General features: G+C 43.8%; 110 protein-coding genes and 3 pseudogenes (2 of these 113 running past the window's edge). 100 read left to right on the forward strand and 13 right to left on the reverse strand.

What is annotated here, in order from left to right:
- The 30 genes from MNQ98_RS12375 to MNQ98_RS12520 form a co-directional block, all read left to right on the forward strand.
- On the forward strand, window positions 1–1,055 hold the 3' portion of the coding sequence (locus MNQ98_RS12375) for a DUF3626 domain-containing protein (protein ID WP_241933431.1). The gene continues 94 nt to the left of window position 1, outside the view; the window shows 1,055 of its 1,149 coding nt (coding positions 95–1,149); its start codon lies off the left edge, out of view; it ends in the stop codon at window positions 1,053–1,055.
- A 161-nt stretch (window positions 1,056–1,216) separates the two neighbouring features.
- On the forward strand, window positions 1,217–4,387 hold the full coding sequence (locus MNQ98_RS12380; protein ID WP_241933432.1) for a GNAT family N-acetyltransferase: 3,171 nt from the start codon (window positions 1,217–1,219) through the stop codon (window positions 4,385–4,387).
- Window positions 4,374–5,249 carry an amidohydrolase family protein gene (locus tag MNQ98_RS12385; RefSeq protein WP_241933433.1) on the forward strand — a complete coding sequence of 292 codons (876 nt, stop codon included), beginning with the start codon at window positions 4,374–4,376 and terminating at the stop codon, window positions 5,247–5,249. The genes MNQ98_RS12380 and MNQ98_RS12385 overlap by 14 nt, the downstream gene beginning before the upstream one ends.
- Before the next feature lie 272 nt (window positions 5,250–5,521).
- A complete protein-coding gene (locus MNQ98_RS12390; protein ID WP_241933434.1) occupies window positions 5,522–6,106 on the forward strand; it encodes a helix-turn-helix domain-containing protein in 585 nt (194 codons plus the stop codon).
- A 52-nt stretch (window positions 6,107–6,158) separates the two neighbouring features.
- The gene (locus MNQ98_RS12395; protein WP_347272253.1) at window positions 6,159–6,896 is read left to right on the forward strand and encodes a hypothetical protein; all 738 of its coding nucleotides are present in this window, start codon (window positions 6,159–6,161) and stop codon (window positions 6,894–6,896) included.
- 15 nt (window positions 6,897–6,911) lie between these two features.
- Window positions 6,912–8,597 (forward strand): vWA domain-containing protein, encoded by a 1,686-nt coding sequence (locus tag MNQ98_RS12400; protein WP_241933435.1) that lies wholly within the window; start codon window positions 6,912–6,914, stop codon window positions 8,595–8,597.
- 23 nt (window positions 8,598–8,620) lie between these two features.
- Window positions 8,621–9,760: a toxic anion resistance protein gene (locus tag MNQ98_RS12405; RefSeq protein WP_241933436.1), complete on the forward strand. Its 1,140-nt coding sequence runs from the start codon at window positions 8,621–8,623 to the stop codon at window positions 9,758–9,760.
- 390 nt (window positions 9,761–10,150) lie between these two features.
- The gene (locus MNQ98_RS12410) at window positions 10,151–11,293 is read left to right on the forward strand and encodes a 1-propanol dehydrogenase PduQ (protein ID WP_241933437.1); all 1,143 of its coding nucleotides are present in this window, start codon (window positions 10,151–10,153) and stop codon (window positions 11,291–11,293) included.
- Between the two features lie 41 nt (window positions 11,294–11,334).
- Complete coding sequence (locus tag MNQ98_RS12415) at window positions 11,335–11,691, forward strand: BMC domain-containing protein (RefSeq protein ID WP_241933438.1); 357 nt, start codon at window positions 11,335–11,337, stop codon at window positions 11,689–11,691.
- Window positions 11,692–11,702: 11 nt separating this feature from the next.
- A complete protein-coding gene (locus tag MNQ98_RS12420; RefSeq protein ID WP_241933439.1) occupies window positions 11,703–12,134 on the forward strand; it encodes a EutP/PduV family microcompartment system protein in 432 nt (143 codons plus the stop codon).
- A gap of 79 nt (window positions 12,135–12,213) precedes the next feature.
- Window positions 12,214–12,786 carry an ANTAR domain-containing response regulator gene (locus MNQ98_RS12425; protein WP_241933440.1) on the forward strand — a complete coding sequence of 191 codons (573 nt, stop codon included), beginning with the start codon at window positions 12,214–12,216 and terminating at the stop codon, window positions 12,784–12,786.
- Window positions 12,779–13,975, forward strand: coding sequence for a histidine kinase N-terminal domain-containing protein (locus MNQ98_RS12430; RefSeq protein ID WP_241933441.1), 1,197 nt, complete (start codon window positions 12,779–12,781; stop codon window positions 13,973–13,975). Before MNQ98_RS12425 ends, MNQ98_RS12430 begins: the two co-directional genes overlap by 8 nt.
- 132 nt (window positions 13,976–14,107) lie before the next feature.
- Complete coding sequence (gene eutA / locus MNQ98_RS12435; protein WP_241933442.1) at window positions 14,108–15,538, forward strand: ethanolamine ammonia-lyase reactivating factor EutA; 1,431 nt, start codon at window positions 14,108–14,110, stop codon at window positions 15,536–15,538.
- 30 nt (window positions 15,539–15,568) lie between these two features.
- The gene (locus MNQ98_RS12440; protein ID WP_241933443.1) at window positions 15,569–16,933 is read left to right on the forward strand and encodes an ethanolamine ammonia-lyase subunit EutB; all 1,365 of its coding nucleotides are present in this window, start codon (window positions 15,569–15,571) and stop codon (window positions 16,931–16,933) included.
- 17 nt (window positions 16,934–16,950) lie between these two features.
- Entirely contained in the window at window positions 16,951–17,895 is a 945-nt protein-coding gene (eutC, locus tag MNQ98_RS12445) for an ethanolamine ammonia-lyase subunit EutC (protein WP_241933444.1), read from the forward strand.
- 18 nt (window positions 17,896–17,913) lie between these two features.
- Window positions 17,914–18,567 carry an ethanolamine utilization microcompartment protein EutL gene (gene eutL / locus MNQ98_RS12450; protein WP_241933445.1) on the forward strand — a complete coding sequence of 218 codons (654 nt, stop codon included), beginning with the start codon at window positions 17,914–17,916 and terminating at the stop codon, window positions 18,565–18,567.
- A 12-nt stretch (window positions 18,568–18,579) separates the two neighbouring features.
- On the forward strand, window positions 18,580–19,191 hold the full coding sequence (locus MNQ98_RS12455) for a BMC domain-containing protein (protein WP_241933446.1): 612 nt from the start codon (window positions 18,580–18,582) through the stop codon (window positions 19,189–19,191).
- 30 nt (window positions 19,192–19,221) lie between these two features.
- Complete coding sequence (locus tag MNQ98_RS12460; RefSeq protein ID WP_241933447.1) at window positions 19,222–20,724, forward strand: acetaldehyde dehydrogenase (acetylating); 1,503 nt, start codon at window positions 19,222–19,224, stop codon at window positions 20,722–20,724.
- Window positions 20,725–20,760: 36 nt separating this feature from the next.
- Window positions 20,761–21,054: a BMC domain-containing protein gene (locus MNQ98_RS12465; protein WP_241933448.1), complete on the forward strand. Its 294-nt coding sequence runs from the start codon at window positions 20,761–20,763 to the stop codon at window positions 21,052–21,054.
- 119 nt (window positions 21,055–21,173) lie between these two features.
- On the forward strand, window positions 21,174–21,968 hold the full coding sequence (locus MNQ98_RS12470; protein WP_241933449.1) for a cobalamin adenosyltransferase: 795 nt from the start codon (window positions 21,174–21,176) through the stop codon (window positions 21,966–21,968).
- A gap of 13 nt (window positions 21,969–21,981) precedes the next feature.
- Entirely contained in the window at window positions 21,982–22,617 is a 636-nt protein-coding gene (gene eutD / locus MNQ98_RS12475; protein WP_241933916.1) for an ethanolamine utilization phosphate acetyltransferase EutD, read from the forward strand.
- A 20-nt stretch (window positions 22,618–22,637) separates the two neighbouring features.
- Window positions 22,638–23,336, forward strand: a complete 699-nt coding sequence (locus tag MNQ98_RS12480; RefSeq protein ID WP_241933450.1) for an ethanolamine utilization protein — start codon at window positions 22,638–22,640, stop codon at window positions 23,334–23,336.
- A gap of 16 nt (window positions 23,337–23,352) precedes the next feature.
- The gene (locus tag MNQ98_RS12485; RefSeq protein WP_241933451.1) at window positions 23,353–23,625 is read left to right on the forward strand and encodes a EutN/CcmL family microcompartment protein; all 273 of its coding nucleotides are present in this window, start codon (window positions 23,353–23,355) and stop codon (window positions 23,623–23,625) included.
- A 47-nt stretch (window positions 23,626–23,672) separates the two neighbouring features.
- Window positions 23,673–24,770 carry an ethanolamine utilization protein EutH gene (gene eutH, locus MNQ98_RS12490; RefSeq protein ID WP_241933452.1) on the forward strand — a complete coding sequence of 366 codons (1,098 nt, stop codon included), beginning with the start codon at window positions 23,673–23,675 and terminating at the stop codon, window positions 24,768–24,770.
- Window positions 24,771–24,959: 189 nt separating this feature from the next.
- Complete coding sequence (locus MNQ98_RS12495) at window positions 24,960–25,679, forward strand: response regulator transcription factor (protein WP_241933453.1); 720 nt, start codon at window positions 24,960–24,962, stop codon at window positions 25,677–25,679.
- 3 nt (window positions 25,680–25,682) lie between these two features.
- A complete protein-coding gene (locus MNQ98_RS12500; protein ID WP_241933454.1) occupies window positions 25,683–27,074 on the forward strand; it encodes a sensor histidine kinase in 1,392 nt (463 codons plus the stop codon).
- An 84-nt stretch (window positions 27,075–27,158) separates the two neighbouring features.
- On the forward strand, window positions 27,159–27,710 hold the full coding sequence (locus tag MNQ98_RS12505; RefSeq protein WP_241933455.1) for a hypothetical protein: 552 nt from the start codon (window positions 27,159–27,161) through the stop codon (window positions 27,708–27,710).
- A gap of 146 nt (window positions 27,711–27,856) precedes the next feature.
- Window positions 27,857–28,981 carry an FtsW/RodA/SpoVE family cell cycle protein gene (locus tag MNQ98_RS12510; protein ID WP_241933456.1) on the forward strand — a complete coding sequence of 375 codons (1,125 nt, stop codon included), beginning with the start codon at window positions 27,857–27,859 and terminating at the stop codon, window positions 28,979–28,981.
- 42 nt (window positions 28,982–29,023) lie between these two features.
- Window positions 29,024–29,644, forward strand: a complete 621-nt coding sequence (locus tag MNQ98_RS12515; RefSeq protein WP_241933457.1) for an undecaprenyl-diphosphatase — start codon at window positions 29,024–29,026, stop codon at window positions 29,642–29,644.
- 28 nt (window positions 29,645–29,672) lie between these two features.
- Complete coding sequence (locus MNQ98_RS12520) at window positions 29,673–30,683, forward strand: LCP family protein (RefSeq protein ID WP_241933458.1); 1,011 nt, start codon at window positions 29,673–29,675, stop codon at window positions 30,681–30,683.
- Window positions 30,684–30,954: 271 nt separating this feature from the next.
- Here MNQ98_RS12520 and MNQ98_RS12525 read toward each other — a convergent pair.
- A pseudogene (locus MNQ98_RS12525) lies at window positions 30,955–31,086 on the reverse strand (transposase); the annotation flags it as partial.
- A gap of 72 nt (window positions 31,087–31,158) precedes the next feature.
- Window positions 31,159–31,444, reverse strand: a pseudogene (locus tag MNQ98_RS29860) (transposase); the annotation flags it as partial.
- A 797-nt stretch (window positions 31,445–32,241) separates the two neighbouring features.
- On the opposite strand from MNQ98_RS29860, the gene MNQ98_RS12530 reads away from it, so the two are divergent.
- The 8 genes from MNQ98_RS12530 to MNQ98_RS12565 all read left to right on the forward strand — a co-directional run bounded on the left by MNQ98_RS12530 (window position 32,242) and on the right by MNQ98_RS12565 (window position 43,608).
- Complete coding sequence (locus tag MNQ98_RS12530; RefSeq protein WP_241933459.1) at window positions 32,242–32,943, forward strand: GntR family transcriptional regulator; 702 nt, start codon at window positions 32,242–32,244, stop codon at window positions 32,941–32,943.
- Between the two features lie 164 nt (window positions 32,944–33,107).
- Window positions 33,108–34,100, forward strand: coding sequence for an ADP-ribosylglycohydrolase family protein (locus MNQ98_RS12535; protein ID WP_241933460.1), 993 nt, complete (start codon window positions 33,108–33,110; stop codon window positions 34,098–34,100).
- A 34-nt stretch (window positions 34,101–34,134) separates the two neighbouring features.
- Entirely contained in the window at window positions 34,135–35,517 is a 1,383-nt protein-coding gene (locus MNQ98_RS12540; protein ID WP_241933461.1) for a purine-cytosine permease family protein, read from the forward strand.
- Window positions 35,510–36,424 (forward strand): PfkB family carbohydrate kinase, encoded by a 915-nt coding sequence (locus MNQ98_RS12545; RefSeq protein WP_241933462.1) that lies wholly within the window; start codon window positions 35,510–35,512, stop codon window positions 36,422–36,424. Before MNQ98_RS12540 ends, MNQ98_RS12545 begins: the two co-directional genes overlap by 8 nt.
- 592 nt (window positions 36,425–37,016) lie before the next feature.
- Window positions 37,017–38,327 carry a Wadjet anti-phage system protein JetA family protein gene (locus MNQ98_RS12550; RefSeq protein WP_241933463.1) on the forward strand — a complete coding sequence of 437 codons (1,311 nt, stop codon included), beginning with the start codon at window positions 37,017–37,019 and terminating at the stop codon, window positions 38,325–38,327.
- Complete coding sequence (locus tag MNQ98_RS12555; RefSeq protein ID WP_241933464.1) at window positions 38,317–38,958, forward strand: DUF4194 domain-containing protein; 642 nt, start codon at window positions 38,317–38,319, stop codon at window positions 38,956–38,958. Before MNQ98_RS12550 ends, MNQ98_RS12555 begins: the two co-directional genes overlap by 11 nt.
- 2 nt (window positions 38,959–38,960) lie before the next feature.
- The gene (locus MNQ98_RS12560; RefSeq protein WP_241933465.1) at window positions 38,961–42,362 is read left to right on the forward strand and encodes an ATP-binding protein; all 3,402 of its coding nucleotides are present in this window, start codon (window positions 38,961–38,963) and stop codon (window positions 42,360–42,362) included.
- Window positions 42,355–43,608 (forward strand): Wadjet anti-phage system protein JetD domain-containing protein, encoded by a 1,254-nt coding sequence (locus tag MNQ98_RS12565; protein ID WP_241933466.1) that lies wholly within the window; start codon window positions 42,355–42,357, stop codon window positions 43,606–43,608. The genes MNQ98_RS12560 and MNQ98_RS12565 overlap by 8 nt, the downstream gene beginning before the upstream one ends.
- Before the next feature lie 80 nt (window positions 43,609–43,688).
- Here MNQ98_RS12565 and MNQ98_RS12570 read toward each other — a convergent pair whose 3' ends face one another.
- Window positions 43,689–43,931 (reverse strand): helix-turn-helix domain-containing protein, encoded by a 243-nt coding sequence (locus MNQ98_RS12570; protein WP_241933467.1) that lies wholly within the window; start codon window positions 43,929–43,931, stop codon window positions 43,689–43,691.
- A 333-nt stretch (window positions 43,932–44,264) separates the two neighbouring features.
- Between MNQ98_RS12570 and MNQ98_RS12575 the strand changes: the two genes are divergently transcribed.
- The 13 genes from MNQ98_RS12575 (at window position 44,265) to MNQ98_RS12635 (ending at window position 53,464) form a co-directional block, all read left to right on the forward strand.
- Entirely contained in the window at window positions 44,265–44,912 is a 648-nt protein-coding gene (locus tag MNQ98_RS12575; RefSeq protein WP_241933468.1) for a hypothetical protein, read from the forward strand.
- Between the two features lie 44 nt (window positions 44,913–44,956).
- Complete coding sequence (locus tag MNQ98_RS12580; protein ID WP_241933469.1) at window positions 44,957–46,252, forward strand: copper amine oxidase N-terminal domain-containing protein; 1,296 nt, start codon at window positions 44,957–44,959, stop codon at window positions 46,250–46,252.
- A 101-nt stretch (window positions 46,253–46,353) separates the two neighbouring features.
- Window positions 46,354–46,710 (forward strand): hypothetical protein, encoded by a 357-nt coding sequence (locus MNQ98_RS12585; protein WP_241933470.1) that lies wholly within the window; start codon window positions 46,354–46,356, stop codon window positions 46,708–46,710.
- 264 nt (window positions 46,711–46,974) lie between these two features.
- Window positions 46,975–48,072: a ParB N-terminal domain-containing protein gene (locus tag MNQ98_RS12590; RefSeq protein WP_241933471.1), complete on the forward strand. Its 1,098-nt coding sequence runs from the start codon at window positions 46,975–46,977 to the stop codon at window positions 48,070–48,072.
- A 39-nt stretch (window positions 48,073–48,111) separates the two neighbouring features.
- Window positions 48,112–48,801: a DNA cytosine methyltransferase gene (locus MNQ98_RS12595; RefSeq protein ID WP_241933472.1), complete on the forward strand. Its 690-nt coding sequence runs from the start codon at window positions 48,112–48,114 to the stop codon at window positions 48,799–48,801.
- A 50-nt stretch (window positions 48,802–48,851) separates the two neighbouring features.
- On the forward strand, window positions 48,852–49,211 hold the full coding sequence (locus MNQ98_RS12600; RefSeq protein ID WP_241933473.1) for a hypothetical protein: 360 nt from the start codon (window positions 48,852–48,854) through the stop codon (window positions 49,209–49,211).
- Between the two features lie 217 nt (window positions 49,212–49,428).
- A complete protein-coding gene (locus MNQ98_RS12605) occupies window positions 49,429–49,737 on the forward strand; it encodes a hypothetical protein (RefSeq protein WP_241933474.1) in 309 nt (102 codons plus the stop codon).
- Window positions 49,738–49,943: 206 nt separating this feature from the next.
- Complete coding sequence (locus MNQ98_RS12610) at window positions 49,944–50,489, forward strand: helix-turn-helix domain-containing protein (protein WP_241933475.1); 546 nt, start codon at window positions 49,944–49,946, stop codon at window positions 50,487–50,489.
- Between the two features lie 426 nt (window positions 50,490–50,915).
- Entirely contained in the window at window positions 50,916–51,464 is a 549-nt protein-coding gene (locus tag MNQ98_RS12615; RefSeq protein ID WP_241933476.1) for a site-specific integrase, read from the forward strand.
- A 75-nt stretch (window positions 51,465–51,539) separates the two neighbouring features.
- A complete protein-coding gene (locus MNQ98_RS12620) occupies window positions 51,540–51,800 on the forward strand; it encodes a hypothetical protein (RefSeq protein ID WP_241933477.1) in 261 nt (86 codons plus the stop codon).
- A 34-nt stretch (window positions 51,801–51,834) separates the two neighbouring features.
- Window positions 51,835–52,143 carry a DUF960 family protein gene (locus tag MNQ98_RS12625; protein ID WP_241933478.1) on the forward strand — a complete coding sequence of 103 codons (309 nt, stop codon included), beginning with the start codon at window positions 51,835–51,837 and terminating at the stop codon, window positions 52,141–52,143.
- Between the two features lie 207 nt (window positions 52,144–52,350).
- Window positions 52,351–52,677 carry a hypothetical protein gene (locus MNQ98_RS12630; RefSeq protein ID WP_241933479.1) on the forward strand — a complete coding sequence of 109 codons (327 nt, stop codon included), beginning with the start codon at window positions 52,351–52,353 and terminating at the stop codon, window positions 52,675–52,677.
- Window positions 52,678–52,873: 196 nt separating this feature from the next.
- Window positions 52,874–53,464, forward strand: a complete 591-nt coding sequence (locus tag MNQ98_RS12635; protein ID WP_241933480.1) for a hypothetical protein — start codon at window positions 52,874–52,876, stop codon at window positions 53,462–53,464.
- A 50-nt stretch (window positions 53,465–53,514) separates the two neighbouring features.
- Here MNQ98_RS12635 and MNQ98_RS12640 read toward each other — a convergent pair whose 3' ends face one another.
- Window positions 53,515–53,688: a hypothetical protein gene (locus MNQ98_RS12640; RefSeq protein ID WP_241933481.1), complete on the reverse strand. Its 174-nt coding sequence runs from the start codon at window positions 53,686–53,688 to the stop codon at window positions 53,515–53,517.
- A gap of 114 nt (window positions 53,689–53,802) precedes the next feature.
- Here MNQ98_RS12640 and MNQ98_RS12645 point away from each other — a divergent pair, with 114 nt between their 5' ends.
- From MNQ98_RS12645 to MNQ98_RS12665, 5 genes are all read left to right on the forward strand, one after another.
- Window positions 53,803–55,311 carry a recombinase family protein gene (locus MNQ98_RS12645; RefSeq protein ID WP_241933482.1) on the forward strand — a complete coding sequence of 503 codons (1,509 nt, stop codon included), beginning with the start codon at window positions 53,803–53,805 and terminating at the stop codon, window positions 55,309–55,311.
- A gap of 97 nt (window positions 55,312–55,408) precedes the next feature.
- Window positions 55,409–57,223: an RNA-directed DNA polymerase gene (locus MNQ98_RS12650; protein ID WP_241933483.1), complete on the forward strand. Its 1,815-nt coding sequence runs from the start codon at window positions 55,409–55,411 to the stop codon at window positions 57,221–57,223.
- 83 nt (window positions 57,224–57,306) lie between these two features.
- A complete protein-coding gene (locus tag MNQ98_RS12655) occupies window positions 57,307–57,801 on the forward strand; it encodes a hypothetical protein (protein WP_241933484.1) in 495 nt (164 codons plus the stop codon).
- A gap of 54 nt (window positions 57,802–57,855) precedes the next feature.
- Window positions 57,856–58,464 (forward strand): hypothetical protein, encoded by a 609-nt coding sequence (locus MNQ98_RS12660; RefSeq protein WP_241933485.1) that lies wholly within the window; start codon window positions 57,856–57,858, stop codon window positions 58,462–58,464.
- A 63-nt stretch (window positions 58,465–58,527) separates the two neighbouring features.
- Window positions 58,528–59,796, forward strand: a complete 1,269-nt coding sequence (locus MNQ98_RS12665) for a hypothetical protein (RefSeq protein ID WP_241933486.1) — start codon at window positions 58,528–58,530, stop codon at window positions 59,794–59,796.
- Between the two features lie 422 nt (window positions 59,797–60,218).
- Here MNQ98_RS12665 and MNQ98_RS29710 read toward each other — a convergent pair.
- Window positions 60,219–60,359: pseudogene (locus MNQ98_RS29710) on the reverse strand (IS256 family transposase); the annotation flags it as partial.
- Window positions 60,360–60,824: 465 nt separating this feature from the next.
- Here MNQ98_RS29710 and MNQ98_RS12670 point away from each other — a divergent pair.
- Window positions 60,825–62,771 (forward strand): AraC family transcriptional regulator, encoded by a 1,947-nt coding sequence (locus tag MNQ98_RS12670; protein ID WP_241933487.1) that lies wholly within the window; start codon window positions 60,825–60,827, stop codon window positions 62,769–62,771.
- 591 nt (window positions 62,772–63,362) lie between these two features.
- Window positions 63,363–64,127: a CPBP family intramembrane glutamic endopeptidase gene (locus MNQ98_RS12675; protein ID WP_241933488.1), complete on the forward strand. Its 765-nt coding sequence runs from the start codon at window positions 63,363–63,365 to the stop codon at window positions 64,125–64,127.
- A gap of 87 nt (window positions 64,128–64,214) precedes the next feature.
- On the opposite strand, the gene MNQ98_RS12680 is transcribed toward MNQ98_RS12675, so the two are convergent.
- From MNQ98_RS12680 to MNQ98_RS12705, 6 genes are all read right to left on the reverse strand, one after another.
- A complete protein-coding gene (locus MNQ98_RS12680; protein ID WP_241933489.1) occupies window positions 64,215–65,024 on the reverse strand; it encodes a lipase family protein in 810 nt (269 codons plus the stop codon).
- Window positions 65,025–65,131: 107 nt separating this feature from the next.
- Window positions 65,132–65,410, reverse strand: a complete 279-nt coding sequence (locus MNQ98_RS12685) for a YxcD family protein (RefSeq protein WP_241933490.1) — start codon at window positions 65,408–65,410, stop codon at window positions 65,132–65,134.
- Window positions 65,411–65,413: 3 nt separating this feature from the next.
- The gene (locus tag MNQ98_RS12690) at window positions 65,414–65,839 is read right to left on the reverse strand and encodes a hypothetical protein (RefSeq protein WP_208914280.1); all 426 of its coding nucleotides are present in this window, start codon (window positions 65,837–65,839) and stop codon (window positions 65,414–65,416) included.
- An 87-nt stretch (window positions 65,840–65,926) separates the two neighbouring features.
- A complete protein-coding gene (locus MNQ98_RS12695) occupies window positions 65,927–66,484 on the reverse strand; it encodes a PadR family transcriptional regulator (protein ID WP_208914279.1) in 558 nt (185 codons plus the stop codon).
- A gap of 178 nt (window positions 66,485–66,662) precedes the next feature.
- Entirely contained in the window at window positions 66,663–67,229 is a 567-nt protein-coding gene (locus MNQ98_RS12700) for a beta-class carbonic anhydrase (protein ID WP_208914278.1), read from the reverse strand.
- Between the two features lie 49 nt (window positions 67,230–67,278).
- Window positions 67,279–67,608, reverse strand: a complete 330-nt coding sequence (locus MNQ98_RS12705; RefSeq protein ID WP_208914277.1) for an iron-sulfur cluster biosynthesis family protein — start codon at window positions 67,606–67,608, stop codon at window positions 67,279–67,281.
- A gap of 127 nt (window positions 67,609–67,735) precedes the next feature.
- Here MNQ98_RS12705 and MNQ98_RS12710 point away from each other — a divergent pair, with 127 nt between their 5' ends.
- From MNQ98_RS12710 to MNQ98_RS12820, 23 genes are all read left to right on the forward strand, one after another.
- On the forward strand, window positions 67,736–69,253 hold the full coding sequence (locus MNQ98_RS12710; RefSeq protein WP_241933491.1) for a carboxypeptidase M32: 1,518 nt from the start codon (window positions 67,736–67,738) through the stop codon (window positions 69,251–69,253).
- Between the two features lie 211 nt (window positions 69,254–69,464).
- Window positions 69,465–70,469, forward strand: a complete 1,005-nt coding sequence (locus MNQ98_RS12715) for an ABC transporter substrate-binding protein (protein WP_241933492.1) — start codon at window positions 69,465–69,467, stop codon at window positions 70,467–70,469.
- Between the two features lie 40 nt (window positions 70,470–70,509).
- Window positions 70,510–71,286: an ABC transporter ATP-binding protein gene (locus tag MNQ98_RS12720; protein ID WP_241933493.1), complete on the forward strand. Its 777-nt coding sequence runs from the start codon at window positions 70,510–70,512 to the stop codon at window positions 71,284–71,286.
- A gap of 87 nt (window positions 71,287–71,373) precedes the next feature.
- Window positions 71,374–72,138 (forward strand): ABC transporter permease, encoded by a 765-nt coding sequence (locus MNQ98_RS12725; RefSeq protein ID WP_481856765.1) that lies wholly within the window; start codon window positions 71,374–71,376, stop codon window positions 72,136–72,138.
- A gap of 105 nt (window positions 72,139–72,243) precedes the next feature.
- Entirely contained in the window at window positions 72,244–73,230 is a 987-nt protein-coding gene (locus MNQ98_RS12730; RefSeq protein WP_241933495.1) for an aromatic acid exporter family protein, read from the forward strand.
- A 288-nt stretch (window positions 73,231–73,518) separates the two neighbouring features.
- Window positions 73,519–74,673, forward strand: a complete 1,155-nt coding sequence (locus tag MNQ98_RS12735) for a YdcF family protein (protein ID WP_241933496.1) — start codon at window positions 73,519–73,521, stop codon at window positions 74,671–74,673.
- Window positions 74,674–75,142: 469 nt separating this feature from the next.
- Entirely contained in the window at window positions 75,143–76,894 is a 1,752-nt protein-coding gene (locus MNQ98_RS12740) for an ABC transporter ATP-binding protein (protein ID WP_241933497.1), read from the forward strand.
- A 224-nt stretch (window positions 76,895–77,118) separates the two neighbouring features.
- Window positions 77,119–77,682 (forward strand): outer spore coat protein CotE, encoded by a 564-nt coding sequence (locus MNQ98_RS12745; RefSeq protein ID WP_241933498.1) that lies wholly within the window; start codon window positions 77,119–77,121, stop codon window positions 77,680–77,682.
- 223 nt (window positions 77,683–77,905) lie between these two features.
- Entirely contained in the window at window positions 77,906–79,114 is a 1,209-nt protein-coding gene (locus MNQ98_RS12750) for a putative amidoligase domain-containing protein (RefSeq protein ID WP_241933499.1), read from the forward strand.
- Window positions 79,115–79,172: 58 nt separating this feature from the next.
- A complete protein-coding gene (mutS, locus tag MNQ98_RS12755) occupies window positions 79,173–81,950 on the forward strand; it encodes a DNA mismatch repair protein MutS (RefSeq protein WP_241933500.1) in 2,778 nt (925 codons plus the stop codon).
- A 72-nt stretch (window positions 81,951–82,022) separates the two neighbouring features.
- Window positions 82,023–84,047: a DNA mismatch repair endonuclease MutL gene (mutL, locus tag MNQ98_RS12760; protein WP_241933917.1), complete on the forward strand. Its 2,025-nt coding sequence runs from the start codon at window positions 82,023–82,025 to the stop codon at window positions 84,045–84,047.
- Window positions 84,048–84,065: 18 nt separating this feature from the next.
- Window positions 84,066–84,851, forward strand: a complete 786-nt coding sequence (locus tag MNQ98_RS12765) for a class I SAM-dependent methyltransferase (RefSeq protein ID WP_241933501.1) — start codon at window positions 84,066–84,068, stop codon at window positions 84,849–84,851.
- Entirely contained in the window at window positions 84,835–85,812 is a 978-nt protein-coding gene (gene miaA / locus MNQ98_RS12770; protein WP_241933502.1) for a tRNA (adenosine(37)-N6)-dimethylallyltransferase MiaA, read from the forward strand. The genes MNQ98_RS12765 and miaA overlap by 17 nt, the downstream gene beginning before the upstream one ends.
- A 23-nt stretch (window positions 85,813–85,835) precedes the next feature.
- A complete protein-coding gene (gene hfq / locus MNQ98_RS12775) occupies window positions 85,836–86,075 on the forward strand; it encodes an RNA chaperone Hfq (protein ID WP_006209643.1) in 240 nt (79 codons plus the stop codon).
- Window positions 86,076–86,222: 147 nt separating this feature from the next.
- The gene (locus MNQ98_RS12780; RefSeq protein WP_241933503.1) at window positions 86,223–88,901 is read left to right on the forward strand and encodes a PBP1A family penicillin-binding protein; all 2,679 of its coding nucleotides are present in this window, start codon (window positions 86,223–86,225) and stop codon (window positions 88,899–88,901) included.
- A 121-nt stretch (window positions 88,902–89,022) separates the two neighbouring features.
- Window positions 89,023–89,580: a ribonuclease FAU-1 family protein gene (locus MNQ98_RS12785; protein WP_208914262.1), complete on the forward strand. Its 558-nt coding sequence runs from the start codon at window positions 89,023–89,025 to the stop codon at window positions 89,578–89,580.
- Window positions 89,580–90,236 (forward strand): YdcF family protein, encoded by a 657-nt coding sequence (locus MNQ98_RS12790; protein ID WP_241933504.1) that lies wholly within the window; start codon window positions 89,580–89,582, stop codon window positions 90,234–90,236. Before MNQ98_RS12785 ends, MNQ98_RS12790 begins: the two co-directional genes overlap by 1 nt.
- A 79-nt stretch (window positions 90,237–90,315) precedes the next feature.
- The gene (locus MNQ98_RS12795; protein ID WP_241933505.1) at window positions 90,316–91,296 is read left to right on the forward strand and encodes an AAA family ATPase; all 981 of its coding nucleotides are present in this window, start codon (window positions 90,316–90,318) and stop codon (window positions 91,294–91,296) included.
- A 71-nt stretch (window positions 91,297–91,367) separates the two neighbouring features.
- Window positions 91,368–92,654 carry a GTPase HflX gene (gene hflX / locus MNQ98_RS12800; protein ID WP_241933506.1) on the forward strand — a complete coding sequence of 429 codons (1,287 nt, stop codon included), beginning with the start codon at window positions 91,368–91,370 and terminating at the stop codon, window positions 92,652–92,654.
- A gap of 41 nt (window positions 92,655–92,695) precedes the next feature.
- Window positions 92,696–93,949 carry a methionine gamma-lyase family protein gene (locus MNQ98_RS12805; protein ID WP_241933507.1) on the forward strand — a complete coding sequence of 418 codons (1,254 nt, stop codon included), beginning with the start codon at window positions 92,696–92,698 and terminating at the stop codon, window positions 93,947–93,949.
- 81 nt (window positions 93,950–94,030) lie between these two features.
- Window positions 94,031–94,441 carry a MerR family transcriptional regulator gene (locus tag MNQ98_RS12810; protein WP_208914257.1) on the forward strand — a complete coding sequence of 137 codons (411 nt, stop codon included), beginning with the start codon at window positions 94,031–94,033 and terminating at the stop codon, window positions 94,439–94,441.
- A gap of 29 nt (window positions 94,442–94,470) precedes the next feature.
- Entirely contained in the window at window positions 94,471–95,799 is a 1,329-nt protein-coding gene (glnA, locus tag MNQ98_RS12815) for a type I glutamate--ammonia ligase (protein WP_241933508.1), read from the forward strand.
- 58 nt (window positions 95,800–95,857) lie between these two features.
- The gene (locus MNQ98_RS12820) at window positions 95,858–96,178 is read left to right on the forward strand and encodes a DUF3139 domain-containing protein (protein WP_241933509.1); all 321 of its coding nucleotides are present in this window, start codon (window positions 95,858–95,860) and stop codon (window positions 96,176–96,178) included.
- A 111-nt stretch (window positions 96,179–96,289) separates the two neighbouring features.
- Here the strand turns inward: MNQ98_RS12820 and lexA are convergent, their stop codons facing one another.
- Window positions 96,290–96,916 (reverse strand): transcriptional repressor LexA, encoded by a 627-nt coding sequence (gene lexA, locus MNQ98_RS12825; RefSeq protein ID WP_208914253.1) that lies wholly within the window; start codon window positions 96,914–96,916, stop codon window positions 96,290–96,292.
- A 176-nt stretch (window positions 96,917–97,092) separates the two neighbouring features.
- On the opposite strand from lexA, the gene MNQ98_RS12830 reads away from it, so the two are divergent.
- From MNQ98_RS12830 to MNQ98_RS12850, 5 genes are all read left to right on the forward strand, one after another.
- Window positions 97,093–97,464 (forward strand): LysM peptidoglycan-binding domain-containing protein, encoded by a 372-nt coding sequence (locus MNQ98_RS12830; protein WP_241933510.1) that lies wholly within the window; start codon window positions 97,093–97,095, stop codon window positions 97,462–97,464.
- 156 nt (window positions 97,465–97,620) lie between these two features.
- Window positions 97,621–97,821: a DUF896 domain-containing protein gene (locus MNQ98_RS12835; RefSeq protein ID WP_208914251.1), complete on the forward strand. Its 201-nt coding sequence runs from the start codon at window positions 97,621–97,623 to the stop codon at window positions 97,819–97,821.
- Between the two features lie 63 nt (window positions 97,822–97,884).
- On the forward strand, window positions 97,885–98,409 hold the full coding sequence (locus MNQ98_RS12840) for a hypothetical protein (protein ID WP_241933511.1): 525 nt from the start codon (window positions 97,885–97,887) through the stop codon (window positions 98,407–98,409).
- 46 nt (window positions 98,410–98,455) lie between these two features.
- On the forward strand, window positions 98,456–99,247 hold the full coding sequence (locus MNQ98_RS12845; RefSeq protein ID WP_241933512.1) for an HAD family hydrolase: 792 nt from the start codon (window positions 98,456–98,458) through the stop codon (window positions 99,245–99,247).
- A gap of 241 nt (window positions 99,248–99,488) precedes the next feature.
- Window positions 99,489–99,896, forward strand: coding sequence for a FixH family protein (locus MNQ98_RS12850; protein ID WP_241933513.1), 408 nt, complete (start codon window positions 99,489–99,491; stop codon window positions 99,894–99,896).
- 226 nt (window positions 99,897–100,122) lie between these two features.
- Here the strand turns inward: MNQ98_RS12850 and MNQ98_RS12855 are convergent, their stop codons facing one another.
- Window positions 100,123–100,659 (reverse strand): cupin domain-containing protein, encoded by a 537-nt coding sequence (locus MNQ98_RS12855; RefSeq protein ID WP_241933514.1) that lies wholly within the window; start codon window positions 100,657–100,659, stop codon window positions 100,123–100,125.
- A gap of 178 nt (window positions 100,660–100,837) precedes the next feature.
- Here MNQ98_RS12855 and metH point away from each other — a divergent pair, with 178 nt between their 5' ends.
- The 14 genes from metH to MNQ98_RS12925 all read left to right on the forward strand — a co-directional run.
- The gene (gene metH, locus MNQ98_RS12860) at window positions 100,838–104,278 is read left to right on the forward strand and encodes a methionine synthase (protein ID WP_241933515.1); all 3,441 of its coding nucleotides are present in this window, start codon (window positions 100,838–100,840) and stop codon (window positions 104,276–104,278) included.
- 93 nt (window positions 104,279–104,371) lie between these two features.
- A complete protein-coding gene (gene rnz / locus MNQ98_RS12865) occupies window positions 104,372–105,295 on the forward strand; it encodes a ribonuclease Z (protein WP_241933516.1) in 924 nt (307 codons plus the stop codon).
- A 354-nt stretch (window positions 105,296–105,649) separates the two neighbouring features.
- Window positions 105,650–106,438: a TIGR01457 family HAD-type hydrolase gene (locus tag MNQ98_RS12870; protein WP_241933517.1), complete on the forward strand. Its 789-nt coding sequence runs from the start codon at window positions 105,650–105,652 to the stop codon at window positions 106,436–106,438.
- Between the two features lie 50 nt (window positions 106,439–106,488).
- On the forward strand, window positions 106,489–107,307 hold the full coding sequence (mutM, locus tag MNQ98_RS12875; RefSeq protein ID WP_241933518.1) for a DNA-formamidopyrimidine glycosylase: 819 nt from the start codon (window positions 106,489–106,491) through the stop codon (window positions 107,305–107,307).
- Window positions 107,297–108,145: a deoxyribonuclease IV gene (locus MNQ98_RS12880; protein ID WP_241933519.1), complete on the forward strand. Its 849-nt coding sequence runs from the start codon at window positions 107,297–107,299 to the stop codon at window positions 108,143–108,145. Before mutM ends, MNQ98_RS12880 begins: the two co-directional genes overlap by 11 nt.
- Before the next feature lie 18 nt (window positions 108,146–108,163).
- Window positions 108,164–108,502, forward strand: coding sequence for a cyclic-phosphate processing receiver domain-containing protein (locus MNQ98_RS12885; protein WP_241933520.1), 339 nt, complete (start codon window positions 108,164–108,166; stop codon window positions 108,500–108,502).
- Window positions 108,499–108,846, forward strand: a complete 348-nt coding sequence (locus MNQ98_RS12890) for a thioredoxin family protein (RefSeq protein ID WP_241933521.1) — start codon at window positions 108,499–108,501, stop codon at window positions 108,844–108,846. The genes MNQ98_RS12885 and MNQ98_RS12890 overlap by 4 nt, the downstream gene beginning before the upstream one ends.
- Window positions 108,843–109,616, forward strand: a complete 774-nt coding sequence (locus MNQ98_RS12895) for an ABC transporter ATP-binding protein (protein WP_241933522.1) — start codon at window positions 108,843–108,845, stop codon at window positions 109,614–109,616. Before MNQ98_RS12890 ends, MNQ98_RS12895 begins: the two co-directional genes overlap by 4 nt.
- Before the next feature lie 5 nt (window positions 109,617–109,621).
- Window positions 109,622–110,683 (forward strand): 23S rRNA (cytidine(2498)-2'-O)-methyltransferase RlmM, encoded by a 1,062-nt coding sequence (locus MNQ98_RS12900; RefSeq protein ID WP_241933523.1) that lies wholly within the window; start codon window positions 109,622–109,624, stop codon window positions 110,681–110,683.
- A gap of 174 nt (window positions 110,684–110,857) precedes the next feature.
- Window positions 110,858–112,315 carry a serine/threonine protein kinase gene (locus MNQ98_RS12905; RefSeq protein WP_241933524.1) on the forward strand — a complete coding sequence of 486 codons (1,458 nt, stop codon included), beginning with the start codon at window positions 110,858–110,860 and terminating at the stop codon, window positions 112,313–112,315.
- Between the two features lie 28 nt (window positions 112,316–112,343).
- The gene (locus tag MNQ98_RS12910; protein WP_241933525.1) at window positions 112,344–113,360 is read left to right on the forward strand and encodes an SAF domain-containing protein; all 1,017 of its coding nucleotides are present in this window, start codon (window positions 112,344–112,346) and stop codon (window positions 113,358–113,360) included.
- Between the two features lie 97 nt (window positions 113,361–113,457).
- A complete protein-coding gene (locus MNQ98_RS12915; protein WP_241933526.1) occupies window positions 113,458–114,165 on the forward strand; it encodes a hypothetical protein in 708 nt (235 codons plus the stop codon).
- The gene (locus MNQ98_RS12920) at window positions 114,162–114,998 is read left to right on the forward strand and encodes a CpaE/TadZ family protein (RefSeq protein WP_241933527.1); all 837 of its coding nucleotides are present in this window, start codon (window positions 114,162–114,164) and stop codon (window positions 114,996–114,998) included. Before MNQ98_RS12915 ends, MNQ98_RS12920 begins: the two co-directional genes overlap by 4 nt.
- Window positions 114,999–115,343 carry the beginning of a P-loop NTPase family protein gene (locus tag MNQ98_RS12925; RefSeq protein WP_241933528.1) on the forward strand. The gene runs 1,551 nt beyond the window's last position, so 345 of the gene's 1,896 nt are visible here — the first part of the coding sequence; the start codon lies at window positions 114,999–115,001; its stop codon lies off the right edge, out of view.

A 115,343-nucleotide genomic window follows, 5' to 3' on the forward strand; every position in this document is an offset into this window, starting at 1 on the left:
TTTCGAATTACGCACGAGGCCGAAAAAATGAAGCGACTCGAGCCATCCATGAAATTCTTCAAATGTCTAATATAGATCGGGAAGCATTTGAAGATGCTGTTGCCAAAATAAAGTCGCATGCGAGGATTGCGCTACATTTCCATCCAGATAGACTTGATCCGGCAAAGAAAAGTGTTGCAGAGGCATTATTGGAGCAGGGAGTGTATAAGAGCCAATTTGAAACCTTACTATCGAATGGCAGCGTATCAGCTTACCCCGGCGGTGAACGAGATTTGTGGGAGAAGGATCTTTTTGGAGGGGCATATCAAAAAGAAGGCTCGACGAACAGCCAACGTCCCAAATATGGCGCGCTTGATTTGATGCTGCATCCAGATGGGCCGGCTCCGCGTTTTGGCTCATGCTATTTCCTTCTAGCCCCTGATGTTTCTTATCGCAGTACATACACCTATTTGGATTCACATCAAAACCCAAAAGAGAAAGGTACTTACACGACGTTTGATGATATCTTGGCAGCCCTATTGAAAGAGGTTTTCAATAGGGATTTCGCTCTAGGTGAAAAAAATCTGACACCACGAAAATTAATCGACCATCTTCGGGATCATCTCATAAAGCCATTCGCTGATCCTTCAAGCCGTGAGGCCAATCGCAATCTCAATCACTATATTGAAGCCCAAGTTCATGGCGACATTCGTCTGAAGGAAGATGTGGAAGTCCTAGTAGCCGATCCTTCATTCAAGGGTACTCCCATCGGAAGAATCTTGGAGCAAATATGTATACAGTTTTCCATCCAGCTCTATTGGCACAAGGGTTTTGCAATGGGGGTAGACGAAGTACCAGTAGATTTTCGAGGTCCATCGATGCCTTCCTTGGCGAAACGCATTTCACACAACGGTTATATAGATGTTAGTATGATTGGGTCTGCCGCAATGGACGTGAAGCACGACCCGCTTGCTTGGAGTGACCGAGGAACCGATAAAGAAGTACTTCAGGAATTAAAACTCTTATGGCATGTTTTGGTGAGGTATGGAAAGCCGCTCCGAAATTATAAATTGTGAGATGAGTTGGTACACATGAATCATTTTTTTAGAAGCTTCTGCGGCTTTGTACTCGCGGGAGTTTTTTGTTGAGGAGAAAATGTTTTTGTTCCCTTCATATACTTCCAATTAATAGTATAATTAGAACTCATAGGACCAGTTTTCAATAGGGAGATGATTTCATGACAGAAAATACCACTGCGACGCAAATCCGCATTATCGAATATGATCCTTCCTACGCTGGAGAGGTCGCTGAGATGTGGAACCGCAGCAACGAAAGCTGGGGAGGAGGCACCAATCAGAGAACAGAGGATAGTGTGCGCAGAGAGATGGAGATTTCGTCCAATCTTTATGTGTTTCTCGCCGTCGATGGCAAGGAGGTTGTCGGCTTATGTAGTTTCGCTCACTACCGCCAAGACGAAGGGGCCTTGTATGTGCCACTATTGAATGTGCGACCCGATTATCACGGTAACAAAGTCGGCCGCAATCTGATTTTGAACGCCGTCCGAAAGACAGTCGAAGCGGGTTGGCCGCGTCTTGATCTGTTTACCTGGGCAGGCAACACCAAGGCAGTGCCGATGTATAAGAAATGCGGGTTCTTCTGGGAAAAAAATGAAGATTACGTCCATCTGATGAACTTCATTCCAACCGTTCTGCAAACGGAAGCGCTTGCTCCTTATTTCGAGGAGCTGGATTGGTACGCGGATAGCACCCGTGAACTCCCCATCCAGCCGGATGGACGTCGGGAGCGTGGCTTTGATTTCTTTGATTACACTTGGCAAAAAGGAGAACTCTCCTTGCGGGCAGAATTCGAGAAGACCGGTCGCGGGCTGACCGCTCTTGACACACCCGACTATGAAATCTCGACTGAGATCGAAGACCACGATCTTGTGTTTGGCTCGGCCTATAAGATTCGCTATCACATCAAGAATCGATCTGCTACCGAGCTGGCGATTGAGATCAAGGGCCAGAACGACAAGAATATTCGTTTTGCCTTGGCCGCTGCGCCAACGCTTGCTCCGGGAGAAACGATCACCGTGGAGGGTGAGTTTGAGCTTGATCCTGTTCGGGAGGAACAGAACGATAAGAAGACCCATCCCGTTGTTATGAGCAAATGGATCATCGGAGGCAAGCGGGCTGAATTTCGCATGGGTGTCGCCCCAAAATTCCCTCTCAAGATGAAAATGGCGCTTACAACCCGTGAACTGTATCCGGGCTTTCCGGCCGAACTATATTTGAACGTGGAGAATAATTTTGCCTCGGAAGCGGAGTTCGCTTTTGACTTGCCGGAGGATGATTTCCTGGAATGGGCAGATCGTACGGTACGCTTCACGGTTCCGGCTAAGAGCAAAGCCTCTGTACCGGTATCCTTTACCCTGCGGTCCTACGGGCTCTACTCACGAGATGTTGAGGTGACGGCTATTCCAGCGGGAGAGAACGCCGTCTCCTTCACAAGTAAACTATCTGTTCTAATGAAGGGAAGATATGGCCGTTTTGGTGGAGAGGACGGAGATCAGTGGGTAGCTGTGAATGGCGCATTCTCTCTCCATTTCAACAAGATCGACAATGGAATGTGGATCGAATATCCCGGCTCCAGCCACAACTTCTGGTGGACCTTTCCGAAGCTAGGCAAGCCCTTCGCGGAAGAATTCTCAAAGAAGCGTGCCAAAGAAGTAAAGATCTATTCGGAAGGGGAGAGCCAGATTCTCGAAGCCCTCTACGAGTCGGAAGAATTCCCGGGCGTAGAGATAAAATCGGTAACCAAGCTGTTCGCAAACGGAATCGCTGAATTTCATCATGAGATCTGCAATACCACCAGCAAAGAGCTAGAAGAGACCTTGTATGTGTTGACGAATTTCGGTTTCTTCGGCAAACGGCTCATCCTGCCATACCAGGGCCATTACGTGGACATGGGCGACGCTTACACTGGCGATCCGAGTCATTGGGACAGCTCCCAGATCACGGAGAACTGGCTGTTCTGCAAGGAAGAGAACGTCACATGCGGAATTTGTTGGGACCCTTCACTGAAGCTGCTTCGCCCGGAATATCCGCTTGGACTGGAGCATAATCTTGGCCGAATTCCGGCCGGAGATGTCGTGCGGACGAAGGTGACTGTGTTTGCTCTGAATACCTTCGCCAAGTGGTCGGATTTCCGTTCCTTCGCCCGGAAGGAACGGAATCCGGTCGTACCGGTGCTGGACGATCATTTTGAATTAACGCTCGGCGGCGGAAATCCGTTTGCGGCGGGGGCGCTTCATGCAGAACTAATCGAAAGAAAGATGATTCCGCTTGCTGGGAGCCTAGAACTGTATGTGCAAAACGATGGCGGTGCGGAGCGGATAGCGGCTGATATCGAGTTGCAAAGGGAGCAGGATTTACGCTCCGCGGGCTTTGAGCTCTCCCCTGAGGAAATGGAATTGACGGGACACAGCGAATCCGGTAGGAAGATCCGGGTCGTCTATCGCGGAGAGGATCGCGTTCAAGAGCGGTCGGGCGTCTGGTTCCCTCAGACGGAAACAACCGTCGTTTGCGCGATGGAAGAAGGCTCGGCTGGTTCCATTTACACGGTGAGCAACGGAATTCTCTCAATAGCGGCTGCCCCTGAGTTCGGGAGTATCGTTCATTCCCTGAAACACAAAGGAGAAGAATGGCTCGACAGCTCCTATCCGGAAGCGGTCCCGCGTTCCTGGTGGAATCCTTGGCACGGTGGACTCGGCGTGGGAATTCCCGGTCTGGGTGGATTCAGTCGGCAGCAGGAGCCGAGAACTATGGCTTGGGCGGAGCGAATTGATGTTCACGGCAGCGTCTGGAAGGGACTACGGATAACGACTTCCATTGAGAAGCAGGAAGCGAACCGGGGGATCACAATCAATCAGCATTATCTTATGCTGCCCGGTGTCCCTGTGCTCTGTGTACTGCATTCGGTGACCAACGAAAGTGGAGTAGTTCTGCCGCAGTATTCGCTATCGGAGGATAGTTACTTTAAGCCTTCGCCTATCTTTTCCGAAGGATGGATGGAACTCCCCGAGGAAGGCAAGTTCCTTCTTGGTAAGGTGGAGGCTCATCTGGAGTCCAAGGGGCTCTTGCGAATCGGTGCGGATTCACGTAAGGACATGCTGAATATTGTGAATAGTTATCCCAATCAGAGGGCTTCCTCTTATGTGAACAATAAGGTGTTCACTTACGGTGTGAATCACCATCTTCCACTTCTGAATGGAGAAACCGCTTGGACACAGCCGACCTTCTTGATCGTGGGGGAGAACACTCTGAATCTAGAAGATGTACGTGGCCTTCTGAAGCTGACCTTTGCTAGTCCTACTGACGAAAAGGAGAACACTAATGCCAATTATTGATATTCACATTCATCTGTCCGACATCGACAGCTTTCATCAAACAGCGAGGGATCTTTCCAAAGTCGATTACACAGCCGCTGGCCTCAAGGCGGAGTTTGACAAGAACGACGTCGTTCTCGGCATTGGAATGGGGGTTACGGAACAAACGAAGGGAGCCTTTCCCGACTCCACTTCACCCAATCCAATGGGCCTTGACTTGGAAGACAGTGTTCCACCGTTCTTAATGGAATGCGTGGGCATCAATCCGAACATGCTCACAGGGAAGCACGCCCAAGAGGAGCTGGATCGAATCGAATCGCGGCTTCAAGCTCCCGAGGTAGCGGGAATTAAGCTATATGCCGGGTACTATCATCATTACGTCCATGACAAAATCTATACACCGATCTATGAGCTGGCTGCCAAGTACCGCGTGCCCGTGGTCATTCATACAGGCGATACGTACTCGATGAATGGATTACTCAAGTATTCGCATCCTCTTACCGTGGATGAATTAGCTTACCAGCAGCGTGGTGTGAACTTTATGATCTGCCATTTGGGCGATCCCTGGGTGATGGACGCTGCCGAAGTGGTGGCCAAGAATCCGAACGTCTATGCCGATTTGTCCGGCCTCGTTGTCGGTGATCGGCCCCATTTTGAACGGTTCATGAACGAACCTCTGTTCATGGACCATTTTCGCCGGGCGTTGGTATATTCCGATCATTACGAGAAAATGCTGTTCGGAACCGATTGGCCGCTTGCGCCAATCGACCTGTATGCGGAATTCGTACGCCGACTGGTGCCTGAGCAACACCACGAAAAAGTATTTTACGAGAATGCCCTTGGGCTGTTTCCGCGTATCCAACAGCGGATTTCGGCGCTCTAATGACCTGCACGTACTTCCATTGATGGGATGTTCATGGAAACTATTTAGAAACTTCTGCGATTGGATGCAGAAGTTTTTTTGTTTGGCAACATAGGGGGACGCTGTTTTTGTCATAATTGAATTTGTGAAATTGTGAGGAATCCGCCGTCTATCCTTTACTTTGTTCTTACCCATGGGACATGGAATTAAAAATTTTAATTGTCACGATTTCGTGACAATGGTATTATTTCCATATTGGAATACCATTACTTGGAACATAGATGGAGGAATTTATGGGGCATCTATTGTGTTTTCAGGTTATTTTATCGAATGGTGAAAGACTGTGGCCCGCATCTATTTTTCCTGCCCGGGACGAGATCATGCCTTTTCAGGATTTACAGATGGTTCGAAAAATCCTGGAACGAGATGGAAAAGTAATCATTTCTGTTATTTCTTACGATGTTCAAGGGGAAAGGTTGCAAGGCCATAGACAGGTATTTGCGAAAGATGAGCTCTCTATGATTCAAGGTCCCATTCCATCGTTTCCTCCGTATGGCATCAGCGTTAATGAAGTATTCGGTTTATCCGAAGCGGCTCGACTGTGGGGAATCGAAGGCGGGGGAGCGACCATTCGTAAAGCTCTAGAGCGCGGTGAGTTTAGTCCAAGTGAGATTCGTAAATCGGATGGGATATTGCTTGTTACTTTTTCTGGAATGCAACGTAGATATAATGCAGTGATGAAAAACCAGTGGATGGAGATACATACTTATTTCGTTCAAGAAGGAGCGATCCTAGAAGAACCTGAGAACCTTCAGAGATCACATAACAACACATTATCGACCATTGCACGACGCCATCGCAAGGCATCTGAAATCTAATATACCCTCGTTCATTGCTAACTTGTCCTGTAATATTTGCAGAGGAGGATTAATGTTGTCTAGTACAAAAATGATCAAACTAATAGGTCTAATGCTTATCGTAGTTGTAGTTAATATCCTCGTACTCTCACCTGGGTTCATAGGCGTACGGATCGGAACAAGCGCCCTCTCAACAGCAACGGGTGTTACATTACTATTTGCCAGCGCATGGGTACTCGTATACGGAATCTATCATTTACTGTTCAAGAAACCCGTCATGATTCCTGTGAAAGAAATCAAAACGTACGAAGAATATGTCGAAAATCTATCTCAATATCGACATGTAAAAGGAATCGAAAGTGATATAAGTTTGGCCTTAGAACAAATGGAGCGAATGCAGAAGAGGAAAAGTACCCTGATCCATGTTCTGAAGCAGCGATTTGAAGAAACAGAGATGAGTTTTAAGAAGTTTGCGTCCGTATCCCAAGAAGTTGAGAATCTATTCTACCTGAACATTAGGAATATATTGAACATTCTTCTTGTCTTTGACGAATCCGAATTCAATAAAATTATTAATCGCAAGTCATCCGGTTTTTCCACAGAACTTCTCCAGAAAAAAGCAAACGTATATCATGATTACCTCTCATCCATGAAAAGCTCACTTTCCAATAATGAGGAAATTCTATTAAAGTTCGATCGACTTCTATTAGAGATATCCAGCTTAGACAATATTGAACCCGGAGACATTGAACAACTGTCTTGCATGCAGGAGTTAGACGCATTAATCAAGCAAACAAAATACTATAAATAGTGTGAGGTGCAGCGAATGACTGGAAAGAAAAAATTTCTAGTATCAGTCTTAATGGTAGTTGTCGTATTTATCCTTGTCTATCTTGGAGTGAACTTTACCTCGAACCTGGGGAAAACGAAATCGCAGGTTACTTCTGAAGACGCAGGGAAGCAGCTTAACAAGCTTTACTCCAATATTTCCGTGACGACCGAAACACCTGTGAAAGGTCAAATCGATATTAATCCAGCTGATGTTGGAGAGACACTGCCGGATATTTCGAAGTTCCCTATCACAGTGAATAACACGACCAAAAATTTTGTGGAGATATTCTCTTCACCCGAGAAGTCCGGAACTGGAATGGATGGATGGCTAGCGGATGTTGCAACAGAGTTTAATAACGCGAAGATCCAAGTGAACGGGAAGCCTGCTTCTGTCAAGATTCGTAATATTGCCTCCGGTACGGCTGTTGACTATATTAAATCCGGCAAATATATACCTGATGCGTATACCCCTTCGAATGAGTTATGGGGCGAAATGGTTAAGGCTAGCGGAGTTAAAACACAACTTATATCCGAGCGGCTCGTAGGAAACGTTCCTGGTATTGTTATTTCAAAAGCCAAACATGATGCTCTTGTAGCATCTTATGGTTCTGTGAATGTCAAAACAGTTACGGAAGCGATCGCAAATAATGAGTTCAGCATGGGCTATACAGATCCTTTTGCAAGCTCAACAGGCTTAAACTTTCTTGTAACAGCGCTCAATACGTTTGACAGCTCGAATATCCTTAGTGATAAAGCCGTCCAAGGATTTGAGAAATTCCAAGAGAACGTTCCTTTTCTTGCTTCGACAACCATTCAAATGCGCGACGCTGCGAAATCGGGTATGCTGGATGGCTTTGTGCTGGAATATCAAACCTATCTCAACACAGATGATTTAAAAAGCGGGTACGTATTTACACCCTTTGGTATAAGACACGACAGTCCACTGTACGCGCTTGGTGATCTCCCGAAGGACAAATTAGATGTGATTAAGAAATTTGCTGAATTTGTGACGCAAGATAAATATCAAAAAATGGCTCAAGAAAAAGGATTTAATGAGCTAAACGATTATAAATCAGAACTTGCTGTCATAGAAGGTGGCCTCATTTCATCCGCACAAAAAATATGGAAAGAAAAGAAAAATGGAAGTAAACCGATTGCAGCTGTTTTTGTAACAGATGTATCAGGCAGTATGGCCGGTGAACCCATTAATCGATTAAAGGAATCGCTTCTAAAAGGACAAAAATATTTGGGGAAAGACAATAGCATCGGTCTTGTTTCTTACTCCAATGATGTAACCATTAATTTGCCGATTCAAAAGTACGACACGACGCAGCAATCCATGTTCGTTGGTGCGGTGAATAGCCTACAAGCGGACGGAGGTACGGCTACATTTGATGGAATTATTGTTGCATTAAAAATGCTTGAAGATGAGAAAGCCGTCAATCCATCGATGAAGCCGATGATATTCGTGCTAAGTGATGGCGAGACCAATCGAGGACACTCCCTCAAAGATATCAAGGATCTTGTTGCAACCTACAAAGTTCCGATATACACCATCGGTTATAATGCAGATATTCAAGCGTTGCAGAACATCTCGAGTATTAATGAAGCAGCAAGTATTAATGCAGATACAGATGATGTTGTCTATAAAATTGCGAACCTGTTTAACGTTCAAATGTAACTCTAATCTAAAGGAGGATCCCTATGTCATTTTCGATGGAAGTTGTGAGTCCGGAAGAAATTCAAGCAGCTATTGAGCAAGAGGTTAAACCCGTTCCCGAAGAGGTGGCTAAACTTCAAGCGTTAGCTGAATCCAATGTCGCCTCAATCATGAATCTAGATCTAGATTCGCTGGAGAAGCGGAAAGAAATCCTGCAATCGATTGACAGTTTCGGCATGAATACCATGAGAACTTCCTCAGGTAAAAACAATTTACTGCAGGTTTCAGTAGGTAACCTTTCCAAAACCGGAGATGAGGGCGGTCAAGTAGCGAAGGGCTTAACTGAATTGCATATACAATTAAAGGATCTGGACCCAAGCGTCATCGATTTTACGAAAACAGGATTGTTAGGTAAATTATTCAATCCATTACGCGCTTATTTCTTGAAATATCAGAAAGCTGACTCGATGATTGCGGATATTGTTGTCTCCCTAGATAAAGGGAAAACAACCCTGAAGAATGACAATACGACGCTCGAGATTGAACAACAAGCGCTGCGCGATTTGACCAAAAAGCTACAAAAGGAAATCGAGCTTGGTACATTGATGGACACATCCATTGAATCGCAGATCGAAGCTGCCAAGGCTCGCAATGAAGATCCAGATAAAATTCGCTTCATTACCGAAGAGGTCCTATTCCCACTTCGTCAACGGGTGATGGATATGCAACAAATGATGGTCGTCAACCAACAGGGAATTATGGCGATTGAAGTGGTCTCCCGCAACAACAAAGAATTGATTCGAGGCGTGGACAGAGCTAAAAACGTGACAATTTCAGCCTTAAAAATTTCTGTAACGGTGGCTAGTGCACTGTACAATCAAAAGATTGTATTGAAAAAAATTGAACTTTTAAACCAAACGACGAATGAGTTCATCTCTGGAACTTCCAGGATGTTGAAAGATCAAGGAATTCAAATTCATAAGCAATCTCTCCAAGCCAACATCTCCGTAGAGACCTTAAAACAAGCGTTTACCGATGTATTATCCGCACTAGATTCAATCAGTACCTACAAACAGGAAGCACTTCCTAAGATGCGAGAAACGATCGACCAGTTCCGGGAACTAGCGGATAATGGTGAACAGCAAATCCAACGTTTAGAAAAGGGACATAAACTGGGATTGTGATTATCTATTTACAACACCTTATTGAACGAACAAAAGACTGCCTACTGGCAGTCTTTTGTTCGTTCTCCCTTGCTTCAACATGCGTACAATCAGGTTAACTAGTTCTTCCTGAATCTGAATCTTGTCGAATTTCTCGAAAAAGGTAGTGAATCAATTCAACTTGCCACTGATAACGTAGAATACGCATCAAATTAACTTTGTATATTTGATGAGATTACACAAATAATAATACCAATAGTTGATTGTCATGCATAACAGAAGAAGTTATAGGCAATGGAAGTTTGGTGCAAACCACTTTGCGTGCATTATATGTGATAAGCAAAGAGGCTTTTAAAGGAATCGTTCTTTTAAAGGTCTCTTTTTTGCCAATTATTACTTGGAGGTGCCTTCATGGAGAAAATTTCTATAAAAACCGACATTTATCTAGGAGAGGGCGCGATGAATCGCCTGACGGTTTGGAAGAATAAACGGATTTTTATCGTCACTGATCCGTTCATGATCAAGTCTGGGATGATAAACATGCTGTTTGAACGGCTGCATGAAAGCAACGAACAATACATCTTTAGCAATATCGTGCCTGATCCGCCGCTTGAGATTGTGACAGAAGGCGTAGAGGCGCTTGGATCGTTCCAAGCTGATCTGATAATCGCGATTGGCGGAGGATCAGCAATCGATGCGGCCAAGGCGATGAAGTTTTTTGCGAAAAAAATATTGGCTCAGCACGATATTCCGTTCGTGGCTATTCCGACAACGAGCGGAACGGGATCAGAAGTCACGTCTTTCTCCGTTATCAGCGACAAGAACAAGAACGTCAAATACCCGATTGTGTCCGATGAAATGCTGCCGGAAGAAGCGATACTGGATCCAGTATTAGTGAAAAGTGTGCCGGACTTCATTACCGCTGATACGGGAATGGACGTTTTGACCCACGCGATTGAAGCATATGTATCGACGAAAGCGAACGATATTTCCGATGCTTTGGCGGAGAAGGCGATAAAGCTGGTATTTGCTTATTTGCCAAGAGCCTATAAGGATGGAAACAATTTGGAGGCGCGCGAGAAAATGCATAACGCTTCATGCTTGGCGGGAATGGCGTTCAACATTACTTCACTTGGACTAAATCACGGTATAGCGCATGTGGCCGGAGCGAAATTCAAGATTGCGCATGGGCGGATGAATTCGTTGTTGCTGCCTCATGTAATTGAATTCAATGCCGATTACAAGCCGGGTTACAGCAAAGAGGGGAGTAATGAAACTGCTGACAGATATGCTGAGATCGCCAAGATGTTGGGTCTGTCGGCTTCGAACACCAAGAGTGGCGTGCGCAGTCTTGTGCAGGCGATCAAGCATTTGCAGAAACAATTAGAAATGCCGCAAACGCTGCAAGAATGTAACGTGAAGTTGAGCGTACTGGAAGAAAGGAAAGAAGAGATTGCCGAAAGTGCTCTGAAAGATGGTTGCACGGTTACCAATCCACGTGTTCCCTCTGCTAAGGATGTCGTTGGCATATTGAACAAAATGTTTCAGACCTAAAGTTCAATTCAATAAAAGAAACAAAGAGATGGGATGATGGTATGAACGAACAACATAACGAAAAACAACGAGTAATTCAAGAATATGTTCCTGGGAAACAGGTAACACTAGCTCATATAATTGCGAATCCTAACCCGGAAATATACAAGAAGCTGGGACTGGGAAACGATGTGCAAGCTTCTATCGGCATTATGACTATTACGCCGAGTGAAGCATCTATCATTTCGGCCGACATAGCAACTAAAGCAGCTGGCGTGCAGATTGGCTTCGTTGATCGATTCAGCGGCTCGCTAGTCATAACAGGTGATGTATCCTCCGTAGATTCTGCCATAAATGAAGTGCTGCTTGGCTTGCAGAACATTCTCGGATTTTCAGCTGCGAAGATAACGAGAACATAGGAGACGGTGTTATGAGGAAAATTATTTTTGCTGGAAGCACCGGATCAGGCAAGACGACATTGTGTCAGCGACTGCATGGTCAGGAGATGGCCTATAAGAAAACGCAAGCCATCGAAAATTTTGAACAAGCTATCGATACGCCGGGAGAATGTCTAGAGAACAGGTATTTATATAAAATGCTTCTTGTTTCTAGCGTTGATGCCGATGTGATCGGACTTGTACAAGACTGCACAAAGGAAGAAAGCTATTTCCCGCCAGGCTTTGCAACGATGTTCGCTAAACCGGTCATCGGAATTGTAACCAAGGTTGAGCTGGCTCAGTCAGATGAGGACATCACGAAAGCGCGTGATTATCTGCAAGCGGCAGGAGTGGAACGGATTTTCGAGGTTTCGTCCATGGAAAATGTAGGCATGGAAGAACTGCAAGCTTATTTGAAAACGTAAGAAGCTCCTCCAGGCATTCCAAGCCAAAGAAGATTCGCAGCATACAAGTAAATCTAGACAGACTACGAGGTGTATGCAATTGAATGGAAAAATTGTAATAGTCGACGATGAACCTATTACAAGAATGGATATTCATGGGATGTTGAAAGAGGCGAACTACAATGTGGTAGGTGAAGCTTCTGATGGTTTTGAGGCCATTGAGTTATGCAAAATACATCAACCTGATCTGGTCATTATGGATGTTCAAATGCCAATCCTGGATGGGTTAAAGGCGAGTAAAAGAATCATAGCGGATCGACTGACAGGTGGAGTTATTCTCTTGACTGCCTTCAGTGATAAAAAAACGGTTGAAAAAGCATCGGCTATTGGTGTACTTGGTTATATTGTAAAACCGCTTGATGAAAAATCGTTCATTCCGACGCTGAAAGTAACGATTGCGAGAGGCAAGGAAATACGCAAGCTGGAACATGATTTGTCGAAGCTGTCGGAAAAGATGGAAGAGCGGAAAGCGGTGGAGATGGCGAAAGGGATCCTGATGAAGGAAAGCGGTTGTACCGAAGAGGAGGCCTATCAAATCTTGCGCAAACTCAGTATGGATCGACGGTGTCCGATGAAGGAAATTGCCACAACGATCGTCATTTCCTATGAATGATTTCAAGGAAGAAATCGCGTATCTCTGTAAACGTCGTACGGGATTGAGCGACGCTGACATCGTCCGGATTACAGAAATGGCCGAGTCGTTCGAAATGTCCGCTGAGCAGGATGATGGATTCATCGACGTTTTGTCCTGCGTGGAGAATGAGGCAATTGTAGTGTACCCTAATCGTTCGGACACGGGCAACTCACTGTACGAGCGCTCGATTGTAAGCGAGAGTGCGCTGCGCGAGAACGAATATGGTGTCCTGCATTCGATCATTGATCAGCTGGAGGATGCCGTTCTTATATTTGACAAAGACGGCTTTGTAAAGCTCAAGAACTTAAAGGCAGACGTATATTACCGGCGGCTAGGCTATTTGGAGGACATTCAGGAATTGCATTATGACCATTTGTCTCTGGATCAAACGACCTTTTCGGGTGTTATGAAGGAATATTATTCTTCTCCTTCCAGTCCGATAGCTAAAGTTGTGAAGATAGCAAGCTGCTATTATCAGGTGAAGAGGATTTTTATTGTGGAGAGGGATTTCCTTGTTTGCGTCATCATACATGATGTAACGGAAATTAAAGAAAAGGAAGCACAGATCATTTCCAACTCGGCAGCAATTCGTGAAATTCACCACCGGGTTAAAAACAATTTGCAGACAGTCGCATCATTACTCCGTATACAAGGGCGGCAGAGCGAAAACCTGGAAGTAAAAAGATACTTAAACGATAGCGTCAGCAGAGTGCTTGCCATTGCGACAACCCATGAGCTGTTATCAAAGGAGATCGAATCGCATGTTGATTTGCTTGACATACTTCAGCTGGTTTCTGCCAATATACAACGTTGCTTTGTAGATTATAAAAATATCCATATCGAGATAACAGCAGAGCAAAGCATCTACTTAGATAGCGATCGGTCCGCAGCGATTGCATTGATCGTCAACGAACTTTTGCAAAATAGCTGCGAACATGCATTTGAAGATGGTATGGATGGCATGATTACTGTAAATGCACAAATGGAAGGCGATTTGGTCACCATGAAAGTGGCAGATAACGGGAATGGATTTTCCACTAGCGATGGTTCATACAAGAGCTTGGGGTTGTCCATTGTTCACAGCTATGTGAAGGACAAGCTAAAAGGAAAGCTAGTCATTACGTCGAGTGGTGATGGGACGACTGTTGCGTTCGCTTTTAAAAAATGAATAGTCAGGCTACAAAGTCGTAGTCGTATAAGCAATGAGGCTTAGGTTATAAATTCCCGCTATTAGTGAGTTGGAATAACTTTAGGCCTCTTTGTTTGTATGTATGTGAAACCAAGAGATGGAGGTGAGAGAGTGAGCGAACAATTGTTGAGCGTAGGGATCGATATGGGGACATCAACGACACAGCTTGTGCTGTCGAAGCTGCATATTCAGAACCTGGCATCCTCTTTTTCGGTTCCCCGCCTAGTTATTACGGATAAGGAAGTGGTTTATCGGAGCGATATTTGTTTTACGCCCGTGCTGGCGGATAACCGAATTGATGTGAAGCAAATTCAGGAGTTCGTACATGAGCAGTACCGTAAAGCTGGCATTCGCAAAGAAGAGATTCAGACTGGTGCTGTCATTATAACTGGTGAGACTGCCCGTAAAGAAAACGCCAACGAAGTGCTGCTGTCGTTAAGCGGCTTTGCCGGAGATTTCGTGGTCGCTACCGCAGGCCCGGACTTGGAAAGCATCATTGCCGCTAAAGGGGCGGGTGCACATACATACTCCAAGGAGCATTCCACTTCTATCGTTAATATCGATATTGGCGGAGGCACTAGCAATCTGGCGCTATTCTATGGTGGCGAGCTGCTGGACACGGGATGTCTCGATATTGGCGGGCGTTTGATTAGAGTCAATCCAGAGACGCACGAGATTACTTATATCGCACCCAAGATCAAATTGCTTGCGGAGCGAAGGGGAATACAGTTGACCCTTGGCCAGCAGGCGACAACAACCGTTCTGGCGCCGATAATCGGGGAGATGGTCAAGCTGCTCGAAGAAAGTGTCGGCCTGCGGCCGCCAGACGACTTCTACGACACTATCCTTACGAACAAAGGGTTGAAGCTGGATCGGAATATTCCATGCATCTCCTTCTCGGGCGGGGTAGCTGACTGCATCTATCAGGAAGTGGAGGGCGACGTGTTTCAGTATGGGGATATTGGGATCCTGTTCGGCAGGGCAATCGCCGATTCCCTTCTTACTCAGCGGATGACTGTTGCCAGACCAGTCGAGACGATCCGCGCCACTGTCGTGGGCGCTGGTTCACATACGACCGAGATTAGCGGCAGCACAATTACTTATACGGAAGAGAGCTTTCCGATTAAGAATATTCCGATTCTGAAGCTCGCAGCTATTGATGAATCGGGAAACGCTGAGGTACTGAAGCGAGCCATTTCCGACAAATTGAATTGGTTCAAGCTGAACAATGATCTGCAGCGAGTCGCCATTGCGCTGGAAGGAAAGAACAATCCAAGCTTTCTGGACGTTCAGAAGTATGCCAATGGATTGCATCAAGGAATGGCAGAGCTTCTCGAAAGTGAGTACCCGCTTATTGTAATAGTCCATCACGATATGGCGAAGGTGCTTGGTCAGACACTTTATGCCCTGCTTGGTTACAAGAAGGATGTCGTATGTATCGACAGCATTCAAGTTGATAACGGAGACTATATTGACATTGGCAAGCCGATCGCAGGCGGCAAAGTATTGCCCGTCGTCGTAAAGACTCTCGTGTTTAACTAACCTAAGTAGAATTTGGAAGGAGGATCTTTTGTGATTTTGAAAACTAAATTGTTTGGTCATATTTATCAATTCAAAACACTTATGGATGTCATGGCAAAAGCAAATGAGGAAAAATCGGGTGATAAGCTTGCCGGGCTAGGAGCTGAATCGGCAGAAGAGCGTGTTGCAGCGAAGGTAGTGCTATCCCAAATTAAGTTGTCGGACCTTCGCAACAATCCCGCGGTTCCCTATGAACAGGATGAGGTTACCCGAATTATTCAAGATCAAATCAATGAACGCATTTACAGCGAAATTCAGAACTGGACCGTGGAAGAATTGCGGGAATGGATTTTAAACGATAACACGACGGAAGCTGACATCAAGCGTGTATCACGTGGACTTACAGCCGAGATGGTAGCAGCAGTTACCAAAATTATGTCCAACCTTGATCTGATATACGGAGCCAAAAAAATTCGGGTTACGGCTCACGCCAATACGACGATTGGACGTTCAGGTACTTTGTCTGCTCGTCTGCAGCCGAATCACCCTACTGATGATACCGATGGCATTATGGCTTCCTTAATGGAAGGTTTGACCTTTGGTATCGGTGATGCGGTACTTGGCCTTAACCCGGTGGATGACTCCGTGGAGAGCGTCATGCGCAACTTGAAGCGTTTTGAAGAATTCAGGCAAAAGTGGGATATTCCTACGCAAACATGCATACTGGCACACGTAACGACTCAGATGGAGGCTGTAAGGCGCGGCGCACCAACAGGCCTCATCTTCCAATCGATTGCAGGCTCGGAGAAGGGCAATACAGCATTTGGTTTCAACGCAGCAACGATTGATGAAGCACAGCAACTTGTTATGCAACATGGACAGGTGACAGGTCCGAATGTGATGTATTTTGAGACGGGACAAGGTTCTGAGCTGTCTTCCGAAGCCCATCATGGGGTCGATCAAGTGACGATGGAAGCGCGATGCTATGGCTTTGCCAAAAAATATAACCCGTTTCTCGTCAACACTGTGGTCGGTTTTATCGGTCCCGAATTTTTATACGACGCGAAGCAGGTCATCCGTGCTGGTCTGGAAGATCACTTCATGGGCAAACTGAGTGGCATTTCGATGGGTTGCGACGCATGTTATACGAACCATATGAAGGCGGATCAGAACGATCTTGAAAATCTGGCTGTCCTATTGTCAACGGCGGGCTGCAATTTCTTCATGGGTATCCCGCATGGCGACGATGTCATGCTGAACTATCAGACAACCGGTTATCACGAGACTGCAACATTACGTGAACTGCTTGGGCTGCGTCCGATCCGTGAGTTTGAGCAATGGATGGAGAAGATGGGTTTTATCGAAAACGGCAAGCTGACTAAAAAAGCCGGAGACGCATCTGTGTTTCTTAAGTAGGAAAGGAGGAAGCTCTTATGAATGAAAAAGATCTGAAGTCGATGATTGAATCGATTCTGATGGAAATGGTAGGAGACAAGTCGGAGGGAGCCGCCAAGTCTGCCAATACAAAAGCTCCTGCCCAACAGGCCGTGGTCAGCCCGGTCTCTTCTGGACAATTGCAAAACAAAACAGCTGTAGAAGTGCAAGTAGACAGCGGAGAATGTCTGGACGATATTACGGAAATCAACCTTCGGAAGCTGCTTCTGGTACCAGAGCCAGCTGATCGGGAGGGATACCTCAAGATGAAAGAAAAAACACCCGCACGCCTTGGAGTTTGGCGTGCAGGCCCGCGCTATATGACGCTTACGTCTTTACGATTCCGTGCTGACCATGCCGCCGCCCAAGACGCTGTGTTTTCCTACGTGTCCGAGGATTTTGTGAAAGAAATGAACCTTATAGCGGTTGAAACACTGTGCCGGGACAAGGATGAGTATATTACTCGTCCGGATCTGGGCCGTCAGTTCTCTACAGAGACACTTGCCTATATTAGGCAGAATACAGCCCAACAGGCCAAGGTACAGTTAATGGTCGGAGACGGTCTGAGTTCGGCAGCGATTGAAGCGAACTTGCGTGACATTGTACCTGCCATCGCGCAGGGACTCAAGATGTATGGCATCGAAGTCGGCGACATTCTGTTCGTCAAGCACTGCCGAGTTCCTTCCATGGACGTAATTGGAGAAGCCACCGGAGCGGATGTGGTTTGTCTACTCGTCGGCGAGCGACCGGGACTCGTAACGGCTGAATCGATGAGTGCATACATCGCTTATAGACCGACAATAGGCATGCCAGAAGCGAGACGCACTGTAATCTCGAACATTCACTCGGGAGGTACTCCAGCGGTAGAAGCGGGGGCGCATATCGCCGAATTGATTAAGACGATGATAGACAGACAAGCTTCGGGTATTGATTTGAAAATATAGCAATGCAAGGAGGCTCGTATGAGAAACGAACCCATTCATGCAAAAGTGTTGGGCTTAAAGCTCATTTCTAACGTAAGTCCTGATATGGCTAACAAACTGGAACTGAAATCTCACCACAAAAGTCTAGGGATCATTACTGCTGATATTGACGATGTCACTTATGCAGCGCTAGACGAAGCAACTAAAGCAGCTGATGTGGAGGTTGCATATGCAAGAAGCATGTATGCCGGCTCGGCCAATGCTTCCACCAAGCTGGTGGGCGAGGTCATCGGCATTCTGGCAGGTCCAAGCCCGGCAGAAGTACGCAGCGGCTTGAACGCTGCCGTTGAATTTATCGAGAACGGAGCTCATTTTCTCAGCGCGAATGATGATAACAGCATCCCTTATTTTGCCCATCTAGTCTCCCGTACAGGAACATATTTGTCCCAGACCGCCAACATTAAAGAAGGCGAAGCGCTGGCGTATTTGATCGCGCCTCCGATGGAAGCGATGTTTGCGCTCGATGCGGCGCTAAAGGCAGCCGATGTGTCGATTGCTACCTTCTTCGGGCCGCCTTCCGAGACTAACTTCGGCGGTGCTCTGCTGACGGGCAGCCAATCTGCTTGCAAGGCAGCATGTGACGCTTTTGCAGCATCGGTACAATTCGTCGCAGACAACCCGACGAGTTATTAAGGATAGCTGCCAATGAGATATAACGCGTTAGGCCTAATAGAAGTAAAAGGGTATTTGGGAGCAGTCGCAGCTGCGGATGCAGCTTTGAAAGCAGCAGGTGTCAACTGCATCGGTTTGGAAGTCATCAAGGGCGGTTTGGTGACAGTCAAGCTGAGTGGTGAGGTCGGTGCCGTGCAGGCTGCGGTGGAAGCGGGAGCAGAGATAGCTACTCAATTGGATGTGCTCCTGACAAGGCATGTCATTCCTAGGTTGCATGAGGAAACAGTCGCTTTGGTTGCAAGTCCGGTTAATGCAAGCGCGAGCAAGGAGCAGCTTGCTGAAGGCACAGCGGACCCACTAGCCGCTGATGTAAAGCTGGCAGCCGTTGCGGCTACCTTGGAAGCTGGTGAAATCAAGCCCGATGCTGATGCAGGTAAGGCGATCACCGATACGATCAAGCAGGCAGCCGATACAAGCAAGCCTTCCGGCCGTACAGGCAACATGCATGGACCTGAGGCCGATACTGTTGTGGCTCTTGAGCAAGCAAAGACTCGGCCGGCAAGCCGGGGTAAGGCGAAGGATTCACGCCTTGAGTCAGCACCTGCAGTAAAGCGGGGCAAGAATACGAAGAAGGCCAGTTCGTAATAATAATACCAATGGAGAGAAGGAATGTTGATGGAAACATTGGATAAAGACCTAAGATCCATTCAAGAAGCTCGCAACCTGATTAAGAAGGCAAAAGAGGCGCAAGCTAAGCTGGCTGTAATGACACAGGAACAGATTGATGCCATCGTAAAAGCGATTGCCGATGCGGGCTACAAACACCGTGAGAAATTGGCGAAAATGGCAAATGAAGAAACCGGCTTTGGTCGCTGGCAGGACAAGATCGTCAAGAACACATTTGCATCCAAGAATGTGTATGAGTCGATTAAAAATTTGAAAACTGTTGGCATACTAATGGATGACAAGACGAACAAAGTAATGCAAGTGGCTGTACCAGTCGGCGTAGTAGCAGGATTGATTCCATCTACTAATCCGACATCGACTGTAATTTATAAAGCGTTGATTGCCATAAAAGCTGCCAACAGCATCGTGTTCTCACCTCATCCAAATGCATTAAGGTGCATCATGGAGACTGTTCGTGTTGTCAACGAAGCCGCTATCGCTGCAGGCTGCCCAGATGGAGCCATTAGTGTTATGAGTGCACCATCGATTCAGGGAACAGACACATTGATGAAGCATAACGATGTAAACTTGATACTCGCTACTGGCGGAACTGCTATGGTTAAAGCAGCTTATTCATCCGGCACACCAGCTATCGGTGTCGGCCCGGGCAATGGTCCGGCTTTCATCGAGAAGAGCGCCAATATTCAGCTTGCGGTCAAACGCATCTTGGACTCCAAGACATTCGACAACGGTACGATCTGCGCGTCCGAACAATCGATCATTGTGGAAACTTGCAGTAAAGAAGCGGTTATGGCTGAGCTCAAGAAGCAAGGTGCTTATTTCCTTTCCACTCATGAAGCAGAAAAACTAAGCAAATTTATTATGCGGCCCAATGGCACAATGAACCCGCAGATTGTCGGCAGAAGCGTAGAATATATCGCCAAGCTGGCTGACCTGCAAGTTCCGGCTGGAACGCGCGTGCTGATAGCCGAAGAAACTCGTGTTGGAAATAATGTTCCTTATTCCCGCGAAAAGCTGGGTCCAATCTTGGCTTTCTATACGGAAGACAATTGGGATTCGGCATGTGAACGCTGCATCGAGATATTAAACCTGGAAGGCGCAGGACATACTATGATGATTCACTCGGAGAATGAGGAAATCGTTCGTGAATTTGCTCTAAAGAAGCCAGTGTCCCGATTATTAGTTAATACGCCAGGCGCACTTGGCGGCATCGGCGCAACTACTGCACTTTCTCCGGCACTCACGCTAGGCTGCGGGGCGGTAGGGGGCGGCTCGACATCTGATAACATTAGCCCGCTTAATCTGCTCAACATCCGCAGAATGGCTTACGGGGTAAAGGAATTGGAAGATTTGATGGAGCCAGTACCGCAAATGCAATCTGAAGAGGCTGCTATAAATCTTGTCAATAAAGAGCAATTGATTGACCTAATTGTAAAACGGATATTGGCGGAAAATGCAAGTACAGGTTCAAATTGTTCGATTGTACGTTAATCCACAAAACAACATACATCAAGGAGGAAATTTATTATGGCAAGCACAAACGCATTGGGAATGGTAGAAACAAAAGGTTTGGTTGGAGCAATCGAAGCAGCGGATGCAATGGTTAAAGCTGCAAACGTAACATTGATTGGTAAAGAGCAAATCGGCGCAGGTCTTGTGACAGTTATGGTTCGTGGCGACGTAGGTGCTGTTAAAGCAGCAACAGATGCGGGTGCTGCAGCGGCAGAACGTGTAGGTGAATTGTTGTCCGTACATGTTATTCCAAGACCACATTCTGAAGTGGACGCAATCTTGCCTAAGACGAAAACAGTGGAACAATAACGAATTTCGGACAGGCCTGACGATTATGACGGATGCGGATGCTCGCGTCCGTCTACCCGCCTGTCGCAATCCTATCGCCAAGCGGCCCCTGATGCCCGAGTGTAAAAGGATGTGAAAATATGGCTGTTATTACAGAAAGCGAACTGCGCAAGCACTTTCGAAATCAGAATTTGCAAGATGTTGCCGTATACGAGGCTGCAGTTGGAACGATTTTAACACCTTCCGCCAAAAGTTTTTTGACAGATCATCAGATTGAACTTCGTTATGTCGGAGTCACTGAGACCGAAGCCTCGGCACCCAAGAAGGAAGTCAGGCTGCAAATTACTAAAAAACTGGACAGTCTACAAAACCCGGCAGAAGGAAAAAAACGTTTTCGTACGCTGTATGGCGGCTTTTTGGAAACAAAGCCAGAGCACATGACTCATCTGTATGGAAATATGCTTGTATTTAAAGATCATCCTCGGATCGTATTCCGTGGCAAGTTAGATTCTTTGGAAACGAAAATTCTGGAATCCCAAATTAGCTGCTTCAAGCTTAACATGACCAAGCTGGTCGATGATTTGGAAGAGATCTTACTATTTGTACGGCAAATTGTACGATGTGAAGTACTTAGTGAAAGTATAGACGAGTTTCATTTACTTGGGATGTCAGCCAAGGAATTGCGTGAACAGTCCCATTTTCCCAAGAAATACTTTGGATTAGAACATTTCCAACCCAGCTATGATATGGGCGAAGCGGTTGTTGTCATAAATGCGTTGCGCACATTGACGAGGGAGACGGAACTGCAGGCTTACCAGGCTTTCAAAAACGAACACGGGTCCGTAGAGCGCGAAGATATCATCCGGACATTGAACCGGCTGTCTTCGTTATTCTGGATCATGATGTTCCGAATTCGCGTAGGACAGTACGACTGATGAGGTGTGAATGGTGAATAATCAACTGGTAGAAGATATTGTGAAAGAAGTAATCAAGAGAGTACAGGAACAAACCTTTATCGAAATCGAAGCATCGGGCAAGCATGTTCATTTGAACCGGGAAGCGATAGATGAGCTTTTCGGAAAAGGCTATCAATTGACGAAAGCACGCGACCTGTCCCAACCTGGACAATATGCTTGCAAAGAGCGTGTTACGCTAATTGGACCTAGAGGCGCTTTGTACAATGTCGTCGTGCTCGGTCCGGAACGTAAAGAATCACAGGTAGAAGTATCGCAAACAGATGCTGTCGTATTGGGCCTGTCTGTTCCCGTTAAAGAAAGCGGGAAATTAGAAGACACCCCGAGCATTATAATCGCTTCAGGCAGCAATATGATTAGACTCCACCAAGGTTTAATTGCAGCCCAGCGTCATATTCACGTGAAAGCGGAAGAAGCCGAGAAATACAACGTGAAGAACGGCGAAATCGTACAGGTTAAAGTGTATGGCAAGCGTCCTCTCATATTTGACGACGTGCTGATACGAGTGAGTTCCAACTACGAAACATATATGCATATTGACTACGACGAAGCGAATGCATGCGGATTCACGAAAGGCACGAAGGGTCAGATTTTAAAGAAAGGCAACTAGGACCAGGAGTGTGTGTACAAATGAACATTCAAGCTCTGGATCGGACAGCACTCATTGAAGCGGTAGCGGCCGAAGTGATAAAGAGGCTGCAGCGGGCACAGACGACTGAGTCGATTGCGATCAGTAAAAAAGCGATCCTTCTGTCTACAGAGCCTGTTCCTGTGCTGGAGAGAATTCTGAATCCATACTACGAGGTGCGCTATTACGACGAATCGGTCAGAGATTGCGATCTGCTACTTATTCCGAAGATGTGCATTGGGCTGCTGTCTTATTTAGCTAATGGCATAAGCGCAAGTGCACGTGAACGTTTTGTACTGACTATGCTGCTAAAAGGGAAAAGGGTTGTTGTTCTGGAGGAAGGGCTGCTTTACAGGAAATATAAGCAAACATCTCCTGTTATGCTGTACAAGCTGTATGACGGCTCTGCAAATAAACTCCAAAGCTATGGTATTAAGATAGCACGGGAATCGGACCTGCTGAGTGCTTGTCTGGAAGATGAACGATTAGCAGAGAATCAAGAAGAAGTACACAGCGAGGATACCCGCGTTGACATAATTCCCCAATTGGAAATATTAACAAGCAAAGTTATTACCGAAGCTGATGTGAAAAAATACCGTCTTCAAAACGTGAAAGAGATCGTAGTTGGCCGGCACAGTATTATTACACCGCTGGCGCAAGACTATTTGCATACGCATCAGATGCGTGTACGTAGAAGGTAATGGGTGAGGTGAAACGATGATTGTAGGAGAAGTTGTGGGTAGTTTATGGGCTACCCGAAAAGATAAGAAGCTGAATGGACTGACTTTCCTTGTAATCAAGCCGATTTCCTATGGTAATCCGGTTCAGCACGATTATTTCGTAGCAGCAGATAATGCGGGCGCAGGCATCGGCGACACCGTGCTAGTTACGAGAGGAGGCGCTGCCAGAACCTCGCTAGCTGCCGCAGACGTGCCAGTTGATGCGGTCATCGTAGGCATCGTCGATTCGCTGGAGCTTGCTCATAAATGAAATGCGGCTTGTATTAACAGTTCTAATAAGAATGGAGGACAACAATCATGGAAATTAATGAAATCATTATTTACTTAATGGTTTTTTTCATGATTCTCGGTGCGCTAGACAAAAGTATCGGGAGTAAGTTTGGGTTAGGTCAGCAATTTGAAGAAGGTATTATGGCAATGGGAGCTTTAACACTGGCGATGGTAGGGATCATATCACTGTCCCCTGTTTTGGCCAAACTGTTAAGCCCGATTGTCGTACCGCTATATACCGCGCTCGGCGCAGATCCCTCGATGTTTGCGACTACGCTGTTAGCAAATGACATGGGCGGTTTTTCACTCGCTCTTGAACTGGCGAAGGATCCACAGGCGGGCCTGTTTGCCGGAGCTATTTTGGGTGCAATGCTCGGACCGACGATCGTGTTTATCATTCCGGTTGCGCTTGGCATAATCAGAAAGGAAGATCAGAAGTTCTTGGCTACCGGTGTACTGGCTGGTATCGTTACGATTCCGCTTGGCTGCTTGGTAGGGGGGCTTGTTGCCGGTTTCTCCATCGGCATGATTCTATCCAACCTGGTTCCAATCATCCTATTCGCAGTATTAATCGTACTTGGTCTTTGGAAAATTCCTGACGGTATGATTAAGGGCTTCACCATTTTCGGACAATTCATCGTCATTGTGGCAACATTAGGACTTGCAGCCGCCATTGTACAGCAGCTAACAGGGATCACAATCATTCCTGGCCTTGCTCCTATTGGAGAAGGTATCGAGATCGTAGGTGATATTGCGATTGTACTGGCAGGCGCCTTTACGATGGTATTTGTTATTACAAAGGTGTTCAATAAGCCGTTAATGAAAATGGGTAAGATGTTAGGCATGAACGAGGTTGCGGCAGCGGGTATGGTAGCAACGCTCGCCAACGTCATCCCGATGTTTAACATGATGAAGGATATGGATGCCCGGGGCAAAGTTATAAATGTGGCTTTCGCTGTATCAGCTGCATTTGTGTTTGGCGATCACCTTGGCTTTACAGCAGGAGTAGCTAGAGAAATGATTTTCCCGATGATTGTCGGTAAACTAGTGGGCGGTATTACGGCGGTTTTCGTTGCTGTATATTTATCGAAGAAAATGACATTGGAACCGAAGGAAGATCAGTAGGAGGTCGCATAAGGTCCGTTTTGCACCCAGTTGACAGGTTTCCTTGGTCGGTAGAAGCTTTTGACAAGTTGATCAATTTGGAGTAATATCCACATGTAATAATTACTCAAGTAAGAATATGGATCTGAGTTCAAGGCTGTCTCTTTACGGAGAGAGCTTTTTTGCATTTTTCTTGTTAGAAATCGAGCTATGGGGGCGGAAGCTATAGATACCGTTAATCGTAATCAAGTACTTATTGTTGAAGATGATGCACATATTAGACGTTTTGTATCGATTAATTTAATTAATAACGGATTTGTGGTGAGTGAGGCTGCATTTGGAGGAGAAGCGATACAACTCTTCACTGCGAATAGACCCGATGTTGTTGTCCTGGACATTATGCTGCCAGATGCTGATGGATTTGAAATCTGCCGACAGTTAAGAGAGATAGAGCCTGCGGTCATCATCGTCTTTTTAACTGCACGCGGACAAGATCTGGACAAAATCAAAGGACTAGAAATCGGTGCTGATGATTATATTGTCAAACCATTTAATCCGTTAGAGCTTGTAGCACGAATTAAAGCGATATTGCGCCGAACAGAAACTGCTCTAAAACCGCAAAGATCCGTGATTCAATCCGGTCCAATTCGGATGGATCTGAATTCGAATAAAGTGTTCAAACATGACATTTTTATTGAATTAACGCCGAAGGAATTTCAACTAGTTAGAACTTTTCTAGAACATCCCGATACAGCACTATCCCGGAATGAATTATTAAATCTCGTATGGGGAGAGGATTATATTGGAGATCCTAAAACAGTAGATGTTCATGTGCGAAAGTTACGGGAAAAGATTGAAGATGATGGCTCCAACCCACATTGGATCGAAACGGTATGGGGAGTGGGATACCGCTTCAGGAAGGACGGTTAAGAAGTGGGTATTCAGAAAAGATTAGTAGGAAGTTATCTTGTGGTCATCTTTATCACTGTTCTCATTCTTGAGATTTTTCTCATGGTTTACGTGAGATATTATTATCTTCATAATGTAGAGCGGATTCTGATGAATCAAGCGGAGCTGTCTGCTTCTTTTTTTGAGCAATATTTTGCCGAAGAAGATCTGGAGAAACAATCGTATCGATTATTGAAGGGGTTTGCACATAACTCGGATGCGCAAGTGCAGATTATTAATTCCTCAGGCCGACTTTTGCAGGACTCTACCGGACTTCCAGGCGGCAATGACATGACTACGTATTTAGATGTACGAACTGCACTCCAAGGACAACCCGGCACTTGGAGAGGAAAGGACTCTTCCACTCAAGAAGCGGTATTAGCGGTATCTTTTCCCTTACGAGCCCATGATATTATCGTGGGAGAAGTCAGATTTGTCACTTCCTTAACTGAAACACTACATACGGTTAATCGTATTGCAGTCGTACTGATCTGTGTGGGACTGCTTGTTCTTGCGATTGTTACCGTTCTTGGACTATTGTTGTCTCGGACCATCACGAGATCAATTAAGGATCTTAAACAGGCAGCAGATCAGATGACAGAAGGAGACTTCAGCATAAGAGTACATAAACGATATCAGGATGAGCTGGGTTCTCTGGCTGATACGTTAAATATGATGGCAGGTAGAATTTTGAAGAGCGAACAGCTAAAAAACGATTTCATTTCATCCGTGTCCCATGAACTACGAACGCCATTAACGTCAATTAAAGGCTGGGTCATCACGCTGAAATCGAGTGGGAATCACAACGAGCAAATCCTTAAAGAAGGATTTGCTATTATTGAATCAGAAAGCGACAGGTTAACTCGTATGGTGGAAGAACTGTTAGATTTCTCTAAACTGGATAACGGAAGAATTGTCATACACTCAGCACCTGTCTATCTATCAGAATTATTGCATCATGTGGGTAGACAGCTTGCTCCAAGAGCTGTTCGGCAAGGAGTTTCACTCGAAATACAAGCAGACGAGAATCTCCCTACCATTCAAGCAGACGAGAATCGATTGAAGCAAGTACTGATTAATTTAATTGATAATTCGCTCAAATTTACAGATACCTCTGGTCGAATTCTTCTACACGCTCATACATCTCTAGGACAAGTCGTTATTACCGTTGAGGACACTGGCTCAGGAATCGCAGAGGAGGATCTAGAGAATGTGCTGCAAAAATTCTACAAAGTAGATCCACATGCACCTGGGAGTGGTCTGGGTCTATCCATATCAGATGAGATCATTAAGTTACATCATGGAGAATTACGCATAATTAGTGAGGTAGGTAAGGGTACGAAAGTCCAGATCTACTTGCCGGTAAAAGAAAAATAAAATTTAACTATTTCATAACCACTTCGTTCCCTTTCAAAGATAGAATAGTAAATAACCTTGACAATCGAGGAGTTGGTAATCAGAATGCTCAACAAACTCATTAGAATAGGTTTCATATCGACTACGTTATTGTTGCTCGGAGGATGTGGGATTCCCGCAACACCAGTAGATATGATTAAGCCTCCATTATCAGAAGCAAGTATTCAGCGAGACAAAATCAACCATGAACTTATCAAATTACTGCCTGACGAGGTTCAATTGTTAGTCCCCACGCAGGGAAAAGACGGTAATGACATCTCGTTCGGAGACATGGATGGGGACGGTATCGATGAAGCTGTCGTTGTATATGAAGAGAATAAAGCGACAGGTAAAATGTTGAAAGCGGCGCTATTTAAGCAAGATAATGAGGAGTGGCAAATGGTCTCGGAAGTCAAGGGCTTTGGTTACGGCTTGGAGTATGCTGGATTTCCAGATATCGATCAGGACGGTCGATCCGAGCTCGTGCTTGGCTGGTCATTAGGGGCTGCAGGAAATGGTCTGGACATTTATGGCTTGAGTGAAGATAAATTGAAGCTGTTATCCAAAGAGGAATATCATGGTAAGTTCGAACTTGAGTATCCTTCCCAAGGATTGTAGTTAAAATGAGGGAGGTGTCATCATAAAACACAATAGTCCGTGGCACTACGTCATGAAACAAGGCGTATTTTCGCTCATCGGATTATTTGTGATGTTCATTTTTAGTGGGATTCCTACAGAAATTCATACAAAATAGAGGTTTTCCTATGATTATCACACACATAATTGCAAAACTGGATAAATTCATGCTTTTCATTATATTGTGTCTTGTTGCCATAGGTACGATTGCTATTTATGGAGCCACAGTGGATACGAAATTAGAAGGCCTTCACATTAGTTATTTATATCTATTCGGTGCATTCTGCATTCCGATGCTTGTTCTCGCATTGTTAGATTATAGAATTCTGTTAGGTAAGATATCCTACCTTCTCTATGGAATTGGCATAGGGATGCTAGTTCTTGTCAAGTTTACCGGTGAGAACATTAATGGTGCTGTTCGTTGGCTAAGTATTGGAAACTTTCAGCTTCAACCTTCTGAATTAGCTAAATTATTTACAGTGCTTCTGATTGCTCATTTATTAGGTAAGCGAGAGGGAGCCCAGCTACGTATTTTCCAAGATATATTACCGATTTGTATCATTTTCATGATTCCTATCATCTTAATCATGCAGCAGCCCGATTTAGGCACTTCTCTCGTCTTTGTGGGTGCACTGCTTAGTATGCTGTGGATCGGTAACATCCGTTCATTATATATGATTCTGTTCATCAGTATTATGATCATTACGGTAGGCATAATATTATGGCTATACTATGCCAATTTCGAATTGTTATCCAAGATTGTAGAGCCTCATCAAATGTCAAGAATTCAGACTTTTCTTGACCCAGCCAGCGATCCCGATAAATCATGGCATGTTAAAAACGCGAAGTATGCGATAGCTTTGGGAGGATTGACTGGAAGTGACGAATCTTTTTTACGTAGAGGATTTATTCCTTATGCGTATTCCGATTCGATCTATGTGGTCATAGGCGAGGAATATGGTTTTTTGGGTTCTGCGGTGCTGTTGTTGCTATATTTCCTTCTCATGTATCGTATGGTTCATATCGTCAAGGATAGTAGAGAACTTGCAGGGTCATATCTTGTTACCGGGCTTATAGGAATGTTAGTCTTTCAAATTTTCGTTAATATAGGCATGCATATCGGTTTGGTACCCCTGACGGGTATTTCCTTACCGTTCATAAGTTATGGAGGTAGCTCACTACTTAGTAATATGATTGCGATTGGCTTGGTGTTAAGTGTCAAATTTCATAAAGACGATATCTATATAGAATGAACTAGAGACCAACCTTATTATTACAGAAATAGAAAGCAGGTTATGAAATTGGGCATATCTCAAACGGATGATTTCGTATTTCAATTCATCAATCAAATGGCAGTAACATTCTCTGCATTAAATCCATTTATGCGATTTTTATCAGAAAAAGCAGAGTACTTCTTTTACCTGGGGATTATTGTTTATTGGTTTACTCGCATACATAAGAACAGGCAAATGGTGATAACAACTCTCTTGTCAGCTTGTGTTGGATTTGGTGCTGGTAGTATACTTTCTCATTTTTTTTATAGGGATAGGCCTTTTGTCCATCATACGGTTAACCAATTAATTGAACATTCCGCTAACGCTTCATTTCCAAGTAATCATTCGATTGGGGCCTTTGTAATCGCAACAGGTATATGGTTGTTTCGTAAGAAAGATGGCGTAATTTGGCTTGTATTGGCAGGTTTGATTTCATTTTCCCGAATCTGGAATGGTGTTCATTATCCTTCCGATGTCATCACGGGAGCATTCATTGGTGTAATTAGTGCATTTATGATTTATCAAATGGTTCATCGATGGTCTGTAGCTCATAAATGTTTGAACGCTAGCATCGATCTTTATGAAAAAATCGAGAAAAATATTTGGAAAGGTTATAAAAAAGCTTCTAAACTCAAAAATTGAATATTACTAGAATTAAGTGGAGGAAATTATGTCTACTAAACCCAAGAGAAAAGCAATTCGTAAAGTTATGATGATCATTTACCTTGTCATAATTGCCCTGATACTTGGAGTTGGAATCTATGTGGGGTATATATATTATAAGGCGGATGCTGCGATTCAACGTGTGGCAGCTCCAAAGCTGGCTGATGATCCGATCGGTAATGTAAAGAAGGAATCGATTCAACCTATGACCTTTCTTTTGGCGGGTGTAGATAGTCGGGATGGTGCTGATGGGGTGATGAATACAGATGTTCTTATGCTTGTCAGTTTCAATCCACAAACCCATTCTGCTAGTATGTTGTCCTTGCCGCGTGATCTGCTGCTAAAACCTAAATCATTGCCTTCTCGTAAATCCAATTATTATTATGCTTATTACTATATAAAGGATAAGTCAGAGGCTATTCCTAATACAAAACGTTTTTTCTCTGATTTGCTAGGTTTTCCGATTGATCATATGGTCGTGTTGAATTTTGATGCCTTACGGCAGACCGTGGACGCGCTTGGCGGACTGGAAATCGATGTCGACATGGATATGAAATATAACGATTCCGCAGACGGAACGCATATCGATTTAAAAAAGGGCTTGCAGACTCTTAATGGTCAACAAGTGCTCGACTATGTCAGGTATCGTAAATCAAATCAAGGAACTCGGGAGTCCTCCGATTTCGCACGTAACGATCGGCAGCAGCAAGTGATCAAGCAGATCATTGAGAAATTGGGGGATTTTCAAGGGATTTCCCAATGGGGAAATGTATTGGACATTATCGGTGAAAATGTGAAGTCTGATATTCCTGAATCTGATCTTCAACAATGGGTCTATAATTTCCCGAAAATCAAACCGAATCATATTCGTTCATTACAGTTGGAGTCCAGTTGGAAAAGTCCCTATGTTTACGTGAAAAAAGAGGATTTGCAACAAGCGTTGGTTACTCTGCGTGATGAGGCAGGTGTCAGTTCAGAAAGTCAGCTCAACTTAGAAGCTTTTGGGCTGCTGGATTGATATTAAAATGATTTATTTAGCAAAGATAGAAGAGGTCTCAATTCATGAGGATTTTTTATTATTGATCAGGAACTGCAAAATATACATTAGATCATTAATCACGTAAAAGGACACTATATTAAAGGAAACAAGTGTAGTATTTATAATTATTTAACTTTCAGTTTCGATCAGCTTATTGCTACTCCTTTAATGATTTCAACGTGTTCATTATTGCCGATACTTTATGGATTTCTGCTGGGTATTTAAAAAAGGTTGCGATTTCATCCCAGTTGTTTCTCCAGGAGCGTACAATGAGGGGAACAATCTTGTTTGTGGCGTTGGAGATGAAGATTGGAGAGACCTCAATACCATACAGATTATTTAGGTGGTCTTGAATCTCCCGCGTGCAGATTCCTTTAGCATATTTAATCTTCTGATGAGACACCTAATTTGCTGAAAAAGAGACTGATTCACTAAAAATAGCAGGTCAAGGGAGTTATCCTTGACCTGCTATTTTTAATTTCTGGTCCATTGTGGATTGCTTTAATAGATTATGGGAGCGAAAGCCACCCGATCTCAAGGCTAACTTTTTGCAAGCCCCGAAGCAAAAAACGCCGGAATCCCCGTTGTTCTTTATTTGTCCGAACACACTTTCAGGTTCCGTTATGGTCATATGTCCAATTGTCGATTTTTCCATTATTCGTCTTCCATGCTTTGCATTTCTCTTTGTGGTACGTGTTGTATTTAACGACAGTATCAACTTCTTGAGATTCTAAATAGGCCATTCATAAACAACATGATCTCTCACAGATCCATATGCATTTCACAGTTCCCTTTATATAGCAGAACTCACCCCATGTTTGCTTTATATTAAGTGACCGAGCATTAGAATCGATGCTTAAAGCGCTCTATATGAAAAAGAATAATAGTGTATTCCCTCCGCATTCATTATCACTGATATGGTTCGATTCACAGTTATTTACTCATTTCACTATCTAGCAAGTTTCAAAGACGTCTCCCTTATACACCAAATGCAATCGGTTCATCTCAAAATGTTTATAAAGAGAGTGGACGATGTATTAATTCACCTGTCACACGAGTCATAATCCATCTATCAGAGCAATATCATTCCATTCTCTAATAGAAGTATTCCGTTAGCTATTTGAAAAGTTATGGGTATAGCTAACATAATTGATTTTTACGTACCTGTCATTGATGAGATGTTCGAGAAAATCAATTATTAAATAGCGTTTACGATAGATAGCAGACGTTATTGTTAATTTTATAGTTTGATATTGAAGCGTCCTTCAATACATTTCTTGTCTCATTTAGATTGCTAAATCATGTGGTGTGGTTTATAACCGAGGCGGTAAAAGGCTCGGCGGCATAGATGTGCTGCTGGAATCAGGCTATTGCCAAAAGATAAAGAACCTGATATATTGAAATTAACTCATACGTATGAGTTATGGATGAGCTTATCCATATGATATGAAAGCGCTAAATCACTGTAAGCAGCAGGCGTGTGCAGATGTGTTCTGTGACCTGATTCCTTTTCCGTGGTTGCGTTTAAGGAGGCAATATGCTTAACAAACACGACAGTGTTCCGCTGTATGTTCAACTACAGAACCTGATCCGAAGTGATATCATCAGCGGGAAGTACAAGGAAGGAGAGACGATTCCTTCAGAGACGGAAATGATGAAGCTGTATGAGGTCACGCGGACCACGATCCGCAAAGCGATTGACGGCCTTGTGGACGAAGCGCTTCTGGTAAAGAGGCACGGTAAGGGCACGATCGTGTGCCTGCGGGAAATGAAGCATAACATCTGGAACTTTAGCGGCTTTACGGAATATGCGCGGAAGAAGAATGAGATTCCCGTTTCGCGTGTCCTGAAGAAGGAGATCGTTAACCTGGACGGGGTATCTTTTATGAATCTGGTGCGGCTTCGCGGAACCCGCAGGGAGACGACCATCAAGTGGTTGACCCTGGACACATCCTATGTTCCCTTGAACCTTTTTCCAGGCATTGAACAATATGACTTCTCCGAGCATTCCCTGTATCAGATCATGAATCAACGTTACAGTATTTATCCGCAGAACGCTTCGCTCGGTATTCATCCCATTAACAGCAGTAAGTGGACCAGACAGCTGTTCGAATATGAGGGGGATTTCCCGCTGATCATGGCCAAAGGCAGTGTGCTGGATGAGAAGGGAACCGAGGTGGAAAAGGTAGAAGTCATTTATGGCCCGAACGTGGAGTTTAAAGTTGTGACGCAAATCTAACGCCAAGTGATCTCGGCTTCATTTAAAAGACAACTCATACGTACAACCGTATGTGTGATTATCATTTGGAATGAATTGAAAGACAACATAAGGAAAAAGAGTAACAAAGGGAAAGTTTGGAATCATAGAACTGCCGCATTTAAATAGATAGGAGAGAGATAATCATGAAAAATAAAATTCTTGGCGCATTATACGGAATGGCCATTGGTGATGCCATGGGGATGCCTTCGGAGCTGTGGGGTAGAAACATGGTGAAGGCGTACTTTGGAACAATTACGGATTTTCTTGACGGTCCGAAGGAAAATGATGTGGCGTGCAACTTTACCCGCGGCCAATTTACGGATGACACCTCGCAGGCGCTTCTGATCCTTGATGCACTGATTGAAAGCGATTTCGTCCCGGATACAACTGTGATTGGACGGCACCTGCTGGAATGGGCCGATAGACTGAATGCTTTTGACAACAACATTCTTGGGCCAAGCTCCAAAGCCGCCCTGCTGGCGCTGAAGGAAGGCAAGGATGCTTCCGAGTTCACTTCCAAGGCGGAAACGAACGGTGCCGCGATGCGTATCGCTCCTGTTGGCGGATTATTCCTCCCCGAAGAGCATCAGAAGCTGTCCAAATTTGTGTTCGACATCAGTAAAGTGACGCATTCCACGGACGTGGCTGTGGGGGGAGCTTCAATGGTTGCCGCAGCAGTCGGAGCTGCCATTGCCGACAAGTCCTGGGAGGATATTATGGCGGATGCCGTCTCGGCTTATCAGGAAGCGAAGAAATACGGCGCGGAGACTTACAGTGCCTCTCTTCCGGCCCGGCTGAAGCTCGCCTTGGAATACGCTGATCAATATGAAGGTCAAGACGAGAAATTTTTGCAGGTCATCTACGATGTCATCGGTAGCGGTGTCATCACCAGTGAATCCGTCCCGGCGGCGCTCGCCATTGCTTATTATGCCAAGGAACCGCAGCGGTGTAGTCTGTTGTGTGCGAATCTGGGCGGTGACACAGATACCATCGGAGCGATGGCGGCCGCTATCTGCGGCGCCAAAACGGGAGCGGAGGCCATTGATCCTGCCTGGAGAGCATTGATTGACGAAGCCAACGGTGTGGATCTGGCCCACTATGCCAATCACATTCTTGCGTTCAGAGAACAGCATTAACTCACTGAAGCTTAATTTTAGGGGGAATATGAAAATGTCCAATTCGAATTCTGAACTGTTTATCTCGCGTGCAGAAAGAACCGGAAGTCCCAAGGAACTGTTTTTTATCTGGTTTGCCGGTAATATCGGCATTCTGGGTGTCGTATACGGAGCACTTATTGTCAGCTATCATCTAAGCTTTATTCAGTCGGTGCTGGTGGCTGCAGCAGGCGCATTGTCTTTTGCGCTTGTGGGTTATCTAAGTCTGTCAGGCCTCAAGTCGGGGGGTACAACTTTTGTGTTGTCCAGAGCCGTCTTTGGTGTCAAGGGTAACTATATTCCCAACCTGCTCGGCTGGCTCAGTCTAATAGGCTGGCTAGCAGTGAACGTTATTACAGGAACACTGACCCTAATGTCTCTGTTTGGACTGTTTGGTATGGGGCAATCGGCGGTACTTACGGTTATTAGCCTGGCGTTGTTTGTACTGTTGATTCTGACTTCGAATCTGTTTGGGCAAAATGTTCTTGTTAAGGTACAAACTTTCTTCACCTATGTGTTTGGGGCATTGACCTTCCTGATCCTGGTCATTCTCATTCCCCAAACGGATTGGACGGCATTGTTTCGTATGAGCAACGGCGACTGGCTGAATGGATTTTTGCCGGCGCTCTCCATCATCATTGCGGGAACGGGCATCAGCTGGTCCATTGCCGCCGCTGACTACAGCGCTTACCAGAATCCGACCAATTCCGGCAAAAAGGTATTCTCCAGTGTGACGATCGGTGCCTTCATTCCGCTGTTCTTCATTATGGGCGTGGGGATTCTCCTCAGCACTTCGGTGCCGGATCTCGTCTCCGCTTCCAACCCGATTCAGGCCATTGGAAATGCGCTGCCCAAATGGATGACGGTGGTGTACTTCATTACAGCGCTCGGCGGCCTGATTCCGCAGTGCATCATCAGTCTGAAATCGGCTCGTGTAAACATGGAGACCTTGAATATCAAGGTCAGCGATAAAGTGGCGATCTCTATTCACGCCCTGATCATGATTCTGATTCCGGTCTATGTACTGTTTATTTCGGAGGATTTCCTCATGAATTTCCAGTTGTTCCTCGGTATCCTCGGCATCGGCCTGGCGGCCTGGGCGGCGACCTTTATGTTCGACTATGTGCTGCTGCGCAGCAAGACGGGCTATGACGCAGGATTGCTGGAGAATGCTACGGGCAAAGCTTTTAATTACAATGGTGTGACTAGCTGGATTATCGGTGTAATTGTAGGCTTCCTGTTCACCAACTCTTCGTTCTTCAGCGGCCCGTTCGCGACAGGAATCTTTAAGGATAACAGTCTCGGTGTGCTGCTCGCTTTCGCGGCGAGTGCGGTGGCAACGATTATATTGAGTCAGTTGAACGGCAAGTCCGAGCAAGGAGGGGTATCACATGAATGAATATTTACTTGAACGTGCAAAATCAGACAAAAGCCGTAAAATTCTCGTTATAGGCGCGGCCGTGGTCGATGTCATCATCCAGCTTGATAAGCTGCCGAAAACGGCCGAGGATGTTATGGCAGAGCACAAAGAAACCGTTGTGGGCGGTTGCGCCTACAACGTATCTAATATACTGAACCAGCTGCATGTCAACTACAACCTGTTTGCTCCGGTGGGAAAAGGAAGCTACGGCGATATCGTCAAAGCCCAGCTGCAAAAAGACGGTGTGCCCGTGCTGCTGGAGGACGCTTCCGGCGACAGCGGCTGGAATCTGTCGATCGTGGAGCGTGACGGAGAGCGGACTTTCATTACCATTCCCGGGATTGAAATACGATGGGATGCCAGCTGGTTCGAAACATTGGATCTCGGCAGCTATGACTATTTCTACGTCAGCGGCTACGAATTGGAAGGAACGTCGGGTCCCGTCATCCTGGACGCACTAAGCCGCCGGAAATCGGCCGGGAAGATTGTTTTTGATCCGGGTCCGCGTGGAGAATTTCTGGAGACGTCGATCTTGGAGAGAATCTTCAGCATGGGTACGATCGTACATGCCAACAAGTCCGAGATCAAGGCGATAATGCGGGAAAATGATGCAAAGGATGCAGCCGCCAAGCTGGTCCGGCGGACGGGTGAGGCAGTTATTGTCACCTTGGGCGGCGAAGGCACCCTATACTGCTCACCGGATGAAGAGGGTATTGCCGAGACGAAGCCGGTGAAGGTCGTCGACACGATTGGTGCAGGTGATGCGCACACGGGCGCTTTTATCGCGGGACTATCCAGAGGGTATTCTCTGCAACAGGCCTGTGAGCTGGGGAATGTCATTGCCGGCATAGTGGTGCAGCAACAGGGCGGAAAGCTGCAATTATAAAATAGATTACGGCGTTCAGCTGGTGAGATAGAGGGCGGTAATTAGAAGGGAATCTCGAGGCACTAATGGGCGCCGGGGTTCCCTTTGTTCTATTATATGTGCATCTTTCCGTTAATCGGAACCTCTATATGAAACTTATGAGTTCGAAAAATCTTTTTTCGGGTGAAACTTTTATTATGTGTCCACAAACGGGGTTACAGTTCAGTTGTAAATAAATTAGTTATTGAACTATCGAATAGGATACAGGAAAACAAACCTGTCTTTTTATCTATTGGGTATAGCTAACATAATTGATTTTCACGTACCTGTCAGTGATGAGATGTTCGCGTGAATCAATTATTTTAGGAACTTCTGCCATTGGAATTGGCGGGAGTTTTTTGTTTGTATAAGAGCAATATTCGTCATATTCTTCCAATTCATAGTATAATAAGACTATATTAAAAGACCTATTGCAACCAAATGAATTATTATACCAAATGGATTGGCAGGTGGACACGTGAACATTTTTGACACAATTCCTGAAAAATTTTTCTCTGTGCTGTCATCGGGGAACAAAGAAATATATGTTGATGCGCTCATGCTGCTACATCAGATGTTCAAGTATGAACTTAATATACGGGTAGACGATTATATCTCGTCTTTGATAGCCCAAATTGAGGATAAGTCCTTTATGCTCGAAGAAGATGACGAAGTAACCGAAGTCAGCTTGACATCTAATGTTAAGGCGCGTTTGATATTGAACCGCCTGGTTAAAACGGGATGGGTAGATAAGGAGTTTCTGGATGGATCATTTATTGAAATTATTACTCCACGTGATTATGCCATTAAAGTAATGAAGCTCTTGAGTGAACTAAGTGATCAGACCCTGCACGAGTATAACTCCCTCGTATTCGCGACTTATTCTGGTCTCAAGCAAGCTAAAAATGAACATCAAGGGCAAATGTATGAGGCAGTCTTGTCCGCAAAGACAAACACGGAGCAACTTACTTACGAGCTAAAAAGGCTTTATCATGGAATTCGCAGTTATTTGCGGAGAATACAGGAGCAGAGCGAAGTGAATGTGCTGCTGAAAAACCATTTTGAAGAATACAAAAGGATGTCCGACAGTATTTATCATCCGATCAAAACAATGGATTCTATTCATCGTTACATGGCACCAATTCAGGAGATACTGTCAGATATTCTTGCGGATGAAGAACTCATGGATGGAATGCGATCAAGAGCCATGACGATCCGAAAATATGAGAATGATGATGAGGCGGGGCAGGAGATCATATCTTCAATTGATTATGTTTTGGATGTATACCAGTCAATTGGAGGAATTGTGAATGAAATTGATAGAAAGCACAGCGCATACACAAAAAGCTCTATTGAAAAAATCCAATACCTGATGACTGCAGACCAAAGTATCAAGGGAAAACTGGTTGAGCTGTTGAAAGAATACTCAAAATCCTCAGATACCAAGCGCACTGTAATCGTTGAAATGCTTGAAAAGAATATTAAAGTCAATCGACAAGAATTTGTTGATGGAAAATCTCTCTATCACAAAAATGTACGTAGTAGGCGTGTCAATTCTGAACCGCTGGAAATCACAGATGATAATACGTTTTCTAATGCGGCTATGACTGGAATGCTGCAACAAATTAAAAATGGATACCCCGTGGCAAGAATTCGAACATATGTAAACAGTCTTTTTAAAGAAAATGAATCTTCTATTAATAGTGAGACAATATCGATTAATAACGATGAGGACTTTATACTTCTGATACTGGCTATGGTTCGCGCTAATGAACGAGGCATGAATTACAAGGTGCAAATGAACAATGGTCGACTTGATAGAAATGGTTACATAATTCCTAATATGACGTTCAGCAAAAGAGAGGTGGGGCACCATGTGGAATGAGAAGTACATAGGACTTACTACTTATGAGAAAGGCGAGTTCAAACGTTTGGCGAATTACCTATTATCTCATACATATATGGTGCGATATGAATATCAGTCTTCACAGCAGATGACCTTGCCAAACTACGACTATCAGATAGCTTCACGTCTATTTGGAATTTTGCAAGATTATTTTGCGGTCACTGGCTGGCGGCTTGAAAAAGATGATAATTATGGAATCATGTCCTTAATAAATATATTTGACCATAATCGCCTGAGGATTGATCGATTCACTACATTGTTTTTATATACATGCCGTCTCATATACGAAGAAGAGCGAGAACAAGTAAATAGCTTCCATACGGTTAAAACAGATACTCAAGCTGTTGTTGAAAAAATGCGAATGCTTGGACTTCTTGATAAGGGGAAAACAACACAAAAAGAACGTATTGAGGCTCAAAGAACGCTTGCGCATCATAATATTATTCAAAAAATGGAATCTTCTGCATGGAACAATGAAGGTAATCAAATTCTCATTCTCCCATCCATCTTATCTATTATTTCCAATCAAGGCATCAACGATATGATAACAGAATTAGAAGAGCTTGGAGTTGATGACGACACTAGCACAACTGGAGAACAGGAGGAATAGAAATGAAACGGATGACTAAACTCTTGCTGATTCATTGGCACTACTTTGTCCATGAAGTTATTGAGTTAGATAAAGTGAATTTTCTGACCGGAAAAAATGCCTCAGGGAAGTCGACGGTTATGGATGCTCTGCAGTTGTTACTGCTTGCCGATACAAGTGGTAGCTTCTTCAACAAGGCTGCCAGTGGACGTGGTAATCGAACCTTAAGTGGATATTTACGCGGTGAATTAGGTGACGATGAGGATTCAGGTTTTAAATATCTACGTAATGGACGTTTTACAAGCTATATCGCTTTAGAGTTCTTTGATGAGGAAAAGAAAAAATATTTTACCGCAGGGTGTTGCTTTGATACTTATTCGGAAAACGATATGCAAAAACTATTTTTTCGATTTGACGGAGCCATGCCGTCAAATGAGTTCGTTATTAATAGGAAGCCGATGGATATTACAACTTTGAGGGCACATATCAAGGAACACTATTCGATAGGACGTAGTTATACTACCGATGTAAATCGGGATTTTAGGCAGGATTTATATGGGAAACTTGGAGGCTTGCGTGATCGCTTTGGCCAGTTATTGAGGAAAGCTGTTTCGTTTAATCCCGATGTTGACATACAAAAATTCATCTCAGAATTCGTCTGTGATACGCAACAAACAGTTGATGTCAGCCGTATGCAGGAAAATATTAGAAGCTATAAAAGCCTGGAGCAAGAGGCTGATGTGCTTAAGGATCGAATCACGTTGCTTGAACACATTGTTACGGATCATCAAACCTTTGAAACCCACAGGCAAAATGAAATTCTATATTCCTATCTGATTGACCGCGCGCAAGTAGATATCAAATTGACTACTAGTGCAGGCGAGAAAGAAAAAGTAACCGCTTATTCCGCACAGCTAACTGTATTGAACGATACGTTAGCTAAGGAAACTGAGCGGCAGAGCAAACTGCAGGGTGAACGTAATATCATGCAAGCCAACCTGCTCAGTAACAAGGAAGCGCAAATTTTAGAGCATCTTCAGTCTCAAATCTCAGAGAAAGAGCAACTAATATCTACGCTTCATGGGGATTTCGGTAGGATTTCTGCATTACTTTCAAGAAGCATTGCTTCATGGAGGATGAACATTAACGGGTTCATTCAGAAAATTCAAGGGACAGATACTAGCTCTCTCGATCCGATATTGACGACTCGTGTTCATGACCTTGTTGATGAAGGACAACAGTTTTATGCCAAGCTTGAAATACTCGGAAATAGTGATGCAGCAGCCATTTTAACAGTTGGGGAGAAAGGGCTCATTCACTATGCAGCCAGAGCGGATGCTATACGTATGCAGTGCAACGGCCTCGTTTCACGATTCTCTGAAGAACAACAGAAGGTTGCAGATAATCGTAAAGGATTACTGACGGAGCAGCAGTCCCTTGAAAATGGTGTCTACCGCTTTCCACAGGATGTACTTGATCTCAAGGAAGCTGTTATAGGGCGTTTACATACCCAAACTGGTTCATCAGTTAAGGTAGTAGTAGTGTCGGAAGCAGCTGAACTTAGGAATAAACGCTGGCGTAATGTTATTGAAGGATATCTTAATACACAAAAATTCTATCTGATTGTTCCCCCGGAGCACTTTGACACTGCACTTCGTGTTTATAATGATATTAAGAGACAACGAAACATCTATAACACTGGTATTGTGGATATTGAAAAGCTACAGAGAATAAATCCCATAGCAGAACCTGGAAGCCTTGCTGAAGAACTTGAAACAGATGATCCCAATGTGCGCTTATTTTTAGATTTTACACTTGGTCGTGTGAAAAAATGTGACCGCGTCAGTGATTTACGCCGGCATCGAACAGCGATTACAGACGATGGAATGTTATACCAGAATTTTGTTGTAAGAGCGATGAATCCAGATAGATGGGCTAAACCTGCTATTGGCCAAGGTGCGATTCAGCAACGCTTGGAAGATGTAAAAAGAGAGATTAAAGAGTTAACTGATAAAATAGCTGTTTGTGCATCTGTAAAGATTGCCTTTCAATCGGGAAATGCTCTAATGATTTTAAGCGAATCGGACGCCAAACAAACTGTTACGGCAGCGGTAAACGTTGGACAGATTCCAGCGATAGAACAAGAAGTCATTTTGCTGAATAAAAGTATGGAGTCTATTGATAAAAGTGCTGTTGAAGCAATGCAGGAGCGCATCGAGTCATTGGATCAACAACTGGGGGCACTTTATAAACAGATTGACGTATATAAGCACGAATTCAGCACCATCAAAGAACGCTTGCGTGTATGCATAGAGGAAACTATTCCAAGACTTTCTAAAGAGTTGGAAACGATGGAATTAAAACTTTCTAGAAAATACGAAGCAGAATGGCTCCAGAGCACAGGAAATACAAGATATCAACGTGAGCTCTTAAGTAGAGGTAATGCAGTTGATATTGAACGGGCATTTCCGAGAGAACTTAGCCGTTCCGTAAACGCTAAAAACGCTTTGTGGGACGAGTTGCGAACTTTGCGCCGCCAATATAATGATAAGTATATAATGGGGTATGATATTGACGCCGTGAGTAATGACGCTTACGATAATGCGTGGATTGAGCTCAGCGATATTAAACTTCCGGAATATTTGACTCGTATCGCCGATGCCCGAAGTAAAGCTTTTGAGCAGTTTCAGGAGGATTTTTTAAGCCGTCTACAATATAACATTAAGGATGCAAGGCGGCAGATTGATGGACTAAACAGTGCATTAAGCGGAAGTTCCTTTGGCGAGGATACATATCGTTTTCTGATTATTCCAAAACAGGAATATAAACGATATTATGATATGATTGTAGATCCAATGCTGCTGGAAGGCGGGTATAATCTTTTGTCTGATCAGTTTAATGCAAAATACAAGGATGAGATTGCAGAACTGTTTGCAATTATTACGAATGAAGGAACCGGATCGAAAGCACAGGAACGCGATGATTATGAAAAACGAGTACAAGCTTTTACGGATTATCGCACTTACCTTTCCTTCGATTTAGAGGTCATTAACCGCGAGGGAGAATCACAAAGACTCTCTAAAACACTTGGGAAAAAATCTGGTGGCGAAACTCAGACGCCATTTTATATTGCAGTATTAGCATCGTTTGCACAATTGTATCGCATTGGCCGGGACAAGACAGCTAATACATCTCGTATCATCCTGTTTGATGAAGCATTTTCTAAGATGGATGGCGAGCGAATTGTGCGTAGTGTTGAACTGTTACGTGAGTTTAACTTTCAAGTGGTACTTTCAGCACCACCCGATAAAATTGGGGATATTGCCACTCTTGTAGATAGGAATTTATGCGTATTACGTGTAGGAAAGCAGGCATGCGTGCGTAGTTTCGACCCTAGGAAGTTGGAGGAGCTTGAATATGAGTGAAGGATTTAAGCGCCAATTAGTTTCAGCTTTACTTGATAAATATGAGCGTAGCAGTTTTTTTTACGCGGAAAAACGTCCGACACGTCGAATTATGCTGAAATTATATGATGGAGGGCAAACAGAGTTCCCACAGTATGATATAGAGCAATATGAAAAGCGCAGTGTGATAAATTTTGCAGTACAGGCCTTGTATGAGGCGCAGCTCTTATCATATCGGTGGATGAAGGGTGAAGAAAATCACATCATAGCAGAGGTATGGCTGAATTTTGAGAATATCTCCTCTGCGTACTCCTTGATTGGGCGGCAACCAAAGGGCGATGAGGTGGATGAGGTTTGTTTAGAACTGTTGAATTCAATAGATAAAGTTCGTAGCGGATGGGCAAAACAGTTTCTGAGCGATGCATATGACATCATTTCTAGAAAACGCTCTATTGGAAATAGATTACCAGTAGATAGAAGCGAGCGTAGTGATCTCCTTCGTGCAATATGTTGTATTGATCAAATGGGTGAGTTAGAAATGCTTGAGCGTGTATTTTCGCTTCAATGTTTCGGAGATTCAAAGAGATTCGAGAAGGCGATAAGAGCACGGCTGCTTGGCATATTGTCCAAATATCTAGATTATGAAGATGATAATACTGATGAGGAAATTCTTAGGCAAGTAGGTATTACGAAGTATCCAGAACAATTGGAGTTTTGTGGGCAAGTAACCATGTCATTTGATAGCGGAACCATTGACTTTTCACATTTGATTTTTGGGGGCGTTGTGAACTCGAAAGATTTCCAACGAGGTCAGTTAAGATTATCTCCAACAATAGAACGTGTGATCTCAATAGAAAATAGGGCTAACTATATTGAGTATATCTATAAGCAAAAAAATGACCATGAATTAGTTGTGTTCCACGGAGGGCAATTTAGCCCTGCTAAGCGAAAATTTTTAATGGCTGTTGCTGCATCCATACCTACGACTAGCCATTGGTATCATTGGGGAGATATCGACTTTGGTGGATTTTCTATGCTGGCAAGACTAAGACGGGAAATTAAGAACGATGTTATTCCGTACCGCATGGATAAATCGGAATTGATAAGATATTCTTTGTTAACAGCATCAGTACAGCCGAAATATATTGAAAAGCTATGTAGCTTGAAGCGGCATAGCGAGCTTGTCGATTGTTTACCCTGCATTGACCATATGATAGAAAATCGTGTCAAACTGGAACAGGAAGCTATGTTGACCGATCTTATTTAATAATCAAACTTAATAAAATGGTAATCAAATAACAAAAGCGATCAAGCCAAACTGAGCATGATCGCTTTTGTTATTTGATGTCAGTTATTGCTTTTTATTTCGCCGATTTCATCTTCAACCAATCCTACTAACTCAGCAGCTTTCATACCCAGTGCCGCAGCAATAGCAAGTAATGAATTTAATGTAGGTTGGTGGATACCTCTTTCCAGCATAGATATGTATGTTCTATCGAGATTACTACGGAATGCCAATTCTTCTTGGCTAACCTTCTGCTTCTTGCGAATACTTTTTAATATCTGTCCAAAAATAGCTTCTGAGTTCAAAGGGATACCTCTTTTTGAACTCATTATCCTTGTGTTCACAACTACATTTCCACGGAGTATACTCTACAAAATGATGTAAATCTCTATTTTTTTGTGATATGATCTGACTGGAAGTAGTAACATATACCAATCTAAGAGGAGCATGAATGAAATGAAAAAGTGTCCTAATTGTGGAGATCAAAAGCAACATCTGGATTTTTTGTACAAATGTACGAATTGTTTCAAGGTATATTGTTCTCGTTGTGGCAACAATAGCTGCCCACAATGTGGTAGCGGTGGAGTTACCTTAGAAATTGTTACAGACTAATTCAATTAGAGTGGAGAAGAACTGATATGGAACAGACAAAGAAGAAAATGCGAGGTAAATGGTTCATAATGTCATTGGTTGGCCTTATCTTGCTTGTTGGTGTCGTAGGCTATTTTTTAAATGGCAAATACAATTGGATAAGTAGTGCTTCTACAACACCTAATTATGACTACACACCAGATCAATTTACAGCAATGGACTTATCTATCTTTGATACGAAAAAGAAAAAGCAAATCGGCTATGGAATGGAAAAGCCTGAGGTAGAGAAAATTATTGGAAAACCTATAGACAAAGGTATGGAGTTTCCAGCATCGCATCCACTCGAATCACTGGTATATCCAGATGGATTACAGATTGTCTACAGGCTTGACCGAGTCGTGGAAATTATTGTAACTGCTGATGGATTGAATAGATATGTAACTATGAGGAACATTGGACTCAACAATGGCCCCAATGATCATCTGGTGGTATATGGACTTAAACCGACTGTATCAAGTGAAGATTGGGATACATACATGATTGAAAAAATAAATAACAGCTTCAAAAAATTAAATGAAAATGCATATGCAGAAAATCAGGATTTAACGGTTTATCAAATTTCATTTCAAAGGGAAAATGGGAAACTTGTATCTATATCGATTTCAGATATGCTATTTGCAAAGAAACACTATTAAATAAGTATCCTACGATGTGATGTTTAAATGAAGGAGACAACAAAATGTGGAAAAGAATAAATAAAATGATAATGCTAGTATTGGTCCTAATATTAGCGGTAACCGCTATACCGCTAGGAGCATTTGCAGCCAACAATGACATCAAAGTCACAATCAACGGCAAACAGCTATACATCGATGTAAACCCGCAATCTATTGATGGTAGGATATTTGTTCCTATGAGAGGAATCTTTGAAGCGCTTGGTGCAGAGATTAAATGGGATAGGGTGACACAGACCGTCACTGGAATAAAAGGGGAAACTACGGTTAAGTTAACCATTAATCAAAAGCAAGCTTACATAAACGGCAAAGCGGTTACTTTGGATGCATCAGCTACAATCGTCAAAGGCAGTACTTTGGTTCCAGTTCGTTTTGTTGCAGAAAGTCTTGGAGCTGATGTGAAATGGGATGCTTCGACTAGCACGGTGATTATTTTGCAAGGGGAAGTTACAGCAAGCGATTACTATTACTTCCTATATAATAGCAAAAGTGTTTCTGCTAGTGATTTGATGGCGATTAAAAGCTATATTGGTAAATTTCGAAGCTCAACCAACATATTGATGGATGTGACAGAGGCAAAGGATGCAGTTGAAATCTACAAGAGGCTACAATCTGATTCTACTAAGCAATCAGGTAAGCTATTGGGTATTCAAATCTTTGGAGCTTCTGAAGATGTCCCAGCATTCAATTATTTAAGTAAAACAGCCACCATTTTTCCAGATCGGAGTATGAGCAGATTTGATTTAGTACTTAACGGTGAATCTTTCCTTACAGACTATTTCTATTCAAATTTCAACAATGATTCTGCGCAGCTAAAAAAAGAAATAAGCCCTTATGCGGTATTTGATGAAAAGACAGTTAAAATTGATTTTGAACCTCAATGGAAAGTAGTTAGACTTCCCCTTTCTAAGGGTGAGATTGAAGGTTACTTCAAACGATTTGATGAATACACTACAAAACGTAACGCTCAAAAATCTATTCCAGTAGTAAACTTCTCAAGTCCAACCTATGGGAATATCCCTGGAACTCCTGAGGACGGAGAAGATTTCCGGGATCCAAACGATGAGCGTAGACTTCTTTACCAAAAAGATGATTATAGTTATGTCCTTCAACGTCTGGATAAAGAATTTAACATCCTAGAGAATTATCGTTTGTATGGTAACCAACAAGGCGACATTAAAGTCAAAACAAATGTATCTGGAGACTACACAAAGGATAACGTTTATAAAGAAAATGAACTGGAATTGTTGACTTTTTCTTTAACGGAGCAGGTAGTTTCACTAAAACAAAATTCAAAGTAGTTGAAAGAGGGGATGAAGCTCCCTTAATTGGTTCAGACTCATCTGAAAAGATTATGACATCAGAAACAGTGAACAAAGTTCTATCAAAGAACTACTACACAATGATTATGATGCAAGCAGAAGACGCTAAAAATCTCAGCAACAAGAGTTTGGTCCATGAAATGATGGCAAATGGTAAAGCTATTAGCTTATTTGCAGGAAGCAATAAGGTTTTACCAGGTGGATTAAATAATATTGCTTCCTTGGAAGACATGAAACCAACTCTGTATTACTTCACATACAATTTTTACAAAAACCAAAGTGAAGGTTTAAATAGAACGGATAGTTATTTCAACGCTTCAAAAGTATTTGTAACTGAACTATTGAATCATCAAGATTTGAAGTGGGACCCCAATTTTGAGTTTGGGATTACAAATCTTGCTTCACTTCATAATCTTGGGGTTATCGAGTACCCTTAATTATCTTATGTTGAAAACCCTCATATTCATTGCTGTTTAAAGAAGCCGACTCAGTAAAAGAGTCGGCTTCTTTGCTTTTGGGCAGAGCCTGTGGAAGTTTTTCCACAGGTTCTGCCATTCATAAAAATTTTCAAAAGAAAAATTTTTCGTTAAAGAATTTCGAAGAAGTATATACCATATGGGTGTTGTTTGGAGGATAGATATACCAATTTCCATAATTTCACAAATTTATCACCGCACTAATAATACTCATGGAGGCACGACATGTACACAATCGATCAAATCATTACAGAACTACCTGAGTTGGAGATTCACCCGGCTGCAAAAAAACTTCCTATGATGGAAGCAGAGAAACTTGAAGTGCTTAAGGCAGATATTTTGCTTAATGGAATGCATAATCCTATCTGGACTATAAATAACCAGATACTGGATGGTCGGGCTCGATATGCAGCTCTTCGTATGATGGCACAAAGCAATCAGTTACATTTCGAACCGGAGATGATCAAGGTATGGACGAATGCTATCTCAGATTTCGATAGAGTTGTTCAAAGCTTGAACATACATCGAAATCATTACACCAAGCACCAGCTTGCTGCCTACGCCGTTATTCATCTGCTTCCAACGCTTAAAAAGGAAGCCACGGACAGAATGCACAAAAAGATAGCACTGGAAAATATTCCAGAGGCTCAAAAAGGCAATGCCAATTATCTCGCAGCCCGGCAAGTGGGAACGAATGAAAAGTATGTTCAACATGCTTGCCAGATCAATGATTATAATCCAGCCTATTTGGAATATGTCCTACAATCAAAAATGAAGCTACAGGAAGGACTCAAATTGATTGCAATGAATCTGGAACAGCAGAAATTTTACGTTGAATTTTTAAGCGAAGGTAAGAGTTTCAAAAGAGCAGACGAGGAATTTCATAAACTGCATTCAGACGCTTGCGGCTTAAAGGTCAATGAAGACGCTTCTTTAACTGATGGTAAAAATGGTAAAGGCTCGTTTGATAATGGAAAGTTCAAACCAAAGAACTCAAAAAAAACATCACAACATTCATCACGTGTTGTTCGTCTTGAACATCTTAGTTTTTCAAGAGACGAGCTTTCTTCAAGTCAGCCCAATGTAGGAATCATTTTTCCACGGCCTGTGAATGAAGAGTTGCTAAACAAGATTGTTGAAATATTAGATCACAATCAATATGCAGATACACCTTATACCATATGGGTAACCAATAAAACTAAGGAGGTCCAAGAAACGATGGAGACATTATACGATCCTTCAAATGTAATTACTTATGAAGTGAAGCCATTTTCAGCCCCAAAACCAATCGATGAGTTAATTATGGAAGGAACATATGAATGAATATGCTATCCCTTTTCTCTGGTATCGGCGGCATTGATCTTGCCGCCGAGAATGCTGGAATCAAAAGCTTTTTGCGAGCAAGAGCCATTTTGTCAGAAAGTACTTAGTATGCACTGGCCTAATGTACCGATTATTTCTGATGTCCATCATATAAATAAGGAGATTTTACAACGTGCCAATATACCAACCAAACTCAATATCATATCTGGAGGATTTCCCTGTCAACCATTTTCAACCGAAAATCCTCACAGACGCGGACTTAGTGATGAACGTTCACTGTTCCCTGCCATGCTACGAATTGTTAGCGAATTCCAGCCCACTTGGGTTGTTGGAGAAAATGTTATGGGATTCAAAGATTTGGGACTCGATGCATTGCTCGCTGAAATGGAAAACATCGGTTACTCCGCAAGGGCGTTCATTATCCCAGCTTGTGGCGTCTCGGCCCCGCACAGAAGATATCGAATATTTATCCTTGGAACCAACGCCTCTGGCTTCGAATGGAACCATGATGTATGTCGGGAAATTTGGTGGCCTACATCGTATCCCGGAACTTGGAACGGGAGATTGCTGGTTAAACCCGGATTACCAAGAGTGGTTAATGGGGTTCCCACCAGACTGGACAGTTTTACCAAGTCCCGTCTTAAAGCGCTTGGAAACGCCGTTGTTCCTCAGCAAATCGAACCCATCTTCCATTTGATAAAAGCTATTGATGCTATTTTGAAGAACTAATCATCGATGCAGGACATTGTTCTGCACGAAATAGAGGAGATCAAAACAAAATGAAAAATATTGAAAATCAAAACAACCATTCAAGTCAAGGAGATTTCAAAGTGGATGAGACGCAAATTAACGCTTTATTGTTTTATGCCGAACTGTTAAAAATGCCTTATAGTTTTACCATTCTTCAAAACTCGCCAAGTATTCGTGAGGTTCAAATTCATATGTCTTCACTATCCCATGATATGGAACTATCGGCTTCTTTCCTTTGTGAAGAAAGTCGGGGCCAGGAGTTTGAATTAGACTTTAAGAGAGTAGAAGTGATGTTTGATTTTGCTGGTGTCCAGCATATTCGCTTTTATTCTATGCCCAATTCAGTTAAATCCATCTTAAGGTTTATAGAGTTGGCAGGTAAGGAATAAGGGGAGCTACTTGCGATCTGGCTGTAAATATCAATCTGTTTTTAAAAATATAATCAAAGGATGCCTCAAGTAGGGGCATCCCATAACTAAAGTGAGGTTGAAATAATGAAACTGCTAACTCCATTTAAAAATGCATCACTGTTAACAGCGCCAAATTAATGATGTTCTGGATCTTGTAAATCAATATATATCCAATGTTCCTCAGTTAGAAGAATATTTGGGTGAAACAGTTACTCTGGGTATAGGAATGATAACAGTCTGTAAAGAGATGATTAACTCCAGACTTTGTTATGTGGAAGGGGAATTGTTTTATCGCAATGTTCGGTCCAGAAAAACCAATCCATGGGTTAGGGATTCCAAGCATTTCTCCGGTCTGCTCGTTTGGTTTAGAAATGCTTGTTTTCTGGATAAGATGACGACTCCTGATATTAAAGTAATTGTTGAACTTTGTCTTGAGACTGGCTTGATTCCTGAAAAAACTAAGCAAGAGTTTGAGGATATGATAAATCCGTGGAAAGAAAGATGATCCCAAATCATTCCCAGATGAATTCAATCAATAAATGAAATAGTTATCTATAATATTAACCCTGAAGGTAACGGTACTGAAATGGCTTAAAAATCATTTTGAAAAACACGGAAATGCCCCGGCAACCCGAAAGATGTCTCTCACATCGCGGGAGTTTTTCAAGCTGTTTTCTTAAATGCCAACGAAAGAAGAGATGAAGTTATTAAATGCAGCACATTAAAGTACCTTATGCTTTGTTGGACTTGGATGTATCCATTCAATGTAAGATGGTTTATATGGCTCTTATGAAAGTACGTAGCGGCAGAAGGAAGCAGATCAAAGTTAAAATGGATACTATCGCCAAAAATGCCGGGCTACAAAACCGACAGACAAGTACACATATTGCTACGTTATGCCGCCATAATGTCATTTCCAAAAAACAAATTAATTATGAAGGTCATTATGGGTGCAATATCTATCGAATTGTGTGTGATGAAAGTAAGTTTGCACAACTTCCATACCCCATTGCATGGCATGAGCAATTAACCGCCTATGATAAGATCGCTTACTGTGTGATAAAGAGATACACCGATTTAAACAAGGGTAACTACACCAGCTATTTGAGTAAAAAGCAATTATCGGTGATGTTAAAATGTTCACCTAATCAGGTGGATAAAATTAAAGCACGCTTGCGGAAGGCTGGATTCATCAGCTATACCCATAACAGCAAGGAAATAGTCTTAATATTTGAACGGGATTTAAACGCTGAATAATGGCAGAGCCGAATAAAGCTGGGGAATCCTAAAGAATTGATTGGTTAAAATAGTATGGATAGAAAAAGGGAAGAAGAGTCACAATGGATGCAGCGAGCTGAAGCTCGCTGCTACTATTTTGAGCACTGCGAGAAATAGTAGATATATAGAATAAGATATATAGAATTGTGTGCAATATGGGATTATTTAAAGTGCAATTAGGAATTATTACGATGTGAAAAGGTGATTATAAGTCACTTGAAAATGTGATGTAAACCCAATGTAACACAACTAAATAGTGTTACATAGGCAAAATGACCATGAGGGTAGGCGGGGTAAGACATCCGGGTTCTTTTTGGCTCTCAGGAGCTTTGCCGTTTACGTCGAAAGTAACACAATATATAATTATTATATAGTTAATTACATTAAGTTATTGAGGTGATTGGAATGGAATTTGTTGAACCTATCAGAAGTAAGAAACAGATTGATGCTTTGAAGAAGTATCTGCGCGGGCAGAATATTCGAGACTATCTATTGTTCGTGCTTGGCATCAATTCAGGGTTGCGAATATCTGATTTGCTTAAACTTCAGGTGGAAGAGGTATACAATCAAGAGCGGATCAGCATTCGAGAGCAGAAGACGGGCAAGAGAAAAGATTTTCCCTTGTCGGATACCTGTAAAAAGGCAATTCTGGAATATGTAAAAGCAACAGGACATAAGTCAGGGGCGCTCTTTGCCAGCCGCAAAGGTGGGAACCCGATTAGCCGAGTACATGCTTATCGGATACTGAATGAAGGGGCAAGCTGTGTTGGCATTAAAGAAGCCGTTGGAACGCATACCTTGAGAAAGTCATTCGATTTTCATGCTTACCAAAGTGGTGTAGATATTACCCGTATTCAAAAGCTGCTCAACCATTCAGCCCCGAGTGTCACTCTGGCGTACATAGGAATCACTCGACAAGAGTTGGATAATGTTTATTTCAATCTTAACCTATGAAGACGTTAACGGATGTTATACATCTGGTTAACGTCTTTTTTATTTTCAGCAGTACATGAAGGAGGTGCATTATTAGTGAAGCAGGTTATCAATACCAAAGGAACGAACATTTATCCGGGACAAGTAAAGCTCGTATGGGTTGCAACTTGCTCTTGTGGGAATAAGCTTGTACGTGCAATGAAGGAATCTGGTTTGAAGATGTATGTTGGTAAAGAACGTTTTTCCTGCAAACAATGTGAAAAACGCTTACAGAAAAAAGGACAGCATTATTTTAAAGGAGATCAGATGATTAGTCGGGAACAGGTGTGGGCGGCAACAGATTTTGATGAAGATTAAAGCACAGGATACAGGAGCGTAGGAGGAAGAAAAATTGGCTGAATTCATAGGTCAGAAAATGATAACAGAACGAGTTCAATATGAAATTGGACAGCTTGTGCAGATGTATTTATGGGAATGCATTGATCGATTAAAAGAACAAATGACTATGGACTATCTTCAGATATTTGATTTAAAAATTTTGCCAAGCGGTATACAGGTAGTAACACATTCCATGGAGCAGCCTTTCTATCGTCAAGCACACTATTTGGTTGATATGCCTATCCAGTCTCTTATCCAGAAAAAGATTTTTGTTATCGACGAAGAGCAATACGTGACGATGATGCTGGCAGAAGAGTACTAATTTAATATTTTTCAGATGAACATGCCTTTGCCAATGGACAAGGGCTGTTTTTGAGCGAGAATGGAGCATAGTGGATAAACTGTAAATTCTTCATCTGGCGATGATTTACACTTCAATATTGAACAAATCTATTGGGTTATGTTCTGACCTACAAGATGTATGTTCATATGAAACCGCGAAAGTATAAAGTGTTTAGGAAGTGTCAATATGGATAACCAGATGTTATTGTTATTTGCAGATGCCATTCAGCGAAGAATGCTGATAAGCGTTACCTTTTTAACGAAAAGTGGACAGGAACGTATTAGACGTTGTGCACCGCTGGATTTAGCACCCAGTGAACGAGCGAAGATTAAATTATACAAATATCATATGTGGGACTTGGATAGCCAGCCAAAACCACATTTACTCAGTTTGAGTCCAGAGCAAATCATACAGATTGAAATAACCATACAGCCATTTATACCCGAGCAGATTGTAACCTGGACAAGGAAGAATTCTTGGACGATCGTTAGAGATTGGGGCCACCTGTCGTAAAATATTCAGGATAACTATATTTTAATAAAGCTTTATGAGCCTGTAGTGTAGAAATTCACTACGGGATTTGTTTTGCCTTTTAAATGAAGATACATAGTAAAATAGTTACTATTTATGCGGAAGAAACGGTGTACTAGGGTCAAGCATGTTGATAAGATCGACTCAAGAAAAATACCATTTTATAGGAGCTTGAGCAATGGCAAATAAGAATAGGGTTTCAAGCAGAAACAACCGTGGAAGTAATCAGGTTAGACTGGAAGGTGAACAAACGATGTCAGAACAGCTTCAAAGTGAAAATGAGCAGACAAGTATTGAGGCAGAAGAAATTCAAGTTCATGAAGAGACAGGGCAAGAACAAGCCCAACAAGAAGAGCCAGTCTCGGCCCATGAAGAATCAACTCCAACTGAGGTAGCTAATGAGAATTTAGAGGAAAAGTCGATTATTCAAGAAGAACAGGAGATCGTCCCTGAACAAGGGGATGGCAAACATCAGCAAGAAGATACGTCACAGCAGGAAGCAATATTAAATGAAGAAAATACACAAGAGTTGCAGCAAGAACTAAATGATGGCAAAGAAGAGCGGCCACTTGCCATTGAAGATATTGTAAAGCCGGGAAAATTCGGTGTAACGAACAGCCAAATGATTCCAGCCATTAAGCAAGCGATTATGGATGGCTCAGTCGAAAAGCTGAGGATGCTTCGTTCCATGTACCTATATTCCTTCGAAAATTCACTAAGGTATCTGAAGAAGTCGGAGCGAGAATTCATTCAAAATAATCTGAAATAGAACAAGCCGGAGCGTGAATGGGTCATGCGCTCCGGCTTGTTTTTATTTTGTTAAGTTTTCTGACTGTCTTGCGTAGAATGATGCACTTTGGGGAGAGGTATGTCTATCTCGGCCTCCGCTTGGACAGTTTGGCTCAATATCTCAACCACATGCTCATGAAATTGCCGCAACGCTTTGCCGGATGGCTGATTTACTTCTTTGATTACATATTCACATTTCTTCATAAATTACGCCTCCAAAATTTTACAGTTGTCATATTCGATGACGTGTCATCAAAAATGCTCAACATTCTATTTGGAAGGCGGCAAAATATTAACACGTTTGGAGTAGAGGAACTTATGGAAAGCAAAACAATTAAGCACGTAGCCGTCTATTTAAGAAAATCACGGGATGATGGCGAATTCGAAGACGTTCTCTCGAAGCATAGGGATACCCTTCAGGCCTTGGTCGAGAATCGAAATTGGACCTATAGGCTATATGAAGAAGTGGCCTCTGGTGAAAAGATCGAGTCCCGTAAGGAAATGCAGAAGTTACTTCGACATGTTGAAGACCAGCTTTATGATGGGGTAGTGGTCATGGATATTGACCGTTTAGGGCGTGGAGAAAATAAGGATTGGGCACTCATAAAAGATACGTTTTTGAACTCAGAGACGGTAATCATTACACTGAACAAGATATACGATCTGGAAATAGATAATGACGATGTATCCTTTGACTTCATGTCCATTTTTGCTCGAATAGAGTACAAAACGATTAAGCGAAGAATGAAGCAGGGCAAAGAGGCTGGAGCGAAGAAAGGAATGTGGACAAACGGAAAGCCACCGTTTCCATACTATTATGATAAAAACACAAGGTCGGTACTGGTCGATGAAACGAAGCGTCCGATTTATCGAGCGATTGTAGAGAAATATCTTAATGGAACAAACCTTGGTCATATTGCCATTTGGTTGACGGATAACAAGATACCCACGCCATACAACATTAAGCCGGATGGAAAGAACAAGGGCTGGTCAAATATTACGGTTCAACGGTTGCTGGCAAGCGAAATCCATTTGGGTTTCATCACATACGGCAAAACCCGTTCCAAGCGTGGGCAGGTTGAATTGGTTCCCGAAGAAGAGCGGATTAAAGTCATGGGAACACATGAAAAGCTGAAAACGCCGGAAGAACATGAAGCAATTATGGAGCGGCTGCTTAAGAATCGCATGTTGAATCCCAATTCAAGACGTAACATTTTTCCTTTGTCAGGCTTGCTTTATTGTGAAAAATGCGGTTCACGGATGAGGTTCCGGGTGGGAGAGAATAAGAAGCAGGGGCAGCACTGGAGTGCATTGTGCTATCACCAGCACAAAAATGGCAGCAAATGTGAACAGCGTGGCAAGGTAATGGATGCTGATTTTTTTAATGCTCTGTATGATCGGATTATCCATGTAGACCCGAACATTTTACGGGAGATTGAATTGCATGGAAGTAGGTACAATGATACACAGGTTATTATTGAGGTCAAAGCGCAGGAATTGAAGAAGCAGAAACGAGCGTTGGACAAGCTGCATGAATCTTATGAAGAGGACATGATAACGAAGCAGGTATTTTTGGAGCGTAAAGCTGTTCGGTCACGGCAGATACAGAAGCTGGAGGAAGAGTTGAAGGATTTGCGGAAGGTTGTAGTAGATGAAGGGAATTATCCAACTGTGGAGCAGATATATGAGCGGATAGGTGAGTTTAGGGAGTTGTGGAGCACTTCAGTGACGAGTGAAGAGAAGAATCGAGCGTTGAAGAAGCTGGTGGAGCGGATTATGTATGATCGAGAAGGGAATCGGGTGGAGTTGACGGTTTGTTATAGGTAATTAATACGTGGGATGTTTATTGACTTCTGGAATTTTTTCCAGGAGTCGTCTTTTTTTGTGGTACAATATACCCAAGTATTAGGAGGGATGATCTAAATTGCAAACAGAGCGTTTTAGCAAACTTAGAAAATCAGAATTAGAAAAGATATTTGAAAAAAAGAATATAATTGAGATCTGGAGAAAAATAGTAAGGAATCAATTGCGTAATATTGATCTTAAAGATCTCTTTGATCACTATGATTTTAATTTTAATATTGACGAAAGAGCAACTACAATACGAAGTGATATTTTAAGCGGGAATTTTAAAGTTTCACAGGCACTTACTTACAGAATTGAAAAGAAATTTGGAGTTTGTAGACATCTTGTAACTCCGCAACCAACTGATGCTTTAGTTTTTCAGGTTCTTGTCGAAAGCGTATCAAAAGGAATTTTAGAAAACCAGCCTTCAAAAAATGCATTTTATTCGAGAGATAAACATAGTGTATCTAAGCCTCATGAAGTTGATGAGTATATGTTTAATTGGAGACAACAATGGAAGAAAATGCAGAAAATGATCTATAATTTTAACGATGAGCAGGATTTTATAATCGTTACTGATCTTTCTAATTATTATGACAGTATAGATATTAAGGAGCTTCGTAAAGTATTTACTAGCTATTCAAAAATGAATGAAGTCTTAATTGATCTTGTATTTAAGATAATAGAAGAGATTTCATGGAAGCCGGATTATTTGCCTTATTCTTCAAGAGGGCTACCTACTACTAATATTGAGGGAGTACGATTACTTGCTCACTCTTTCTTATTTGAAATAGATGAGGTTATAAAACAAGAAACAAATAACAGTTTTGCACGATGGATGGATGATATAACAATTGGTGTTAATTCAAAGAAGCAAGCGGTAGAAATAATAAGCTCTATATCGGATATGTTAAAGAGTCGAGGGCTTGCTTTAAATCTTTCAAAAACAAATATTTATGATGAAAAACAGGGGTATTATCATTTTCAAATCGAAGAGAATAGGTATTTAGATAGTATAGAAAATGTAAAATACGGTGACTCGAATTATAAAGAAGTATGTAAAGAAGTGTATAAAAAATTCAAAAAACATTTCAAAGATCAGGGAGCGAAATATTGGGAAAAAGTTACTAAGCGATACATTACAGCCTTTGGACGTCTTGAATCAAAAAAGCTTTTAGATGATTTGCCGAATATATATGCTGAATATCCGAATCTAAGAATTAATTTAAATATTTATTTGTCAATACTAGGATATGGAAATGCTACTTCTGCTAAAATATTGGAAATAATAAAATCAATTGATATTTTTGATGACATTTCTATGTATCAATTATGCTTTTTAATTACTCAGTGGGAAATCCCTACAAATGAAGAAGCAAAAAAATTCTTGAAAGAATTTGAAGCACACATTACTAAGTTTTCGTTTACTAGGAAAGTAGCTTCCGACTTTTATTGTTTACTTTGGTTTAAAGCCAAATACAATCATCCTGAGGATTTACTTAAGTTTATAACTAAATATAAAAATCTATGGCAAACAGAAACCTTTTTACGAAGACAAGTAACAGCTATCATTTCAAGGCTTCTTACAACAAATGAGAAGTCCGGTGAAGCGTTATTAGCAAGTCAGATTTCTTCTGGTGTGCCTAATACTGTAACTTTGGCGAGTCAGATTCTAACTTTTAGAGATTTAGAAAAATTGGAAAGCAAGATGCTATTGTATTTATTTCCCACAGTTATTCAAAGACCTTATCCCCTTCCTAAATTTCTTGTATTATGTTCAGTACTAAATTCCGAAAAAATAAGGATCGACAGTTCTGTAAAAGAAAAAATAATTTCTTACATCAAAGATCCATATTACTTAAAATGGCTTGACTTACAATATAACATTAACTAGAAGTAATCTATTTTGAAAAACATGTTATTTCATTCCTGAAATTCGATGCTGTTAATTTAGACGTATCTATCACTGGAGGTAATATGGAGAAGCTTAATGACACTATAAAAAAAAGTAATCCAACTTTGTGGGAAACATTCGAATATTGTACATCAAAAATTTCAGGAGTAGCGGAAGAAGAACTTGAAGATAAGGAGTTCTATTCAAGTAAAGTGAAGGAGTTAGATGTTGAATATACAGAACCTTATATGATTTTTTTTGTTCTAGCTCGATTAAAAAGTTTACCATATCAATATCAACCAATGGAAAAGGTCTTATATGTAATACCGTTCAAATATAAAGAACATTACTGTTTCTTCTCAATGGAAAAATTCGGACTAAAGTTTGCGATTACTACGAACAACGAAGAGATAATACGTCAATTATTTAAAAGTATAAATAGTGCCAAAAAAATTGCGAATAGATTGCTCAGCCCAGTTATTGAGAAAACTATTAACAATGGAGAATTTACTTTGGAAAATAAGTCTGGTGTATTGAGAAGACGGTATTTATATTTTCGCAATAATGTACAACTATGATTAGATTTTGATCATGGGAAGCCAGGAGATGACATCTCAGAAATAGTTGCTTCAATGAATAGTCGCTCGAAAAAAGAATGGGAAGCTTTATTTAACACACAAGCAATGTTGGATGCTTACTTCAGTTTTCAGGAACATATTCTTATATTATTATTACCATTTAGTCAGTTTAATAAAGATGAGGATAACATAACTAATTTAATTGGAAGTGATTGGACTACAAAATTCAATCGTATCTTTAAACCGCAGCAAAATCCAATGGTAATGAAATTTTATGACTACATAAGGGGGATTAAGGAACTTCGCAATAAATATGCTCATGGAGGATTTGAGAAAAAGAAAGGCTCGTTATTAGCTCATGTGCCTACACTAGGTGCTATTCCGGTGGAATTACCTCAACATAATGAAAGAGGGTATTCAATGATACCCATTGGTGATGTTGATTTCACAAAAATATGTAAAGTGTTTGATGAATTTGATATGCATTTACAAAATTCTGAATGGTCTAGAGCGATTCGAATTCTAGAGGCGGGTATAGATATTAGATATGATGGAGAATTCATGGAACAATTGAATATTGCAACACAATCAGATGAATCTTTAAATTCTTTTCTTCAAATAGAATCGGATGAATATGCTCGAAATGCGAACATGGATTGGTAATAAAGAAGAGTTATTGCATATAAGAAAGTATCTTGAAAATACAAACATGAAGAGGAAATTAGAATGTTTAGCACCAATTTTAAAGAGGGACTTTTTGATCTATCAATAGCAAGAAATCCGAGTGAAGTACTCATTGGCTGGAGTAAGTTGGACAATGAAGAAGCTGAAAAAAGTGTAGTGGTTGCTTTAGATGATTATAAGAAGAGCGCATATTTCCCAGGGGTATTGGATTTAGTACGCAGTAATGATAGTCATTTAATTCCTTATTTTAAAAGCGAAAATTTATATTTCATGGATTCCGAATTATTAAATGATATGATGCTTAGTGGAAATCAGCCTTTTGAATTTAAATTAGATTATTCGATCATGCTAGATACTAATTATGCTAGTTATATTGATAATTTTATTAAAGGTAACTGGAACAGTATACCCAATGAAGCTCTTTTAACAATTGATGTTTTACTTAAGAATGATTTTCGCTATGATTACTGGTTTTATATGATTGAAAATTATAAAAACTCATTTGGTTCGGAAGAATCTAAAGGAATTACAAATAAAAAAATTAAGTTTTATGAAAACTTAGTCAATCTAGAGTTATTCAAGAATATAGATACAATGAAATATAAGCTTACAAGGCAGATAGAATATATGATGACGAAAGATGAAGCATTGATTTCTGCCGATCAAATTTTTAATGGGGTATTTAACTCGAATAATGGTAAAGAAATGATGAATACCTTCATTCCAATTCATAAAAATATGGTTCTTTTATTATTGGGTATTTTTCAGATAAAATTTGCAGACAAATCTAATATTAGCACTAAACTACAAAAGCTATTCGAATACTCCCATAAAGTCATTGGAGTTTATTTTGAGAGGGAATTAATGATTGCTCACAAATACTTTTGCAAAGCAGAGAATGTCAAAATTTTAGCTGGAATAAATAAAGGTATGAAGACAGATAATCTGTTGAAAATAATCGAAAATATTGCTTGGGATTTTACTGTTCCCCGAATAATGGAGTTTTTTCTTACAAGAATTGGGGAAGGTCGATTTTTCATTCCATTCTTTTTGTCAAATGATTATAAACTGCGGGAATTATTGAAATTATTCGCAGTAAAAGGGATAGTTTATAATAAACGGGAAGGCTTTTTCTTACCAATTTCAGATGAAAATATTTATGATTATTATACGAGATATGATGTAGATGTTAAACAATATTTCACTTTTGAAGCAATTGAAGAGAGGAAAGGCGTTTATCAAAGTAATTGTGAGAATGAATTTATTATTGTTAAAGAGGAATATCAAAAATTATTGAATATTTTAGGATAACTTGTAGTAGTAAATTCATTTTTTTAGCCTTCCATCACCTTTTTGGGTAAACTAACTCTAAAGTAATACTTTAACGAAATCCAACCCGAAATAAGTTGATGCCCCGTGACAGCCCAAAAAAATACCCAAATAGATTATCTAAGAGGAGTCACTGTACTTGCTGCTGCATGGGCATAATCTAGTGAACTGGTTCCTTTGATCAGAAGAGGCTTTTGAAATTAGCCTATCTTCATTCCTTTCTATTGGGTATAGCTAGTTGTTGATTCACACGTACATGTCATTGATGGGATGTTCGCGTGAATCATTTATTCTAGACTTCTGCTATAGTATTCAGCAGGAAGTTTTTTAGTTTGAAGATATAGGTAGCGTCAAATATTTTGTGAAAACTCTTTTAAAAACCATCTCCCCCTCGGGGAGAGAAATTATCGTAAATGCTGACCAACTCGATCTAGGAAAAATATAGAGGGTCGAAGCAGCATCTGCCCCTAGTTTTGGACACGGAATGTCCATTTTCGAGTCACGTCCGTGGTTACCAAGTAGAGCATTTTGAGCAAAGCGCAGTCACCCGGAGGCGGCATGTTGAGTAGTGGAAGATGTCCTATGTCAAAGTTATTGGAAAATCTTAAATTTTCAATGACTGTTTGAGCGACAATATACTCATTCTATTGCTTGTGCGAAAGAAGCTTAAACTGTGGGTTATAGAGAATCACTTGTTGACTAAACAACTGGTGTTTATAATGGAGACAATCAAGGCGCTCATTTTTTTCTTTGTGTGTTTATCATGAGTCAAGCAACAGATGAATCAAAACATATGACGCAATTAGAACAATTCATCCTTTCTCTTACAGTAAGAGAGAATAACACTGCAGATCATAAAACGTTGGAAATGGCGTCTACCCTATTAAGCTGGTCAAACTATGGTGTAATTTGTCAATGGAATTTGGAAGGAGATAGGAATCTCCTGTTAACTTAGTCCCAAGAGTATTGCCATTAAATAAAGGATTATAGGAAGGAGCATTCATCATACGATGAAGCAGCAAGAAGAGTACAAACTCTGGAATCAATTACATATTGAGCTGGCCGACATCCGTCTGTATACACTTGCTGCGGGAGAATCAAGCAACGGCTACCATTTGCCTGCAAGTGCTTTTCTATTCCTGTACAGGGGCAAAGCGAAGATACGGATGGATGGGCTTATTCATCCAGCTGAACATTTTTATTGTTTACATGGCTGCAAGGGTATGAGGCTAGATATTGAAGCAACGGAATATCTGGAATATTATTTGGTGCTTTATCGTGGCGAATTTCCGCTCCGCCGAAGATATTTTCTGAACAAGGGTGAAATTCCCCCGTTTCAGCAAATATTTGCATTTGCTCCCGCACAGCCTGTAGGGCTCTATCAGATAATGCTGCGAATGGAAGAGGCATGGAGCAAATCGACGGAGAAGGATAAATTTGTGGTGAAAACACTGTTCTATCAATTTATTCTGGAAATGCTTCAGCAAAAACAGCAGTTAGGAGTTGATCTCCTTCCTACAGAAGTTGTTAAGCAAGTAGTCCAGTATATGCATAAGCACCTAGACGAACCGTTGACGCTGGAGCTTCTAGGACAGAGGTTCGGCTACAATCCCCAATATCTGGCCCGTAGATTCAAGGAATTGACGACGCGCAGCCCGATCGATTATCTAATTGGACTTCGTATTGGCAAAGCGTGTCATATGTTGCAATACACGGATGCTTCGATTGGTGAGATTTCCCAGAGTGTAGGCTATGAGGATGTGTTTTATTTTAACCGTATATTCAAAAAGAACGTCGGTCTCTCTCCCAGCCATTTCAAAAAAGAGCTGTCTGGTGAAGAGGAGGTTCGGTTTAATCCATATAAAAGGTGGGGATTGTCCATGTCAGACTCCAATTCTCAATGTTATGTTGATAATGATAATTATTATCAATATAAAAAAAGAGGAGAGTATCACATGAACAGAACATCTAGAAAAAATATGATGGCAACACTTCTACTCTGTATGGCCTTATTGGTTACAGCTTGCGGAGGGGGGAACTCTAGTCTACAGTCTCCATCGGAAACATCTGCTGCCGGCTTAAATTCTTCTGAATCAACTCAGAAAACAACGCCTGTGGCAGCCACCAAGATCGTGAATACCATATTCGGAGAGGTGGAAGTTTCGAAAAATCCCGAGCGCATCGTGGCGATTCAATATTTGAGCAGTATTCTGGCAGTGAAGGCTAATGCAATCGGCTCTACGACGCGCATCATGGACAACCCGTATTTCAGTGGTTTAACTGACAATATAGAGATTGTCGGTTCTTCCGGCAGTGATGTTTCCTTTGAAAAGCTGATTGATCTTAATCCCGATCTGATTGTCGTAATGACCTCGGATGAGGGAGAATATAAAAAGTACAGTAAAATTGCCCCAACGATTGCCATACCCTATGGGAACTTTTCATCCATTGAAGAGGAAGTGAAGTTCTTTGGAGACCTGCTGGGGCGGGAGGAGGAGGCCACCACATGGATATCCGATTATACTGCGCGAATCGCTGCTGCCAATGCGAAGGTCCAAGCAGTGATACCCTCAGATGCAACCTTTAGTATTATGCAAGAAACAGACAAGACATTAAGTATATATGGCAGTGAGTTTGGCCGTGGCGGACAAGCTATTTACGTGAATCTAGGACGGATATCACCTCCATCCTATGATGAAGCTTTGTTGAAAGAGAAATATAAGGATACTTCAATAGAATTATTGGACCAATATGCCGGAGACTATATTATCCTGACTACCGAAAGATCACTGGAGGAACTTCGCAAGGATCCAATCTGGGGACAACTGGAAGCAGTCAAAAATGACAGACTATATGTCTGGTCCAACACCCGCTCCTATTTCATTGATCCGTTATCGGTGTTGATGCAGACAGAAGAATTGGCTGAGTGGTTGACAAATGCTCCACAGAAAAATTGACCAAGGGCCTGTATTATTCAGCGGTAATTAATCTTTCATCATGAATCCATTGATAAGCTGCTCTATATATCTCCCAGCTTAAGAAGGCTGCAGCGTTTCTTGTTGATTGCCCTTTTCTGCGTTCTGACTCCGATAAGAAGCGAAAGGAATGTGGTCTTCTAGCTGACGTTATTGACCCACACGACCTGTCATTGATGAGATGTTCGCGTGAATCAATTTTTTTAGAAGCTTCTGCTATTAGAAATAGCAGGAGTTTTTTTTGTTAGAGATTATAAGATTTGTTAGTGTTATATTTTTCCATTTTATAGTATAATTAAGATTAGAGTACTTTATTACTTTAGTTTACCAAATTCGTGAAACTAAAGATAAGTGAAATCTATATGCAGAATTGGAGATAAAAATATGAATAAAAGTACATTTCAAAATCTATTATCAAAAACCTTATATGAAAGCATAAGAACAAAAAGTTGTGAATTTTTTGTCGGTGCTGGAGTTAGTAACTTAGAACCGACTAGAATACTTCTATAACCTTCCTGAACATTACCAGTATTAAGTAAACAAAGTATGCACGATATAAGAGGAGAGAAATCGATGAAAGAAAAAGTAGTCAAAGGACATCCAATTTTATTTTCATTCATGCTCGGGATAGTGCTAACCTTATTTGTTGCAGTGGCATCCGCAGGCGCAACGATATTAGGGTTTGAGGACGCAGGCATCATGCTTGCCCAAGCTGGTGCATTTTTCATAATGGCAGTGATTGTTACTGTGTACATGACAAAAAAGGACCGCTCACTTGAAGTATTTGGTTTCAAAAAGATGGATATCCGCAAAGAAAAGGTAACACTCTATTATATTCCATTACTTGTTATAGCGGTTGTTCAGCCAATAATGGGAGGATTCAACTTAGAGCTTACTACAACTAAAATTATACTTATTCTTATTTTTTCTTTACTAGTTGGCTATACAGAGGAAACGATATTCAGAGGGATCATCAGAGAAAGACTGCAGCCCAAAGGACCAGTGTTTTATATCGTTTTTTCTTCTATATTCTTTGGTATTCTACATATGGCAAATGCGCTGAACGGAAGTGATTTCATACATATCTTACTGCAAATTATCAATGCTTTTCTTATCGGTCTTATTCTTGCTTTGCTTATAGAAACGACAAACAACATTATTCCTTTGATCGCATTTCATTTTATGTTTGATGCGCTTGCTCAAATGACGAGCAGTAATATTGTAGACAAAGAGGTATTGGTTGTTTCTATATTAAATATTATATATTTGGTATATGGAAGCTATCTGATTTTCGTTTTATTGCGTAGGAAAAAGATGAATATCCAAATAAGTGCTTGATCAAACTACAATAAATCATTTTTATGATCTTCAGGCCATAATGCACCAAAGAAATGGAGTAGCATAACTTATGGAGTCCTTTCGACATTATTCTTGTGATTTCAATTCAACGACTGGACAGAATCCAGGGTTTGTTGAACATAAATGTTCGGTAAATTGCGGTTGGAGCTTGGAGAGCTCTGAGAAATACTTTCCGATAAGGTGATTGGCGCTAACGGATCCATTCTGGAAAGACAGCGATGAGAGGGCCTGGACATGACTGTAATAATACTTTTTTTCCCGCTTCGGCAGCTTGTAAATGGTTGGTGGAGCATGTGTTACGACATCAAAGGGATTGGCAACGCGGTAGCTGTATCGAACATACTGTGTAAAAACTTTCGCAAAGGCCGGATCGCCTACACGAGGGGATCCATATGTAAACAGGTTGGGTGAGATGTAAGTGGTGTTGGCCGAAACATCAATAGCACATAATGTCGCGAGTGCTCCACCGAGGCTGTGACCTGTAATGAATAATGTCTTGTTGGAAGACAACCTAGAGAGGGCGGAGGTAATCCCACTGCGAGCTGAAGAATAGATGTCTGTGAAGCCGCGATGTGTAAGACAGTCTTCCTTAATATATTTGAATCTTTTTTGTGAGGCGATGATGTTAGATATCCAATTGGTCGTCGAGCTGGTTCCCCGAAAGGCAATAATAATCTCTTTCGGAGATTCCAGAATAAACCCGAAGGGTTCCCATACGTTGCTGATGGATTTCGCTTGAATAGTATCAATAACCCCATAATTCAGCGGAACGACGAACGAACCGTCCGTATTTGTAAATTGTGCATAGGTCTGTCCGCAGATTGCAGCTAGGAAGATAGCCCATTGTTCTTGATCCTTATTGATACCCACGTTCATCCCGCCCTTCTCTCCTACACTATATTAGTGGGATGAAGGAGAGATTCCTATAAAAAGAAAAGCCGCTTTCGAATAGACGAAAGCGGCTTCTCTATATATTTGACGGATTATTGTTCCACAATCGCAATAATTTCGTCTTCCAGATCGAGCTTCACCCGATCACTATAGGTCCGAATGTTATATTCGGAATACAGGTAACGTAGTATCGCTTCGATCAGATTGGATTCGATCAAATACTGACTTCGGCTGTTCACCCACACTTCGGCGGTAAAGCCGGTGTCTTCTTCCCAACTCAGTTCAACAGTAACATCGGTAGGTTTCACACCTTTGCGTTCTGCCTGATGGAGGCAAACCGCATTGATGATTTCATCCATACTCAGAATCATAGATTAATACCGATTATCCCGGCGCTCGTTCTGACGACGACGGTTTTGAACGGACCGAACGACAGCCATAACTACCATAATAAGAACCCAAACAGCAATCAGGTTAATGGCAAGACCCAGGATGTTACCCAGCATACCCATTCCGCCAAACATTCCGCCGAACAGCATACCAGCAAGACCACCGATCATCAGACCTTTCATCAAGCTACCACCGCTAAAAAATCCACGTTTTTGAGTTGCGCCCGGAGTGCCGGCTGTGTTGGACTTATTCGAGGATTTCTGAACATTGTCCGACTTTTTAGGAGTAGTGGAGTATGATTTCTTTCCGGAGCTGAAGCCACCACCGCCTCTTCTAGCATCAACGGAAGTAGGGGCAATCACGACCAGAAACATGGTGAGAGCTACAAAAATAGCAAGTACTTTTTTCATTGTGTTCTGTTGAACCTCCTAGTAAAATTAAATATTTGCATCTTAATGAGTGTAATACGGACAAGTACACGATAAGGTTTCAAAAAATTATTGCTTATGAACAGAAGTAGTCTGCATACGGTGTTGCTTCAAAAGATCAAGAACCCAGTCACACCATTTCAATTCCGTCTCGGCCATCATCAAGCCCTTGGAAGCGAGGATGTAATTGCTGAATTCCTTGTTGCCGAAATGACACATGTCCTTAGGAATTCCCTGTAAAATACCTTCAAAATATTGCTTTTTGTCCAAGTAGATCTTTCGGCGTTCCTCATAAATGTCGAACGCAATACCAATATCGCTTAACCAAAGACTAAATGTACGTAGTGACAGCTCGTCTTTCGTTACAGAAGGCGCAATCGGCATGTACATCCATTCTCGCAGTTTCTGCATACCTAATTCTGTGATAACGTAAATCTTCTTGTCGGGTTTGTCGCTTTGCTGAACCCAACGTGAGCTGAGAAGATGCTTTTCTTCCATGCCGGCAAGAAGTGGATAAATCTGACTGTGCTTCGCTTGCCAAAATGGCTGAATGCGGAGCATCAGCTCATAACCGGACGATTCTCTTCGGGCGAGCAGACCCAGCAGGCCGTAAGACAACGTGTTCATGTGCAAGACTCCCTTTGAAACTTAATCGTGGAACACCTGGAATTAGGATTACATCCCGGGTCAGGTCCGTTTGTTCAAAGTGTACACTGAAACTGTATGGTTTGACAACCTGAACGAAAGGGAACTGCAAAAAAAGCACAGGCTGATATCAGCCCGTGCTTTTGTGTAACTATGATTATTATTTATCATACCCGTCAATAACAAGATCCAGAGCTCCGGTTGTCGGGTCTATGACCATTCCATGTACAGGAAACTTTGGCGGGAGAAGCGGATGTTTTTTAATGATATTCACTGTATGTTCAACGGCTGCAGTAACGTTATCGAATCCGCGCAGCCACTTTGTCAATTTGATTCCGGAATTCTCTAGAGTTGTCATGACATCTTCCGAAACACCGCGTTCGATCATCGATTGGATCATATGATCCGCGTTCAGGGCAGCCATACCACACTCATGGTGGCCTACTACTATCACTTCATCGGCACTCAGCTCATAAAGCGCAACGAGTACACTCCGCATAACAGATCCAAACGGTTGTGAGATAATCCCGCCGGCGTTTTTAATAAGTTTAACGTCACCGTTCTTAAAATTCATCGCCTTAGGCAACAATTCCGTAAGACGTGTATCCATGCATGTAATAATAATAATTTTTTTATCTGGAAACTTACTTGTGCGGTAAGCTTCATATTCTTTATTTTCAACAAAAGTCCGGTTGTGTTCCATAATGCTGCTAAGATGTGTTGACATGAAAAGGTTCCTCCTAATACTCGGATGTGTGGCTGGATATGGCTTGAAATTATTGTCTGGTATCCACCAGTTGAATGTTCGTGCCGTACGTTTGATTATTGCTGTCCAGTCGGAAAGTGCTAAGACCCGAGAAAACATCTAAAGTCATCGCATCTTCGAAAAAGACTTCTTGTCGGCGGTTGATCACAAATGCGACGGAATCCCCGGCCGAGACCGTGACATCCTCAGAGTCAGGTTCGTTGATAATGCGCAACCCGGGTATTCCGTTGACGGCACAGCCGCATCCCTCAGTGTCATATATAAGCCTGACTCTGCCCGGCTGGTTGCCGATTCTCTCCTTCAGTTTTTTTTCTGCATCTGGGGTCAGTTGAATCATCATGGCTTCTAGACACTCCTTATTATGTATGAATTTTATATTCTCTACTTAAAAGTTGATTATAAACCTTGTAAAAAGTATCATCAATAGTAGGAATATAATACATAAATGAAAGCAGGAGGGCTCACTAATGGATACACAACTTAAAGAACGCTGGGAACAGTTTCAACAATTGATCCGAAAAATAACCAGTTATTACGAAGCCGTTGGCTTATTGCATTGGGACCTCCGTACTGGGGCTCCTCGTAAGGGCGTAGAAGCTCGTTCCGAGACGATTGGTATGCTCTCGACTGAGGCATTTAAACTTCAAACGTCCACAGAAATGAGTGAACTGCTGGACTTTTTTGCAAAGCCGGAAATAGAGCAGCAGCTTGATGAAAAAAGTCGTCGCATGGTCGAGGAATGCCGGAAAGAATATGACCGGAGCAAATCGATTCCAGCAGATAAGTTCAAAGAGTACACCGTCTTGGCCGCTCATTCCGAATCCAAATGGGAGGATGCGAAGGAAAACAGTGACTTTGCCGGCTTCGAACCTTTTTTAACCAAAATCGTAGCGTTCAAGCAGGAATTTATCGACTACTGGGGCGTGAAAGATACCCGTTACGATACGCTACTTGATATGTATGAGCCGGATCTGACGGTCGAAAAGCTGGATGAAGTTTTTGAACGCCTGCGTGCTCGACTGGTGCCACTCGTGAAATCCATTCTGGCTTCTTCCAATAAGCCGGATACTGGATTTTTGGATCAGTTGTATTCTAAAGAACAGCAGGAAAAGTTCGGCCTGTTTATTTTGGAGCAGATGGGCTATGACTTTGAGGCGGGACGTCTGGACGAGAGTGTACATCCATTTTGCACGGGCTTGAATGTCGGCGATGTACGGATTACAACGAATTATCTTCAGGATGATGTGACCAGTGCGGTATTCAGCTCCTTACACGAGGGCGGTCACGCCCTGTATGAGCAAAATATCGATAAGGAACTCGTAGGCACACCGCTGGCCATGGGAACGTCTATGGGGATTCATGAATCGCAGTCCCGTCTTTGGGAAAATATGATCGGCCGCAGCCGTCCGTTCTGGCATCGCTACTTCGGCGATCTTCAGCAGCATTTTCCGGAACAATTCAGCAAAGTGGATGCGGAACAATTCTATCTTGCCATTAACAAGGTTGAAAATTCTCTTATTCGGATCGAAGCAGATGAACTGACATACAATTTGCACATTATTATCCGTTATGAAATCGAGAAGATGTTGTTTAATGAAGGTCTTTCCGTGAAGGATCTGCCTGAAGTGTGGAATTCGAAATATAAAGAATACTTGGGTATCATGCCACCGAATGATGGCCTGGGTGTACTTCAGGATGTACACTGGTCCGGTGGGGATTTTGGATATTTTGCATCCTACTCTCTCGGAAACATGTACGCCGCCCAATTTATGCACACGATGCGCAAAGAGCTTCCTGAATTGGACAGCTTAATTGAAGAAGGGAAGCTTGCCCCAATTAAGGAATGGCTGACCGAGAAGATTCATAAGTACGGAAAGAGTGAGACTCCGGCCGAAATCATTCTCCGCGTGACCGGTGAAGAGCTGAATCCGGATTACTTGGCAGACTACCTGGAAGCTAAATATAAAGAGATTTACAAGCTTTAAATTTTAAAAAAATATTAGACATCTGCAGCTGCCCCGTTGACCGGGGCGGCTGTTTTTTGTGCTTTAGGGCCATCGTTACTATTGTGCGAGAGTATGGCAGGATTCACCGAGTAATCCATTTTGTAAACCCTTCTGGGCGTTTAACCTTTACCGGGCTCTGTGCATATGCTGAAAGGAAACGCATGGTTAAGGGAATGGAGGGTTCATAAGGATGCACAGAAAGTGGTTTGGCCTGGCTTTTTCCATTCTGCTTGTATGCGGAATGGCATTAGCTGGATGTGGCGGTGGTGGTTCGGGTACGAAGGTAAAGGTCGGAGAGGTTACGCGTTCCATATTTTACGCACCTCAGTATGTGGCGATTGAGAAAGGTTTTTTTAAGGAGGAAGGACTGGATGTTGAACTCCAGACGACCTTCGGTGGTGACAAAACAATGACGGCATTGCTGTCCAATGCGATCGATGTGGCGCTGGTTGGCTCGGAAACATCCATATATGTGTATCAGCAGGGAGCGGATGACCCTGTCATCAACTTCGGCCAACTGACCCAAACGGACGGCACTTTCCTTATGGCACGGGATGCCAAAGGCGAGTTTAGCTGGGATATGCTGAAGGGGAACGTATTTCTCGGACAGCGTAAAGGCGGAATGCCTCAGATGGCGGGCGAATTCACATTGAACAAGAAAGGCATTAATCCGCGAACCGATTTGGAGCTAATCCAAAATATCGAGTTTGCGAACATTGCTTCTGCTTATGCCTCCGGTACCGGACAATTTGTTCAGTTGTTTGAACCACAGGCATCCATTTTTGAAAAAGAAGGCAAGGGCAAGGTTGTTGCTTCTTTCGGGGTGGAAAGCGGACATCTGCCATATACGGTGTTTATGGCTAAACAGAGTTTTATCGGCAAAAACAAGGACACTATCCAGAAATTCACCAATGCCCTCTATAAAGCTCAGCAATGGGTGGACTCACACAGTGCAGAAGAAATTGCGGATGCGATCCTACCGTATTTCAAAGATACCGAACGGGATATCGTCGTTTCGTCGGTTAAGCGATATAAAGAACAAGGTACCTACGCAACAGACCCGATTTTGGATGAAGAGGAATGGAACAATCTGCTGGATGTCATGGATCTCGCCGGCGAGCTGAAGGAACGGGTACCTGTGGGAACGATCGTGGATAACAGCTATGCGGAAAAAGCAAAGCAGGCGGCGAAATAATTGATGAATAACAATCTCACAAACGAAAGGAGAGAGCATCATGGTACCGGTAGTTGAACTCCGCAATATCGCTCATGTGTATGTGACCGACCGGGAAGCCTCTCTGGCTGTTGAAGGGATTCAATTGAAGGTGCTTCCAGGCGAGTTCATCAGTCTTGTTGGTCCGAGCGGCTGCGGCAAAACGACAATCCTGTCCATCATTGCAGGTCTGCTGCAGCCTTCCCGCGGAGAAGCAAAGGTTTATGGCTATGCTGTGAACGGCCCTTCACCTGAAGTAGGTTATATGCTGCAGCAGGATTACCTGTTTCCTTGGCGGACCATTTTGGACAATACGCTGATTGGACTTGAGCTGATAGATCGATTGACGGATGAAAGCCGGAACAATACGTTGGAGCTGCTTAAAGAGATGGGGCTTGGAGCTAGCATCAGCTTGTATCCGCAGCAATTGTCCGGAGGGATGAGACAGCGGGTGGCGCTTGTGCGTACGTTGTCCACGGATCCGGGACTTCTGCTCTTGGATGAACCATTCTCGGCACTGGATTATCAGACCAAGCTTCAGCTGGAGGATCTAATTGTTGAAACGTTACATGATCGGAACAAGACAGCCATTCTGGTCACACATGACCTGTCGGAAGCCATCGCGATGAGTGACAGAGTTGTGCTGCTGAACCGGAATCCGGGCCGAATACACCGGACATTTGAAGTACCGGAGCATATCCGGAAGGTCCAACCGTTCTATGCGCGGAAGGAACCAGGATTTAATGAGTTGTTTCATGAAATATGGAGAGAGATGGAAGTCATTGGCGGTAAGGAGTGAAGCGACAATATGACTGATCCGGAACTTCTTCAGGCCAGCCTGGCTTCTACTGATCCCGGCTGGCTCAAGGAAATACATGCCCGTCATATGAGACATAAACGCAAAATCAAGAACCGTGTCATTATGGTGCAGACTGCGCTGCTGGTCCTGTTCTTCGCTCTTTGGGAGCTGGCGGGACGTTCAAAGTGGATCGACGTACTGCTGTTCAGCTATCCTACAAAAATCTTCGTAAGTATTTGGGAAGATATCATATCAGGGGAGATATGGGGGCATCTTGGGGTGACGGTGGGTGAAACCGCTGTCGGATTTCTGTTAGGCACATTAATTGGTACGCTATTGGCGGTGCTGATCTGGTGGTCGCCTTTCCTGAACAGGGTGCTGGACCCCTATATGGTTGTGTTTAATAGCATGCCGAAGGTCGCGCTCGGTCCGATATTTATCGTTATGTTCGGTGCCGGGTTTACAGCCATTGTGGTAACGACACTTTCCATTACGGTCATTGTTACGACACTCGTTGTATATAACAGCTTCTCTGAGGTGGATTCCAACCTGATCAAGGTTGTTCGCACCTTTGGCGGTACGAAGTCACAGGTGTTTAAACGAGTAATTCTTCCAGCATCATTTCCTGCGATTGTCTCCACCTTAAAGGTGAATGTGGGTATGGCGTGGGTCGGTGTGATCGTGGGCGAATTTCTCGTGGCAAAATCGGGTCTCGGATATTTGATCATGTACGGATTCCAGGTATTCAACTTTACCCTCGTTCTGTCCAGCTTGCTGATTATCGCCATAGTGGCAACGGCTATGTATCAAATGGTTGTTTATATAGAGAAAAAATTGTTGAGTCATCGATAAATTGGGTTGCAGCTTGTTGTGGTGCCGCCTTGTGATTACACTGGTTGTTTAGACGGCTGAAATCGGATACCATGGGAATACGATAAAGACAGAAGAGGGTTGCTCATGGGATTTCGTATCATTAAGACGGCAGTAGCAACGCTAATTGCCATTCTAGTTACAGATGCTTTAAATATACCGGGAGCGACTTCAGCAGGTCTACTGGCGATTCTGGGCGTGGATGTGACGCGTAAGCGCAGTCTGCGTTCAGTATCGTCACGTTTTTTTGCATCCTTACTGGGACTGTTGCTGGGGTCGATTCTCTTCTCTTTGCTCGGTTTTCATTATTGGGTTCTGGCGCTATACATACTGATAGCCTTTCCTGCCATATCCAAGGCGAATTTTAAAGAAGGTATTGTAACAAGTTCGGTCGTTGTATTCCGTGTGTTTAACGGGGAAGCGCTTAGTTTGGGTATATTCTGGACCCAAGTGGAACTCCTGTTGATTGGTCTCGGTTCGGCGATGGTTGTGAATATGGCTTATATGCCAAAGGGTGAGGGTCGGTTAATGGAGATTCGCCGAGAAGTGGACGGGCTGTTCTCGGTCGTATTCGAGCATATTTCACTTACGCTTCGCGATCCGGAGCACGTATGGGATGGCAAAGAGCTGATTGAAGCGAATCAGGCGGTGGAACGCGGAATTCTAGAAAGCAACCGTGCCATGGAGAATCAAATGCTTCAGCCCGATGAGGCCTGGAATGTATATTTTTACATGCGAAAAGAACAGCTAGACAACATTCAGGCGATGATGCACCTTATCTCTCAAATTTACGAGAGGCTGACGCACGGTGAACTTGCGTCCAAATTGTTTGATCAATTGAGCAAGGATGTTGTGACTGAGGAATATACAGGAAAGACGGAGAAACTGCTGACCGATCTGGTGGATAAATTTAAAGAGATGGAATTGCCTCATACTCGGGAGGAGTTCGAACTGCGTTCTGCGATATTGCAGCTGTGCCGTGAGCTTGAATTTTTCTTGAAAATTTCGAAGAAGAGCAAAGCCCCTACAAGCCCGACCAATCTAAGTCTAATGAAAGACAAAAGGTTGAAATAGAATGATGTTTTGTCCGGCTCAAGGATTGAAGTGGTTGATTGTGGGAGATTTATATGTTAATATAGACCTCGTTGAAGCGCTTACAATTGGCGTGTTACTAGTGAGACTAGGCATGAGCCATAAGAGGTGGAAGCGGAGTATAGACTCCGTTCCCTTTTATGGTTCATGCCTTTTTTCATATTTCTCAAGATCAGGAGGTGAAGAACTCGGGTTCATTTAGGTAAGGTGTGGCAGATAGAATAGGTGAGTTTTTCAACAACAATTACACTTAGACAACGGAGGGGCACTATGAAAATTTTCACCAAAAAATTCAATCGTCGTCTAGTAATGACGATGACAGCAGTAACCGTAGCTATGGCTTCCACGACTTCTTTGAGCTTGCCTGTGAAGGCGGCGACTGCGTCAATGTCGGAGAATTCGATTATTACCTATAAGAATGATGCGCCAACTTCAGAGCGTATTCAGCAGCTGATAGATACAGCTATGCATTTTTACTGGAACGGCGGAGACCTCAAGCAAGCAGAGAAAGATATTTTCAAAGGCATTACCCTTAAAGGGAAGTATGATGTTGTAGAGAATGCTTTTAAGCAAGCGACGGTTCTAGATCCTTACAACATAGATCTGAAGATGTCTCTAGCTTCCACACAAATCATTCAAAAGAAAGTTCCCGAAGCGCTACGTACATACGAACAGATATTACATCTGCAGCCAGATCATTTTAATGCCAATTTACTATATGGGATGTATTCCAAAATAAATGGAAATGAACTCGCATATAAGCAGTCTATTAATAAACTGAGAAAAATAGATGAGGACCAGACCAACGCTTTTGTGCAAAAGTTTAAAGAGACCGAGGAAATTCTCGACCTGAAGATGAATACGGAAGTTCCTGCGGATCTACCGTCGAAAAACCATGCTATCGTTATTCTTGGTTATGCTCTAGCTGAAGATGGAACGATGCAGGAAACTTTGGTGGAGCGCTTGAAGCAGGGCTTGAAATTGGCACAACAGTATCCAGACTCCAAAATCATCGTAACTGGCGGCGTTCCGAAAAACGGTGTAACTGAAGCCGATAACATGACCAAGTGGCTTGTTGAGCAGGGTGTTGCCAAAGAAAGAATTCTGCCGGAAAATAAAGCAACTGATACCGTAGAAAATGCATTGTTCTCGACCGAAATTATTGAGGAGCAAGGTATTAAGGATGTTACCGTCGTGACGAGTGCGAGCCACATCCGCCGTTCGGTTGCGCTGTTTAAGGAGGCAGATCGTTTTTATAGCAAGATGAACGGTAAGGAAGCTAAAAGAAATTTAACAAATATGGTATATATGGATTATGAAACCGTAGAAGAGGCGCATGAGGTGCCGAAGAGCGAGCTGTTGGTAGTGTACCGCGATCTGTTTAGAACAGCAGGATTGTGGCAGTACCCAGGCATCCAGCGTTAAGCATATATTGAAGAGAAGCGTTCAAGCCGTGGAATAAGGGCTTGGCGCTTTTTCTTTTGTATTTGCTTAATAGTTATGTGTGGGGCTAGTGATCAATAATGACATATTCACAAGTAATTACAGGTTGAATAAAATTTGCATATGTTATGTCCTGAAAATAGAGTAGGATAGATACATCTGTAAAATGATTGCGTTTTCATGTGAGTTGTACATGAAAAATAGAATGAACTAAAAAAGGAAATGTAAAGGCTTCAACGGAGAAGGAGGAATTATTCTGGAGAAACGTACGTGGTCGCCTTTGTCTCCGGATTTCAACATTTATATAAGTACATAAAAAAAATCTGGGGGCAAGAGCGATCGAAAGAATAATCCGCATTCGTAGTGATGCTCAGGCTAAGAATCTTTAGTTCAACAAATATAGGCATCTTGAAAGCGCTTCGATTGTTACTGGAATAATAGGGGGAGCTACATGACTACAAAAAGTCCGTTTACACGTTTGTTAAAGTATATGAGTAGATACAAGTTGATATATGTTGGCTTGATTATCACTATGTTAATAGGCATTGTGCTTGATCTTTCAGTTGCGTGGTTTTTGTCTCTCATTACGAATGCTGCTGTAAAGTTGGAAGTAAAGAATTGGTTCAATTTAATTCTTTTAGCGTTGGGTATACTTATTTGTCTAGGTTTGAATACATACTTTGATACGTATCTTAAGCAAAAAGCAGCTCTTAAAGTTAGAAACGATGTTCGTTTGGATACCTTGAATCATGTCTTACGTTTACCGCAATCTTATTATGACAAGAATCACTCTGGTGAATTACTTACTCGTTTCACTAGTGATAATCAAGCTGTGGGAGATGCAAGTGGTAACATCATTATGGGTTTGCTTAGAAATCCGTTACTTGCCATTTCTGCTTTTATATATTTATTAAGCATTCATTGGCCTCTCGCCTTGATTTCCATGTCGATAGGACCACTCATGATCTTGGTGGGCAAACTATTTGGCGAAGCCATGCGTAAAAAAAGCAGTAAACTTCAGATGGCAATAGGTACGACAACCTCTTTTCTTCAAGATGTACTGGGTGCTAGCATTCTTGTAAAATTATTTGGCCTTGAAAAGAAAATATCGAAACAATATCAACAATATAGCAATGAGATTTCTGAAATTGAACGCAGTCAAGGCAAAATACAGGGAACAGCTAATGCAGTATCGAGCGGCATTGCAAACATAACGTTCATGATAGCTATACTCGTTGCTGGTTATTTTGTTGCAAAAGGGGAATTGGAAGTTGGAGCCATGCTCGCCTTTATTCAACTCATGAATTATCTTGTGCAGCCGTTTTCTATATTACCTGGACTTTGGTCAAGTATGCAGCAAGCCTTAGCAGGTGCAGACCGAATCTTTCAGATTATAGATGCTCCTAAAGAATATGAGGAACTTCCAAACGAAGGAGGAATTAAAACATCTTTTAATGAGCTAGTTGTATCCTCAGTCAGTTTTTCATATACAAATTCCGAAGATTCATCAGCTCTTACAAATGTTAATTTTCGTGTGAATGCAGGTCAGACAGTCGCGATTGTTGGTACAAGCGGTGGAGGTAAGTCTACGTTACTAAAATTGCTACTTGGACTGTATTCTCCAACGGAAGGAGCGATTGAAATTGATGGTAGGAACAAAGAGTCGATGGAACTTAGGGAATACCGAGACTACTTCTCACTTGTTCCTCAGGATACCGTACTTTTTTCGGGGACGATTAGGGATAATATTTTGGATGGTAATCGAATGGCAGACGAAGAGAGTATGATTGCAGCAGCAAAGAAGGCTAATGCTTATGATTTTATAATGAAATTGTCTCAAGGATTTGATACGGAGATTGGGGAACATGGTAATCGTTTATCGGGTGGACAGAAGCAAAGGATTGCTATCGCAAGAGCTATTTTGAGAGACGCACCCATATTGCTTTTAGACGAAGCGACGGCAGCTCTTGATAATGAATCCGAAAAAATCGTGCAAGATGCACTAGCTAAATTAATGATTGGTAGAACAACGTTGGTCATTGCACACCGGTTAACGACGATTCAAAATTCAGACATGATTCTTGTTATGGAGAATGGGAGATTGGTGGAACAAGGGAAGCATGATGAGTTACTTCAATTATGTGGTCAATATCATACTCTGTATAACGCCCAATTTAAAGAAAAGGATTACGTTCTATCTTAGAATACTCTACGATAGATCAAAGGTAATCCCTTGATTATTATTAAAAGTCATCAAATACTTGAATTTTAAGTGAATTTATTACCATATATAACCATATAGCTCAATTTTTTAATCTTTTTCTGCTATTTTTAGCATCATATGAATTTATTTGGACCACTTCATTCAACATTCGCCCATGTCGTGCATACACATGTAGGGAATGATTGTATGGAGGAGGTTCGAAGATGTCATTGAGTAGTAAACACCAATGTAGAGAGATCATTACGAAGGCGATCTGCGGCAAGGGTCGTAAGTTCTCTACCGTAACACATACCGTGACTCCGCCCAATAATCCGACCAGTATTTTGGGGGCCTGGATTATAAACCATCAATACGAGGCGGTAGCCGCCGGAGACGGAATCGAAGTTATTGGTACTTACGATGTTAACATCTGGTATTCCTATGACAAAAATTCGCAGACCGACGTGGCGAAAGAAACGGTATCTTATGTAGAACGCGTACCTCTTTCTTACCTGGATCCCAAGCACCGGGCATCTACGGTAGAAGTGTCCGCGGAAGCGACTCAGGAACCGAGCTGTGTGGAAGCAAGCGTATCCTCTAACGGCAAGAGTGTTATTCTGCGTGTGGAGCGGGAGTACTCCGTAGAGCTTATTGCTGAGACGAAGGTGTTGGTTAAAGTATGCGACCAAAAGCATGGTGACTTCGAGGACAAAGAATTTGAATTCATTGGCGGGGAAGACGGTGATTATGAGGACCTCGATTTCGAGGATCTGGAGGATGAACTGTAAGCCTTCCCTATCCGGTAACTTAGTACAGCATATGCAGTGGGGGCGGCTTTGCAGAGGGCAAACGCCCTCTTTTTTTGCAAAAGTTTGGGTTTAATTTAAAAAGGGCTCGGCAACATCATCGAAAAGGCTCCGATAGGAGCTTTTTTTTCCGCTAAATGCGGTCTGTCTTCTTTGGGGTACATCGATAAACGTTTTTCATATTATCCAAAGGGAGGGCTCAAGCTTGGTCAGGGTACTTGATGATCTTACTGATGTGTATACAACGGAAATGTTCTCTCCTGAAAAAATGGATGCCAGGCTTAGGCGTTCGGGGGTACCGAGCCGGATTATGCGCCCACTGAACAGGGATAAAAATCGCTATACAGCAAGATATCGGGTTAGGGTTAACGGAATTGAATCAACTTCCGTCATGTTGTCTACGCGGGGCGGGAGCAGGGTTGGATGGGTAGATGGAGAATCACTTCCCGGAGGTCTTGAAGATGGTCTGCGTAAAAGAATGGAGAAAGCAGCCATCCGCACACTATATGTCTTAGGTACGGACCAGGGAGAGGTACAGATCTCTGCTCTGCCGGGAAGGCGTTACGCGGTAGAACAGGTCATATTAAGCAAGGGGGCAGCTTCCTGCGAACGGAACTATAGCATGCAGAAAGATACCGCTTTTCTAATAGGCATGGACCCAGAATTTGTACTGGTAAATCGTGAAGGGCGTGTAGTGCCTGCTTCTTTATATCTGGAGCGGCACGGCATGGCTGGCAGCGACGCTGTTCGTGAGGGTGATGAAGTAAGTTATCCGCTCGCAGAACTGCGACCGGCGCCACAGCGTGATCCGGATGCTCTGCTACAAGCCATGCGTCTCACTCTTATGGAAGCTGAGCAATTAATTGTGGACCGTTCTCTGCTGTGGAAGGCTGGCGGGCTGCCAGCTCCGGGGCTACCGCTGGGCGGGCACATTCATTTCAGCGGGGTTCCACTTACATTGTCTGTTTTGCAGTGTCTGGACAATTATCTTGCGCTTCCTTTAGCCATCCTTGAAGACCCGGCCAGCCGGGGCCGTCGCCCGCGTTACGGCTATCTCGGAGATTACCGCCTGAAGCCCCATGGAGGGTTTGAATACCGCACCCTTCCTAGCTTTCTCGTATCTCCTTTTATTACCAAGGCTTCACTATATATGTCATACCTTATTGCTCTTCATCATGAGAGGCTGCGAGCCAGGCCCTTGAACCGGGAAAGATATCATAAGGCTTATTACGAGGGAAAACCGGAGGTGCTTCGGGAGTGCGCAGCTAAGCTGCATCAGGATTTTACCCTTCTTCCGGATTACGCTTCATACGCGACGGTCATCGACCGGGTGTTTTCATATATAGCGGATGGGCGAACCTGGGATGAAAGCCGTGACATTCGTCCTCTCTGGAATATTCCGGCCATACCGTGACCTTCTAGCTTTTTCTGTTATAATAGAAGTTAAGCTTGAAACGGCATGGAGGTAAGTCATGGCAAAATATACGCCGATGATTGAACAATATTTAAGTGTTAAAGAACAGGCGCAAGATGCGTTTCTTTTTTTCCGTTTAGGAGATTTTTACGAGATGTTTTTCGAGGACGCCGTACTGGCGTCCAAAGAGCTGGAAATCACGCTGACCGGCCGTGAAGGAGGAGGCGCAGAGCGCATTCCGATGTGCGGTGTGCCGTATCATTCTGCCGAAGGATATATTCAGCGGTTGATTGAAAAAGGCTACAAGGTCGCCATTTGTGAGCAGATGGAGGACGCCTCTGCAACCAAAGGCATGGTGCGCCGGGAGATCGTCCGGGTTGTCACACCCGGTACGATTATGGACGGCAAGGTGGTCAGTGATAAATCGAATAACTACATGGTGTGTATCACGACTTACGGTGGTCTTATGGCGCTGGCTGCATGTGACTTGTCCACGGGTGAGCTTTATGTGACCTCTGTCCCTTCTTCCGAAGAATGGCTTCGTGATGAGATAGGTATTTACGAGCCGTCGGAAATTATAGGGGACAACAACCTGCTTGAGATCGTTTCTTCTCAGGCTTTGTCAACTAGCCGTCCGACGCTTGCCACACCTTGGGAACGACGGGATGATAACCTTGTGCTCTCTCAATTCGGAGAAGCGGTATGGGCCCGATTAGATGAAGAGAGACGGGCATGTGTATCCCTGCTGATCGCGTATCTTAGTGAAACGCAGAAGCGCTCACTTGGACAGCTTACACAAGTTTCTTCCTATGAACCAGGACAATACATGGTTCTGGATCCGTTCACGCGTCGCAATCTAGAGCTGGTGGAAACCGTGCGCGAGCGTTCCAAGAAGGGCTCGCTGCTATGGCTGCTCGACCGTACGGAGACGTCTATGGGAGCGCGCTTAATGAGGCGCCGTATTGACAAACCGCTGCTCCAGCGCAGCCGTATTGAAGAGCGGCTTGAAGCAGTAGATTACCTGTATAACCAGTACATACTCCGTGAAGATTTACGGATGGCTCTGAAAGAGATTTATGATCTGGAACGATTGGTGGGACGGATTGCCTTTGGAAGCGCGAACGGCAGGGATTTGAATGCACTTAAGCTTTCTTTGCGGCAAATTCCAACGCTTAAGAGTCTGTGCGCCGAATCAGGATCCTCAACCCTGCAGAAGCTGGCAGAGGCTACCGATGTATGCTCTGATCTGTGTGAGTTTATTGAGGAATCCATAGTGGATGAACCTCCGGTGTCCGTTCGAGATGGCGGCATCATCAAGACGGGATATCATGAACGGTTGGATGAGTTGAAGGAAGCCAGCACGAATGGCAAGCGCTGGATCGCTGAGCTGGAGGCCAGAGAGCGGAATGCTACAGGGATTAAGTCTTTGAAGATCGGCTATAACAAGGTATTTGGTTACTATATAGAGGTGACGAAATCCAATATTTCCTCACTGCCTGAAGGCCGTTATGAGCGTAAGCAGACACTGACGAACGCAGAGCGGTATGTTACTCCTGAACTGAAGGAAAAGGAAGGGCTCATTCTGGAAGCCCAGGAGAAGATGGTGGATCTTGAATATGCGCTGTTCACAGAGCTTCGGGACAAGCTGAACACCCAGATCGCAAGACTGCAGGGGCTGGCTGAGAAGATTGCGGAGATCGATGTATATCAGTCACTAGCGGTTGTTAGTGCAGAGCATCGGTTCGTTAAGCCTGAACTCAGTGAAGGCTATGATCTGACGGTCGAGGGCGGACGCCATCCGGTAGTGGAAGCCGTGATGAAGGATACGTCTTTTATTGCCAACGGAACCGAGCTCAAAAAGGACGGCTCTTCGATTTTGCTCATTACCGGTCCCAATATGGCTGGGAAAAGCACATACATGCGTCAAGTGGCATTGGTGTCTATTATGGCGCAGATCGGTTGTTTTGTTCCGGCTGATGTAGCTGTTTTGCCTTTGGTTGACCGTATTTTCACCCGGATTGGCGCAGCTGATGATTTGATCGGCGGGCAGAGCACCTTTATGGTGGAAATGGCAGATATTCAAGTGATGACGGAGAAAGCGACACCGCGAAGCCTGATCATAATTGACGAGCTGGGCCGAGGTACTTCTACAAGTGAAGGTATGGCAATCGCGCAAGCTGTTATTGAATATGTACATGATCATATTGGCTGTAAAGCGCTTGTCTCCACTCACTTTCATGAGCTTGCCCACCTTCAGGAGAGTCTTTCGGGACTTCGGAATTACTCTATGGCGGTACAGGAGAGCGGAGATAAGGTTCATTTCTTGCGGAAGCTCATTCCTGGTGCAGCGGATAGCAGTTATGGCATATATTGTGCCAGATTGGCGGGACTTCCTGGCAGCATTATCGACAGAGCTTACGGCCTTCTTCAAGGGTTGGAGCAAGCTTCTTCGGCTGCAGTAACAGGGGATGGCAGTCTGTCATCTGCGTCTCTTACCGCTTGTACGGCTGCTGAGTCCCTCTCTAAAGAACATGCCGCAGATTATGAAACGGATAAGGTTCAAAATCTTATTTCTCCATCGCAAAATTCCGAAGAATTAGACACATCCGGCGGCGGGAGTGCTGTCGTACAACTGTCTATTTTTGGGGATGAAGAGTCCGGATCGGTTAAGACTTCCAAATCGTCAACTCAGAACGTGTCAGCCGCTCCTGCTGAGGTGGACCCCGAGGTAATGCGGATTATTGAAGCCGTAAAGTCCGTGGATGTTATGAACATGACGCCGCTGCAGGCCATGCAGATGTTGAATGATCTGAAGATGAAAGCTAACCATTTGTGAAATGTTATCTAAGGAATTGTGAAAGTAGGCAGTCATTTTGGCTGACCAAATATTGTAACGGAGGTAGGAATGATGGCCAAAATACACATATTGGACGAGCATATCGCCAACCAAATCGCTGCCGGTGAAGTGGTGGAGCGGCCTGCCTCCGTCGTAAAAGAGCTGGTGGAAAATGCGATTGATGCAGGAAGCACCAAAATCGACGTCGCTGTGGAGGAAGGTGGCCTGCAGAGCATTCGGGTCACAGACAATGGGAACGGCATAGATCCAGAAGATTGTGAAACGGCCTTTTACCGGCATGCGACTAGCAAAATCTCTCAGGGTCGTGATCTGTTTCAAATTACGAGCCTGGGGTTTAGGGGAGAGGCGCTTCCTTCGATTGCAGCGGTATCCAAAGTACGACTTGTTACCTCAAATACCCAAGACGGTCGGGGACGGCTGATCGAAATTGAAGGCGGTAATTTGAAAGCCAATGAGGAGACGGCAGCACCACAAGGAACTGATTTTGTGGTGAAGGAATTGTTTTACAATACTCCGGCAAGGCTGAAGTATATGAAAACCATCCAGACGGAATTGGGTCATATTTCCGATTATATGTACCGTCTGGCGTTATCCCGGCCGGATATCGCCTTTACCGTTCGGCATAACGGCAACACACTGCTTCAGACGCTTGGCAATGGGGATCTTCTGCAAGTTATTGCAGCAGTGTATGGTACCCAATCAGCCAAAGCCATGAAGCCGATCAAGGCTGAGAATATGGACTATACGATTTCGGGTTACATTAGCCGGCCTGACTGGACAAGGGCAAACCGAAATGCCATGTCGTTTATTGTGAATGGTCGGTACATTCGGAACTACGGGCTGAGTCAATCTATTTTGCGGGGGTATCACACTCTGTTGCCGATCAACCGGTTTCCTCTGACGATTCTGAAGTTTGATATGCACCCGTCGCTCGTCGATGTGAACGTACATCCATCGAAGCTGGAGGTTCGTTTCAGTAAGGAGCCTGAGCTGTTTGCTTTTGCTGAAGAAGAGATTCGGAAAGTTTTAATGCAGGAGGTACTCATTCCCCGTCCGGTGAAGCAAAACCTTGGTAAGGATGGGAATGCGTTCATTCAGGAACAGTTCCACTTTTCGAAGAAACATTCAGAGGGCGCGCGCGGGAATGAATCTGCATCTGTGGCAGTCAATGCACCGCAAAGTGACATTGACGGATCGGCGTCAACGTTTGCACAAAATGCCGAAAGAAACGTTGTAAATCCTGATGAAAAAAATAATGCCGGGTATCAAACGAGCCGTGCTCCAGAGCAGGTTGAGCCTTCAAGGAATACAGCGTCCCACGGATATGCAGGATGGACAGGAGGGGCGCCGGGCCCGGTCTCCCCACAAATGAGAGAGACAGCTGCAACAGCCTATCGTTCTGATTACCGTACAGAAGGAAGGCCGACGCAGAATAGATCTGCAGTAACACAGGAGTGGCTGCAGGCTGCGGGAGGAGCTGCACCGGAGATTCCACCGTTTCCAGAGATGACTCTAATCGGGCAGCATCACGGCACATACTTGATTGCACAAAATGACACCGGCCTCTATCTGATTGATCAGCACGCTGCCCATGAACGGATCAATTACGAATATTACTACGAGAAATTCGGTATGCCGGCAGAAGCATCACAAGAACTGCTGCTCCCTATTACATTAGAATTTACACCTTCCGAATCGGAAAAGGTAAAGGAACGATTGCACTGGTTTGAACAGGTTGGCGTATATCTGGAGCATTTTGGAGGTCAGACCTTTCTCGTCCGCTCTCATCCGTTCTGGTTTCCGAAAGGCGATGAGAAGGAACTGATCGAAGAAATGGCGGAGTGGGTACTAAGTGAACGAAATATCGATTTGGCGAAGCTTAGGGAAACATCTTCCATAATGTGCTCCTGCAAAGCCTCTATCAAAGCGAACCAAAAGCTTACAGAACAAGAAGCCGAAACATTGATCCAGCGTTTATCCGACTGCAGGCAGCCCTATACGTGTCCGCATGGACGGCCAATCGTCGTTTCCTTCTCTGTCTATGATCTTGAAAAAATGTTCAAACGCGTCATGTAAAACAGCAAGGAGGAATTTATGATTATCACCACAGGAGAGGCGGAGGCGCCGGCTTTCGTAGAAAGAGCGAAGTCGATTGCGGAAGAAACAGGCTGTCGTTATGTTACGCGCGGCGGCCAATCGCTAAGACGGCTTGCTTTAAGGACCGGGGATGAGGATGTCCTGGTTGTATTAGACGGTCATGTCCGCTTGGGCGGTCCGGGGCGCTCCGTTTTGGAATTTCACCCCGGCATGGGATATGTCCGATTAAAGCGTGTGCTTCGTGGGGATCCGGATCCTATGATTGAAGCGACACGCATGGAAGAGGGAGACTCTGTTCTTGACTGTACAGCAGGATTGGGTGCGGATTCTCTAGTCTTTTCCGTAAAGGCTGGAGAGAGCGGGAGTGTAACGGCACTTGAAAGTTCGTTCCCACTTTATGTGTTCCTTAAAGAGGGACTTCGGACCTATGAAAGTAATATGCCAGCGAGTGATGAAGCTATGCGAAGAATTGATGTGAGGCATGGGCATCATTTGGATTATTTAAAAACACTGCCTGATAAAAGTGTGGATATTGTATATTTTGACCCGATGTTCCGGGAACCTTTGACCGAATCGGCTTCAATCAATCCGCTCCGGCATTATGCCAACAGTGAGCCACTTGACGAACAAAGCATTCTCGAGGCGATACGGGTCGCACGGAAAACCGTTGTGCTGAAGGAGAAGCGGGGCAGCAAAGAGTTTGCACGTCTTGGGTTTACCGTACCCGAGCGGGGCCAATCGAAAATTACGTACGGAGTGATATCCATTGACAGAACAATCTAAACCCAATCTTCTGGTATTGATCGGTCCAACAGCTGTAGGCAAGACAAAGATGAGTATTGAGCTTGCCAAAGCTTTTGGCTGTGAGATTATTTCTGGGGATTCCATGCAGGTGTACCGAGGAATGGATATCGGGACAGCAAAAATTTCTAAAGATGAGATGGAGGGTGTAGCTCACCATCTGATCGATATCCACGAACCTGATTATCCGTACTCTGTAGCAGAATTTCAGGAACAAAGCGAGCGTTTGATCAGAGATATTACCAAGAGAGGAAACCTTCCATTTATTGTAGGAGGAACGGGGCTCTATATCGAATCTGTTTGTTACGGTTTTCAGTTCAGTGAAACAGGTGCAGATGAGGAATTTAGACAGTCACAATTTAAGTTCGCAGAAGACTATGGGGCAGAGGCATTACACCAAAAGTTGGAACAGGTAGATCCGAAAAGCGCTGAACGGCTGCACCCGAATGACCTTCGCCGTGTGGTTCGTGCTCTGGAAATATTTCACTTGACCGGAGCCCCTTTATCCGCCCAGTTAGCCTCTCAAAAGAAGGAATCTCCCTATCATCTTTGCTTGGTCGGTTTGACAATGGACAGGCAAATGCTATATAACCGTATTGAAGAGCGCATCGATATCATGCTGAATCAGGGACTTGTTAAAGAAGTCTCCGAGCTTATGGATAAGGGGTATGCTCCTGGCCTCGTATCTATGCAGGGTCTAGGTTACAAAGAGATCGTGTCTTATCTTCAAGGAGAATACAGCTATGAGGAAGCTGTGGAACTGCTGAAGCGTGATACCCGCCGATTCGCAAAGCGGCAGCTTTCCTGGTTTCGTCATATGAAGGACATCGAGTGGGTGGATGTCACCAATTCTGAAAATTTTTCTGCGAATTATGAAAAGATCCATGGTATAATAGCAGGAAAGTTTCTATCAAATATTGAATATACTTCAAAACAATTCTAATTGAACCATTGGGGGTACGGCTAATGAACAAGTCCATAAACATCCAAGATACGTTCTTGAACCAACTGCGTAAAGAGAACATTCCCGCCACGGTATACCTAACAAACGGCTTTCAGATTCGTGGGACGATCAAAGCTTTTGACAATTTTACTATCGTGATCGACAGTGATGGACGCCAACAAATGGTATACAAGCATGCTATCTCCACGTTCATGCCGCAGCGTAATGTTTCCCTGATGCAGGACAACAACAACGATCAATAAAGTGGGTATTTTTAACAGAAACGATTAATCTGAAACTTTTTTGTGTATAATTCGTTTAGTTGTATAGGAGTGCAGAGAGCAACCTGAGAAGGTTGTTCTTTTCTTTCCAGGGAGTGAGAATTTATTAAGGGAGTCAGGAGGGGAACTATGGCTGGTAAAAATCAAGATCAAATGTCCAGGGTGAACAAAAACAAAGAGACCCCTAAGACAACAAAAAAAACTTCGAAAAAGAAAAAAGGTAGTCGAGGCAAACGAATCGGGTGGACTTTATTCTTTACGGCGGTTATCGCCATATTCTGTGCATTGGCCGGCTACTTGTTCATTATGGTTAGCGGTGAAAATTTGCTAGAACAGAACAAGGACAAGCTTACGGCACATGGAACGTCCAAGGTATATGACCGAAATGGTACGCTTATGGGTGAACTTTCGATTCAAAAAAGCGAACCTGTTAAAAGTGAAGATATACCGGAACAATTGAAAAATGCTTTTATCGCAACAGAGGATAGACGCTTTTTGGAGCACAGTGGTGTTGACATCTGGTCCATCGGACGTGCTGCAGTAAAAGATATTATGGCTCGCTCTATGGTAGAGGGTGGAAGTACGATTACGCAGCAGCTTGCCAAAAATATCTTCCTGACACGTGATAAGACGTTTTTCCGTAAAGCTACGGAAGTGTCGATTGCATTGGCACTCGAGCGGAACCATACAAAAGATGAAATTTTGGAAATGTATCTGAACCGGATTAACTTCGGCGGACCTTATTACGGAATTAAAGCAGCTTCGCAGCGTTATTTCGGAAAGAGCGATCTAAACAAGCTGGAGTTGTGGGAAATGGCGACTCTGGCAGCCATGCCTAAAGGCCCTTCCAGGTACAATCCGCTTAAGAATCCGGACCTTAGCAAAGAGCGTCGCGGAGTTGTATTGACGCTTATGCAGGACCAAGGCTATATCACAGCGAAAGAAGCTGAAGAGGCCAAAAAAGTGGATTACAACTACACACCTCCGGTCAAGGAGCAGAAATATACCGCTTATATCGATTATGTGATGGAAGAGGCCGAAGAGAAGTGGGGACTCACCGAGGATGATTTGAATATTGGCGGGTATCAAATTTATACGACAATGGACGCGAATGCCCAACAGGCTCTGGAAGCTGAGTTCAACAATCCGGATAACTTTGAAAAAGGCGCAGATGATGCGATTATTCAAGGGTCCATGGTCATTATGAACCAGCATACCGGTGGAATTGTTGCTTTGATGGGCGGACGAGAATATCTACGCGGTGGCTTTAACCGTGCTACCGACAGCCGCCGTCAGCCAGGATCGGCATTAAAACCGATTGCCGTATATGCTCCTGCACTAGAAAGTGGCAAGTTTACGAAAGACTCCAGACTGAGCAATCAGAAACAGTGTTTTGGCAACGGCACTTACTGCCCTCAGAACCTTCATGGGTACTCTAATACCGTAAGCATGCCGGAAGCGATTCAGCGTTCGGAGAACATCCCAGCAGTATGGACGCTGAATCAGATCGGAGTTAAGTCCGGATATGAGTTCACACAAAAAATGGGTATTAAGACAACGAAAGAGGACATGAACCTGTCGCTTGCTCTTGGCGGTATGAATTCCGGTACGAACACGTTTGAAATGACTCAAGCGTTCAGTGCGTTCGCCAACGGCGGGGAATTGAATGAAGCTTATGCTATTAAACAAATTAAGAACAGCAGTGGTAAAGTCGTTCATGAGAATAAAGGCGGCAATAAGGAACGTGTGATGAGTGCACAGACGGCATCACAAATGACAGATATGATGCGGCGTGTCGTCCAAGACGGTACAGGGCGTAATGCAAGCATTAGCCGTCCAGTAGCTGGTAAAACGGGTACGACGCAAAGTGGTTATAAAGGCGTAAGTGGTGTGCGGGACGTATGGTTTGCCGGGTACACACCAGAGCTTACCGCAGCTGTATGGCTTGGTTACGACGAGCCTGGAAGAAATCATCTGATGCGGCAAAGCAGTCCGATGGCAGCTTCTTTATGGAGCAAGGTCATGGAGAAAGCCGTGCAGGGATATGAGGCGAAGGACTTCCCTACAACGAAGGCTCCAGAACCTGTCGAGGAAGAGCCGCAGAAGGTTGAGCTTGAATCCGTACGAAACCTGACAGGCTCCTATGATGCGCAACTTCAGACTGTGAACCTGAACTGGAGTGCTGTGGATGGCAGCGGTATTCAATATCGTGTATACCGTAAAGAATCATCTGAAGCGGACTATGCACGGATACTGGACTCGTTAGGTGGAACTTCGGCTGATGACATGGGTGCCATGGAAGGATTGACGTACAGTTATTATGTCACGGCATATGATCCATCACAGGATGTAGAGTCCGAGCCTTCTAATATACTTCAAGTCGTTACAGCAGGAGTGGAACCTCCGGAAGAAATACCGGAGGAACAACCTGATGATAATAATGAACCTGTTCCGCCTGAAGAAGGAACGGATAATGGAACTACTCCGGGTGAAGAACCTGGTAGCGGCCAAGGAACTGATCAGGGCAATGGCCAGGGCAACGGACAAGGAAATGGACAGGGTGAAAGCGGCCAAGGTCAAGGAAACGGAAATGGTCAAGGCAACGGTCAAGGCAATGGCGGCCAAGGCAATGGCCAAGGCGGTGGACAAGGAAATGAAAATCCCGGTGGAGGCGATACAGGCAATCCGGAAACTGGCGGAGATACCGGCGATACTGGCGGCCAACCATCCGAACCGGGAACGACCACGCCTGAAGGCGGAGAGAGCATTGACTATACTGCTCCTATAGAGCCACAGAGCGTCGAGTAAATGATTTACAATGTAATCAGAATAAGATTGGAGCCTCTGCTTGCTGCGGAGGCTTCTTTCTTTTTGAGTGTGTAACTTAAATGTGGTAAGCTGAGGTTACGATATGGGGAGGAAAAGTTCCATGAAACGTAAATTCGGAGACCGGGCGAATTGGCGCCGTATTACCCGCCGGCACTTCACTTCCCGTTATGTGGAGTGTGATCAGTTCACGGGATATCTTACCTTGTATACAATATATGGCCTGAAAGAACCGCTATGGAAAACATATGGGCAGCATACATACCGCATTGCGGATAAGGGATATTCCTGGCTACAGTATTATCCAAAAGATAGTCATTTCATTGTAACAGCTATGTTCGACGACAAGCGCCAAATTGTTCAGTGGTATATTGACATATGCAAGAAGCAGGGTGTCACCGATCAGGGCGTTCCATGGTTTGATGATTTATATCTTGATGTTGTGGTAAATAAGGACGGTGAGGTATTTCTGTTGGATGAGGATGAATTGGAGGATGCGCTTCGGCGGAGTGACATCACCCGAGATGATTACCGGCAAGCTAAAGTTACGGCTCGCAGAGTGCTCCGGGCAATTGACGCGCATGAATTTCCTTACTTTATGATGTCCCTTGAGCATCGTGACCGTTTATTTCACAACGGAGAATTCAGGAGGAAGAAATAATGCGCCAACCTATGTTTACCGGGATGAAAAGCTCTAATTCTTCTAAAGGACGTCCTTGGTTGAAGCGATGTTTGTATGGAGTGCTCGCTCTATTTTTGATGGGGATTGTATGGTCCGCCTACGTGTATTATCAGATTAATAGAGCTGAAAGCACGGTAAAAGCTGAAGCGGATGTCGGAATAATATTAGGAGCTTCTATGTGGGGGGACCATCCTAGTCCTGGTCTTAGAGAAAGGCTGGAGCATGGACTCAAGCTTTATGAAGAGGGATTTTACAATTCATTTATCGTAACCGGTGGACTTGATGCACCTGGATTGAAGTATACTGAAGCCGAAGGAATGCGGAATTACCTTGTTGAAGCAGGTGTTTCTGAGAGTGATATTATTTTAGAAAATGAAGCAACAAGCACTTATGAAAACCTGTTGTTCAGCAAGCGGATCATGAAAGAGCACGGATGGTCTTCCGCAATAATTGTTACTCATGATTATCACGGCACGAGGTCGTTGGAAGTTGCTGAGACGCTAGGTTATGAAAACCCCACGATGGCCTTAACCACATCTACGGTACTTCCAATGGCAAAGCATAAGGGTCGTGAGATTCTTGCTTATACAAAATGGACTGTGGACCGGTTCCTGATCACACTTGGGTGGAAGTGATGAAACTTCTAATAACCTGCTAATAAATAGAATACATTGGAATAGATAGTCAGCCCTTTGGATAAAGAGGTGAGGAGCTATGAACGGACGTGTAACGGCCGCCGGAAACCGGTCTGAGGGACGGCCTTCCAGACAGATAAATGTCGTGCTCCGCAGTGCTGAACCCCCACTGGTCAGTACTGTAGTTCCCGAGCGCGAACCGGCCCCATCGCCGAGTCCATTGTCGCAGCACGGTCTATTTCTGGAAATTCAGAAGGAGCTCGACCAATTGGTGGGGCTTGATCAGATTAAAGAGCTGGTTTATGAGATTTATGCTTTACTACAAGTGGCACAGATGCGTTCTGAGGCCGGGCTGTTAAGCGGTGGTCATGTGTTTCATATGATTTTTAAAGGTAATCCAGGTACAGGAAAAACAACGGTTGCACGTATTGTTGCTAAGCTGTTTCAAAAAATGGGCGTTCTAAACAAAGGACATTTGGTAGAAGTTGAGCGGGCGGATCTCGTGGGCGAATATATCGGACACACTGCTCAGAAAACAAGAGATTTGGTGAAAAAGGCGATCGGCGGTATTTTATTCATCGATGAAGCGTATAGCCTTGCCCGGGGCGGGGAAAAAGACTTTGGTAAGGAAGCAATAGATACGCTGGTAAAGGCGATGGAGGATCATAAGAACCAGTTCGTTCTTATTTTGGCCGGCTATTCGGATGAAATTGATTTTTTCATGTGCAGTAACCCCGGACTTCATTCGCGATTCCCGATACAGATGGATTTTCCGGATTACAATATGGATCAGTTGATTCAAATATCCGAGCTGATGGCTAAAGAGAGAGATTATATTCTTATGCCGCAGTCCATGATTAAACTGAAGGAACATCTTCAGGCGGAAAAAGACAACCACCTTCATGCTTTCAGCAACGCCCGTTATGTTCGCAATCTGATTGAGAAATCGATCCGGAATCAGGCGGTACGGCTGCTGAATCATTATGTTGCCGGAAATCCGAGCAAGCTTGAATTAATGACAATTCGTCCGGAGGATTTTAAACTTGCGAACAAAGTCTAATGGGAAGCTAGACACGAACTTGTGCAGATAAGCTGTTCTTGATGACATCAAAGATTAAAGGAGCAATGACTATGGCAAATGACATTCACGAGACGAAGACAAATTTACCGGATAAAGCTGTACTGGTTAGTCTTGTAACTGATCAAGTAAAGAGGTCAGGCATCAATACCGAACATTCACTTCAAGAGCTTGTTCAATTGGCTGAAACCGCGGGTGTTCAGGTCCTCGAGGTTATTACACAAAACCGTGAAACACCGGATTCCAAGTGGTTTATCGGAAAAGGTAAAGTGGAAGAACTCCGTATGGCTATTGACGGTTTGGAAGCCAACACGGCCATATTTGATCAGGAGCTGTCTGGAGCACAGGTTCGTAACCTGGAAGAAACTTTAGATGTGAAAATTATTGACAGAACGCAATTGATATTAGATATTTTTGCGCAGCGTGCCAAGACCCGTGAAGGGATTATCCAGGTAGAGCTCGCTCAACACAGTTATTTGCTGCCTCGCTTGTCAGGCCACGGTAAAAACCTGTCACGGCTTGGAGGCGGTATAGGTACGAGAGGACCCGGCGAAAGCAAGCTAGAAACGGACCGTCGGCATATCAGAGGCCGGATCAGTGACTTAAAACGCCAGTTGGACGAAATAACAAAACATCGTGTTCTGCACCGTGAGCGCCGGAAGAAGACCGGAGCAGTTCAAGTAGCTCTGGTTGGCTACACGAATGCGGGAAAGTCTACGCTGCTGAATCGTTTGACTGCAGCGGATGTTTATATTGAAAATAAATTGTTTGCTACACTGGACCCAACATCCCGGGTGTTAGAGCTGCCAAGCGGCAAAGAAGTCGTGTTGACTGATACGGTTGGATTTATTCAAAATCTGCCGCACGATCTGGTTGCTGCGTTCCGTGCAACACTGGAAGAGGCCAATGAAGCAGATTTGATCCTACATGTAGTAGATGCTTCCTCAGCAATGCGGGAAGATCAGATGTCCGTCGTGCAGTCTATTTTGGAAGAGCTTGGCGCGGCAGATAAACCGCAATTAGTCTTGTTTAACAAAAAAGACGCTTGTGATCCGGAGCAGCTGGAGATGCTTCCTTCTGGCGAAGGATTCCTGAAGATCAGTGCTTATGATGAGAAAGATCTAGATTCAGTAAAGCATGCGATTCAGGAGCATCTTTCGGGAGGTAACGTAAAATTCCGCATTCCTGCGGATCGTGGAGATGTCAGCTCTACCATATACCGGATTGGGGACGTTATCGAGCAGACCTTCGAAGAGAACGACATTATATATGAAGTCCGGATTAACAAAGCGGATTATGACAAGATGGGTTATATGCTGAAGGATTATATCGAACAGTAGTTGTGAAAATTATGAGAGAGACAGAGGAGAGACCGTACGAAATGGCTAGATTTTCGAAAGACATCGAAGAATTAAGTGGTTTGGCAGAACAAAAGATCGTAGAGAGTTTACGAGAGATTGACCGCATTGTTGACCGGAACCAGTGGAAGGTCATTGAAGCGTTTCAGCGGAGCAAAGTAAGCGACTTTCACTTCGCCGGTTCGACTGGTTATGCATACAACGACCGCGGGCGGGAAGTGCTGGATGAAGTTTATGCTGACATATTCAGGGCCGAATCGGCCCTGGTACGTCCTCATTTTGCTTCCGGGACGCATACGATATCCACAGCTTTGTTTGGCGTTTTGCGCCCGGGAGATGAATTACTATACATAACGGGGCGTCCTTACGACACGCTCCACAAGGTTATTGGGGAAGAGGGAGACGGTACGGGTTCGCTGAAGGATTTTGGTATCGGCTACCGTGAAGTTAGTCTGCTTGAAGACGGGGGAATTGATTGGGACGGAGTAAGTAAAGCTATAAACTCCGCAACCAAGGTGATCGGGATTCAGCGTTCACGCGGTTATGATTGGCGTTCCTCCTTTACAGTGGAAGAAATCGGTGTGATGGTGGACAAGGTTAAAGCTATCAAGCAGGACGTTATCGTGTTCGTAGATAACTGTTACGGAGAGTTCACAGAGGAGCATGAACCGACAGAGGTTGGCGTGGATTTGATGGCAGGTTCGCTCATAAAAAATCCCGGTGGCGGGTTAGCGGAAACCGGTGGTTATATTTGCGGTAAAGAGAAATATGTAGATCAAGCTGCATACCGATTGACAGCGCCAGGTATCGGCCGTGAAGTAGGTGCCATGTTGGGAACTACACGCGGGATTTACCAAGGATTGTTTCTTGCACCGAATACAGTAGGACAAGCCGTGAAGGGAAGCATATTTGCGGCTGCTATCTTCGAAGAGGTCGGTTTCGTGACCAAGCCAGCTTGGAATGAGAAGAGAACCGATTTGATTCAGGCGGTTTCTTTCTCCGGTCCGGAACATTTGATTGCTTTTGTTCAGGGAATCCAGCGGGCAGCTGCAGTAGACAGCCATGTGGTACCCGAACCATGGGATATGCCTGGTTATGAGCATCCCGTAATTATGGCGGCTGGAACGTTTATTCAGGGCGGAAGTCTGGAATTGTCGGCCGATGCGCCTATCCGTGAGCCTTACATCGGATATATGCAAGGCGGTTTGACCTATTCCCATGTTAAGTATGGAGTGCTAATGGCACTGCAAACGATGAAAGAACGGAATTTGTTGTGAGATTTCCTAACATAGGGTTGACACATAAAAGTAGGAAATATACAATGGAACAGAAAAGATCACTTGGAAGGTTGATGAGTTATGGGTGATGAGATCCGGAGAAATATGGCTTTATTTCCAATTGGTATTGTCATGAAGCTCACCGATTTGTCCGCAAGGCAAATTCGTTACTACGAGCAGCATAGTTTGATCGTACCTGCGCGGACGTCAGGCAATCAACGGCTGTTTTCTTTTAACGATGTAGAACGTCTTCTGGAGATTAAAGCATTGATTGAGAAGGGCGTTAATATTGCGGGAATCAAACAGGTGATGAATCCGGTAACGAAGGAATCGGAAGAGGCGACCGTTATTACACCTGACACCGAGAATAGACGCAGGGAAATGTCGGAATCGCAGCTCCGCCGCCTGTTAAAACAGGAATTGATTACGGCTAAAAGACCGGGTCAAGTGTCTTTGATTCAAGGAGAGTTGTCCCGTTTTTTTAATAAATAAACAGATCTTTTGTGAGGGAGAGGATAGAGTTGAGTTATTCGAAAGAAGATATTCTGCGCATTGCCAAGGAAGAAAACGTTAGGTTTATCCGCTTGCAGTTTACCGATTTGCTGGGAACGATTAAGAACGTGGAAATTCCAGTTAGTCAGCTGCCTAAAGCTCTAGATAACAAAATGATGTTTGACGGCTCTTCTATCGAAGGTTATGTACGGATCGAAGAATCGGATATGTATCTTTATCCAGACCTTGACACCTGGGTAATTTTCCCTTGGGTTTCCCAAGACCGTGTAGCTCGTCTGATCTGTGATGTTTACATGCCTGACGGCAATCCGTTTGCAGGTGATCCACGCGGCATTTTGAAGAGATGTCTGAAAGAAGCGGAAGAAATGGGATTTACGTCTATGAATGTCGGTCCTGAGCCGGAATTTTTCCTGTTCAAGACAGACGAAAAAGGCAACCCAACAATGGAACTTAATGACCAAGGCGGATATTTCGATCTGGCTCCTACGGACCTTGGTGAGAACTGCCGCCGCGATATCGTGCTTACACTGGAAGAAATGGGCTTTGAAATTGAAGCATCCCACCATGAAGTTGCTCCTGGACAGCACGAGATCGATTTTAAATATGCGAATGCTATTAAAGCAGCTGATCAGATCCAAACTTTCAAGCTCGTTGTTAAAACGATTGCTCGTCAGCACGGTTTGATCGCTACATTTATGCCTAAACCATTGTTCGGCGTGAACGGTTCTGGTATGCACTGCAACATGTCGCTCTTTAATGGTAAAGAGAATATGTTCGTAGATGAAAGTGATGAGTTGGGTCTTAGCGCGACCGCACGCCACTTTATGGCTGGTGAGCTTAAGCACGCGCGTGCTTATGCGGCCATTACCAATCCTACCGTAAACTCCTATAAGCGTCTCGTTCCAGGCTATGAAGCTCCTTGTTATGTAGCATGGTCTGCGAGCAATCGCAGCCCGATGATCCGTATTCCAGCTTCCCGTGGTCTAAGCACCCGTGTGGAAGTTCGTAACCCGGATCCGGCTGCCAACCCTTACCTGGCTTTGGCTGTTATGCTTAAAGCGGGTCTTGACGGAATCAAGCGCAAGCTTACATTGCCAGCTCCGATCGACCGTAACATTTATGTGATGTCTGAAGAAGAGCGTATCGAGGAAGGCATTCCTAGCCTGCCAGCAAACCTGAAGGAAGCTGTGAATGAAATGCTCCGCAACGAAGTCATCTGTGATGCACTTGGCGATCACGCCTTGGCTCACTTCTTCGAACTGAAAGAAATCGAATGGGATATGTACAGAACGCAAGTACATCAATGGGAACGCGATCAATATATGACTCTGTACTAATAGCTGAAACCCTTGGCGCTCTGGGCGCCGGGGGTTTTTGTTTGTAGGGGGAACTTATATGAAGAAAATCGCATGGTTCTTTGCAATTTTTGTCATTCTTTTAATTCTTGGGTATATTTTATTACAGTCGAAGTTAAATAAGCTTGAGGATGATTTACATTCCTACCTTATGAATGATAAAAACTACAATGAAGAGGATATTGTTAGTATAAGAGCACGTTTTAGCAAAATGCCTCGATTTCCTGTATACGTTATATTTGAGGACGAGCTGCATGTTACGTATGTATACACCGATAGAAATGTTGGACAATGGGTCCAAATAGGACCGAGTGATATTGATATCGAAAATGGGAGTTATAAACACGAAGATCGTGATTAAGAAAAACGAACGAAGACCCTACCAGCTATAGAAATACAGATGAAGATGTAAAAAAAGGTTACCGCTTGTCCAAGACAAGACGGTAACCTTTAATTTGTATTGAGATAAAGGCTAGTGGATATCTCTAAAAACGCCGACAACTTTACCAAGTATGGTGACATGGTTTAAGCGAAGAGGCTCATATGTCGGATTCTCCGGTTGGAGACGGATGTGGTCTTTCTCTTTATAAAAAGTTTTCACAGTGGCTTCATCTTCCTCGGTCATAGCTACGACAATGTCGCCGTTGTCAGCGGTCTGCTGCTGACGGACGATCACATAATCTCCATTATGAATACCAGCTTCAACCATACTGTCACCCATTACGGTTAACATGAATACTTTGTTGTCCCCTACAAAATGTTGCGGTAGAGGGAAATAGTCTTCAATGTTCTCTGTAGCAGTGATAGGAACACCGGCAGTAACTTTACCGACGACAGGAACTCTGGAGATGGTGTGTGTGAATAAATTACTGTTCTCCGATTCTTCTTGCCCGAGCAGCTCAATGGCTCTTGGCTTCGTAGGGTCACGACGGATTAAGCCTTTCTTCTCCAAACGGTCCAGATGACCATGTACTGTTGAACTGGAAGCCAGTCCGACAGCCTCACCGATTTCTCGTACGGAAGGCGGGTAGCCCTTGCTCCGAACTTCGTTGCGGATAAATTCCAATATCGCCTGCTGGCGGCTGGATATCTTCGACATTCCGTATCAACCCCATTTAGTAACGTTTGGGAAAATTATAACATAGAACTTCCGTTCGCACAAACATAAGTTCTAAAAAACAAATAGAACAACCGTTCGTAAAAAGTATTGAATCAAACAAGTGTTCGTGTTATATTTAAATCCATAAGAGAACACTTGTTTGGGGGATGATGATTATGTTGAGATACACTACATACCGCAGTATTTATGAAGGACAGTTTCAGGAAGAGACACATAGCCAGGCTTCTCTATGGAATCGTACGGTGGAGCTTATCAAGTCACGTGGGGCAGGTAAATTGATGCTCATACTGCTGATTGTTGTTTTAGGATGTACTGGTGCATTTTCTGTTTTTGCCGGGGGATTGGAGGAACCGACAGCGGAGAAGAATATTATTGTGCAGCCTGGTGACTCGCTCTGGAGTATTGCAGCGGCTCATAAACCGAAGAAGATGGACACGAGGGTATACATCAGTTCAATTAGGGAAGTTAACGAGTTGAAAGGACCGGATATTCAGGCAGGAGATGTGTTGTCGTTGCCTCTATGGTGAAAGATATGATACACCGATACGGAATTCATGATCTGTTAAAATAATGGTATAATATAAAGAAGAGCACATATGCGAGCTTGGTAAGGAGAGGTTTCCTTGACAAGCTCTTTTTGACATGTCAAAGTTAAGAATGAATTTTTTATTGGAGGCGAAGGTATGGATATCGATGCTTTAATAGAACGTATAAACGTTCTGGCGAGAAAAAACAAAAATGAAGGGTTGACGGAGGAGGAACAAAAAGAACGTTCTGAGCTTCGTGAAGTCTATCTTAATAATCTTCGGAGAAACTTCCGACAGCAGTTGGATTCAATCGAATGGGTAGATGAAGAGAAAGACGGTCCTGGTTTGAAACATTAAACGTTTTCCGCTTGTCTGCTCAAGAGATCTATAATATGAAGTTTAGCGAAGAGGGGGAGACTCATGTCTCGTTCATGGGAAAGAAAAGTTAGCAAGAATATGTCTCAACTTAACAAGCAGCGCAAGAAGCAGGGACAAGCAATACTTGGAACGACGAACACATCAACCAGTGACGGAGATGTATTCAAAGGACGTAAATACGTTCTGCCAATCATTTTGCTTGCACTGGCTGTTCTTTATGCGCTGCTCGGGTTGGCTACAGTTGATGCGGGAGCAGGCAGTAAGACAATGAACTACATCGGAGTCAGTTTGTACATTTTGTTGGCTTTAATGATTTTTTTGCGGAAACCATACTTGAAAGTAGGACGCAGCACAGTATCTACCTTTAAGTTTAACCGTGAACGTAAGCTGACGGCATCGGAAATATCCAAAATCAGAATTTTGCAAGGTTCTGTTGTCATCGAGAATAAAGCTCGTGGCGGAAATTGGGTGTTCTCGCGTTTGATTAACCGTTATGATACAAAAGCGATGGGGGAAAGACTGGAGCAATTTGCGAAAATCAATAATATCCCAGTAGAGCACGAATAATGGATTTGCCTGCTATTTTAGAGGGCATGTAAAGGGAGATGGAGAGATGCCGGCAACTGCGGTACTGTTTGACCTGGATGATACGCTATTGTGGGATGAAAGAAGTGTAGAGGAAGCATTTGAGGTAACTTGTCAGGCTGGGGCGGAAAGCACCGGAATTGATGCAACCGCTCTGCTCACAGCAGTTCGAAGCGAAGCGCGCTCTTTGTACGAATCCTATGACACCTTTACATTTACGAAATTGATCGGCATTAACCCATTTGAAGGCTTGTGGGCGAACTTTACAGCAGGTGATCAGCCGGAGTTCCGCCGTCTTCAGGAGCTCGCTCCTGTTTATCGTAAAGAATCATGGCGCAGAGGGCTGAAGTCTCTAGGAGTAGAGAATAATGAACTGGCAGAAGAGCTAGCAGAACGGTTTGCTGCTGAACGAAGAAAGCGTCCGTATGTGTATGATGAAACGTTTGATGTGCTGAAAGAGCTGCAGAATACTGTGAAGCTGTTGCTTTTAACGAATGGCAGTCCTGATTTGCAACAGGAAAAGTTGGATGGAGTTCCAGAACTGGCACCTTATTTTAATCACATCGTCATTTCGGGTGATTTTGGAAAAGGTAAACCGGATGCATCTATTTTCACCCATGCTCTTGGTTTGCTGGGGGTTGAACCGGAGAATGCTGTGATGGTAGGGGATAAGCTGACTACCGACATTAAGGGTGGAAACGCTGCGGGACTGACAACCGTATGGATCAACCGGACGGACCGTACTAAAGATTCCTCCATTGTACCGGACTATGAAATTCAGAGTTTGTCAGAGCTTCATGACATATTGTCTTCTTTGTAATTTTGGTCAGTTCATAAAACATAACAAGCTTAAAAGACAAGAGCAAGCCGGACGTCTCACATATTGATGTGGAGGTTACCGGCTTTTTTCTTGTTTATTTTTTGTGACAAATGTCACAGAATTGTAAGTGAATGAACATGTTAGACCGTTTAAATAGATGTATAATGATGGAACAATTGAAGAATTAGGAAAAAAATATAAAAAAGGTATTACATATGATTTCGAAAAGTAGGTGGATATCGTGAAAAAGAAAAGATACGCTTTGATTTCCGCTATGATTATGGTGGCAATCGCCTTGGCAGCATGCAGTGATAGCAAAGCAGACAAGAATGAGGAGCTAATGATGATGGATCCGATCATAGTGGACCTGACTCTGAATGCCGAAACGGCTGCTGTCGGGGAGAAAGTGATGATCCAAGCGAAGGTGACCCAATCTGGTGAGCCTGTCGAGGATGCAAACCTTGTTGAATTTGAAATCACACGTGAAGGTGGAGGTATGCAGGCAAAAGTACCGGTAGAGCATTCACAAGGTGGAAGTTACGAGCTGGAGAAGACGTTTAAGGAACCGGGGACTTACCGGATTGTATCACACGTAACTGCACGTGGACAGCACTCTATGCCGATGAAAGAGCTTAAAGTAACTGAATAGGTTAAAGCGTGACCGAAAAAAACAGGCTGCCCAAGAATTCATCCTTGGGTGGCCTACTTGGTTTTGTAGCTCGACACTTCATTTTACCAATGAGAGGTTTCTATTTTGTCAATGTTTATAAGCGGTCAAGCACGTAGCGTCTTAGTACAGGCAAAGGGGCGTCCCAGGTCAATGGACCTTTTAAGACACCCCCACAGTTTATATACAAGTAAATGATACAATTGCTTTATTGAAAACCTGGGTCAGCAACGGGATGGGCTACCCATCCATTCTCTTCAACAAAAAGACGTACAGCAATAATTTGACGATTGTCCATCAAGGTGAAGAAATGTGGTGTATTTTCCGGTACGGAAATAACATCACCTGGTTCAAGTTCAACATTGAAGTAGCCGACGTCATCGGCACCTTTAATAATGAAAATACCTTTACCACCTACGATTGCACGGATTTCATCCTCAGAATGCGTGTGAATTTCCTCAAACTTATTCAACAGCTCTTCCAGATTAGGCGTCGACTCGGATAGAGTGATGACATCCCAAATTTTATATCCACGGCGGGAGGCCAAATCACGGATTTCTGCATCATAAATACCGAGAATGCGTTTTTTCTCCTCATCGGTCAAGGCAAAGTTTGTCTGCAAGTCTTCCGGCAGCTTTTCAATGTTCCAATGCTCATAAATAACTTCTTGTTTGTTCAAAAAATCCCGAACATTATCCACTCCGGTGATCCGCTCGTTCGTGTTACGAATAACGATTTCTGCCATATCCTATCCCTCTTTCTCCACTTGGATTAATAAGTATTATAGCCTCGCCACGGTTATTTGTCATTAGAAAAATATCAATTAAGGCTGAAACGGCGCACATTTCCTCAGATCTCGTTCTTTTCTATTGAAAAATATTCTGTTACACTAAGATTTAACGTTTTGCGGGGAGGGGTAAACATTGAGCAAACCTAGCTTACAAGAAGTACTAAAAGAACGAATATTAATCCTTGATGGCGCTATGGGCACCATGATACAGCAGGAGGACCTCTCACCGCAGGATTTCGGCGGAGACGACTTGGACGGCTGCAACGAAATGCTGGTGTTAAATCGCCCGGATGTCATTCAATCCATTCACGAACTATATCTGGAAGCGGGCGCAGATCTGATTGAAACCAACACGTTTGGTGCAACCGCGGTCGTATTGGCTGATTATGATGTACCTCAGCTTGCCCGAGAGATCAATTTGGAGGCGGCTCGTCTGGCGCTCGCCGCCGTTGCAAAATATTCAACTCCCGAGAAACCTCGTTATGTAGTTGGGGCAATGGGGCCAACTACGAAAACACTGTCGGTTACCGGAGGAGTTACGTTTCAAGAGTTAGTTGAAAGTTACGAAGAACAGGCTATTGCATTAATAGAAGGCGGCGTTGATGCCTTATTGCTAGAAACGTCACAAGATACACTTAACGTGAAGGCCGGAACGATTGGCATACGACAAGCGTTTGATAAGTCAGGCATTCAGCTACCAATCATGGTTTCGGGTACAATTGAGCCAATGGGTACGACTCTGGCCGGTCAGAACATTGAAGCTTTTTACATATCATTAGAACATATCGAACCGATATCGATCGGTTTGAACTGCGCTACAGGACCGGAATTTATGAGGGACCATATTCGCTCCTTGTCAGATATGTCTAAAGCGGCGGTAAGCTGCTACCCGAATGCAGGTTTGCCTGATGAGAATGGACATTACCATGAGTCTCCGGATTCTTTGGCTCAAAAGATGGGCGCTTTTGCGGAAAAAGGATGGCTTAACATCGCCGGAGGCTGCTGCGGAACTACGCCGGATCATATCCGTGCTTTGTCTAATACTATGAGTCAGTATCCACCTCGTCAGCTTAACGGGTCTCACTTACCTGCATTATCAGGTATTGATCCGGTCTATATCGAGCAGGAGAACCGGCCGTACATGGTTGGAGAACGGACAAATGTCCTGGGTTCCCGTAAATTTAAGCGTCTTATTGTTGAAGGGAAATACGAAGAAGCATCCGAAATTGCCCGCGCTCAAGTCAAAAATGGGGCCCATGTGATCGATATTTGCGTCCAAGATCCGGACCGTGAAGAACAAGATGACATGATTAAATTTCTGGAGCTTGTAGTTAAAAAGGTTAAGGTACCACTAATGGTGGACACTACAGATCCTGAAGTCATTGATCTAGCACTCAGCTATTCGCAAGGTAAAGCGATAATTAACTCCATTAACCTTGAAGATGGTGAAGAAAAGTTCGAAAAGGTAACTCCGTTGGTTCATAAATACGGGGCGGCTGTAGTCGTTGGTACAATTGACGAGAGCGGACAGGCTATTCATCGCAATGATAAGCTTAATGTTGCTCGCCGTTCGTATGATCTACTTGTTAATAAGTATGGCATCAAGCCGGAGGATATCATTTTTGATACCTTGGTGTTTCCGGTCGGCACAGGTGATGAGCAGTATATCGGATCAGCACAGGAAACGATTGAAGGGATACGCCTCATAAAAAAAGCGATGCCTGAATGCCATACGATCCTTGGGATCAGTAATGTTTCTTTCGGTCTTCCTGAAGCCGGGAGAGAAGTGCTCAATTCCGTATTTTTGTATGAGTGCACAAAAGCGGGACTTGATTACGCCATTGTTAATACAGAGAAGCTGGAGCGTTACGCATCGATACCTGAAGAGGAGCGTCGTCTGGCTGAAGATCTGATCTACCGTACCAATGATTCGACGCTTGCAGCCTTTGTGGCAGCGTTCCGGAACAAGAAGGTAGAGAAGAAAGAAAAAATATCAAACTTAAGTCTAGAAGATCGCCTGGCTACCTATGTTGTGGAAGGCACCAAAGAAGGTCTCATCCCGGATTTGAACGAGGCATTGAAGAAGTATAGTGCACTTGAAGTCATTAACGGACCGCTTATGGCAGGGATGACGGAAGTTGGCCGGTTGTTTAACAACAATGAGCTGATTGTGGCTGAGGTTTTGCAGAGCGCAGAAGTAATGAAAGCTTCCGTAGCTCATTTAGAACAATTTATGGAGAAGAACGAAACGTCGGTTAAAGGCAAAATTATGCTTGCGACTGTAAAAGGTGACGTTCACGATATTGGTAAAAACCTCGTCGAAATCATCCTGGGTAACAATGGTTACGACATCATCAATTTGGGTATAAAAGTACCACCGGAGCAAATCATTGAGGCTTACCGTCGTGAAAAGCCCGATGCAATCGGTTTATCCGGCCTTCTGGTGAAGTCCGCCCAACAGATGGTTTTGACGGCACAGGATTTGAAAACAGCCGGTATCAGTGTGCCAATTATGGTTGGCGGTGCGGCACTGACACGCAAATTCACGAGAACACGAATCCGGCCTGAGTATGAAGGTATGGTTCTGTATGCCAAAGATGCTATGGATGGATTGGATATTGCCAACAAGCTCAGTGACCCAGTTCAACGGAAGGAAATTGAAGATCATATTAACGCGGAACGGGAAGCCGACTTCTCTGAAGCACAAGTAGAAAAACACTTGCCCGAACAAACACGGGTTAAACGGTCAAAAATATCTTCCGAAGCACCGGTGTACATTCCACCGGATATGGAGCGGCATGTCATTCGTAACTATCCAATATCTCATATACTACCTTATATCAATATGCAGATGCTTCTTGGACACCATTTAGGTCTGCGCGGTTCCGTAGAACAACTACTGCAAGCTCAGGATCTAAAAGCCGTTTCCCTAAAAGCAACGGTAGATGATATATTACAAGAAGCTACTCAAGACGGAATCATTCAAGCCCATGCGATGTATCGCTTCTTCCCGGCACAGTCGGAGGGTGATGATATTCTGATCTATGATCCGGAGGATAAGGCAACAGTTATTCACCGGTTCAGCTTTCCGAGGCAGCAGGTGGAACCATATCTCTGTTTGTCCGATTTCTTGAGATCGGTCGAAAGCGGGGTCATGGATTATGTTGGCTTCCTGGTCGTAACGGCTGGGCACGGAGTAGGCAAGCTTTCCGCAGAATGGAAAGACAAGGGAGACTATTTACGTTCTCATGCGCTGCAGTCTGTTGCTCTTGAGACCGCTGAGGCGCTTGCTGAACGTGTCCATCATATGATGCGGGATTCATGGGGATTTCCGGATCCAGAAGATATGACCATGAAGAGACGGCTCGGAGCAAGGTATCAAGGAATTCGGGTATCCTTCGGTTATCCAGCTTGTCCGGATCTGGAGGATCAGGAGCCTCTGTTTAAACTGATGAAACCGGAAGACATGGGGGTTCACCTTACCGAAGGCTTTATGATGGAACCTGAAGCCTCTGTTTCAGCAATGGTATTTAGCCACCCGGAAGCAAAATATTTTAATGTGGATAAAGCATAAACAACAATTTGGATGCGGGTGTAGACTTACTGGAAATCCTCCGATATTTTCGGGGGATTTCTCGGTTTACACACCTGGAAGGGGAGAAGAGGCATGGAACTCTATTTTTTAGGGACGAACGCAGGGGTTCCGACACTGCAACGGAACGTTACCTCCATTGCACTAAGGCTGCTGGAGGAACGGCGTAGTATGTGGTTGTTTGATTGTGGAGAAGGGACGCAGCATCAGATTCTCCGATCCTCGCTGAAAATGACAAGACTTGAGAAAATATTTATTACCCATCTGCATGGTGATCATATTTTCGGATTGCCAGGTCTTTTATCCAGTCGCAGCGCTCAGGGAGCCACCTCGCCAGTTACCATTTATGGACCAAAGGGAATTAAAGCCTATATTGAAACATCACTGGATATCAGTCAATCGCGGGTTAATTATTCTCTGGAAGTCGTTGAGCACAGTGGTGGAGTGTTGTTTGAAGATAGCGGATTCCGTGTGGAATCTGCACTGCTTGAACATCGGGCCGAGAGCTATGGTTACCGGATTGTGGAGAAGGACCGTCCCGGTAACCTGGATTTGAAACGATTGGAGACTTATGGACTGAAGCCAGGGCCGTTATACGGCCAGCTTAAGCGTGGAGAAAGTGTGCAGACCCCTGGCGGCCAAGTGGTACATGCGGCAGATGTGCTGCTCGCTCCCAAAAAGGGACGAGTTGTAACCATTCTTGGAGATACCCGCCCATGTGCCAATATTGTACCTCTTGCCAAGGATTCTGATCTTTTGGTTCATGAGGCGACTTTTATGCACGAACTCCAGGATATTGCCAATGAGTACTATCACAGCACCGCTCTACAGGCTGCAGAAGCGGCATCTGAAGCGGGTGTGAAGGAACTGATGCTTACGCATTTTAGTTCTCGTTATAAGGATATCGAGCATTTGCAGCCCCTGCTTGATGAGGCAAAACAAGTATTTCCCAATACAAGATTAGCGGAGGATTTCGGGCTTTATCCTGTTCAGAGATGAGGAAATAAACTGAATTATTTTCCGGGAAAGCGCAGGAAATGACAAGGTCTTCTCACGAAATCTACTGCTTGGACAACCTTCGATCCCATTCGACCAACAGCGGGTCAAAAGTACGGCGATGTGGTCATGTTATGACGTTCCTGGTAACGTATGTGGTTGCAGGGTATGGTCCCATCTTTTACAATGAGACATAGTGGTAACCGCAACATCATTGTTACATTACATATTGGATAAAAGGTTGAAGGATGATCGTCTAAGTAGGTTTTTATAAGTTGAATGTCAATGTTCCAGAAAGTTAATTAATCATGTTAATAGTAAACCCAATAAACAAAGACAGACAAAGAAGGTGTTATCGTGGAACAAGTGAAAGGATTGCTGCTCGACCTCGATGGAACGTTATATCATGGAAAGAACATGATTGAAGGTGCGGATGCTCTAATACAGCAGCTTCGTGAAAAAAAGGTGCCATACCTATTTGTAACAAATAATTCTTCCCGAACCCCGGAACAAGTAGCTGAACATCTCATCGGGATGGGAATCCCGGCATCTCCAGAGGAAGTCTGTACTTCATCCTTGGCTGCTGCACATTATATAGCTCATGAATCACCTGGCGCAAAAGTGGCGATTCTGGGAGAAGAGGGACTAGAGCGAGCGCTCACAGATGCTGGCTTAAGCATAACGGATGAACAGCCTCAATATGTAGTTCAAGGGATCGATCGTTCATTCAACTACGTCTCATTAGCTAAAGCCGTTCAATGGATTCATGAAGGTGCGGCCTCCGTGCTTACGAATCCGGATTTACTTCTGCCATCAGATACAGGATTAACACCAGGTGCAGGTTCTCTGGGTGCTGCTATTGAAGCTGCTTCCGGGGTGAAGCCTGTTGTGATTGGAAAGCCCTCATCGATTCTGATGAAATATGCGACAGACCGGCTGGGGCTTTCTCCATCCGAAACCGCCATGGTCGGTGATAATCTGAGAACAGATATAGCTGCCGGTGCAAATGCCGGATGCAGAACGGTACTAGTAATGACCGGTATCACGACCAATGATAATATGGAAGCCCACATAACTGCTGCCGGTGTCCGTCCCGATTATATTTGCCAAGACCTATACGAAGCAGCGAAACTGCTATGTAATTGACGGAGTAGACATGACAATTATGATGTGTGACACGAAGGGGTAGATGAATCATGCCGGAACTTCCGGAGATGGAAAATTACAGGAAAATGCTATCAGCTAGTATCCTGAACATTCCGATTAGCAATGTGATTGTAAATCGGGAAAAATCAATCAATGTACCTCCAGCGGAATTTTCAGCCAGCCTAATGGGTTCCAAAGTAATTTTTGTGGAGAGAAGAGGAAAATACCTCATTTTTCATCTGAACAATGGACGTCGTTTGCTTCTGCATCTTATGCTTGGTGGACTGTTGTATATGACCCGTGGCGATGAAGAACGCCCTTCCCGGACAACTCAGATCGAAATATCTTTTGGTGATAAGGTGTTGTATTTTATCGGACTTCGTCTAGGGTATCTTCATCAGCTGTCAGCAAAAGAAACAGAGGAAGCGTTAAGTCAGCTTGGACCGGAACTTCTTGATCGAAGAATGACTAAGGAACGCTTTGTCAGTCTCATGAAGAAACGCCGCGGCGCCCTCAAAAGTCTGCTTGTTAACCAGCAAGCGTCAGCGGGTATCGGCAACTGCTATGCAGACGAAATCGCTTTTCACGCGAAAATTCATCCAGCTTCCAAGGTTCAAAATCTGACCAATGAAACTCTGGAACAGCTTTATGAGAGTATACATCATGTCCTGAAAGAAGCAACTGAAGGCGGAGGGTATATGGAAATGCCCTTTACCGAAGATGATGATTTGACTGGCAATTACGCTGATCAATGCAAGTTATATGACCGTGAGGGTGAGCCTTGTGTCCGCTGCGGTACAACGATCGTCAAAACAGAGATAACTGGACGCAAGGTGTTCTTATGTCCAAATTGTCAGCATGAAATGTAACATCCGCATTGGAAGTCATGTTAGCACGCGTGGAGGTTTCTTGGGAGCAGCCCGTCATATTGATCAGCTCGGAGGTAAGGCATTTCAATATTTCCCGAAAAATCCTCGTAGTCTGCACATAAAAACACCTGATTTCAAAGACGCCCTGGCCTGTGCAGAATACTGTAGGGAGCACGATCTTGTGTCTGTTGCGCACACTCCGTATCCAAGCAATATGGCTGTCGGTCTAAGCAGAGGAGAGGAGCACTATCGTCTTACGGTTGAATCTCTTATGAATGATTTAATTATTGCTGAAGGTTGCGGATCGCTGGGAATCGTTGTTCATTTTGGACATTTGAAAGGCGAAAATGTTCTTCAAGGATATCAGCATATTATCCGGTGTATGAATGATGTCCTATCCAAGTGGACGGGCAGGGCCAAGCTGCTGATCGAGAATCAGGCTGGCGATCACGGAGACATGGGCATGACACTGGAAGAATCGGTAAAGGTCAGAGAATTGGCTGATGAACCTCACAAAATCGGTTTTTGTATGGATACCTGTCATCTGTTTGCAGCCGGACAGTGGAACATTAATGACACAGAGAGGCTGCTTCAAAAAGGCACTGAACTGGGTTACTGGGATCAACTGGCCGCTGTGCATTTAAACGATTCTAAATACGGAGCAGGGTCGAGAAGAGATAGGCATGAGCGCGTCGGACGCGGTATGATAGGTACAGAAGCACTTCAGGCACTGGTACGATCACCGGAGTTGGGCGGCAAAGCGTTTATTTTGGAAAGTGAACAGGGAGAGGACGGGACGCATCGTGAGGATATTGCGCAGGTGTTGTCCTGGATTTGAACAAGGAGAGGATTGAACATGATTCATCTGTATCTGGATGATTGGCGCGCTTGCCCGAAGGGCTTTGCCCTTGCGCGCAATGGAGAAGAGTGTCTTATGATGTTGCGGGAATGCGAAGTGGACATTTTATCACTCGATTTTGAGCTTGGCCCGGATCAGATGACTGGTGGAGATGTCGTCGCTGCTATGGTTGTTGAAAAGCTCCATCCCCGTCAAATTTATTTGCACACCTCCAGTTCATGGGGAAGAAGAAAAATGTATGAGATGCTTTACGATAATATGCCTGCTAGTGTTACTGTGCATAACGGCCCTATGCCTGATGAAGTCTTACGAAAAGTGGCCGAGTCCTCCTCATGATTTCTGTAACGGAGCGTGAGTTGATCGAGCGTCTTGCATGGCAGGAACGTTTGGTTCAGCGGGATAAGAAAACTTCCCCGGTAATCGTATTTCTATATACTCCGTTGTGCGGCACTTGCGGGGCGGCCCGCAAAATGCTGGACGTCACGGAACAGCTTCTGCCGGAAGGAACTCTATTGGAAGCGGACGTCAATTTTTTGCCAGTGCTGGTGCAGCAGTATCAAATACGAAGTGTTCCTGCTCTACTTGCCATTTCAGGAACGCCTGACAAGCCTCCTCAAGTGCTTTACCGTATGGGGTCTGTTCAGGATATTTTAAACTTTGTTAGGGGTGTGATGTTATGATTTCACTTCAAAATATTTTCCTCCGAAGAGGAGATGAGCAGATCCTGAAAGATGTGTCCCTTGAAATGGGTTCGGGGGAGAACTGGGTCATACTTGGACGGAATGGTTCCGGTAAAACGACACTGCTCGAGATGATGACAGGTTATCTGTTTCCGAGCAGTGGTCGTGTGGAAGTTTTGGGTAATGTCTATGGACGCAGTGATGTCCGGGAAGTACGGAAAGAAATTGGTTATATTAGTCAATCCCTCATGGAGAAGCTGTCACTCAGTGACCCGGTATGGGAAGTCGTTGCTACTGGCGCCTTCGCTTTTTTACGTTTTTACCAGACCATTCCTGAGGATGTAAAGGAAAAAGCGCTGAAGATGCTCGAGGAAATGAATTTCAGTCATTTGGCGGAGCATCCGCTTGGCACTTTGTCTCAGGGAGAGCGCAAGAAGGTCATGCTGGCCCGATCTTTGATGGCCAATCCGAAGCTGCTCATCTTGGATGAGCCTTGTGCTGGACTAGATTTGTATGAACGTGAAAAAATGCTGCTGGAGATTGACCGTTTAAGACAAAGAAATGTAGCAGTTGTCTATGTAACTCATCATATTGAGGAAATCGTACCTCTTTTTACTCATGTTGCATTGATTAAAGACGGCCAATTGGCTGGATCAGGACGTAAAGAAGAAGTATTAAATAAAGAGCTTATAAAACGGACTTATGATATTGATGTCGATCTGGAATGGGACGGAGGACGTCCTTGGATCAAAGTAATTTCTGGAGGGTAATCCACTTGGATGAACAAAACGCAGTAAATGAGCAAGTTAATGAACAGCACTCAGCAAAGTTAATATGTACCGCTAATCATGGTTTCGCGCCTTATGCGCAGGAAGAACTTCGCCGCCTGTTTGGCAGCTTGAAGAGCACGATGCTTATTCCGGGGGAAGTCTTTATAGTTACGCTGGCAACGACGATACAAGAGGCTACAGAACGCATTTTGGAGAAGGCCCCCATCTTTTTGCGGCATATATTCCCGGTTGTTATGGAAATCCCGGGAGCTGACAAAGATCAAGCTTTCGAGCAGGCTGTATCTTATTTACTGAAGAGGGAGTACCTTGAAGGAAGTCGTGTGTCTGTGCAGGTAAGAAAAGCGGAGGGCAGTAGCTGGACTGAAAACCCTGGCGCATTGCGTGATCAGCTACAGGAGAAGCTAGCTCCTTTGGAGACGGAATTCACGGTACAGGATCCAGAATGGGTGATTTCTCTATTTGCAGCAAAAGACACCTGGTATCTAGGTGTATCACAACCTGACCGTAATTTATCCGACTGGAATGGTGGTGCTATACGATTTCAGCGTGAGGAAGGTCAAATTTCACGTGCCAAGTTCAAACTGCTCGAAGCCGAGAAACAGTTCGGCATTCCTTTCGATTCCTTCCGTAATGCGTTGGACATTGGGGCAGCGCCTGGCGGCTGGAGCAGTTTTTTGCTGGAAAGAGGACTTCAGGTTACTGCAGTGGATCCGGCGAAAATGCATGAATCTTTGATACATCATCCAAACCTGAGAATTGTTAATAAGAATGCCTCCGAGGTTAAATTTAAGGAAGCTCAGTTTGATCTGCTCGTCTGTGATATGAGTTGGAGCCCGAAACAGATGGCCAGATTGGTAACGGATTTGTTCTACAGTCTAGCTCCGGGTGGCACAGCGGTGGTTACGGTTAAGCTTCTGACTAAAAAACCGATGGCTCTTGTTCATGATATCATGGATATTTTTGAACAATCCCGGATGCAGATTCAGGGAGCAAAACAGCTGTTTCATAACCGGGATGAAATAACTCTATATATGATTAAGTACTAAAATTTATAAATCTCTTTACAAATGGTTTAAATATGATCTATAATGATTCCAAAATTAACCAACGGCTTGATAGGGAAAGCATCCCGCAGGATCAACACGGTTTTACCGTGATGGTCCGGCGGGGTGCTTTCTTTTTTTACGGCCACTGATATCGAAAGAGGGGGAAACGATGCAATGCACCATCCTTCGAAAATGGAGCGTGGAATGATACTTGGGGAGCGTTACCGGATCGAACGGAAGCTCGGTGAGGGTGGAATGAGTTGTGTGTACCTCGCTGAAGACTTGAAGCTGCCAGGGAAGAAATGGGCGGTTAAAGAAAGCGTAACTCAACCGGGTATGTTTCAGACGGTGCAGGCGGAAGCCGAACTGCTGACCACGTTAAGCCATGCCCGTCTGCCGCGGATCGTGGATTTTTTCCAGCCCGACGAGGCTGGTTATACCTATATGGTTATGGATTATATTCATGGAATGACTCTCGATAAATATTTGCGAGGCTATAAGGGACATCTGACCACTGATTTCATCCATCAGCTTGCTCACCAGCTGCTTGAAGTGCTTGGCTATCTTCATTCCCATCAGCCTCCCGTCGTTTTCAGGGACCTTAAGCCATCTAATATTATGCTGACGGAGGAAATGGAAGTTAGGCTCATTGACTTTGGTATTGCCCGAAGTTACAAGCAGGAACGGAATGAGGATACGGTTAAGCTCGGTACGGTCGGGTTTGCGGCGCCAGAACAGTATGGTGGTGGTCAAAGCGATGCTAGATCGGATCTGTACGGACTGGGTGCGCTCTTTCTTTTTCTTACAACGGGAGGCAAATATAGTGAATGGTTTACAGGTGTAGAGCAGCATATTCGGAGAGATATTTCCAAGGCGATGCTCCCCGTCATGCGTAAGCTTCTTCAGCATCAGCCGGAATTACGATACCAGTCAGCTGAAGAGGTGGCCCAGGCGCTCAGACCTGAAGGAACTGATCAACGATCAACGTCTAAGGCAAGAGCGGCGGGTACACTGGTGACTGCTGTACTAGGAACCTCACCAGGGGTAGGTACGACACATAGCTGTATAACTATCGGACATTTTTTAGCTCGAAGGTATAGCAAAGTGGCACTTGTTGAAATGGGGACGGGACGAACGGCCTTTACACGTATACAGGAAATAGCTGAAGGCTCGTCTACAGGGTCTGACCGCAAGTTTTCAATTAATGGTATTGACTACTGGCGCCAAACATCAAGGGGAGATGTCATCTCTGTGCTAGCAGGCGGTTATGATGCGGTAGTGCTAGATCTGGGAACTTATCGTGATAATGAACGACTCGAAGAGTTTCTGCGGGCGGATGTTCCGATCATTATTGGTTCAGCTGCCGAGTGGCGTCAGCACGATGTATTAACTTTGGCTCGAATGCTGGCACGCCATGATCAGCTAAACCGGGTTTACGCTTTGCCACTTGCTTCTTCTAGCGCCGTCCATCAGCTTCGCAAATCACTTGGTGGCAGTAAAGTTGTAGCCATTCCGCTTCATAGAGATCCATTTGAGATGTCATTGGAGGCAGAGAAGGCTATGGAAATCATTTATGAAGGATTCTTACCGAATAAAGAGCGCAAGAAAAGATTCCGTTTTGCATGGGGGTAATCCCTGTACTTGAAAGGAGAATGAACAAATGCCAATCATTACACGGCGCAGCAAAAAAATGCTGTATGCCGGACTTGCTGGAGCTGGATTCATGGGTGTTGTTCTGGCAGGGGGATTTTATTTTATCCAAAGTGACAATGTCAATCGTCATGAGGATGAAACACGGAAATATCAGCTGAGGATTGAGGCATTGGAAGAGGCACAGATCGGTGACCTGAAATCGATGAGGACGGCTTGGGTTCCGCGCGAGGACATTCCGGCAGGGCACTTTATTGATAGTAAAGATTTGCAAGAAATCCGTTTGCCATTAGAAGCCTCCCCCGATAATCTTCCGACTAGAAAAGAAGATGTTGCTGGGAAGGGCGTGAAGATTGAGCTTCGGAAGGGAACGCCGATTACACTTGGAATGCTGTTTGAAGAAGAAGTCACTCCCCGAGATTTACGGAACCGGGAAATGAAGTCGATATGGCTACCCAGCAATTTGAGACAAGATAATGTGGTGGATATCCGGATTCAGTTTCCGACGGGTCAGGATTATATCATTTTGGCAAAGAAGCGGATTGACAAGCTATCGAATCCAGCCTTTTGGACAACCTTAAGCGAGCAAGAAATCTTATTGTTCTCCAGCGCTATGGTTGATGCTTATATCCATAAAGCTTCTATTTACGCCCTCACCTATGTTGAACCGGAAATGCAGGAAAAGGCGGTTCCGAATTACCCTCCTAATCAGGAAGTTATTCAGTTGATCAAGAGTGATCCGAATATTGTCCAGAGAGCGGAACAACAGCTCGAGACTTCCGTACGTACCGCATTGGATCGGGATCTGAGCAAAGTGAGTCCAAATGAGCCAATACCATTCGTAAGACAGGACGAAAGTTCTTATAACCAGGGTACACAAGATTTCGACACATGGACTTCTGGAAACTACACTGCAAGTAACACAGATGATTCGCTAACAACTTCACCATCCTCGGCGACTGAGGAGACAGGTGCAGATGAAAGAAAGGACCGTTCAGATGAAATGAAGGATATTTTAGGAAAATAGAATCAAGCTGAAGAAAATGTTAGCAGTATACAGCAAAAAGACGATATGGAAGCCATATTTACAAGTCCTTAATAAGTGAAATGAGGGAGTGTGAAAATTGAGAACATGGATATTTGCCGGCATTTGCGATAAGAGTGATCTGCTAATGTATCTTTGCAAAATATTAGTGCATAGCGGTAATAGAGTGCTCCTGATGGATGCAGCACAAGAAGGAAAGTACACCCACTGTATCGGCAGACTGGACCCGCGTATGTCGGTTACAGAATTCTCAGGATTTGATGTAGCATGTGGTTTTGATCATTATACCGAACTTGAGAATTATTTAAAGGAATCAGGAGAGCCGGAATACGACTATTTGGTAATCGATGCTGAGAAGGAATCGTTTCTAAATCAGGACGCCTGGGAGCTCGCGAGTGCGAAAGTCTGGGTGAGCAGTTTTGAGATTGCTGGATTGATGAGAGGGGCCAGTTGGCTTGAGGATCTCTCAATGAAAAGCAAAGAACAAGGCTTTCCAGAGTTCCACCGGGTGTATTTGAACGTTGTCGAGGATATGATGGACGATGTCTATATTGAAAGTTATCTGGGAAAAGCGCAGATCCGATGGATGGATGAACCAATTAGAGTTCCGTGGGATGAACTTACTTTTGCTTTGAAGGTAGAGAATGAGCATACGGGAAGACTTCGGATTAAGTCGTTGTCAAGGCGATATAAGCGGGCTCTTATGGAGCTGATCCGCCGGCTTACCGAGATGGAGCAGCGTCAAATTCGCCGTGCATTTCGGCAGGCAGAAAGGAGACAGGCATGAAAACAATCGCTTTGTGGAGTCCGTTGACAAGTGGAAGTGGCACGACCGCATTAGCCGCAAGTCTGCCGATTGTGCTGGCAATGGAGTTTAAAGTGAAGACGCTTCTGCTGCATGGTGGAGCGGCAGGGGAACGTGTAGAGCAGGCTTATTCATTAAAGAAACAACCACTGGACCATTCACTGGTAACTTTCCAAGATCATGGAATGAATGCGGTGGAACGCTTGGCGGCAAGCGGCAGGTTGATGCCTGAGAACATACGTGATTATACATCCCCACTGCTGCAGGATCGACTGGACCTTCTTGCTGCAGGACGTGAACCCAAGTTAGAGTCAGACGACACACATGGACGGCTTATGAGCCAAGTATTAGAAACCGCTGTTCGGGGATATGACGTTATTGTAGCTGATGCGGGGAATGGAAGGGCAAATAGTGTCGACAGACAAATCCTGAGAGCTGCAGATCTTATATTGATTGGGTTAAACCAAAATATTAGATCATTGGAGAAGTTTTTTGAGAGTGATCAGATGCAGGGAGTTTTTCAAGGAAAAGACATTGGGTTTGTTATTGGCCGGTATGACCGCCATAGTCATTGTACACTTCAAAATGTAAAACGTAGGTTTGGAGTGAAGGGTATTTTTGAGGGGATTCCCTACTGCTCAGAGTTCACAGACGCATGGAATATGCGTTCTGTCCAAGCTTGTATTCAAAGGGGAAAAGGCGGGATGGACCGAAAAAGGGAAAGTCCCTTCTATCGGGCTCTTCGCAGCACTGGGTTTGCTGCGGCAGAGCAGATCGGTCTACCTTCTTCGGGTTACTCAGAGAGGGGGGCTTAAATGCTCTCAGGGCCGCTGATGAATTCGCTCTGGATAGGTTTAATCCTTTTTTTGGTTGCACTGTTTATATATATTCGCTGGATGAGTAAAGCAAAGATCAGAGCTCACCCGCAGCTCGGTCCAGATCAGTTTTCTTTACAGGCGATGACGGAATTTGTGAAGGAGACGCTCCATCAGATGACACACAGTCAGCTTTCGGATCTAGGCCTGCATGAAGAGGAATATCGCAGGCGTTTAAGTAAGAGAAGCGAGCTGCGTCGCGCGCTCAAAGGTTGTGTGTCAGGCAGTGTGCTTGACAAACAGTATGTTAAAGAGTTTTTGAAAGAGCTGTTGGTCAAAAGTTTG

Source organism: Paenibacillus sp. N3/727 (assembly GCF_022637315.1).
GTDB classification, from domain to species: Bacteria; Bacillota; Bacilli; order Paenibacillales; family Paenibacillaceae; genus Paenibacillus_AQ; species Paenibacillus_AQ uliginis.

Excerpts from the sequence above, each read along its gene's own strand:
- MNQ98_RS12705 (WP_208914277.1), bottom strand. The coding sequence starts at position 67,608 with ATGATGATTCAACTGACCCCAGATGCAGAAAAAAAACTGAAGGAGAGA.
- MNQ98_RS12405 (WP_241933436.1), top strand. The coding sequence starts at position 8,621 with ATGTCATTTTCGATGGAAGTTGTGAGTCCGGAAGAAATTCAAGCAGCT.
- MNQ98_RS12555 (WP_241933464.1), top strand. The coding sequence starts at position 38,317 with ATGTGGAATGAGAAGTACATAGGACTTACTACTTATGAGAAAGGCGAG.
- MNQ98_RS12460 (WP_241933447.1), top strand. The coding sequence starts at position 19,222 with ATGGAAACATTGGATAAAGACCTAAGATCCATTCAAGAAGCTCGCAAC.
- mutL (WP_241933917.1), top strand. The coding sequence starts at position 82,023 with ATGGCCAAAATACACATATTGGACGAGCATATCGCCAACCAAATCGCT.
- MNQ98_RS12745 (WP_241933498.1), top strand. The coding sequence starts at position 77,119 with ATGTCATTGAGTAGTAAACACCAATGTAGAGAGATCATTACGAAGGCG.
- MNQ98_RS12550 (WP_241933463.1), top strand. The coding sequence starts at position 37,017 with ATGTTCAAGTATGAACTTAATATACGGGTAGACGATTATATCTCGTCT.
- MNQ98_RS12600 (WP_241933473.1), top strand. The coding sequence starts at position 48,852 with ATGAAAAATATTGAAAATCAAAACAACCATTCAAGTCAAGGAGATTTC.
- hfq (WP_006209643.1), top strand. The coding sequence starts at position 85,836 with ATGAACAAGTCCATAAACATCCAAGATACGTTCTTGAACCAACTGCGT.
- MNQ98_RS12855 (WP_241933514.1), bottom strand. The coding sequence starts at position 100,659 with ATGGCAGAAATCGTTATTCGTAACACGAACGAGCGGATCACCGGAGTG.
- MNQ98_RS12645 (WP_241933482.1), top strand. The coding sequence starts at position 53,803 with ATGGAAAGCAAAACAATTAAGCACGTAGCCGTCTATTTAAGAAAATCA.
- MNQ98_RS12675 (WP_241933488.1), top strand. The coding sequence starts at position 63,363 with ATGAAAGAAAAAGTAGTCAAAGGACATCCAATTTTATTTTCATTCATG.
- MNQ98_RS12630 (WP_241933479.1), top strand. The coding sequence starts at position 52,351 with ATGGATAACCAGATGTTATTGTTATTTGCAGATGCCATTCAGCGAAGA.
- lexA (WP_208914253.1), bottom strand. The coding sequence starts at position 96,916 with ATGTCGAAGATATCCAGCCGCCAGCAGGCGATATTGGAATTTATCCGC.
- mutM (WP_241933518.1), top strand. The coding sequence starts at position 106,489 with ATGCCGGAACTTCCGGAGATGGAAAATTACAGGAAAATGCTATCAGCT.
- MNQ98_RS12735 (WP_241933496.1), top strand. The coding sequence starts at position 73,519 with ATGAAAATTTTCACCAAAAAATTCAATCGTCGTCTAGTAATGACGATG.
- MNQ98_RS12715 (WP_241933492.1), top strand. The coding sequence starts at position 69,465 with ATGCACAGAAAGTGGTTTGGCCTGGCTTTTTCCATTCTGCTTGTATGC.
- MNQ98_RS12580 (WP_241933469.1), top strand. The coding sequence starts at position 44,957 with ATGTGGAAAAGAATAAATAAAATGATAATGCTAGTATTGGTCCTAATA.
- mutS (WP_241933500.1), top strand. The coding sequence starts at position 79,173 with ATGGCAAAATATACGCCGATGATTGAACAATATTTAAGTGTTAAAGAA.
- MNQ98_RS12390 (WP_241933434.1), top strand. The coding sequence starts at position 5,522 with ATGGGGCATCTATTGTGTTTTCAGGTTATTTTATCGAATGGTGAAAGA.
- eutH (WP_241933452.1), top strand. The coding sequence starts at position 23,673 with ATGGAAATTAATGAAATCATTATTTACTTAATGGTTTTTTTCATGATT.
- MNQ98_RS12495 (WP_241933453.1), top strand. The coding sequence starts at position 24,960 with ATGGGGGCGGAAGCTATAGATACCGTTAATCGTAATCAAGTACTTATT.
- MNQ98_RS12845 (WP_241933512.1), top strand. The coding sequence starts at position 98,456 with ATGCCGGCAACTGCGGTACTGTTTGACCTGGATGATACGCTATTGTGG.
- MNQ98_RS12635 (WP_241933480.1), top strand. The coding sequence starts at position 52,874 with ATGGCAAATAAGAATAGGGTTTCAAGCAGAAACAACCGTGGAAGTAAT.
- MNQ98_RS12640 (WP_241933481.1), bottom strand. The coding sequence starts at position 53,688 with ATGAAGAAATGTGAATATGTAATCAAAGAAGTAAATCAGCCATCCGGC.
- MNQ98_RS12910 (WP_241933525.1), top strand. The coding sequence starts at position 112,344 with ATGCCAATCATTACACGGCGCAGCAAAAAAATGCTGTATGCCGGACTT.
- MNQ98_RS12695 (WP_208914279.1), bottom strand. The coding sequence starts at position 66,484 with ATGAACACGTTGTCTTACGGCCTGCTGGGTCTGCTCGCCCGAAGAGAA.
- MNQ98_RS12820 (WP_241933509.1), top strand. The coding sequence starts at position 95,858 with ATGAAGAAAATCGCATGGTTCTTTGCAATTTTTGTCATTCTTTTAATT.
- MNQ98_RS12700 (WP_208914278.1), bottom strand. The coding sequence starts at position 67,229 with ATGTCAACACATCTTAGCAGCATTATGGAACACAACCGGACTTTTGTT.
- MNQ98_RS12785 (WP_208914262.1), top strand. The coding sequence starts at position 89,023 with ATGAAACGTAAATTCGGAGACCGGGCGAATTGGCGCCGTATTACCCGC.
- MNQ98_RS12835 (WP_208914251.1), top strand. The coding sequence starts at position 97,621 with ATGGATATCGATGCTTTAATAGAACGTATAAACGTTCTGGCGAGAAAA.
- MNQ98_RS12545 (WP_241933462.1), top strand. The coding sequence starts at position 35,510 with ATGAATGAATATTTACTTGAACGTGCAAAATCAGACAAAAGCCGTAAA.
- MNQ98_RS12730 (WP_241933495.1), top strand. The coding sequence starts at position 72,244 with ATGGGATTTCGTATCATTAAGACGGCAGTAGCAACGCTAATTGCCATT.
- MNQ98_RS12485 (WP_241933451.1), top strand. The coding sequence starts at position 23,353 with ATGATTGTAGGAGAAGTTGTGGGTAGTTTATGGGCTACCCGAAAAGAT.
- MNQ98_RS12610 (WP_241933475.1), top strand. The coding sequence starts at position 49,944 with ATGCAGCACATTAAAGTACCTTATGCTTTGTTGGACTTGGATGTATCC.
- eutL (WP_241933445.1), top strand. The coding sequence starts at position 17,914 with ATGAGAAACGAACCCATTCATGCAAAAGTGTTGGGCTTAAAGCTCATT.
- MNQ98_RS12465 (WP_241933448.1), top strand. The coding sequence starts at position 20,761 with ATGGCAAGCACAAACGCATTGGGAATGGTAGAAACAAAAGGTTTGGTT.
- MNQ98_RS12810 (WP_208914257.1), top strand. The coding sequence starts at position 94,031 with ATGGGTGATGAGATCCGGAGAAATATGGCTTTATTTCCAATTGGTATT.
- MNQ98_RS12505 (WP_241933455.1), top strand. The coding sequence starts at position 27,159 with ATGCTCAACAAACTCATTAGAATAGGTTTCATATCGACTACGTTATTG.
- MNQ98_RS12510 (WP_241933456.1), top strand. The coding sequence starts at position 27,857 with ATGATTATCACACACATAATTGCAAAACTGGATAAATTCATGCTTTTC.
- MNQ98_RS12395 (WP_347272253.1), top strand. The coding sequence starts at position 6,159 with ATGTTGTCTAGTACAAAAATGATCAAACTAATAGGTCTAATGCTTATC.
- MNQ98_RS12720 (WP_241933493.1), top strand. The coding sequence starts at position 70,510 with ATGGTACCGGTAGTTGAACTCCGCAATATCGCTCATGTGTATGTGACC.
- MNQ98_RS12535 (WP_241933460.1), top strand. The coding sequence starts at position 33,108 with ATGAAAAATAAAATTCTTGGCGCATTATACGGAATGGCCATTGGTGAT.
- MNQ98_RS12905 (WP_241933524.1), top strand. The coding sequence starts at position 110,858 with ATGCACCATCCTTCGAAAATGGAGCGTGGAATGATACTTGGGGAGCGT.
- MNQ98_RS12885 (WP_241933520.1), top strand. The coding sequence starts at position 108,164 with ATGATTCATCTGTATCTGGATGATTGGCGCGCTTGCCCGAAGGGCTTT.
- MNQ98_RS12590 (WP_241933471.1), top strand. The coding sequence starts at position 46,975 with ATGTACACAATCGATCAAATCATTACAGAACTACCTGAGTTGGAGATT.
- MNQ98_RS12880 (WP_241933519.1), top strand. The coding sequence starts at position 107,297 with ATGAAATGTAACATCCGCATTGGAAGTCATGTTAGCACGCGTGGAGGT.
- MNQ98_RS12420 (WP_241933439.1), top strand. The coding sequence starts at position 11,703 with ATGAGGAAAATTATTTTTGCTGGAAGCACCGGATCAGGCAAGACGACA.
- MNQ98_RS12765 (WP_241933501.1), top strand. The coding sequence starts at position 84,066 with ATGATTATCACCACAGGAGAGGCGGAGGCGCCGGCTTTCGTAGAAAGA.
- MNQ98_RS12665 (WP_241933486.1), top strand. The coding sequence starts at position 58,528 with ATGTTTAGCACCAATTTTAAAGAGGGACTTTTTGATCTATCAATAGCA.
- MNQ98_RS12795 (WP_241933505.1), top strand. The coding sequence starts at position 90,316 with ATGAACGGACGTGTAACGGCCGCCGGAAACCGGTCTGAGGGACGGCCT.
- MNQ98_RS12410 (WP_241933437.1), top strand. The coding sequence starts at position 10,151 with ATGGAGAAAATTTCTATAAAAACCGACATTTATCTAGGAGAGGGCGCG.
- MNQ98_RS12790 (WP_241933504.1), top strand. The coding sequence starts at position 89,580 with ATGCGCCAACCTATGTTTACCGGGATGAAAAGCTCTAATTCTTCTAAA.
- MNQ98_RS12615 (WP_241933476.1), top strand. The coding sequence starts at position 50,916 with ATGGAATTTGTTGAACCTATCAGAAGTAAGAAACAGATTGATGCTTTG.
- MNQ98_RS12725 (WP_481856765.1), top strand. The coding sequence starts at position 71,374 with ATGAGACATAAACGCAAAATCAAGAACCGTGTCATTATGGTGCAGACT.
- MNQ98_RS12380 (WP_241933432.1), top strand. The coding sequence starts at position 1,217 with ATGACAGAAAATACCACTGCGACGCAAATCCGCATTATCGAATATGAT.
- MNQ98_RS12690 (WP_208914280.1), bottom strand. The coding sequence starts at position 65,839 with ATGAAAAAAGTACTTGCTATTTTTGTAGCTCTCACCATGTTTCTGGTC.
- MNQ98_RS12890 (WP_241933521.1), top strand. The coding sequence starts at position 108,499 with ATGATTTCTGTAACGGAGCGTGAGTTGATCGAGCGTCTTGCATGGCAG.
- MNQ98_RS12520 (WP_241933458.1), top strand. The coding sequence starts at position 29,673 with ATGTCTACTAAACCCAAGAGAAAAGCAATTCGTAAAGTTATGATGATC.
- MNQ98_RS12805 (WP_241933507.1), top strand. The coding sequence starts at position 92,696 with ATGGCTAGATTTTCGAAAGACATCGAAGAATTAAGTGGTTTGGCAGAA.
- MNQ98_RS12655 (WP_241933484.1), top strand. The coding sequence starts at position 57,307 with ATGGAGAAGCTTAATGACACTATAAAAAAAAGTAATCCAACTTTGTGG.
- eutC (WP_241933444.1), top strand. The coding sequence starts at position 16,951 with ATGAATGAAAAAGATCTGAAGTCGATGATTGAATCGATTCTGATGGAA.
- rnz (WP_241933516.1), top strand. The coding sequence starts at position 104,372 with ATGGAACTCTATTTTTTAGGGACGAACGCAGGGGTTCCGACACTGCAA.
- MNQ98_RS12470 (WP_241933449.1), top strand. The coding sequence starts at position 21,174 with ATGGCTGTTATTACAGAAAGCGAACTGCGCAAGCACTTTCGAAATCAG.
- MNQ98_RS12840 (WP_241933511.1), top strand. The coding sequence starts at position 97,885 with ATGTCTCGTTCATGGGAAAGAAAAGTTAGCAAGAATATGTCTCAACTT.
- MNQ98_RS12455 (WP_241933446.1), top strand. The coding sequence starts at position 18,580 with ATGAGATATAACGCGTTAGGCCTAATAGAAGTAAAAGGGTATTTGGGA.
- MNQ98_RS12660 (WP_241933485.1), top strand. The coding sequence starts at position 57,856 with ATGAATAGTCGCTCGAAAAAAGAATGGGAAGCTTTATTTAACACACAA.
- MNQ98_RS12780 (WP_241933503.1), top strand. The coding sequence starts at position 86,223 with ATGGCTGGTAAAAATCAAGATCAAATGTCCAGGGTGAACAAAAACAAA.
- MNQ98_RS12480 (WP_241933450.1), top strand. The coding sequence starts at position 22,638 with ATGAACATTCAAGCTCTGGATCGGACAGCACTCATTGAAGCGGTAGCG.
- MNQ98_RS12920 (WP_241933527.1), top strand. The coding sequence starts at position 114,162 with ATGAAAACAATCGCTTTGTGGAGTCCGTTGACAAGTGGAAGTGGCACG.
- MNQ98_RS12515 (WP_241933457.1), top strand. The coding sequence starts at position 29,024 with ATGAAATTGGGCATATCTCAAACGGATGATTTCGTATTTCAATTCATC.
- MNQ98_RS12710 (WP_241933491.1), top strand. The coding sequence starts at position 67,736 with ATGGATACACAACTTAAAGAACGCTGGGAACAGTTTCAACAATTGATC.
- MNQ98_RS12895 (WP_241933522.1), top strand. The coding sequence starts at position 108,843 with ATGATTTCACTTCAAAATATTTTCCTCCGAAGAGGAGATGAGCAGATC.
- MNQ98_RS12565 (WP_241933466.1), top strand. The coding sequence starts at position 42,355 with ATGAGTGAAGGATTTAAGCGCCAATTAGTTTCAGCTTTACTTGATAAA.
- MNQ98_RS12740 (WP_241933497.1), top strand. The coding sequence starts at position 75,143 with ATGACTACAAAAAGTCCGTTTACACGTTTGTTAAAGTATATGAGTAGA.
- MNQ98_RS12385 (WP_241933433.1), top strand. The coding sequence starts at position 4,374 with ATGCCAATTATTGATATTCACATTCATCTGTCCGACATCGACAGCTTT.
- MNQ98_RS12670 (WP_241933487.1), top strand. The coding sequence starts at position 60,825 with ATGAAGCAGCAAGAAGAGTACAAACTCTGGAATCAATTACATATTGAG.
- MNQ98_RS12400 (WP_241933435.1), top strand. The coding sequence starts at position 6,912 with ATGACTGGAAAGAAAAAATTTCTAGTATCAGTCTTAATGGTAGTTGTC.
- MNQ98_RS12540 (WP_241933461.1), top strand. The coding sequence starts at position 34,135 with ATGTCCAATTCGAATTCTGAACTGTTTATCTCGCGTGCAGAAAGAACC.
- MNQ98_RS12430 (WP_241933441.1), top strand. The coding sequence starts at position 12,779 with ATGAATGATTTCAAGGAAGAAATCGCGTATCTCTGTAAACGTCGTACG.
- MNQ98_RS12415 (WP_241933438.1), top strand. The coding sequence starts at position 11,335 with ATGAACGAACAACATAACGAAAAACAACGAGTAATTCAAGAATATGTT.
- MNQ98_RS12560 (WP_241933465.1), top strand. The coding sequence starts at position 38,961 with ATGAAACGGATGACTAAACTCTTGCTGATTCATTGGCACTACTTTGTC.
- MNQ98_RS12575 (WP_241933468.1), top strand. The coding sequence starts at position 44,265 with ATGGAACAGACAAAGAAGAAAATGCGAGGTAAATGGTTCATAATGTCA.
- MNQ98_RS12680 (WP_241933489.1), bottom strand. The coding sequence starts at position 65,024 with ATGAACGTGGGTATCAATAAGGATCAAGAACAATGGGCTATCTTCCTA.
- MNQ98_RS12530 (WP_241933459.1), top strand. The coding sequence starts at position 32,242 with ATGCTTAACAAACACGACAGTGTTCCGCTGTATGTTCAACTACAGAAC.
- MNQ98_RS12685 (WP_241933490.1), bottom strand. The coding sequence starts at position 65,410 with ATGATTCTGAGTATGGATGAAATCATCAATGCGGTTTGCCTCCATCAG.
- MNQ98_RS12830 (WP_241933510.1), top strand. The coding sequence starts at position 97,093 with ATGTTGAGATACACTACATACCGCAGTATTTATGAAGGACAGTTTCAG.
- hflX (WP_241933506.1), top strand. The coding sequence starts at position 91,368 with ATGGCAAATGACATTCACGAGACGAAGACAAATTTACCGGATAAAGCT.
- MNQ98_RS12585 (WP_241933470.1), top strand. The coding sequence starts at position 46,354 with ATGATTATGATGCAAGCAGAAGACGCTAAAAATCTCAGCAACAAGAGT.